The following is an 86,792-nucleotide window of genomic DNA, read 5'->3' as shown; positions in this document are numbered from 1 at the left end:
GAAAGGCGTCGCCAGCGTCCAAAGCATTCTCGTAAACAGAAGAACTATTATAGCGGTAAAAAACATACTCACACGTTCAAAAATACAATCATCTCCGATGGCGACAAAGGGATTTCTGTTGTTGGCCCAACATCTCCTGGCCGTCGTCATGACTATTCACTTCTCAAGAAAGAACTTGATCCTGAGAAAATGGATTTGTCGTCCGTAGAAGTATCGGTAGATTTAGGCTATCAGGGCATCAAAGATGATTATCCTAACTTTCACAGGATCAATATCCCTCATAAAAAGCCAAAAAAGTCGAAATCTTCCAATCCGGTGTTGACTCCTGAACAGAAGAAAGAAAATCGGGCCATCAGTAGTAAACGGATCGTTGTTGAGCATCTGATTGGTGACCTGAAAGCCTTTCACATTCTCTCCAACACGTTCAGAAATCGTGCTACTCGCATGGCTGATCAGGTGATCTTGGTCGTTGCAGGGTTGGCCAACCTCAAAAATAACTATGTTTTTCAATGAGAAAACGATTATTATTTGGTCACAAGTCTAATCATATGCTCTTATCGCACGTTTATAGGCACCGCACAGGATGAAACCTCTCCGCCCACTCACACGCCTGCTCAAACGCCTCAGCCAATGGGCACTGATCGCCACACTCGGATTCATCACCGGCGTCGTCGTCATCTATGTGCTTTGGGTTCGCGGCGGCCCCCCGGTCGAGCTTTGGCATACCGTTGAGCTGGAGCAAGAGTTCAATGCCGACCGGGCTGAGGAGATCACAACCTTTGCCGACTACCAAGCGTTGGAGGCGAGGCTGTTCGAAGAGCTTGAAGAGAAGGTCTACGCCGTCACACCCACAGGTCCCGATCAGATGCTGAATCGCTTCAGCAGCGGCAGCGCGTCCGATCCCAGAGATCGGCAGCCGAACTGGAACCTCAGCTTCGAGCTGATGCCTGCAGCGCAACCGATCGGCGGCGTTTTGCTGTTGCACGGGATGTCCGACAGTCCCTACAGCCTACGTGCGATTGGGCTGGCACTGGCCGAGCAGGGCTATCAGGTGCTTGGCCTGCGCATGCCCGGCCATGGTACGGCGCCGGCCGGCTTGCTCTCGGTGACCTGGGAGGACATGGCGGCCGCCACCCGCCTCGGCATGGCCCATCTGGCCGAGCAGCTCGGTGGCAAACCACTGCACATGATTGGCTATTCGACCGGCGCCGCGCTGGCGTTGGATTACACCCTGGATGCAATGGTAGCGGTCAATGCGGGTCCTGAAAAGCGTGCCGCAACCGGCTCGAGCAAGGCCGCATTGCAGGTACCAACGAGTCTGGTGCTGGTCTCACCGGCAATCGGCATTACCCCAGCTGCCGCGGTCACGCCCTGGCTGGTGCGCTTATCGGCCCTTCCGGGGCTGGAGCAGGTCGCCTGGACGACGCTGCTGCCAGAGTTCGATCCATTCAACTACAACGCCTTCACCGCCAACGCGAGCCTGCAGGTGCACCGGATGACAGGCTCAACCACCGCACGACTGCGGCAGCTCGCGCGTCAGGGTCCGATCACCAACTTCCCCGCCACCCTGGTGCTACTCAGCGTGGTGGACGCGACCGTCTCGCCCACTGCGGCCATCGACAATCTGCTCGGACTTCTCACCGAGAGCCGCCACGCACTGCTACTCTATGACATCAATCGCGTTGCGGTGACGTCGCCGCTGCTCGTCACTGAGCGCGCTGCGCTCTCGCAGCAACTCCTCGCTGACGACAGCCTGCCCTTTGAGCTGACGCTGATAACGAACGCTCACCCCAAGACGCGCGCGCTGGTCGCTTTGCACAAGCCACCCTTCAGGGCCGAACCGACGACGCGAGAAACATTAGACGAGCCATGGCCTCAAGATGCGCTCTCACTGTCTCATGTCGACCTGCCGTTTCCGATCGATGACCCGCTCTACGGGCGCTACCCACCGGAGCAGAGCAGCGAGGTGTTCTTAGGTCAGCTTGCCGTGCGAGGTGAGCGCGGCGTGCTCAAGGTGCCGGCACAATGGCTCTTGCGGCTGCGTCATAACCCGTTCTACGACTACCAGGAGCAGCGCGTTCTCAATTGGATCGATGAGGCTAACGCACAACGCGCACGGGCACCGAACATGGCGATGCCCGAAGACGAAGACTGGCTGTTTGGACGGTTCTCCCGGGCAATGCGACCTAACACTTGAAGCCTTGCATTCGCCTTACCTCGATTGAATCATCCAACCAGGCGCTTTCGTTGTTGCCCTGACATCGCCTTTGGTGTGGACCTAACGCTCATGGCGCGGCGCCACACCGGAAAATGAATCGCGAGAGATTCACGTTAACAGCCATCGAAAGCTGTTCTGACGTGACTCCCTCAGGCCGGAGGTTGGCTGCGTTTACATGGAAGCCTATTTCGGGTTGTTTGCGGCGGCCTTTGTGGCTGCGACGTTGTTGCCATTCTACTCGGAGGCTCTGCTGGTTGGCCTGCAGGCCGCTGACTACGATCCGCTGACGCTTTGGCTCTGGGCGACCGCTGGCAACACGCTGGGCGCTGCGGTGAATTGGGCGCTCGGCCGCTGGCTGCTGCGTTTCCAAGATCAGCGCTGGTTCCCGTTCAAACCCGAGAAGCTGGGCGTTGCTCAGCGTTGGTATCAGCGCTGGGGTGTCTGGTCCCTGCTCATGGCCTGGCTGCCGGTGGGCGGCGATGCACTCACCTTCATCGCTGGGATGATGCGCGTGCCGTTCGCGCTGTTCTTTGTGCTTACCTGGATCGGCAAGGGCGCGCGCTATGCAGCGCTGCTCGGGCTCTTCGGTTGGGCCGCGAACCTGGCATTTTAGCCAGTTGCTTGAACAGCGCTCGCCTTAGCACTTGCTTGAGCACTTGCTTGAGCGCTTGCTTGAGCACTTGCTTGAGCGCTTGCTTGAGCACTTGCTTGAGCGCTTGCTTGAGCGCTCGCCTTAGCGCTCACCTTAGCGCTTGCCTTAGCGCTCGCTCGAGAGCTTGGCTCGATTTGCGCAACCGCTGCACTATTCCAGCGCTGTTCCAGCCGGCCTTTGCAGGGTTTTTTGCATCGTTACTTAGCCCTGCATGCGCCGAATGATGCCGCTGGTGCTGCGCTCTTCGAGCAGCGGTATCAGGACCAGCTCGCCGCCCCAGCTGCGGACTTGCTCGGCGCCGACGACCTGATCCGGCCGGTAGTCAGCACCTTTGGCGAGCACGTCGGGCCGCAATGCCTCGATAAGGTTGAGCGGGGTGTCCTCGTCGAACAGCACGACCGCATCAACGGCAGCCAAGGCGGCCAGGACCCGGGCGCGATCCTGCTCAGTGATGAGCGGACGTTCTGGGCCCTTGAGCGCACGCACCGAGCGATCGCTATTCAGACCAATGATCAGACGCTGGCCATGGCGTCGAGCGCGCTCTAGATAGGTCACATGGCCGGCATGCAGCAGGTCGAAGCAGCCGTTGGTAAAGACCACGCGCTCACCGCGCGCCTGCCAGCTGCGCACCCGCACCTGCAGCTCCGTGAGAGTGCAGAGCTTGGCGGCCTGCTCCAAGGCGGCCTCGTCGCTGATGGCATGCTCAAGCTCGCTCAGACGGATGGCAGCGGTGCCGACCTTAGCCACGACCACACCGGCGGCGAGGTTGGCAAGGTGGGCGCAGTCGATCGGGTCGAGCCCGGCAGCAAGACCAGCGGCGAGCGTGGCGATGACCGTATCGCCGGCGCCCGAGACGTCGAACACCTCGCGCGCAACAGCGGGGATGCGCGTCTGGCGGTCGCGCTCGACGACGAGCAGGCCAAGCTCGCCGAGGGTCAGCACCAGGCGCTCGAGCCTCAAGTCGGCGCGCATTTGGCCGGCGCTGGCGATAAGATGCTCGAGATCGGCCGGATCGACGCGAGCAGCATGCGCCAACTCGGCGCGGTTCGGCGTGATCAGGCTGGCGCCGAGATAACGATCGAAGTCGCGGCCTTTGGGATCGACCAGCACCGGCACCCCCTGCTCACACGCCGCGCTGATCAGACGCTGGCAAAGCCCGCCGTAGAGCACACCCTTGGCATAGTCAGACAGTAACAGGACCGAGGCATCGCTGAGCTGGGACAGGATCAACGCAAACAATCGATCTTCCAGCTCCGCGCTGAGCGGCGCGATGCGCTCGGCGTCGATGCGCAACATCTGCTGATGATTCCCGAGCAGCCGGGTCTTGGTGGTGGTCGGCCGGCTTGGATCAGCCAGCACGGCGCTGGTCTCGGCCCCCTGCTCAGCGAGCAACCGCAACAAGCGCTGGCGGTTTTCGTCCTCACCTGTGACACCGGCGATGCTGACCTGCAGACCGAGCCCGATCAGATTGCGCGCCACGTTCGCGGCACCACCCGCGGTCTCCGTCTCGCGCTCGAGATGCAGCACTGGCACCGGCGCCTCCGGCGAGATGCGCCCAACCTGGCCCCAAAGGTAGCGGTCGAGCATCAGATCACCGACGACCAGGACTCGCGCACCGCCAAAACCGTTGCGCACCGCGGCCAGCGCCTGCCCGGAGACCAAGCCCGGCTCCTGCAGCTGCGCCTCTGCTTCTGCCTCTAATGGGCTCATGGACATGATCCTAAAAAAAGAGCATTGAAACCGCAGATGGGGCAGATTAACGCAGAGATTTCAATACTGTCTTACCCATCACTGACTTAACTTTTCAATGGTCCTGCTAAACCTGATAGGGTTTTGTTTTTTTTAATTTAATCTGCGCGCATCTGCGCTATCTACGGTTTATGGGATGATGCCTTCAGTGCCTGTTGGCGGCGTTGTACGCGCGCTGCTCGACCAGGTCGCACAGAATATGGCCGATGAGCATCTGTGCCTCTTGGATGCGAGCGGTATTCGCCGAGGGCACCTCGAGCCAAAGCTCGCAGCACTGTCGCAGTCGTCCGCCACCCTCGCCGGTCATGCCGACACGGTAGACCTGGAGCCGCTCGGCACGCTCCATGGCGCGCACCACATTGGCACTATTGCCAGAGGTCGACATGCCGACCAGGACATCGCCAGGGCGACATAGCGCCTCCACCTGGCGCGCAAACACCGACTCAAAGCCATAATCGTTGGCAATCGAGGTCAACACGGCCGTATCGGTGGTGAGCGCAATGGCCGGCAGGCCAGGACGCTCACGCTCAAAGCGACCGACCAGCTCCGCGGCCAGGTGCTGGCTGTCGGCTGCGCTGCCACCATTGCCCATCCAGAACACGCGGCCGCAGCGCTCGATCGTGGCGGAGACTTCGTTGGCGAAGGTCTCGATCGGGGCGCGCAGTTGCTCGAGCGCTTGCACCAGCTCGATATGGGCGCTCAGGGCGGCGTTGATGGGATCGGACTGGAGGCTGGTTTTAAGCTCGCTGGTAGACAAGGCGACTCCTGATTTGGCGAGACCTGATTTGGCGAGACCTGACCATAAATCAATCGCCACGTTTCTGTGTGGGCGACGGGTTTTGAATATGACCGTTTCATGGCGTCTGCGTGACCGAACGAAGGTAGCAGCCGCGGCCGCTTCTTCACTATGCTCCAAGATCCAGCTCAGGGTACAACCAACCGCAAAGCGGCGTCGCGCTCCGTCAATCGCGCCGAGGATAATCCATGAAACGACAAACCAACAGCCTGCTCATCAGCCTATCAGCCCTGGTGCTGAGCGGGCTCTTGCTCCTGCCATCGATGCTGCTCGCGGCCGAGAAACCGCTTCGCCTCTATGGCGTCGGGGCCACCTTTCCAGCCCCCTTGCTCTCGAGCTGGATGCACAGTTTCACCGCCGAGCACCCGCTCATCCAACCGGATTATCAAGGCATCAGCAGCGCCGGCGGTCTGCGGGATCTGGCCTCAGGCCACGTCGATTTTGCTGCTGCCGATTTTCGGATTCCGGAAGCGGATGCAGCCCAGTTGGCCGGAGGCATCATCCAATTGCCGATGGCGGCAGCAGGCATCGCCCTGATCTACAATCTACCCGAGGTTGGACAACTACGGCTGTCACGAGACGCCATGATCGGCATCTTTGGTGGCCAAATCGGGCGCTGGAACGACCCTCTGATCGCCAAGACCAATCCCAACGCCTCGCTTCCAGACCTGCCGATCACCGTGGTGGCACGGGCTGGGGCGAGCGGAACCAGCTTCAATCTAACGGCGCACCTGAGCGCGATCAGTCCGGACCTAGCGGAGCGCGTTGGCACTACACTGACCCCGGATTGGGGCAAGGTGATCAACCGCGCGGGTGGACTGATCCGCGCCTCGGGCAATGACGGTGTCACCTCGCTGGTCCGTTCGATCCCAGGCTCAATCGGCTACGTCGCCTATCCTTATGCCGACTTCACCAATACGCCAATGGCCGCGATCGAAAACAAGGACGGCCAGCTGGTGGTACCCACCGCGCTCAGCTTCGCGGCTTCGATGGCGGCGATCAACCAATCACCAACGACCACTGCGCTGATCGACCCCAGCGGCGAGAACGCCTATCCGCTGATCGCGCTGTCTTACCTCATGCTGCGCAAGCACTACGATGATCCGCGAAAACAACAGGCGCTTGTCGAGATCGTCGACTATGCACTCGGACCCGGCCAAAAGCTCGCCGCGCGCATCGGTTACATCCCCTTCTCACCCGCTGCCATCGAATACGTGCAACAGGAACTCGAACCGCTCAGGCAGACAGCGGCCCCGTAAAACCGCTAGCGCACACGGATGTGCTGGTAGATGTTGAGGTAGTCCTGCGCTGGTCTGGCCCACGAGTTGTCCATCCGCATCCCGTTGAGGCGTAGCTGGCGAAAATGATCGGGGTGCTGCTGCCACAGCCCAATGGCACGGCCGAGCGCGGATTCCAGCCCCTCGAAGGTCAACTCATCGAAGACGTAGCCATTGCGCTCTTCATAGGGGCGGTCGCTGTAGTTGGCGTCGAACACCGTATCCGCGAGACCGCCGACCCGTCGCACGATGGGCACGCAGCCGTAACGCATCGCGATCATCTGGGTCAGACCGCAGGGCTCGTAAACGCTGGGGATCACGATCATGTCAGCGCCGGCGTAAATCAGATGCGCCAGTTCCTCGTCGTAGCCAAGCTCGAGATGGGCGTCAGGATGATCAGCCAGGGACTGCTTCGCATCCCAGAAGATGGCGTTGATCGCCGGTTCTTGGGCGCTGCCGAGCAGCACGAACTGAGCACCCTGCTCTACACTGTAGTCGATGCTATGGCGAATCAGGTCGATGCCCTTCTGGCGATCAAGCCGGCTGACCACCGCGACGATGGGCTTGGGCGCATCAACCAGACCAAGCCGCTCGCGCAGCGCCGCCTTATTCTCTGCCTTGCCCGGTAGCCGTTCGAGATCGTAGTTGGTGGCGATAAAGGGGTCGGTCGCCGGGTTCCAGGTCGTGGTATCGATGCCGTTCAGCACACCGCCGAACTTTCGGTCCTGATCGCGCAGCACGCCCTGCAGGCCAACCCCTTGGTCGGTATGCTGGATCTCCCAGGCATAGCGCGGCGAGACCGTGGTGACGAAGTTGGAGAAGACGATGCCGCCCTTCATCAGGTTGACGGCCTGCGGGTTGCCCGGGTCTTGTAGGCGATCCGGCACCATCAGGCGGCCCACATCGAGGCCGTTCATCTCCAGCACCTTAGGCGTGGTCCAGCCTTGATGACCCAGGTTATGCAAGGAGTAGCAGACACGGGTCTTGTCCAGCCCGAGCGCGGTATAACGCTCAAACAAGAGTACCGGCACCAGCCCGGTTTGCCATTCATTGCAGTGGATGATGTCTGGACGCCTGCCAGAGGCGACCAGAAACGCGAGGATGGCGTGCGAGAAGAAGGTAAAGCGGTCCGGGTCGTCGGCATCGCCATAGATGGCGCCGCGGTTGAAGAAACCGTGCTCGGAATGGGCATCGATGAAGTAGCAGCGCAGCCCGTCGACCAGACCAACCTCGACATCACAATGCACAGCACGGTCGAAGAACGGCACCCAAAGATCCGGATGCTCGAGGGTCATGTCCTCGACCCGGTCGTAGCGCAGGCAGTCGTACTTGGGCAGGATGATCTCGACCTGGTGGCCTTGGGCCGCAAGCTCGCGGGATAGTCCCTGCACGAAGTCGCCGAGGCCACCGGCCTTAGCGACCGGCGCGCACTCCGGCGTGGCCATCAGGATATACATACAACCGTTCTCAATCAGATAGCTAGAGGATCAGGTCTCGCGCTCGTCGACCGGCAGCCGCGGCAGCCGCGCGAGCAGCGCTGCCAGCAGATCGTCGTCATCGAGCGCGACGCGAAAAGAGAAGCGTCCGCCCGGCCCAACGCGAAACGGGTGCCCGCCGAGGTCGAGCAGACTACCAGGTGCAGCGTTACCAAAGACATGCAATTCACCACGGATCGCAACGCCCTCGCGGGATGGATACGGGTCAAGCGGCCCACTGCCGCGCGCGACGCGCGTTGCCGATGGCGTCACATCTTGCCGGTTCGGCGGCTCCTGGTCCAATAGAACCTGCACAAGGTTCCTTTCAGCAACCCGATCAGGGGCCAAATCAAACGCCAGAGTATCGGCTATCTCAGGCGTTGCATGAGCGACCCTGACCAGCGGGAAGGGGCTAGCGCGCAGCTCAGGACGATCCGAGAGCGCTGCCAAGGAAAAATCGGGAAATTGGGTCGCAGACTGCAACCCACTCCAACCTTGTGCAGAGTTTGGTCTGCCAGGATCAAGCGCTAGCGCCGCCGCAATGCCGACGGCTGGAACAAACCCCGCTAACGGCTGCTCGGCATTGCCCTTGACCAAGGCTCCTGCAAGTGCCGATGTCTGTGCGGGTGCCGATCCCAGCGCCAAGGCTGGTGCCTGTGCCGGCGCCGAGGCTAGCGCTGGCACTGACGCTGGATCAAGCCCTATCGTTTCTGCCTGGTGCGCAACCTCCGCCGCCGCGCTAACGCTTGGACTCGACATTAGCACCGAATGGCGATTCAACGACTGCAGCTCGGCAGCTGAATCAGACAGCGGCGCGCCTGTCGAGGCCAGCCCTACCGAACGTCTCGGGGCCTCCGAAGCAGGCTCGCGGGGGACTGAACTCGCTGCTGCTTGGGCAATGGCCAGCGCGTCCGATGACGCATCGACTTGCGCAACGCCGGCGCCCGCAGTTTTAGGCTCGAGCCCGCGAGGCTCCGGAACCGCATCGAGCCGATTCGAGCGCGCTAGCAGCAGCCAGCCGCCGTCGCGCTGCCCTTCAAAACCAAGCTCGGCCTGCAGCGGGCCGACTACCGGCGCCCCGAACCGAGCGCAGCCGGTCGCGAGGCGACTGAGGTCGGCGAAGACCGCTTCGCCCAGACGAGCCCCTTCGCCATCGGCACGGCGAAGACAGAGCTTGGCGACGGGCTGGTGAGCGGCAAAGGCGATGCGCGCCTGCTGGATCAACGCCGGATCGAGCGACCACTCGAGCGCGACGCCACCACCAGCGATGGGATAGAGCACCAGCCGCGGTGCCAGATCTGGATTCGGGAACTGCGCTGTGCGCTCAGGCGACATGCTCGCACTCCATGCGCGCGGCCAGGGTCATGGCAACAGTGCGCCAGCTGAGCAAGCTGCGCCCTGTCTGCTCAGCGCGTTGCGGCACGCCGCGAGCGGGCGCGCGCAATCGCGGCATGGACCTGCGCCGGTGCGGTGCCGCCAATGTGGTCGCGAGCAGCCACCGAGCCATCGAGACTCAGCACGTCGAAGACATCGCTGCCGATGGCGGGCGAGAAGCGTCGCAGCTCATCGAGGCTGAGCTGCGCGAGATCGCGGCCCTGCTGGATGCCATAGGCCACAGCCTTGCCGACGATCTCGTGCGCATCGCGGAAGGCGATGCCCTTGAGCACCAGATAGTCCGCAAGATCCGTCGCGGTCGAGAAGCCCTGGCTGGCTGCTTCGCGCATACGCTCCGGTTTGCAGCGGAGCTTGGCCATCATCTCGGCGAAGACCTTGAGCGAGCCGCGTAGGTTATCGGCCGTGTCGAACAGCGGCTCCTTGTCCTCTTGATTGTCTTTGTTGTAGGCCAATGGCTGCCCTTTCATTAGGGTCAGCAGCGCCATCAGGTGGCCGAAGATGCGCCCGGTCTTGCCGCGAATGAGCTCGGGGACATCTGGATTCTTCTTCTGCGGCATGATCGAAGAGCCGGTGCAGAAGCTGTCGGAGAGCTCGATGAAGGCGAACTGCGCCGAGGCCCAGAGGATCAGCTCTTCGGCAAAGCGCGACAGATGCATCATCAGGATCGAAGCGGCAGCAACGAACTCGATCGCGAAGTCCCGATCAGACACGGCGTCGAGCGAGTTCTCGCAAGGGGCGTCGAAGCCGAGCAGCTCGGCGGTATAGGCGCGGTCGATCGGATAGCTGGTGCCAGCCAGCGCTGCGGCGCCCAGCGGCATCTGGTTCATACGTGCCCGGCAATCGGCGAAACGCCCGGCATCGCGCTCGAGCATCGCCTGCCAGGCCATCATGTGGTGGCCGAAGGTGATCGGCTGCGCGACCTGCAGATGGGTGAAGCCGGGCAAGATGGTCGCGGCCTCGCGCTCGGCGAGGTCGAGCAGCGCGTCTTGCAGCCGTTGCAGCGCCTCATTAATGGCATCGATCTCATTGCGCAGCCAAAGCCGGATGTCGGTGGCGACCTGGTCATTGCGTGAGCGCCCGGTGTGCAGGCGTTTGCCGGCCTCGCCAATTTCCGCTGTCAGCGCCGCCTCGATGTTCATGTGGACATCTTCGAGCGGCACCGACCAAGCAAAGCCGCCGGCCTCGATCTGCGCCTGGATGCGCCCAAGACCAGCCACGATGGCCTCGGATTCCTCATCGCTGAGGATGTCTTGGCGCGCTAGCATGCGGGCGTGGGCGACAGAGCCGGCAATATCCTCGCGATACAGGCGCTGGTCGAATCCGACTGAGGCGGTAAAGGCCTCGACGAAGGCATCGGTCGGCTCGGCAAAACGGCCGGCCCAGGGTTTCGAAGCAGCACTCTCGGTCATCGCGGGTTCTTACTCATGCGCCTTGCAAAAGCACCACCATAGTACAGATCAGGGTTCGACAACAGCCTGAGATGGATGCCGAGCGCTGTCTGTGACTCTGTCGACAGGTTAAGCTAACCCGTTTCGCCCCGATTGACCGCTGCCAAGGTCGGCGAGGTTGCATTTCGGTTACCTTTAGGGGTCGACTAGCGGTCGACTAGCCGTCGACTCAACTCATCACGACCAACAAGCCAGCTGGATTCGCTTCCATGCCAGAGACCATTCGCATTGCCACCCGAAAATCCGCGCTCGCCATGTGGCAGGCAGAGCATGTTGCCGACGCGCTGCGCCGCCTGCACCCTGGGCTGACGGTGGAGATCATCGGCATGACCACCCGCGGCGACAAGATCCTCGATGCGCCGCTGGCGAAGGTCGGCGGCAAGGGGTTGTTCGTCAAAGAGCTGGAGCAGGGCATGCTTGCGGGCGATGCCGATATTGCCGTGCATTCGATGAAGGATGTGCCGGTCGACTTCCCCGATGGGCTGCATCTGGCCTGCATCCTGGAGCGCGAGGACCCCCGCGACGCCTTCGTCTCGAACAAGTACGCCGCGCTCGATGAGCTGCCGCAAGGGGCCTGTGTCGGCACCTCCAGCCTGCGCCGCCAGTGCCAGCTCGCGGTGCGGCGTCCAGACCTGCGCATTGAGCCGCTGCGCGGCAACGTCAATACCCGCCTGCGCAAGCTCGACGAGGGCGTCTACGACGCGATTATCTTGGCGGCGGCGGGCCTGATCCGGCTCGAGTTCAGTGAGCGCATCCGCTCATTCATCACGCCCGAGGATAGCCTGCCGGCGATTGGCCAGGGCGCGATCGGGATCGAATGCCGCACCGACGATGAGCGCGTGCATGCGCTGATTGCCCCGCTGCATCATCAGCCAACCGCTGAGCAAGTATTGGCCGAACGGGCGTTGAACGCGCATCTGAATGGTGGCTGTCAGGTGCCGATTGCTGGTCATGCGGTGCATCGCGATGGCAGCCTGTATCTGCGCGGGCTGGTCGGGATGCCGGATGGCTCGACGATCATGCGTGCTGAGATCAGCGGCCCGGTGGCCGATGCCAAGCGCATGGGTCGCGAGGTCGGCGAGGCATTGCTGGCCCAGGGCGCCGATAAGGTGTTGGCTGCGCTCGCGCATGAGCCGGCTGATCCGGCGGCAGGCCAATCGTCGGAGTCTGCCTCACAGCCATGAACCTGACCTGTCCGCTGAATGGGCGCGGGGTCCTGGTGACGCGGCCTGCAGCCCAGGCCGAGCACCTCTGCCAGCTGATCCGCGAGGCCGGCGGCGAGCCGATTGCGTTTCCAACCTTGGAGATTCGCGCCACTGAGTCTCCCGAGCGAGCGCGCCAGCTTCTGGCCGAGCCCTGGGACCTGATGCTGTTTGTCAGCCGTAACGCAGTCGAGTATGGAATGAAGCTGTCCCCGACTGGACTGCATTCAGGGCTGCATTCAGGGCCGGATTCAGAACCGGCTCGCCGACCCCTGCTCGGCGCCGTTGGTCGCGCCACTGCGGCGGCCCTACGCGAGCAAGGCCTGGAACCAGATCTGGTCCCAGCGCGCGGCTTCGATAGCGAGGCCCTACTGGCCTTGCCGGCGCTGACCCAAGTTGCCGGCAAGCGCGTCCTGATCGTGCGTGGCGAGGGCGGACGTCCACTGCTGGGCGAGACCCTGCGCGCGCGCGGGGCCGAGGTGGCCTTTGCCGAGGTCTATCGGCGCAGCCTGCCAGATGTCGATGTCAGCGCCGAGCTGTCGGCTTGGCAAGCGCGGGTCGGCTTCATCACCGCGACCAGCGACGAGGTGCTGCACAATCTCTTGCAGCTGATCGGCAGCGCGCATCAGGCCTGGCTGTTGTCGACGCCCTTAGTGGTGATCAGCGACCGCGGCGGCGCAACCGCGATGCAGCTCGGCTTCCGCCGAGTCGCGGTCGCCGAGGAGACGAGTGACGAAGGCCTCATCGACGCGCTCTGCCGATTGGCGATGAGCCGATGAGGCGATGAGCCGAGCCTAAACCGACGGCCCCGGGCGCTGGGATCAATCGGCCCGGCGGCTGTCGGCCGCATACTCGAAGGCATCCGAGAACAGATGCTCGATCGCCACGCCGGCGGCCTCGAAGGCGCTGCGACCGGCCTCAACCATCGCCGGCGGCCCGCTGAGATAGCAATCGAAGTCGGTCAGCGCAGGATGATCCTCGAGCACGGCTTCATGCACCCAACCGCTGCGCCCGGTCCAGTCGGGATCAGGCTCTGAGAGCACCGGCACCCAGCGAAAATTCGGATGTGCCTCGGCCCAGGCTGCCGGCAGCTCCGGCAGGTACAGATCGCGCTGCGAGCGCACCCCCCAATACAGGTGAATCGGTCGCTCGATACCGCGATGAAAGGCATGCTCGAGCATCGCCTTGAGCGGCGCGAAGCCGGTACCGCCGCCTACCATCAAGATCGGCCGCTCAGTATCCTCGCGCAGCACGAAGGTCCCCAGCGGGCCGCGGATGCGCAAGATGCAGCGCTCTTGCATCTGCTCAAAGACCTCGTCGCTGAAGCGCCCTCTCGGCACCCGACGCACATGCAGCTCGAGCAGCTCATCATCGTGCGGCGGATTGGCGATCGAATAGGCACGCCGGGCGCCGTCGCGCAGCATGAACTCAAGATACTGGCCCGCGACGAAGGCCAGCCGTTGGCCTTCCGGCAGCTTCAGGCGCAAGCGCATCACATCATGATTGAGGCGCGTTTTCTCGGCCAGCCGACAGGGCAGCGTGCGGACCTCGATATCGCTCAGGCGCTCGAGTTCGGCGACGCGCAGCACCAGGTCCGAGGTCGGCACTGCCTGACAGGTCAGGCAGGCATCCGCTGGTTGCCCTTCGAGCGCCTCGGCCTTGCCGTTCGGATACTGGACCTGACCGGCGAGCAGCTGCGCGCTGCAGCTGCCGCAGGTGCCCTGCCGACAGCCATAAGGCAGCCCAATGCGCTGCGCCAACGCGGCTTCGAGAATGGTCTGGTCAGGCGCGACATCAAATTGATGTCCAGCAGGCTCGGTGCGCACGGAGAAGCGCGTCGCAGAGACACTCATGGGTCGTTCGTACTCCAGGGCTTGGCGGTGTTGGGATGACCCTTACCTTGGGGCATGATGACCTGGAATCGAAGCGACCAAGAGGGCAGAGGCAATGATCATACTGGGCTGCGGCTATATCGGGCAGGCGCTCGCCAAGCGCTATCGGCAGCGAGGGGAGCCGGTTGTCGGCGTTGTGCGCAGCGCGCAGACCGCTATGGAAGTCGAGGCGGCCGGCGCGCGGGTCCTGCAGCTCGATCTCTCGAGAGACGACTTGGCCTCGCTCGAGCCCGCGGGAAAGCAGCTCTTTCATCTCGCGCCGCCGCCGAGCGAGGGTGACGATGACCCGCTGACGGCGCACCTCATCGAGGCCTTTGAGCACTACGGGCATCCGCGCCGACTGGTGTATATCGGCACCACCGGCGTCTATGGCGATTGCGAGGGGGCCTGGGTGGACGAGGCCTGGCAGCCACGACCGACCGCGTCACGCTCGTTGCGCCGTTGGGATGCGGAGCAGCGCCTGCGCCAGTGGAGCCGCGAGAGCGGCGCCGAGCTGGTGATCCTGCGCGTGGCCGGCATCTACGCCTGCGATCGGCTGCCGCTGGCGCGCATCCGTAGTGCTCAGCCGGTGGTGAAGGCCGATGAGGCGCCCTGGTCGAATCGCATCCATGCCGAGGATCTGATCGAGATCTGCATCGCCGCGATGGAGCGGGCGCCATCTGGGGCGGTCTACAACGTCTGCGACGGACACCCGAGTACCATGACCGATTACTTCTGCCAGGTGGCCGATGCGGCCGGCCTACCCCAGCCGCCGCAGATCCCGCTGGCCGAAGCGGACGGCCAAGTCTCAGCCGGAATGCTCTCGTACCTGAAAGAATCGCGGCGCCTGAGCAACCAGCGTCTGCTCGAGGAACTCGGGGTCCACCTGCGCTATCCGGACCTGGCCCAAGGCTTAGCCCCCTGCTTCTAGGGCGGGGCTGTCTAACTGCAGCCTCCTTGCCTCTTGCTCGATCGCCGCTGCTGCCGGCGCCGAAATGGCTGCAGTAATTGTCACGATCGCGCTGGTAGAATTGGCCCCAGGGTTGCGATCCGCCTTCGATGGCGCGCAACATGCTCGCGACGTCGGCAGAAGCTCGCTTCGGTCAGATGTCGATACCACTGGTTGAATTCGCTCACTGAGGACTGGATTGATGAAGACGTTCCTAGCCGCCGGCATCGGCGTCGCAGCAGCAGTAGGCTTGAGCCTGTCGGTTCAGGCCGCGCCTGTCGCGGACGAAGATTTCAACTTCGATACCACAGACGATCTCTATCAGGTCTGCGCGACCCCAAGCGATGCGGCCGAATACCTAGTTGCAAGCTTTGCCTGCCGCGCCTTCATCGAAGCGACGGTTCAGTACCACGATGCAGTGTCCGATAGAAAGAATCTGAAACGGCTGATCTGCTATCCAAAGGACGCCACCATCGCTGATGGTCGGCGCGCCTTCTTGGCATGGGCAAAAGCTAACAAAGACGACAAATCCCTGATGGATGAACAACCTGTGGTCGGGCTCGTGCGAGCGCTAGCCGCAGAATATCCATGCCGTTAATTTGTCTTCCGGTCTGCATGCGTCCCAGGGGATTTGCCTGCGATGGCCGCAACACACCCTTTTCCAGGAGTCTAAACGATGAAAATGATGTTCTTGCCGGTGATGGCTTCAAGCTTGTTGCTGATCTCGGCCTGCGGAACAACCACCGGTGAGCGCGCCGGTAGCGGCGCGCTCATGGGCGCAGCCGGCGGCGCCCTTATCGGCTCTTTGAGCGCCAATGCGGGGGCTGGGGCGCTGATTGGCGCCGGCGCTGGCGCCCTAGGTGGCTTCCTGGTCGATCAGCACGCAAAAGGCAACATCGACTAGCACCGCATCGGTTGAGGCGGGCATGCAAACCCGCCTCAGTTAAACCCGCGTCAGCCGGCTGCGCTGCTGCTCGTTCGCTGGAGTCGAGCGCCCACCTTGACCAATCCAGCGCCATCGGCACTGACTGAACCTCAACACGGCCCTGCTCATGGATATCGTCACCGCCTTTCCGACCGCTCTCTGGGGCATTCTGCTCGAGCTTGCGCCGTCGCTCTTGGTCGGTCTGCTCATCGCTGGGCTGATCCATGCCTATGTGCCATCCGCGGTCATCCGGCGCGGCCTGAGCCGGCCTGATCTCGGCAGTGTGGTGCGGGCCTCGTTGGTCGGCGTTCCACTACCGCTCTGCTCCTGTGGGGTGATCCCGACCGCGCTCGGCTTGCGGCGCCAGGGTGCTTCGCCTGGCGCGGCAACCTCCTTTATGATTAGCACGCCACAGACCGGGGTCGATTCCATCCTGGTCACCGCAGCCTTTCTCGGCTGGCCGTTCGCACTGTTCAAACTGGTCGCTGCCTTCGTGACCGGCGTCGTCGGCGGTGCCCTGGTCAATCGGGTGGTACCCGCAGCGCCGGGTGATGAAGCACAGGACGGTCTCGGCCACCCTGATGATGAACGCCCGCGCGGAGCGCTCGCGCGGATCACCGAGGCGGTGCGCTACGCGGTGTTTGATCTGCTCGGCGCCATCAATACCTGGCTCGTCATTGGCGTGGTTGCAGCCGCCTTGGTCACGACACTGACCCCCGTCGACTTCTTCGCCGACCGCCCCTGGGCCGACGGTATGCTCGGCATGCTTGTGATGCTGGCCATCGCCCTGCCCCTCTACGTCTGCACCACCGCATCAGTCCCGATCGCCGCCTCCTTAATCGCGGCCGGTTTACCGGCGGGCTCAGCGCTGGTATTCCTGATGGCTGGACCGGCAACCAACCTAGCGACAATCGGCGCCGTGTACCGCACACTCGGCGCCAGAGTCCTGTCGGTGTATCTAGGAACCGTGGTGGTCATGAGCCTCGGTTTCGGCCTGGTCTTCGACCAACTGCTGACGGCCGTACCGGTGCAAACGCTTGCCCACGAGCATCAGCAGGGCTGGCTGCCCGTGCTGTCGGCGCTCCTACTGCTGGCATTGATGGCGATGCTCGGCTTACGCCAGTATCGGGCGCAAACCCAGGCCAAAGCGCGGCTGGCAACCTTGCAGGGCCTCGATAGCGGCGCGAATGCGGGCTCACAGCAGGATCTCGCTGCCCAGCCGGGCCGAGATGCGCTGATCCTCGAGGTGAAGGGCATGACCTGCGGACACTGCGTCGCGACCGTCAAGAACGCGCTGGAATCACTCGAGCAGGTGCATGAGGCGTCGCCGGATCTCGCCACCGGCCAGGTGGTGATTCGTGGCGGTTTCGTCGAGACCGAGACCCTTGAGCATGCCATCGAGGGCGCGGGCTTTCAGTTAGCCAGGCGCGATTGACGCCGGCCAAGCGCATCGTAGACACTGACGCTAGGCCAACAGCAATGCGCCAGATCAGCACGGGGGATGCGCCAGACCGGCAGCACTCCCAACCCCATACGGCACAGCCTGCCGTATCGCTATCGTTCGAGTTGTGCGTTGATCGACCGATGGTGTGCGCGTGCTCAATGCACGTCCGTTGCGAGAGTGAGCGATGAGGATCTACGTAGGTAACCTAAAGTACTCGGTCAATGATGACGCCTTGAGAGCGATGTTCAGCGAGTTCGGCGAGGTCGCCAGTGCCGATGTGATCAAGGACAAGTTCTCTGGACAATCGAAGGGTTTTGGCTTTGTCGACATGCCGAGCAAAGCCGAGGCCGAAGATGCGATCCAAGCACTAAACGACACCATGCAGGACGGCCGCAAGCTGACTGTTAACGAGGCCAAACCACGCACTGAACGAGCCCAACAGCGTTACTAAGCACAGGGGTCTCAGCACGGGTCCGCCTCCGCCCCGGATCGAGGAGCGTCCGTCACCAGCGCTGATGCCATGGCAGACGCAAGGGGCGGAGGCGGCCTTTAAGTGATACCCAGTCGCGGCCAGAGCTCGTCGACCCGTGCCTTGACCTCCGCATCCATCCGGATCGGCTGTCCCCATTCGCGCGTCGTCTCACCCGGCCATTTGCTGGTGGCGTCAAAACCAATCTTGGAGCCGAGCCCGGAGACCGGTGAAGCGAAGTCGAGATAGTCGATCGGCGTGTTCTCGATCATCACCGTATCGCGCGCTGGGTCCATCCGCGTGGTCATGGCCCAAATCACGTCTTTCCAGTCGCGTGCGTTGACATCGTCATCGATCACGATCACGAACTTTGTGTACATGAACTGGCGCAGGAAAGACCAGACGCCGAGCATCACGCGTTTCGCATGACCGGGGTACTGCTTCTTCATCGCCACCACCGCGAGCCGATAGGAGCAGCCCTCGGGCGGGAGATAGAAGTCAGCGATCTCCGGGAACTGCTTCTGTAGGATCGGCACGAAGACCTCGTTCAGCGCAACGCCGAGGATCGCGGGCTCATCCGGCGGCCGTCCGGTGTAGGTGCTGTGGTAGATCGGCTGCTTGCGCTGGGTGATGCGATCGATGGTGAAGACCGGGAAGTCGTCGACCTCGTTGTAGTAGCCGGTGTGGTCGCCGAATGGCCCTTCGGGCGCCATGTCATTCGGATGGAGATGGCCCTCGAGGACGATCTCGGCGGTCGCCGGCACCTGCAGATCGGAGCCGATACAGGCTGCAAGCTCGGTGCGACTCCCGCGCAGCAGACCGGCAAAGGCATACTCAGAAAGGCTGTCTGGCACCGGCGTGACAGCGCCGAGGATGGTGGCCGGATCGGCGCCCAGTGCAACCGCAATCGGAAACGGCTTGCCCGGGTGCGCGCGCTGCCAGTCGCGGAAATCGAGCGCGCCACCACGATGTGCAAGCCAGCGCATGATGACCCGGTTGCGGCCGAGCACCTGCATCCGATAGATGCCGAGGTTCTGCCGCGATTTCTCCGGGCCGCGGGTGACCACCAGTCCCCAGGTGATCAGTGGTGCGGCATCGCCAGGCCAGCAGTGCTGGATCGGAAAGCGCCCGAGGTCAACCTGGTCGCCCTCGAAGATCTGCTCATGGCAGGGCGCATTGCGGCGCACCTTCGGAGCCATGTCCAGCACCTTCTTGAAGATCGGTAAGGTCCGCCAGGCCTCCTTCATCCCCTTTGGCGGGTCTGGCTCCTTGAGAAAGGCGAGCAATTTACCGACCTCGCGCAAGGCCTGGACCGACTCCTCCCCCATGCCGAGCGCGACCCGCTGTGGCGTACCGAAGAGGTTGCCGAGCAGCGGCACCCGGGAACCTTTTGGGCGCTCGAACAGCAGTGCTGGACCGCCAGCACGCAAGGTGCGGTCGCAGATCTCGGTGGCCTCGAGGTAAGGGTCGACCTCAATGCGGATGCGTTTAAGCTCGCCCCGACCCTCAAGCTGGTCGATGAAATCGCGCAGATCCTGGTACTTCAATGGCTGTCTCGTTATTCCGTCGCGAGTGTGCCCCGATGGACGAGGCAATGGACGCTGAAGAGCTGCTTGGGATCGGTCCAGACCTGCTCGGGCTGGAAGCCAGCTCGGCCGGCCAAGGCGTGGAAACCTTCCACGCTGTACTTGTGTGAGCATTCGGTGTGGATGGTCTCGCCTTCGCGAAAGCTGAAGGTCTCGCCAGCCACATCGACATCTTGGTCACAGGTGCTGAGCAGGTGCATCTCAATGCGTCCCTGTTCGGCATTGAAAAAGGCCTCGTGCCGAAACCGGGCAAGATCGAATTTACCATCAAGTTCGCGGTTGATGCGGCTGAGCAGGTTCATGTTGAACGCCGCGGTCACGCCCGCCGCATCATTGTAGGCACGCTCGAGCCGCGCGCGATCTTTGATCAGGTCGACGCCGATCAGCAGCCGGCCCTCAGGCCCGAGAATCGTACCCACGCGACGCAGCAGCTGCTCAGCCTCCGCGGGCTCGAAATTGCCAATCGAGGAGCCTGGGAAGAAGGCCGCGCGCGGATGCGAGTGATCGTCGACCGGAAGCTCGAACGGTGTCGAGTAATCCGCGCAAACCGCATGCACCTCGAGTTTCGGGAAGGTCGCCGCAAGCGCTTGCGCCGACCGCTGCAGATGCTCGCTGGAGATATCCACCGGCATATAGACCGCCGGCTGCAGTGCCTCGAGCAACACCCGGATCTTGAGGCTGCTGCCGCTGCCAAGCTCGACCAAGAGCGCCTCGCGACCCAGCCGGCGTGCCATCTCGGCGCCATGCTCACGCAGGATCGCGATCTCGGTTCGGGTCGGATAGTACTCTGGCAGCTCGCAGATGGCGTCGAACAGCTTCGACCCCTCGGCGTCGTAGAACAGCTTTGGCGAGAGCTGCTTGCGGGGCTGTGCAAGCCCGGCCAGCACCTCGGCACGTAGGTCCGAAGGGGTCGGATGGTAATCGTGGAAGTAGATCGGATTCGCCGTGGTCGGGTCGGTCGAAGAGATCATGCCAAGTCCTCCGCCAGCCGGATGCCTTTGAACTGCCAGCGCTCGTGTGGATAGAAGAAGTTCCGATAGGTATGACGCGCATGATCGCGCGAGGTGGCGCATGAGCCGCCGCGCAGCACCATCTGGCCATTCATAAACTTGCCGTTGTACTCGCCAAGGGCGCCATCGACGGCTCGGTAGCGTGGATAGGGCAGATAGGCAGACCCGGTCCATTCCCAGCAGTCGCCAAACAGCTGCTGCAGCGAACCGGTGCCGGCTGCTGTGGGATGCAGGTGGCCGTCGTCGACGAAGTGGCCCTCGACGGCTCGGTCAGCGGCTGCGTGCTCCCATTCGAACTCGGTCGGCAGTCGGCGTCCGGCCCAGCGCGCATAGGCCTCGGCCTCGAAGTAGCTGACATGGCAGACGGGCTCGGCCGGGTGCAGCGGGCGGCGACCGCTGAGGGTGGTCTCGTGCCAGACGCCATCGAGCTGCTCCCAGTACAGCGGCGCCTGCCAGCCCTCGGTCTTGATCCGTGCCCAGCCGTCGGAGAGCCAGAGCGCCGGATTGCGATACGCGCCGTCGTCGACAAACGCTTGGTACTCGGCATTAGTGATCAGCCGATCAGCGAGCCGAAACGGCTCTAGCAGCCGTTGATGGCGCGGGAATTCATTGTCGTAGGCGAAGGCCGGGCGCTCGTCTTGGCGTTCGGCTTGGCGCTCGATCTGGCTCTGATCGACGGCACCAAAGCTGTGGATACCGCCTTCGAAGGCGGTGAAGGTGAGGGGCACCGGGTCTTGCGAAGGCAGCCTGGGCAGTTCGCTGCGGTAGGCCGGGCGCAACGGATTGTAGGCCAGGTTGTACTTGATATCGGTCAACAGGAGTTCTTGATGCTGCTGCTCGTGATTGAGTCCGATCTCGATCCGCGCCCTCACCGTCGCTTGGTGTTCGGTCGCACAGTCGCTGAGCAACCGCGCCATGGCGTCGTCGACATGGCGGCGGTAGGCATAGACCTCGGCTACCGTCGGACGCGAGATCAGCCCGCGCTTTGAGCGGGGCCAAAAGCCCGCCTCTGTCTGCTCGTAGTACGAATTGAACAGATGATCGAATTGCGCATGAAAGACCGCATAGTCGGGCAGGAACGGCCGCAGCAGAAAGGTCTCGAAGAACCAGGAGACATGCGCCAGATGCCACTTCGCTGGGCTGGCCTCGGCCGCAGCCTGGAGCATGTAATCCTCGATCTCGAGCGGCTCACACAGCTGCTCGGTGAACGTTCGCACGCGGCGATAGTCATCGTAAAGACTGGGGTCGTCCATTAGGGGCATCAGGTTCTCCTGGTGTCCGATCTCGTCGATTGAGAGAGAGGCTGGGATGGGTTGATCGCTCACCGGCCGACGGCGATGAAGGCTGAAGAGCGGTGCGTGATTGGCTCTGGCGAGAGATTTGGCGATGTTGCAGCCGAATTTCCAGTCGCGGTCGTTTCGTTCGAAGGGATGATTCGAAGGAGTGATTCGAAGGAGTGATTCGAAGGAGTGATAAGGATAACCTGAAGGCACAAACCGGCGCGGGCCTGTTCTCGAAGCTGTTTGACGGAGCGCATCTCAACGCGCGCAGCAACCCAAAGCGATTGTCGGAGGATCTGTTGATGAAAGCGATTTGGCTCGACGACCGGCCTCGACTCAGAAGCGATCTTCCTATGCCCGCCCCGGCCGCCGGCGAGGCCTTGGTGAAGGTGCGTCTAGCCGGCGTTTGCTCGACCGACCTCGCCCTGATGGACGGCTATTATCCCTTCACGGGCGTGCTCGGGCATGAGTTCGTCGGTGAGATCACGGGCGCGCCGACCGCGCCCGAGCGCGTGGGAGAGCGCGTCGTCGGGTCGATCAATATCAGCTGCGGTCACTGCCGCGAATGTCTGGCCTGCCGGCCGAATCATTGCTTGAACCGAGAGGTGCTCGGCATCAAGCACCACGACGGTGCCTTCGCCGAGTATCTCTGTCTGCCCCTAGACAACCTGCATCGCGTGCCGGACGTCGTGCCAGATCGCGCTGCTGTCTTCGTCGAGCCACTGGCGGCGGCGCTCGAGATCCCGGAGCTGGTCCCGATCAAGCCTTCCGATCGGGTGTTGCTGGTCGGAGCCGGACGGCTTGGGCAGCTGATCGCGCGCGTCTTGGCCTTGACTGGGGCCGAGCTGGATGTCGTCGCACGACACGCCCACCAACGCCAACGCCTGCAAGGCATCGGCGCGCGTTGCATCGAGGAGCCGGAGGTGGCCGATGGCCACTATGATCTTGTGGTCGAGGCCAGCGGCGCGCCCGGCGGCTTCGCCTTGGCCAGACGTGCGCTGCGCCCGCGTGGCTGCCTCTGCCTGAAGAGCACCTACCGAGGCGAGGTTCCGGTGGCTTTGTCGACGCTGGTCGTGGATGAGATTCGCATCATCGGCTCGCGCTGTGGCCCCTTCCCTGCCGCATTGAGGCTGCTCGAGCAGCAGCGCGTCGACCCAACCCCATTGATCGATTGCGTTGAGCCGCTCGCCAACGGCGTTGTCGCATTGCAGCGTGCCGCCGAGCCGTCCGTCTTGAAGGCGTTGATCGACTGCAGCTGACAACCAACCGCACTCACACCAAGACCGGATCGCAGCGCGGCCAGCTGAGCAAGCGGGCGGCGCGCACTGAGTCACAGACCTGACCGAAACACGCGCTTCATCATCCGGGTTGGCGACGCACCATGTATGTTAGTCCAGCAGGCGCACTCTTATGACCACAGCCTCATCGAGCAACGACTCAACATCCGTTGCAGCCGACAACGGATCGGCGTCTCACAGCGGAGCGACCGCGTCTTCAAACCTTGCATCGGCAACACCTCAAGACACCTCTCAGCTCAAGCCCTACGCCGATCTGACCCCCGACTTGGTGCTCAATGCCGTCGAATCGCTCGGCTTCCTCGTCGATGGCCATCTGCTGACGCTGAACAGCTATGAGAACCGGGTCTATCAGGTCGGAATCGATGACGCGGCACCACTGATTGCAAAATTCTATCGGCCTGGACGCTGGTCCGATGAAGCCATCGCCGAAGAACATGCCTTTGTCGCGGCATTGGCAGAGCGCGAGATCCCTGCAGTCCCGCCGCTGCGGATCGATGGCCGCAGTCTGCACCGACATCAGGGCTTCCGCTTCTCCCTCAGCATCCGCTGTGGCGGCCGTGATCCAGAACTCGAGGACCTCGAGATCTTGACCCGGATCGGCCGCTTCATCGGCCGCATCCATCGTGTTGGAGAGAGTCAGCCGTTTCGGCATCGCCCGACGCTGGACTTGCAACACTTCGGTGAGGAGCCCAGCCGATTCTTGCTCGATCAGGGCTGGATTCCGAGCGAACTCGAGACCTCGTACCGGAGCGTCCTGGCGCATGCGCTGACCGAGGTCGCGGCCTGCTACAAGCGCGCCGGCGCCGTGCACATGCTGCGCCTCCACGGCGATTGTCACCGCGGCAACCTGCTCTGGACTGATGCGGGGCCACAGTTCGTCGACTTCGACGACGCGCGCAGCGGACCGGCGGTCCAGGATCTCTGGATGCTGCTCTCCGGCGACCGCCAAGCCATGGCGATGCAGCTGGATGCGGTGCTTGAGGGTTATCGGGACTTTGCCGATTTTGACCCCCGCGAGCTGCATCTGATCGAAGCCCTGCGCACGCTGCGTCTGATCCATCATTCGGCCTGGATCGCGCGACGTTGGGAAGATCCGGCCTTCCCCAGCGCCTTCCCCTGGTTCGACTCGCCACGCTATTGGGAAGAGCAGATCCTGATCCTGCGCGAACAGATCGCGGCAATGCAAGAAGGCCCACTGGCGCTGTTTTGAGCCGGACCGCTTCTGCTCATCAAAGGCTGGTGTCGAAGTTGACGCACCCGCAAGGCTCAGTCGATGATAGGCGGTCCGTTCGACAACCCTTGCATTGTATTGACGCGAGCCGAGCAACTCCCCAGATGTCAAAAGATCCCTACGAGCCCCGGCGCGGCCTCAGCGAGCGCGTCACCGTCGCCGGCAGCGAGCTGGTTGACTACGTCAAGCAGCTTGTCGCCGAGGGCAATGTGCGCCGCCTCATCATCCGCAAGCCGGGTGGCGCAACACTGCTCGAGATACCGCTGACCGCCGGTGTTGCCGTCGGCGGCGCACTGACACTGCTGGCGCCGATTATCGCCGCCCTCGCTGCCATGGCAGCGCTGATCACGAAGTTCGAGATCGATATCCAGCGCTCCGATGAGCAGAATGAGGATAAGAACGACCCGAATGTGCTGCCTTAGCAACTCGCTGGCACGCAGACTGCGAGCCTAGCCAGCACGACGACCGAGGAGCGCCTAGCGGCTCCAAGCCCCGATCGAATCTTCCTAAACCCCCTCTTCCTTAACCCCCTGACAAAGGCAACCGATGAAGAAGCTCAAGACCACCCGCGACCATACGATTTATGAGAAGCGCTCAGGCCGCTATGCCGTCAAAGACAAACGCAAACGTTGGGTGCAAGGGGACGACAAGGTCGCCGTACTCAGGACCGAAGGCTTGCTGAAGACGCCAGAGCCAAAGGCAGCGCCTGCCGAGCCCGAAGCCGAGACGGCCGAAGGCACCGAAACCGAAGCGGCAGCCGAATAGGCTGAGGTCAGCCGAACCAACAGGCGCTATACCGGAGCCAGATCCAGATGAAACATCCTGTCCGAGTCCGATCTGCAGTGGCCATCATGGCTCTGGCTGCCGGCTCAACCCTCGCGGTCGCAGACGAGCCAACGCTGCTCGAGAAGCTCAAGGAGGGTGCCGCAAAGACCGCGGAACAGATCAGCACCGCGACCAGCGCGGCCACCGATGCGGCCAGCAAGGCCTTAGACAAGGCCGCGGAAAGTGCAAATCAGACGGTCGAATCAACCAAGTATGATCTTGCTGATGGGGCCACTCCGGAAGAGACGCGCGCCAAGCTCGATGCGCTGACAGAGGAAACCCTGGAGCAGTTGTTTGCCAAGGAGCCTGCGGCCAAGAAGCTGTTCGACGAGAGCGCCGGCTACGCGGTCTTTGTCAGCCGACAGGTTGAGATGCTGGTCGCAGCTGGCTACGGTCGCGGTGTTGCGGTCGATCGCGAGACCGATCAGCGCACCTACATGAAGATGGGCAGCGGTGGTGTCGGCGTCGGTTTCGGCTTCGGCGGATTCGCGACCAAGACTGTGATCCTGTTCGAGACGCCATTTGCCTTTAACAAGTTCGTCACCCAAGGCACGGATGCCAGCGCCGAGGCTGGCACCATGACTGGCGATCAGACCGACCAACTGAAGTTCAACTTCAACGACAGCGGCCAGGCGATCTTCGTCCTCACCGGCGACGGCTGGAAGATCTCGGCGAAGCTGCTCGCGACCAAGTATTGGCCTGATCAGAGCTTGAATACGGCGTCTCCTACTGACTGAAAAGCCGGCCACGACTGTTGTTGGGATTATCTGGAGCACAAATTGGGCAGGACAAGGCGCCACGGAGTGACGCCTATGGATGCTTACGACGGCGTTGATCAATCTCTAATCTCTCTCATGCGCAGCGCGCGGGGGCCGAAGAGACCTGAGCATAGGCCGCAGTACGTACTGCACTAGCGCCATGGTCAACGCGAAGAAAGCAAGTACCTGCAACGGTCGTGCCGCGGCCGGATAGCCACCGTCGTCGAAGAAGAGACCCATCGCGGCAAATCCAGCAAGCACCACGAAGGCGAGATGCACGCCCGGATCGTAAAGGCCCCAGAGGCTGCGCCGGGCGAGCGCCACGCCTGCCAACGCCGCTAGCGCACCACCTGCGAGACCGGCCATCACATCGACCGGCCAATGCACGCCAACCGCAACCCGGCTCAGCCCGGCGGCGGTCGCTAACACGAGAAAGATGAATCGCCAGCGCGCCTGCTGGGCATAGTAAATAAGCACCCCGAAGAAGACCGCGGCGGTCACGCTGTGGCCCGATGGAAAGCTATGCTTGCGATGCTGAACGCCAATCAGCTCGAAGCTTTCGATCGGTAATACCGCAGGCGGGCGAGCGGCGTCGACCAGGGGCTTGAGCCCGCGTGAGTAGGCAATCGCCACCAGCGCGGCACAGAGCAACGCCCAAAAGACACGCGGATGCTGGTACGACAGCAACAGTGCCAAGGTCAATGCGACTCGCTCATCCCCAAGCACGGTCAGCCATTGCCAGAGGCCGGCGGGCAGCTGAGCGAATAGGCGATTAAGTGTCAGGAAGCCGCTGTGATAGCCCTCGTCACCAATTAGCTGCAAGCCAATGCCGAGCAAGGCGCAGACTAGCGCCCACCCGAGCAGCCAGATGGCACCTCCTGCCACAACTGCGGGATCACGCTCAGCCCCAGCCGTCAGCGCCTGTTCCAGGCTCATTCCGCGTTTGCTTTTCAAACCGACCTCGGTCTCGGGGGGCGCTGTGGTCGTGTCTACCGTTGAGCCTCGGGCTGCTCGATCAGCACCAACGCCACCGGCCCTTGACGATACCGAAGATCGAGCCGATTCGGCGCCACGGCCTCGGCCAACCGCTCGAGCTTATCGACGCGCAAGAACACCAGCTCTCCGACCTGTGGCCGATCGCTCTCAGGCGTGATCGCATCGCGATAGACGCTGAAGCTCGGCATGCTGGTGCGGTAAACCACCGTTGGCCGATCGAGCTCACGCGCTAGCAGTCCCGCCTGTTTGACCGGCGCCTGCATGACCGCAAACACCGCCGGTACCAAAAGGCCGAACACTAGCAGGGTTTGAACGATGCCAACCAATATCAGTCGCTGCCAGAGTCCGACCTGCGACCAGAGCAGCAAACCCAGCATCGCGACGAGTCCAATCCAGGTACCCAGCCGATACCAGCCATCGAGCACCCGCGCCGCTTCCGCGAACATGGCCTGTTCGTGGGCGCGATCGGCCTGCCCTGTCAGCAGCCCAAGGACGTCAGGCAGTGCCACCATCAAGGCCACCAACAGCAGCGGCGGCAGAAAGGCCAGCCAGCGGTTGTTCAGCGCATCGCGATGCCGCGCCATCAGGATGAACAAGGGCGTGATGCCATAGACCAGATAGTGCGGCAGCTTGGTACCCGAGAACGAGAACACGGCAAACACGGTAACGAACCAGAGCAGCAGAAACCGATCCAACTCATTAGCCCAAAGTTGGCGCAGCCTCGGCAGCAGACTGAGAAACCAGCCAGTGAAGGGCAACAACACCAACGGCAGCATCACGAAGTAATAGCCGGGGAAGCCAGCATGACCATGCTTCACCCCGCTGTAACGTCCCAGATTGTGACCGAGGAAGAAGCTCTGAAAGAAGCCTAAACCGTCGTCGAGATAGATCGCCAGGTACCAGGGACCGGCCACCGCGATGAAGACCAGCCAGCCACGCCACTCGAAGACCGCCGCGAGCCAGGCGCGCCATTCGCGCAGCGAGCTGAAGTAGAGCAGGCTCACCACCAAAGGGAAGAACACCGCGACCGGGCCTTTGGTCAGGAAGCCGAGACCGAGCCAGAGGTAGACTCGCAGCAGGGTCGCGCGGGTCGGCCGCAGCCGCCAGCGGTAGATCTCGAAGAAGCTGAGCGCGATGAAGAGGTTCAGCAACGCATCGGCGACTGCGGCCTTGCCGATGATCGCGACCTGCAGCCCGAGCGCCATGACCAAGCCAGCAATGGTCGCGGTCGTCGCATCCAACCGCTCGCGCACGAACCACCAGAGCGCCAGCAGCCAGAGGCTGGCGGCCATCGCCGATGGCAACCGCAGCGCAAATTCGCTCCAGCCGAGCACTGAGACCGAGGCCGCTTGTAACCAATAGATCAGCACCGGCTTGTCATAACGCGGCTCGCCGTCGCGGTGCGGGGTGATGAAGTTGCCGCTGGCGAGCATCTCGCGGGTGGCCTCGGTGAAGGCGCCTTCATCGAGATCGTAGAGCGGCACCGCACCGAGCTGCCAGAAGAAGGCGAGCCAGACGATCAGCACCAGGAACCAGGGCGAGACTAGCAACCTTGTCAACCATGCGTCGCGCGCGCCCATTAAACGGAACCCTCCGAGCCCTGAGCCGCGGCACCGGCCTGCTGCGATGCTTGCTCTGGGGTGAGGTCAAATCCGCCCGCTAGCGCTTGGCGCCGAGTCTGCGCGCCTGATCTCGGACGGTCTTGTTGCTGCTCGACCTTCCAGCTGGCGACCTCCGGATCAGTCTGCCGGCAGATGCAGTGATGGGTCCGGTCACCCGAGGCAAACAGGGTGCGGGTCATGATCTCAGCCAGGACACCGGTGGTCAGGAATTGGATCGAGGCGACCAGGAACAGGATTGCCACGAAGAACAGCGGGCGATCACCAATATCCTCACCGAGCCCGAACTTGACCCAGGCCAGCCAGCTCATCATCAATCCGCCAAGCAGGCCGAATGAGAGCCCAATGCCACCAAAGAAATGGCCGGGCCGTGCGCCGAAGCGGAGAAAAAAGAACGCGACCAGCAGGTCGAGCAGTACGCGGAAGGTGCGCGAGATCCCATACTTGGACTGCCCCAGCTCGCGCGCGCGATGCCCGACCTCGGTCTCGCCGATGCGCTCAGGCGCGGTGATCCCGGCCACCCAGACCGGGATGAAGCGATGCATCTCGCCGAATAGGCGGATCTCCTTGATCACTTCGGACCGATAGACCTTGAGGCTGCAGCCGTAATCATGCAGGTGCACGCCGGTGACCCGAGCGATGAGTCCGTTGGCGAGACGCGACGGGATCTTGCGCAGCAGCAAGGCGTCTTGACGATCGCGCCGCCAGCCCTGCAGGAGATCGAGATCACGCGCCAGCAGCTCGTCGATCAGGCGCGGGATCTCGGCCGGATCATTCTGCAGATCACCGTCGAGGGTTGCGATCAGCGCACCGCGCGCGGCATCGAAGCCGGCCTGCATCGCTGCGGTTTGGCCGAAATTACGCCGAAAGCTAATCACGCGCACATGCGTGCCATAGCGGGCGGTCTGCTCAAACAGCACCTGGGCAGTGCCGTCGCGACTGCCATCGTCGACCAGGATCAGCTCCCAGGGATGGGGGTAGATTTGCAGACCCTGATGGATGCGGGCCAACAGCGGCTCGATGTTATCGCGCTCCTGATAGAGCGGGATCACCACCGAGAGGCTCAGCGGATGGGGATCAGGCAGGGGCTGGAGCTGACGCTTTGGCTGGGGTTCGAGCATGTCCATGGTCGACTGAGGCTATACTCGTTGGGACTCGCCAACGCGTTGAGGCAAACAATGACGACGACCGGCTACGAGCAAGATTTTCATCGCTGGACGCAAGAGCAAGCCTGCCTGTTGCGCAGCGGCCAATATGCCGCGCTCGACATCGATCATTTGGTGGAGGAGCTCGAGAGCATGGGGGCCAGAGAGCGTCGCGAACTGACCAACCGTCTCAAGGTGTTGCTGGCACATCTGCTGAAATGGCAGCATCAGCCAGAGCAGCGTTCACCAAGCTGGCGAGCGACGATCAAGGAGCAACGACTGTCGATCGGAGATCTACTAGACGACAATCCGAGCCTCAGGCCCACGCTTGAGCAGCAGATCACAAAGGCCTATCGGCTCGGGCGACTGCTCGCGGTCAAGGAAACCAACCTCGAAGAGTCGCACTTTCCGATCGACTGCCCCTTCAGCACGGTGCAAGTCACCGACCCAGCGTTCTATCCGAACTGACGTGCATAATGCCTCGCCGCGGCCGCGGGCATCGAACCCGCGGCCACCAAGGCGAGGCGCTAACCTACGGCTCAACCCTCGTTGTGATAGCCCTGCAGACGCTCGACTTCATCTCGTGAGCCAAGAATCACCGGCACGCGCTGATGGAGCCCCTCAGGCTGCATCTCCATGATGCGCTCCTTACCGGTGATCGAAGCGCCACCCGCCTGCTCGACGACGAATGACATCGGGTTCGCCTCGTAGAGCAGGCGCAGCTTACCGCCCAGCCCCTTCTCGACCATCTTCGAATCGATCGGATACATGAAGACGCCGCCGCGGGTCAGGATGCGATGCACCTCAGCGACCATGGAGGCTATCCAGCGCATGTTGAAGTCTTTGCCCCGTGGACCTTCTTTACCGGCTAGGCATTCGTCGACATAACGCTTGACCGGCGCCTCCCAGAAGCGACCGTTCGAGGCATTGATCGCGAACTCGGCGGTCTCCGTCGGGATCGTCATGTTCGGATGCGTCAGGATGAACTCGCCGATGTTCTGATCCAAGGTAAAGCCATTGACGCCGTTGCCGGTGGTCAGCACCATCATGGTCGAAGGACCATAGAGCGCGTAACCGGCCGCAACCTGCTCGGTGCCGGCCTTCAGGAAGTCGCGCTCGGTGGCGTCGCCAGCGTTATCAGCCATACGCAGGATACTGAAGATGGTGCCAACCGAGACATTGACGTCGATATTCGAGGAGCCGTCGAGCGGATCGAAGGTCAGCAGATACTTGCCGCGTGGATACTCCTTTGGGATCTCGTAGATCTCGTCCATCTCCTCCGAGGCCATGGCGCCAACATGACCCGACCACTCGGTGCACTGAATGAACATCTGGTTGGAGAGGACATCGAGCTTCTTCTGCGTCTCACCCTGGATATTCTCGCTGCCAGCGCTGCCCAGCGCGCCGACCAGCGCGCCATGGTTGACCTGATTCGAGATCATCTTGCAAGCGGTGACGATGTCGTTGAGCAACGCGGTGAACTCGCCCGTTGCTCCCGGCGCATGGCGTTGTTCTTCGGCAATGAACTGGGTGATGGTCGTACCGTGGTGCATAAAGCAGTCCTCTGGCTGATCTGAGTGGATACTTTGCCGCGTTAGCCGAGGCTCGGCTCGGGCGACACAGCAAAGCACACGAAAAAGTAGCGGGTAATCGCGCAGTATAGCGATCAGCGACCGATGAAGCACTCTCTGTGCGCAAGCAATGCCCGTAGTCAAATAAGTGCAAGACACGTAGTATGACCGGCCAATGACGAGATCAGCTTGGGGCCAGAGGTTTCGCGCCCGCGCACTGCCGACCCAAATCGCGCTCTCTACCGTCTACCACCACCCTCTACCACGACCCTTTTAAGGAGTCTCTGAACGATGCATACGACGCCACCGCATAGGCGCCAGACCCTGCTCGAACTCATCACCGGGCTGGTCCGCAAGGTTCAGCGCTTCGTCACATCGCTGCTCCTGCCCGTTGATGCTGGCAGGCGTGGCGATTGCAACCGCTGCGGTGCCTGTTGCAAGTTGCCCTATCCCTGCCCGTTCCTGCGCGTCGATGCCGAAGGGCTGAGTAGCTGTGCCGTCTACTACGCGCGTCCGCCGAGTTGTCGCAAATACCCGCGCACAGTCAGCGAAAACGTTACGCCAGCCACCTGCGGCTATTACTTTGTTGATGTCACCGAGATCGGCCGCGCCCAACCCGCCACCGAACAGGCCGGCGGCTAAGCCTTGACCAACCAAAACAGTGATGACCAGCTGGAACCGCTGTCAGCCCGCCCAGCGCAACGATGAGCGCGCGCTTCTACGAACTGAGCGCAAACGCTAGCCGCTTGTGCGACACCAAGTTCTGGGCGACATCAGTGTCCATAAAAAGTGGGAGCGCCATCCATGACGCCGGATGAACAAACCCGCTACAGCCGTCAAACGCTGCTGCCGGGTTTCGGCGAGCGGGCACAGGAAGCCCTGAAACAGTCGCGGGTGCTGATCGTTGGGCTTGGCGGACTTGGATCACCCGTGGCGATGTATCTTGCCGCTGCAGGCATCGGTCGTCTCTTGCTCGCCGACTTCGACGCCGTCGACCTCTCCAACCTGCAGCGGCAGATTCTGCACAATAGCGAGCGCATCGGCTGGACCAAGGTCGATTCCGCCGTCGCCACCTTGAGAGCATTGAATCCCAGCTGCGAGCTGGTCCCGATCAAGCGTAGCCTAAGCCCGAGGCGCCTTGGTGAACTCGCCGCCGAGGTCGATCTCATCGTCGACGCCAGCGACAACTTCCAGACCCGCTACGCTGTCAACGAGGCCTGTGTCAAGGCTCGCATCCCGCTCGTCTCCGGCGCTGCCATCCGCGCCGAAGGCCAGGTTGCGGTCTTCGCCGGACGCGCCGGCGAGCCCTGCTATCAATGCCTCTATCCGGACAATGGGCAAGCAGGCGAGCGCTGCGCCCGCGAAGGCGTGCTGGCACCGCTGGTCGGCATCATCGGTAGCATCCAAGCCACCGAGGCCATCAAGGTGCTCAGTGGCTACGGCGAGCCGCTGTTCTCAAAGCTCCTACTGCTCGATGCGCAGACCATGGCAATACGGATGTTGAGAATCCCGCTCGATCCCGCGTGCCCGGTCTGCGCTGATCGCGGCGCTTGCTAAAAACGAGGCCTTGGCGTCGCCGCCGTCTCGACTGGCAGCACTGGATATCCGATATGCGGCTGCTCACCCCGCGGCCCAGCGGCAAGAGATCGCATTGGGATCGCGACCAGTTCCGCTGCTGCCGGCGCGATCCGTCGCGAAGCGGGCTGGCGCTAGGGCGTCGTAATCGGCCTCGAAACCGGCGGCAAGCAGGGCCTCGCGCAGCGGCGATTCGAGCGCTGGCAGGCCGTCGATGTGCTGGATGAGCAGGCGCTTGCGGCCGGCTGAAGGTACCCGCGGCAAAGCCGCCAGCGCTAGCTCGAGCTCATTGCCTTCATCGCTGACGGCATCGGGAAAGGTCAGGATCTGCTTGCCGCTGGCGGGGACATAGACGATGGGCTTGCCGGCGACCAGGATCACCCAGGCGCCAGCGATGCGTTTCGGGCCAGGCTGCACGGCCTCCGGCCAAGGCAGAAGCGCACCATAGGGGTTGGCTGGATCAATCGCGGCGAGGATGCGGACATCCGACTGGTCGAAGCCATTGAGCGGTGGCTCGTCGAGCCGGGCTGCGCGCAAGCGATCGATCGCCGCAGGCAGCGCAAACTGCGCGCCGGACAGCCCTTCGACGAAGTAGCCGCGGCGTACCTGCCCGACCTCCTCCATCTGCTTCAGCACCTTGTAGAGCGGGCCGAATCCACCTGGCAGATCCTCGGCCACGACGGCTTCGCGGCTCAACACGCCATAGCGTTCCAGCAGCATTTGCGCCTGCCTGAGCAGCCGCTCTGTCATCTGCAAGGCTGCAGCGGCTCCCGCGGTCGGGGCCCTGCCCCTGCCTGTGACCGCTGAAAGCCTGTCCGTTGATGGGTCCAAGCCGTCCAGAGCATCCAGAGATCCTGCCTCGGCACCCTCGCCTAGCCAGGTATCAACGCCAGCGAGATCCCTGACCAATGACCAGCGACCTCCGGCGAGACCGCCACCGAAGGCACTGCCCGCAGAGAAGGCACCCCTGTTGAACCGCCCTCGCCGGCGCGGCCGCGGCGATTTGGAGCGACCAGGGCCGAGCGAGCGCAAGGGTGCAAAGGTATCGTTGGTGATACGGCCGTCCCAAACCAGATCCCAAAGCGCCGTCTCGAAGGCATCTTGCTCGGCCCTCACGCCCGCTGCTAGCCCAGGCCGAGCCAAGCTGGCCCGCTCCACCACCTGCTGCAGCTCGAAGAGGAAGCAGGCGCCTCGACGGCTGAGGTGCGCGAGGATCAGCTCGGCAATAGCCGCCGTCGGGTCGGATTGCGGCTTGTGCTCGGCGCCGATTTGCTGAGCCACGGCTGGAGCGGACTCCTCGGCATTGCCGCTTCCCGTCGCCAAGCGCGCAGACGCCGCGGCGGCATTCGATGCCTCTGCCCCAGCGGGGTCGTTGCTCGCATCAGCGGTTTGCCGCTCGTGATCAAGTCGCCGGTCGAACGGCGGCGGCACCTCGCCGATATCGAGCATGAGCGCCGCATGCTCTGAGCGATAGATCGCGATGCGGCCGTCCTTGGGTCCGGCCGCGCCACGCCCGACCCACATGATCTGCCCGCTGGCCGCCAGCAGATCGAGATCCTCGCTGCGATAGCCCGGCACCCGCGCGGGCAGCAGCACGCGGTCGAGCTGGCGCCAGCTCAGACTCAGGCCTTCGAGCTGGATCAGTGCCTCGAACAGCCGATCAGGACCTTTGCGCCCCTCGCCGATCCCATGCCAAGCCGGCAGGAACCGGCCAAGCGTGGCGCCATCGACGGGTGCGACCTGATCACGCGCTCGCGCCAGGGTGCGACGACGCAGCTGCCGCATGACCTCGGCATCACACCACTCGGGGCTGCTGCCGTTGGGTCGAATCTCACCATAGACCAGCGTGCCCTGGGACTCGAGCAACCTGAGCACCGGCTCCAGCTGGGCCGCGCGCAGCCCGAATCGATGCGCTGGCTCGGTGCTGGTAAAGGGGCCATGAGTTCGGGCATAGCGGCGCAATAGCTGCTCTAACGGTGCCTCAGTGGCACCGATGAACGCTTCCGGGAGACCGGCTGGCGGCACGCAGCCGAGCGCATCGCGATACAGCCCGGCATCCTCGGCGGCGATCCAGCGGGGCTCGCCAGCGATGCGAACCTGCGCGGCGCGACGCTGATCGCGAAGCTGATCGAGCCAAGCGGAGAGGGTCCGGGCAGCATCAGCGGAAGCACCGCCTGAGCTGACAGCGGTCGACAAAGGGGCGGCCATGGCGGCTGGCTGCCTGTCCGTCTGTGGAGCGCACGCCTGCTTGGTCGCCTGCTCGGCCGCCTGCTTGGTCGCCTGCTCGGCCGCCTGCTCGGTCGGACCGGCCTCTGAAGCTGCGCCAGCGGGTACGCTTAGCGGCAGCCGACAGCGCTCTAACAGCTCGAGCTCGGTGAGATCACCGAGTCGGCGTAGCAGATCCTGCAGTTGATCGAGATCGCGCGCGCGCCGATCGATCGCAGCCAGATCGGTGACAGGATCGGCGTCGATATCGGCATCAGCGCCAGCCTCGTCCCGATCATGCGCAGGCTCGTTGCGATCATCCACAAGACGCAGGGGCGCCAGATGCTGCAATTCGCGCTCCAATGCCTCCAGCACCTCAGGATCGATCAACGCGCGCAGCTCAGCCTCGCCGAGCAGCTCGGCGAGTAGGCCGCGATCCAGCGTCAGGGCCTGCGCGCGCCGTTCGGCAATCGGTGCATCCTGCTCGTAGATGTAGGCGGTGACATAGGCGAACACCAGTGAACGCGCGAACGGCGAGGCACTGCGGGTCTCGACCTCATGCACGCGGATCGCGCGCGAGCGAAGAGCGCTCAGAATCTGTTTCAGGCCAGGTAGGTCGAAGACATCGCTGAGCGCTTGCCGATAGGTCTCGAGCACGATCGGAAAGGCCGGATAGCGGCGCACCACGGCGAGCAGATTCTGCGCCTTCAAGCGCTGCGCCCAGAGCGGCTGCCGGCCCTTGGCCGAGCGACGCGGCAGCAGCAGGGCGCGGCCGGCATTCTCGCGGAACAGGCTGGCGAAGAGCGCGGTGTCGGCCAGCTGCTCGGTGACCCGATCCTCGATCTCGTCGGGATCAGGCAACAGATCGGTCAGATCGGGCAGCGCATCGCCATCGGCCAAGCGCAGCACGATGCCGTCATCGGTGTACATCACCTGGATCTCGAAGCCCTCGCAGCGCTCGAGGCGCCACTGCAGCGCCATTGCCCAAGGGGCATGGATGCGCGCACCAAAGGGACTCAGGATGCAGATCCGCCAATCGCCCAGCTCATCGCGGAAGCGCTCGACGACAATGGTGCGGTCGCTCGGCACCTGCCCGGTCGCCTCGCGCTGATCTTGGATGTAGGCGGCCAGGTTGTCGGCAGCCATCGCGTCAAGCGGTGTGCGCTGGCGAATCCAGGCCGCGGCTTGTTCCATTGGCCGAGTCTGACCCGGCGGCAGCGCCGATGTCTGAACGGACGGACCCAAGGCTCCAAGGGCGGAGTCCTCAGGCGCTGCGCCAAACCCCAGCGCCGCAACCTCTCGACAAAAGGCCCCAACCGCCCGGCCCAGCTCCACCGGCCGGCCTGGCCCATCGCCGCGCCAGAAAGGTAGCTTGCCCGGCTCCCCTGGCGCCGGCGAGACGATCACCCGATCACGGCTGATCTCCTCGACCCGCCAGCTGCTGGCGCCGAGCAGGATGCACTCGCCGGCGCGGGTCTCGAACACCATCTCCTCGTCCAGCTCGCCGATGCGCGGGCCCTCGGAGCCGAGATGCACCGCGTAGAGCCCGCGATCCGGGATGGTGCCGGCATTGAGCCGCGTCACCATCGGCGCACCCTTGCGCGGGCTGAGCAGGTCGGTGCTACGGTCCCAGACCAGCAGCGGGCGCAGATCGGCGAAGTCGCTCGACGGATAGCGCCCAGAGAGCATGTCGAGCACCGCCTCGAGTGCGGCGCGGCTCAGCTCGCGATAAGGCCCGGCGCGATTGACCAACGCCAGCAGCTCATCAACGCTACGCGGAGCCATCACGCAGTGCGCCACCAGCTGCTGCGCCAGCACATCGAGTGCATTGCGCGGCATCCGGAACGGCTCCAGCTCGCCGGCCAACATGCGCTCGGCGATCACCGCGCATTCGAGCAGATCGCCGCGATACTTAGGGAAGATGCGCCCGGTGCTGACCTCGCCGACACCGTGCCCGGCACGACCAACGCGTTGCAGCCCGCGCGCCACCGAGCCTGGCGATTCGACCAGCAACACCTGATCGACCCCACCCATGTCGATGCCCATCTCCAGCGAGCTGGTGGCGACGATGGCCTTCAGGCTGCCGCGCTTGAGGCCCTCCTCGATCTCGCTGCGCTGCTGATGGCTGACGCTGCCATGGTGTGCGCGCACCAGCTCTGGCAGCGGAGCGCTTGGCTCATCGATGCCGTCGAGCCAGTGCCTGCGGGCTTTTCGCTCAGATGTTGCGCTCAGCCTGCCGACGCGAGTCTCGTCGCTGTCCAGCCCATCCTGCGCTTCGTCATGACCTCGCTCCGCACGCTCAAGAGCTGCCTTCGGATTCGCGATCAGGCCGCCTTCATCAGCGAAAGCTCGCGCTTCAGGAGCAGCATCCGAATCCAAAATCGCGCCAAGGCCTTCTGCTTGATCGACGCCGTCGACATCTCTGTCTCTGTCTCTGTCTTCGTCATCCTCCACCGCTGGCTCGGCCGCCAAGGCGTTCAGCCGCTGCGACAGCCGCTCGCAAAGCCCGCGGCTGTTGACAAAGATAATCGTGGAGCGATGCGCCATGATCTCATCGAGCAAGGCGGGATAGATCGCCGACCAGAGTCCCTTCTCGGCCGAGCGGTTTTCGCTTGGATGCTGCTGCTCACGAGCAAACAGCTCACCCAGGATCGGCCCGCCTTCGGGCTCGACCGAGGCAGGCTTTGACCTCTGCTCGACCAATGGCTGGGGTGGGCGCTCCATATCGGGGACCGGTACGCTGACGCGTAAATCGAGTCTCGGCGGTGCCGCGGCATCAACGATCTCGACCGCTCGATCGCCACCGAGCCAGCGTGCCGCCTCGGTCAGCGGCTGCATCGTCGCCGACAATCCGATACGCTGTGGCTCTGGATTGCCGGACTGGGTGACCAGCAGGCATAGCCGCTCGAGTGACAGCGCCAGATGCGCGCCCCGCTTGGTCGGCGCCAGCGCATGCACCTCATCGACGATGACCGTCTCGATCTGACTTAGGGTGGCAGCGGCCTGCGAGCCAAGGATCAGGTACAGGCTCTCTGGCGTGGTGACCAGGATCTCGGCCGGCGTCTTGAGCTGGCGCTGGCGCTCACGCGCAGGAGTGTCGCCGGTGCGGATCGCAACCTCCGGCGGCCGTAGCGCAGCCGCCTGGCCGCCGGTGCCGAGCATTGCGGCGGCCTGGGTGATGCCGGCCAAGGGCGCACGCAGGTTGCGCTCGATGTCGACCACCAGCGCCTTCAGCGGCGACAGATAGAGCACACGCGTACCGGGCGGAGCCGACCGGCGCGCCTCAACACGGAGACCGGCGCAGGGCACTTGGGTCGACGGCTGGCTTGGCTTGAGCGCCGATTGGCCCACTTCTTGGTCTACCTCTTGGCCCATCTCTCGGCCCACCTCAACGAGCAGGCGATCGATGGCCCAGAGAAACGCCGCTAAGGTCTTGCCGCTACCGGTCGGCGCAGTGATCAGGCAATGCCGGCCACTCGCAATCACCGGCCAGCCGCGCCTTTGGGCATCGGTCGGACCGTCGAAGTGCTGAGTGAACCAGCGGCGAGTTGCGGGACTAAACGCCTTCATGATCCCTGTTATGGGGTCAGATCTTCCCATCCCCGCGCAAAGCCGTGGCATCTGGGCCGCATCGCGCGATAATGGTCGCGCTTGATCCATACCCTAATCACACGATTAAGGACTTAGAGCCATGTCGAACCGAATACTGCCGTGGTCTCGGCCACCCCTGCTCCTGCAGCAGGGCAGTCCGCGCCTCGGACGCTGTCTCCTCGCGATGATCGCAGCCGTCATGCTGGCTGCACCCCTTGCCGGCTTCGCTGAGGATGAGACCTCCGTCCAGGCCAACGAAAACGCAGAGCCTGCCGCAACAGCAAACGAAGGCGAGGACGATACCGCCGCTACCACGCCGACTGCAGATAACGAAAGCGATGCGGATACAGGTGCAGATTCTGATACGGATTCTGATACGGATACGGATACGGATACAGACAACTTAGGCCGACTCAGCATCGAGCTGAACAAACTGGAGCAGGTGGAGGATATCTGCCGCGTCTACTTTGTGTTCGAGAACGCCATGGATCAAAATCTTGAGGCGCTGCAGCTGGAGCTGGTTCTGTTCGACACCAAAGGCTTTGTGAAACGCCGGCTCACCCTGGATGCGGCGCCCATCGCCAAAGACAAGACCAGCGTTAAGCTGTTCGACCTTCCCGAGACCCAGTGCACCAATGTCGGACGCATCCTGATCAACGATCTGGTCAAGATCGCTGGACCCGATGGGGACTTGCCCGATAATGTCTCGCAGCTCGATCTGTCGTCGAAGCTCGACGCCGACCTGTTCAAATGAGTACCAGCTCCTCAGCCGCATCCGGTGCCTTTGCCGAGAGCTTTGGCCAAGGCGGACCCGTGCTCTGGATACTGGCGTTGCTCTCCATCGCAGCGCTGGCCATCATCTTGGTGAAGCTATGGCAGTTCTCGCGCCTCAAGCTCAATGCGAGCGATCCGACTGAGCAGGCACTGCGCTACTGGTACCAACAGGATCCGCAACAGGCCCTCGCGGTGCTTCAGGGCAGTCCCCAGCCGACCGCGCAACTGCTCGCGCGGACCTTGCAGGGGCTGGCGATGCCTGCTGTTGATCTCGGGCTGTTGCGGGAAGAGTTGACTCGGTTCGCCAGCGCCAAATTGGAGCAGCTGCGCGCATGGCTCCGCGCCCTTGAGGTGATTGCCGCGCTCAGCCCGCTGCTGGGCCTGCTTGGCACCGTGCTGGGCATGATCGAGGCCTTCCGACAGCTGGAGCTGGCTGGCAGCCAGGTCGACCCGGCCATCCTCTCGGGCGGCATCTGGCAGGCCCTGCTCACCACCGCCGCTGGCCTCAGTGTCGCCATTCCGGTCGTCCTGGTGCACAGCTGGCTGGAACGACGCGTCGAGCGCTGTGGTCATCAGATGGAGGATGCGGTGACGCGGGTGCTCACACGCGACCTGAGCCCTGAATCGATCGCCCTGTCAGTAAAGGGCAGGCGCGCGATGGACAGCGGCAAGCCCTCGGTCAGCGGTAACGATAACAGCAGCTCGGTGCCGGCGACCGATGCAGTTTGAGCCCCCGCTCCGGCCACGGCGCCGCCTGATCAGCTTGACGCCGCTGATCGATGTGGTCTTCATCCTGCTGCTGTTCTTTATGCTCGCATCGAGTCTGACGCGGCTGAATGCGGTTGCACTCGATGCCCCCAATACCCAGATCGCCAGCGCCGACAGCCAACCGGCCTTGCTGCTGCGGATTCAGGCCAATGGCGGTCTCGACCTCAATGGCGAGCCGGTCGAGACCGAGGCGCTGACCGATCGGCTGCGCGCCCGACTGCAGCAAGCGCCGGATCTGGGGGTCTGGGTGCAACCGGACGATGCCGTGTCCTTGCAAATGACCTTGCAGGTCTTCGATCAGCTCACTGCTGCCGGTATACCGGTGTTGCGACTGCGCTAAGGTGTATGACGGCTCGCCACCGCTGCCATCGACCCACTGTTTCCGACCTGCCCAAACCCAACAGACACCATGCGATTCACCGTCCCCCGGCAGCGAGCCAACACCGACGATGCCCTGATCCCGTTGATCAACGTCGTTTTTCTGATGCTGATCTTTTTCATGATTGCCGGGCAGATCAGCCCCCCAGAGGCACTGCTGGTTGATCCGCCAAGCTCGCAACAGGGTCGATTGTCAGAGCCTGAGCGCATCCTGCTGCTGATGGATGCCCAGGGGCGCGTTGCGCTAGACGGAGAGCTTGTCGCACCAGCGCAGCTCAATGACCGGCTTGCGACGCGGTTGGCATCCATACGTGCGGCTCAGGATGACGGCGACGCCAATCGCCTTGGCATCACCCTGAAGGCCGATGCCGCGGTCACCCAAGGTCAACTGCGCCAGCTGCTCGAGCAGTTGCGCGCGCTCGGCGTTGAGCGCCTGCAGCTCCTCGCGCAACAAGCGTCCGGCTCAGACACATAAGACACCACCGCTGTGGAGATCACCCCTCGCCATTGGCTCATCGCCTTACTGATTGCTAGCCTGACGCATGCCGCGTTGGCGCTCGCGCTGGTACAGCTGTCAACGCCGCCCCCGATCGTGCCAGCGGGCATCACCATCGAGCTTGGTGACGGCGGCCTCTCGGCGGCAGCGGGCGCCGGTGGAGATGGCTCGCCGCCTGGCTCGGCTGTGCTGCAGCCGGTTGCCAGCCCCGCGCCTGCTGCCAGCCCGATGGCAGCGGCATCTGAGGATCAGACGCAGCTGGCCATCGACGCCGAGCGTGCGCACGAGCAAGAGGCTGTCTTGCCGCCGGTGGCAACGGTCGAGACCGTCGCCGCCAAGCCCCTGCCAGAGCCAGAGCCCACACCAGAACCAAAGCCACAGGCCGATCCGCAGCCAACACCAGAATCAGCTAGCCTGTCAGCGCCTCGACGCGTCAAGCCCGATCAGAAACCAAAGGTCACCCAAGACAGGCCCAGCATCGCTGCAACGAAGGCGAATCCAGAGCGCCCTGCCAACGCCGCGGCTCGCGCGCGCTCTGTTTCAGGCGACGGCAATGGTGAGCCGTCAGGGGCTGGGGCGACCGGTCATGGCCAGGGCGGTAGCGACGGCTCGGGCAGTGGCAATGATGGTCAGGCCAGCGCCAGCAATTACTACGGGCGTCTCGCAACCTGGCTCACGCGTCACAAGCGCTACCCCGCACAAGCGCGACGGCTACGCCAAGAAGGCACGGTGAAAGTAACCTTCACCATCACTCGCAGCGGTCGGGTGGTGTCGAAACGGATCGTCCAAAGCTCAGGCCACGAACTGCTCGACCAAGAGGTTCAAGCCATGCTCGAGCGCGCCTCTCCAATGCCACGCATCCCCTCTAGCCTCGGCCGCTCCAGCCTGACCATCACGGTGCCGGTTGCCTTTGCCTTACGTTGAGCCAAGCACCCGTTGTCGAATGGCCTCAGTCTTGAAAATGCAGATGCACCTCGACATTCGCCTCACCCCATGAATCAAATCTCTCGCGCATCGTTGATGAAGGCGCTCGGCCCCGGGCTCTTGGTGGCCTGCGCGGCCATCGGTGGCTCGCACCTGGTCTGGTCAACCCGAGCCGGCGCTGAGTTCGGCTGGCAGTTGGTTGGGCTGGTGTTGCTCGCCAATCTCTTCAAATACCCGTTTTTCCTGTACGGACAGAAATACACGGCGGCCACTGGCGAATCCTTGCTCGCCGGCTATCAGCGCAAGGGTAACTTGTTCGTCTACATCTTCCTGGCGATCAACATCCTCACCGGCATCATCAATATCGCCGGAGTATCGATGCTGAGCGCGGCCTTGCTCGCCGGCTTTGGGCTCGAGGCGTTGCCGCTACCGCAGTTGACGGTGCTGATCATGATCGGCTGCGCGGTGTTCATCTTCCTTGGCCATTACCGACTGCTCGATGGGATGGCGAAGCTGGTCGTGGTGGTGCTGACCGTCTCGACCTTGGCAGCGCTCTTGCTCGCGATCGGAGAAGGACCGGTCATGCAGCCTGGGTTTGAGCCGCCTTCACCCTGGACCTGGGCCTCATTCGGCTTTCTGATCATGTTGATGGGCTGGATGCCAGCGCCCTTGGATCTGTCGGCCTGGTCTTCGCTGTGGATGTTCTCGCGCGAGCGCCAGACCGGGCACCGGGCCACCGTTGGCGAGACCCTGATCGATTTCCATCTCGGCTACTTCATGGCCGTCGCCTTGGCAGTGGTCTTCCTCGCGCTCGGCGCGCTGGTCATGTATGGCAGCGGTGAGCACTTTTCGCCGAGCGGGATCGCGTTCTCGAACCAGTTGATCGAGCTGTATTCGCGCAACATCGGCGCCTGGTCCTATGGGCTGATCCTATTTGCGGCCTTCGTCACCATGCTCAGCACCTCGCTGACCTGTGTCGATGGCTATCCGCGAGCGCTCGCGGCCTGTACCACGCTGCTCGCGCCGAAGCTGCTGCCGGCCTTCACGCGCGTGCATCAGGCCTGGATCTTGATTGCGGTGATCGGCGCCTCGGCCATCGTGCTCGGCTATGTGCAGAACCTGCTGCAACTGCTTGGCTTCGCCGCCATCATTTCCTTCGCCACCTCGCCGATCTTGGCGGTGATCAATTTTCTGGTCATGAGTGGCGACAATGTCCCGCCAGAGCATCGGCCGGGGCCGATCCTGAAGCTGTTGAGCTGGGTCGGCATCCTGTTCTTCCTTGGCATGACCGCTGGCTTCATCTATGCGGAGTTTCTGCTCGATTGACCTAACGCGCATAGCGCCACCCCTGAAAATGAATCGCGCGAGCTTCGCGTTAAAAAGAGCGTTTGAATCGCAGATCCATCGGGCTCCTGTGGCTTGGAACAGGTCTGTCGTGCAATCGCAGCTAACCGCTGAAACGCTCGATGAACCACAACAGCAGCGCCATCACCAAGACCATCGGCAAGACCAGCGTCCAGGGCGAGACGCCCCAAAGCTCGGGAAAGGTCTGAGCCTGAATCCGGCCTTTGTTCAGGATGTGCTTGTCCAGCCAGGGATAGAAGTGAGCGAAAAGGCCAGCCCCCACCAAGATGCCGAAAAAGCCGCCGGTGAGCGCATCATAAGAGCCCTGCCCCATCGCGCCGGTGACCGTTCCCGGGCAATAGCCGAGGGTGGCCAGCCCAGCACCGAAGATGATGCCGCCGATCGCCGACCCGCCAAGTGAGGCCGGTTTCGGCTGCAACCGAACATGGCCGAAGGACCTCAGTAGAAAGATCCCGATGGCGCCAACGATGATGGCCGAGAGCATGATCTTGACCACCGTCCAGTCGCGGAACAGCAGCTGCCCAAGCACGACGTCGTAGTGGGTCAGGCCACCCTTCTGCAACAGGATGCCGAACAGCACCCCCATGAGCAGCCCGAGCAGAAGTTGAAGCCGACGATGTTGATGCAGTCTATCGAGCATGGGATCGGTCTCTGCTGCCACGCGCCGCAGGCAGCTCATGGCCGGTTGGGCCGGTTGATTCAGGTGGATGTGCGATCAGCGGACTCAGCGGCGCCCAAGCCGGGCGCAATCCATACGCGCAAATCATGCGCTCGATTCATGCGCTTAATCCATGCGCTCGATCGATGCGCTCGATCGATGCGCTCAGTACATGAGCTGAGCGACGATCACGCCAGACGCAAACAGAAAGACCACCGCAATCCAGCTGCTGATCGCCAGCTGCAGCGCGCCGCTGATGGCATGACCGCTGGTGCAGCCATCGGCCCAGCGCGAGCCGATGCCCATTAGCACACCGCCGGCGAAGGCGACCAGAAACCGCAGTACCGGCGTGTCGCCGAAGTGCTGGCGCCAGAGTTCAGGCACCATCTCCAGGTGCAGCGAATCGGACAGAAAGGCGGAGAGAAAGGCGCCGATGAAGATGCCGATCACGAACATGAACTGCCAATCGACGATCAGCGGCGTCTTGCGATAGAACGCCTTCTGCTCGACCACCGACCCGCGCAGGCGACGCTCCACCATGCCGCTGAGACGGGCGTAAGTGGTCGAACAGCTCAGGTACTTGTCTGACAGCAAGAAGGTAAACCAGCTCAGCACACCCATGGCAGCGCCGACGACATACGGCGACCAACTCTGCATCTGCAGCCAATGCATGCGTGTTCGGCCTCGTTCAGTAAGAGAAAGCAGACCTTTCTCCAGTACCAGAGACCAGCTGTCAAGTAGTAAGGCTTCGCTGCTGCCCTGTCGCGCAGCAGCTGAATGGATGCTTGCGCAACGCCGATGGCAAGAACAGCCCGCGCTCAGAGTAGCGCCACAGCCTTGATCTGCGCATAGACCAATTGCCTAGGTGCCAAGTCGAGCTGGTCGGCCGAGCGCCGGGTGACGCGCGCCAACACCGGCGAGCCGCTGATCTCGAGCTTGACCAGCAGCAGCGCTGGATGACTGTCGTCGCCCAGCGACAGAATCGTCGCTGGCAGCGTGTTTTGGATACTGCTCGCATGGCCCGGATCACGGGTGATGCTGACATCGCGAGCGAGGATGCGCAGCCGCACATGGGCGCCGATCTCGGCACCGCTATCGCGGGTCCACAGGCTGGCGCCGCAGCAGGCAACGCGCAGCAGATGCCATTGCTCATCGCGCTCGGCAACCTGGCCATCGAGCACCACACCGGCATCCTCACCAAGGCGAATCGGCAGATCGAGCCGGGAGAGGGTCTCGTTGAGGGGCCCGCTCGCCAGCACGCGACCCTCGTCCATCACCAGGATGTGATCGGCCAGCCGCGCAACCTCGTCGGGGGAATGGCTGACATAGAGCACCGGGATCTCAAGCTCGTCGTGCAAGCGCTCTAGATAGGGCAAGATCTCCTGCTTGCGCTTGAGATCCAGTGCCGCCAGCGGCTCATCCATCAACAGCAGCCGCGGATTCACCGCCAGCGCTCGTGCGATGCCGACGCGCTGACGCTCGCCGCCAGAGAGCGCGGCCGGTTTGCGCTGTAGCAGATGACCGATGCCGAGCAGCGCAATCGCCTGTTCCAGACTGAAGCGATCTGTGACTGAGTCAGTGTCAGTATCAGTATCAGTGTCAGCGCTGCTTTCAGTGATGGCCAAGGTGGGCTTGCCAAGACTGTTGCTCGCACTGCCCCCGCGACTGCGCCGTTGTCCGTAGCGCAGGTTTCCGAGCACCGTCAAATGCGGAAACAGGCTCGCCTCCTGGAACACGTAGCCAATGGGCCGCCGATGGGTCGGCACCCAGGTCTTGGCATCCTGCCAGACCGAACCCTTGAAGCTGAGCCGGCCGACTGCGGCATGCTCTAGGCCGGCAATGCAGCGCAGCAAGGTGGTCTTGCCGGAGCCGGAATGGCCGAACAGGGCGGTGACGCCACGCGCTGGTAGCCGTTCGTCCACATCCAGCGTGAAGCCCGGCCAGGCGACCCGGAAACGGGCCTCGATCTGCGACCGCATGCCGGTTTCGGCACCAGCCGCTGCGGCTGCCGCTGCGGCGGTATTGGTGTTCGCTTGCGTCTCGTTCATCGCTTCTTCGCCCCCGGATTCCAGACATACAGCGCCAGCAGCACCAGAAAGGAGAACACCAACATGACCGCCGCTAGCCGGTGGGCGTTGCCGTATTCCAGCGCCTCCACATAGTCGTAGATCTGTACCGAGGCGACACGGGTTACCCCTGGGATGTTGCCGCCGATCATCAGCACCACGCCAAACTCACCGACGGTGTGCGCAAAGGTGAGAATGCCGGCGGTGACGAATCCCGGCAGCGCGAGCGGCAGCGCGACGCTGAAGAAACGATCTAGCGGTGAGGCACGCAGCGTCGCCGCGGCCTCCAGTGGACGATCACCAATCCCCTCGAAGGCGTTTTGCACCGGCTGTACCATGAAGGGGAAGGAGTAGAACACCGAGGCCACCACCAGTCCCCAGAAGGTAAAGGGCAAGAGTCCGATACCAAGCGTTTGGGTCAGCTGCCCCACCGGTCCGTTTGGACCCATGGCGACCAAGAGATAAAAGCCCAGCACCGAGGGCGGTAACACCAGCGGCAACGCGACCACGGCGCCAATCGGTCCTTTCCAGCGCGAACGGGTGCGCGCCAGCCACCAAGCGACGGGCGTACCAACCACGAACAGAATCAGGGTGGTGACCGCCGCCAATCGCAGCGTCAGCCAGATGGCCTCGAGATCGGTTTCAGTGAGCCACATGGGCGGAATCCTTGATGGCATGTTGAAAGACGTTGATCGCGGAGATCAGCAACAGGATGCCGAGCAGGGCCGGCACCGCGACGCTGTCTGTCACTCGGTCTCGTAGCCGAAGTCGTGGATGATCGCCTCTGCCTTCTCGCCCTTGAGATAGGCGAACAGCTCCGTCACCGCCGGGTTGTCCTGGCCGCTGTTCAAAATCAACGCATCCTGGCTGATCGGCGCGTGCATCTCGCTGGGCACAATCCAGCCCGAGCCTTTGACGATCTCGCCGTCCCTCATGACCTGCGACAGAGCGACGAAGCCAATATCGGCGTTACCCGTGTCAACGAACTGATAGGTTTGGGCGATGTTCTCGCCCATCACCAGCTTAGGCTCGACGTCGGCCTTCAGGCCAAGTGCTTCTAGGGTTTCGATGGAGGCCTCGCCATAGGGCGCCAGCTTCGGGTTGGCGATCGACAGCTTGTTGAAGTCGCCGGACTTCAACAGCGCCGCACCATCCTCGACCTTGTTGGCGTCAGCGGACCAGAGCACCAGCGCGCCGATGGAATAGGTATAGCGCGAGCCGGGTACGCCCAGTCCTTGCTCCTCGAGCAGTTGCGGACGCTCCTGATCCGCTGCGAGCAGGGCCTCAAAGGGAGCGCCATTTTTGATCTGGGCATAGAGCTTACCGGTCGAGCCGAAGGAGGCCTTAACGGTATGGCCGCTATCTTGCTCGAAGCTGGCGATGATCGCCTTCATCGGCGCGGTGAAATTGCCCGCCACCGCAATCTGGACCTCTGCGGCAGACACACTGCCACTCGCCAGCAGGCTCACAGCGAAGAGAACGGGGCGAATCGGTTGCATCAGACGGACTCCTGAATCGAGTTAAGGAAGGAAACTGCCACCGGCGCTAGATCCTGCAGAGCTTACAAGGGTGGCGAGATCGTAATATAGTCAAACAAACAACGCCAGGCAGCTCCTGATCTGGTATGCAGTATGCATGCCGAGTTTCTGTCGCACCCATCTGCCAAGGCGAGCGCTCATCGCTCGATGCGCTAGCAAAGCACGACAGGTGCGCCGCAACCGAAGACCGACACTTTGATGAGGAAACAGCATGAAGATCAGCGCCCGTAATCAGTTCCGCGGCAAGGTGGCAGAGGTCACCTTGGGTGCCGTTAACGCGGAGGTCTTGGTGACACTGACCGGTGGCGAGCAGATCGTTGCCATCGTCACCAACGAGAGCGTCAAGTCACTCAATCTAAAGGCTGGATCGGATGTCATCGCGCTGATCAAAGCCTCGTCCGTGCTCGTGATGACCGACGATGCGGGCATTCGCCTCTCGGCACGAAACAGCCTCAAAGGCAAGGTAACGGCCTTGGAAAAAGGGCCGATCCACGCTGAGGTTTGCATCAGCCTGGCATCCGGCGACAGCGTTCATGCAACCATCACGCATGCCGCCTGCGATGTGCTCGGATTGGCGGAAGGCGTCGATGCAACTGCCGTGATTAAGGCACCGCAGGTCATCCTCGGCGTGCCAACTTAAACGTGCCTTACTCGGAGCGCAATATGCACTAGGATATAGCGCGACTCCATGAGCGGGGGCACCCCCTTGCACAATGACGGTGCACCTCGCCATGACAGCCCTCGCTGTCTTCTTCTGTCTTCTTCACGACACTGTTGGACAGTGACAATGTGCCGTTCTCAACCCAACCGAATCGATGTTGACCATGCCTAGCTTCAATCCGCCGGTGCTCAGTGACCACGCGCTACAACAACTGCTGGCCGAGGATGTTCCCTTTGGCGACCTCACCAGCGAATCGCTCGCCATCACCGCCAAGCTCGGCAACATCCGTTTCTTCGCTCGCGACCCAATGCACGTCTGCGGCGTTGAGGAAGCGGTGCGGATGTTCCAGCTCTGCGGCGCCGAAGCCGAGGCGCACGTTGCCTCTGGCGCCGAGGCCGCTCCAGAAACGCTACTGCTCGAGGCGCATGGCAGCGCTGGCGCACTGCATCAAGGCTGGAAGACAGCGCAGACGCTGATGGAATGGTGTGGTGGCATCGCCAGCAGTGCTGCCGCCATCGTCGCCGCCGCGCGACGCGGTGATCCGAACGCGATGGTGGCTGGTACGCGCAAGAATGTCCCTGGTAATCGTCGGCTCGCGGTCAAGGCCTTCAAGGCCGGCGGTGCGGTGATGCACCGCAATGGCCTCTCGGAGACGCTGTTGATCTTCGCCGAGCATCGGCTGTTCCTCGGCGATGAGCCGCCAGAGCAGACGCTAGCCCGGCTTCGCCAGCAGTGTCCGGAGAAGCGGGTCGTGGTCGAGGTAGCGACACCCGAGGAGGCGCTGACCTGGGCCGATGCGGACGTGCTGCAGCTGGAGAAGTTCACCATCGAGCAGGTGACTGAGACCGTCGCTGCACTCGCCGCGCGTGGCTCGCAGGCCGTGGTGGGCGCGGCCGGTGGCATCAACGCCAAGAACGCCGAAGACTACGCCCGCGCCGGTGCGCGATTGCTGGTGACCACGGCACCGCACCTGGCGCCGCCACGCGATGTGCAAGTGCGGTTTTTCAACCCGAGATCGCCGTTCCCTCAGGAATAGCGAACTCGCGATCACCATCAGGTTACACTGCCCTTGTTCGCAATCGCCTCAACGCTGGACTCAGGGCAAGACCGATCGACATGACCCCCGCAGAGCTACTGCAACGCATCCGCCTGGGCGAAGACTCCGCGCTGGAGCTGAAACAGGTCAGGCTCACCGATGCCGGCAAGGTCAAGGCACCGCATGCCGACAGCTTATCGGATGAACTGGCGGCGCTCGGCAATGCCGGCGGCGGCATGCTGGTGCTCGGTGTGGATGATAAGAGCCGGGTTGTTACAGGCATCCCGCTGCAGCACCTCGACCGCGTCGAAGACTGGCTCACCGCGCTCTGCACCGATCGCATCAAGCCACCATTAGATGTCCTGACCCGGCATCTGGAACTACCTGATGCCACCGGCGCGGCGCGCCCGGTGATCCTCGTCGAGGTGCCCCGCAGCCTGTGGGTGCATCAGAGCGCGAACGGCTATTTTCGTCGCCTCGGTCATGCCAAACGGGAACTCGCGCCGGACGCGCTCGCGCGTCTCTTCCAACAACGCAGTCAAGCGCGACTGATCCGCTTCGAGGAACAGGAGGTTCCCGGCTGTGGTTTCGATGACTTCGACGCGCTCCTGCTGCGACGCTTCCTGAAGGTCGAGCAAGGCGACCCCATCGCCCAACTGAGCCGACTGCACCTGTTGCGCGAGGTCGCCGGCGAGCCACGGCCGACCGTGGCCGGCGTGCTGCTGTGCACCACCGAGCCTGCGCGTTGGCTGCGCAATGCCGAGATCATCGCCGTCGCCCATACCGGGACCGAGAACGACCCGAACGCGCAGATCGATGCCCGCGACATCGGCGGGCCGCTCGACCGGCAGATCCTGGATGCCTTCCATTTCGTCCAACGCAATATGCGCACGGCAGCACGCAAACCGCTCGGCCGCATCGATTATCCCCAATACGCGGTCGCGGCCCTGTTTGAGGCCATCGTCAATGCCGTCGCCCATCGCGACTACTCGCTGCACGGCCAACGCATCCGGCTGTTCATGTACAGCGACCGCCTCGAAATCCACTCGCCAGGGGCGCTGCCGAATACCCTGTCCCTGGAGTCCATGACCCGGCTTTCGGTCCCGCGCAATGAGGTGCTCACCAGTCTCTTTGGTCGCTACTATCCGGTCGAAGACCCACGCCTCGGCAAGAGCTTCTTGATGGACCGGCGCGGCTTTGGCGTCGAGACCATCCTGCGCGAGAGCACGCAGCTGTCCGGTATTTGCCCGCTCTACGAGCAGATCGATGACCTTGAGCTGTGCTTGACCCTCTACGCCGCGGCGATGCCGACGGCCCTCGCTGAAGGCCGGGTTTAGGATTCAGCCGTCCGGCAAGCACTGACTGATCGGCGCAATGGTGGAATCCGACGATTCCCGACCTCGAGGCCTGCTCAGGCTTGGCGTCCGCTCACGGGCTTGGCCACGGCAATGCAAAACGCCCGGCTGCCGTGGCGCGCCAAGGTCGTGAGCTCCTCCAGTTCCAGCCCGGCGGCATTGATCTGCGCCCTGAGTTCCGGTTCATAGGTCACGCGACCGAACTCGATACTCGTCACCCGCTTCAGCATCGGCTTGAGGATCTCCATCCAGCGGTCGGGTCGCATCTGAATGGTCTGGGTCAAGTAGAGACGTCCGTCCTCGCTCAACAGCGCCGAGCAATGCCGCAGCGCCTGCTCTGGCTCGGCAAGCAGCATGAAGCTCCCGGAGAAATAGACCGCATCGTAGGGTCCGCCTTGGTGATCGTAGACGCATTCGAGACGGACCTCGGCGCTCTTCGCCAGCGGCGAATCCCGCAGCCTGCGCTGGGCGCGCTTGACATAGTCGGCATCGATATCGATACCGGTCACGCGCAGTCCCTTGTGCTTCACCAGATCGCCGTTCGCCAGCAGAGCGCCGGCAGTGCCGATGCCGACGTCCAGTATCGCAGCGCCCTCGGGCAGGCGCCTGAGCACCTCCGCGTACCACTGGGACGTGAGTCTGAGGATCAATGCGTCGTAGATATAGCTGCGCATCATGGGCTCGAGGTGAATGGCGTCAACAACATCAGATGACCCGGCTGAGCAGGTCATCAAGAGGCGGAAATGGAGCTTATTGTCCTGATTTCAGGGTTCGCGTGGAGGCTGTGTTTGCTGCATGTCGGTCTCAGCAGTAGCGCCAATGGCCAAGGGCCAAGGGCCAAGGGCCACAAGCTGGCATACAAAGTTGCCGCATTTCAACTTAGTCGCTCACTCCGATGATCACGCTTGCGGGGTCAAACAGCGCGCAAGCCGATGTTTGTTCACTGATCCCGAGCGGCTCCAGACGCTCGGCATCGATCAGGCCGCGTATCGTGATACCGGCTTCAAGTGCGATGACCACCTCGGCCGGGCCATCGCTGCGGGTGATGCGCTGGACCTGCCCGCAGAGCCGATTGAGACCAAGATCGGAGATGCCGGTGCGGGTGCCATGACTGGAGCTGAAACTTGGGCTGGAAATCGAGCTGGGGCTGGGGCTCTGGTTGAGGCGAGTGTCAACGCTTGAGCTAGGTCTCGAGTGAGTGCCGATCCTTGAGCGAGCGCAGGCGGTTTCCGGCTCGATCCGCACGGCCACGGCCTTGATCAACGCCCAGACATGGCGCCCGGGCTTGAGCCCAAGACAGTCGACACTCTCATTGGTCACGCCAGCGCGGACCCGCGCACCACCCTGAATCGCGATCTCGACCTCGGCATCCACCGGTCGCGCGGTGACGGAGACGATCTGGCCGATGAACTGATTTCGGGCGCTGGTGCGCAAGGCCAATCGCTGCAGCATCGCGACACCGGCCTCGCGGTCGCCCAGCGCTGCATTCACGCTCTCCAAGAAACGCTGGTACTCGGCGGAGAGGGTGCGATAGGCCGCAATCAGACGCCGACCTTCATCGGTGAGTCGTGCGCCGCCCCCACCCCGCCCGCCGGTCGCCGTCGCCACCACCGGCGTCGGGGCGAGGTTGTTCATCGCGTCGACCGCATCCCAGGCGGCCTTATAGCTGATCCCTGCTGCCTTGGCGGCTTGGGTGATCGAGCCGCGCTCGCCGATCTGCTCGAGCAGCCCGATCCGCGCCTCGCCCAGGAAGGCGACCTCGCCGACGCTGAGCCAGAGTTCGCCGCCGACGTTGACGGAGGTCGCTCGCGCTCCCGAAGAGGCAGCCTGAGGCCGTTTGGGCGGCTTATCCATAGATAATCGTGATGTATTTTATCGAAACCATAGATTTTTACTTTCCAGAGCCGAGCACTAGGTTATGCCTGCACCGACAACCAATGGGCCTTGGCCCGGGAGGAGCAGATGTCATCGACACTCGTCACCACTGCCGCTGTCGCGGCACCACTAGCGCTCTGGCTCACCGCCATGGTGCCGGGCGAGACGGCGAATCGCCATGGCGCACTGATGGCCCGCGCCGCCAACGGCGCCGCCTGGCTGGCCTTTGCCTTCGCCATCATGAGTCTCATCGGCCATGGCTTCGGGCCGGCAGAGACTGTCACCTTCTTGTCCATCGGCCTACCCTTCGGCATTGGCGATTTTGCGATCGGTGTGCTGGTCAACGGCGTGACCGTGATCATGCTTGCCCTGGTGTCGCTGGTCGGCGCCATCGTCTCGACCTACTCGCGTAACTATATGGCAGGCGAGACGCGCGAGGGGCACTTCCACAAGTGGATGCTGATGACCCTGGCGTCGATCCTGACCCTGATCGTCGCCAGCAACCTGCTGATGTTCGCGCTGGCCTGGATGGCGACCAGCCTCTGCCTGCATCGGCTGCTGGTGTTCTACCCGGAGCGCCCGGCGGCGTTGATGGCCGCGCACAAGAAGTTCGTGTTCAGCCGCATCGGCGATGCCAGCCTACTGATCGCGGTACTCTTGATCGGCGGCACCCTGCAGACGCTCGACTTCCAGTCGGTCTATGCCGCGATGGCCGCGCTCGAGGGGCCGCTGCCGGCCGCGCTGCACTGGGCCGCCTGGCTGGTGGTGATCAGCGCCGCGCTCAAGTGCGCGCAGTTCCCGTTCCACGGCTGGATCTTGCAGGTGATGGAGGCACCCACGCCGGTCTCGGCGCTGCTGCACGCCGGCATCGTCAACGCCGGCGCCTTCCTGGTGATCCGGATGAGCCCGATCATGTCGGCGTCCGGCTCCGCGCTGGATGGCTTGGCCATCATCGGCCTCACCACCCTCGCGATCGCGTCGCTGGTGATGTTGACCCAGACCAGCATCAAGGTCTCGTTGGCCTGGTCGACCTCGGCGCAGATGGGCTTCATGCTGCTCGAGGCCGGTCTCGGGCTCTATAGCCTGGCGCTGCTGCACCTGGTCGCGCACTCGCTCTACAAGGCCCACGCCTTCCTCGCCTCCGGCAGCAGCGTCGACGGCTTCCGCGCCCCGGCACTCAAGTTCAACGCCGGCGCCCCGCAGGCCTGGCACTGGCTGGTCGCCTTCCAGGGCGCGCTGTTGATGGCACTGATCGCCGGCTTCGCGTTCGGCATCGACCCGACCCATCAACCGGCCCTGATCGTGACCGGCGCCATCGTCGCCATCGCCGTCGCCCAGCTCCTGCTGCAGGCGCTGGTGCTCGAGGACAACGCCAAGCTGCTGCTGCGCGCAACCGCGATCGGCGCCTTCGTCTGCATCGCTTACTTCGGTCTGCATACCGCCTTCGAGCATGCGATCGCCGGCAGCATCACCCCGGTCGAGGCCAGCTTCAACGCCTTCGACATGGGCCTGAGCCTGGCCGTCATCGTGGTGTTCATCGGTCTGATCACCTTGCAGCACCTGTTCACCCGCATCCAGGGGCCGACCAGGCTGGCCATCCAGATGCACCTCTACAACGGCCTCTACGTCGACATCCTGGTGACGCGACTGATCACCCGCCTCTGGCCCATCCGCCGCGCGCCTGCACCGGCGCTGGCCTGATCCAAACAGCGAGCCCGAACAGCGAGCCCGAACAGCGAGCCCGAACAGAGAGGAGCACGACCGATGAACATGCAAGACAACCGCATCGACGATCAGACCCTCGAGCGCCAGCCGATCGGCATCAACGCCGACGGCACCCCAGCGATGTCGATGGCCCCGGCCAACCCGCCCGAGCCGACGCCGGCACCCTTGCCGGAGCAGATCGACGCCGCCTGCAACCGCATCGCGCCGGTCTGGCCGCTCGATCGCTTCGTCGCCGTGAATCCGTTTCACGGGCTGCGTGATCAGCGCTTCGAGCAGGCCGCCGAGACCATGCGGCGCATCGCCGGCGCCCGGATGTACATGCCGCGGAGCTACTATCGCGAGCAGATCGAGGCCGGACGCATCACCGACGCGGATCTCGATGCCGCCGCGGCACGCTGCGGCAGCGACCTCAGCGCCGCCGAGCTGCGTCAAGCGGCGGCCGTCGATGCGACGCCGCCGTCGGTGCCCCTATCCGCTCAGGTTCCGCTGCTGACCTCGGTACTCGATGAGCTCGACGCCGACGACTGGTCGAGCTTCGTCGTCGAGCGCATCAGCCATCATTGCGCGGCCTATTTCGACATGGGCCAGGCGACCTGGAAGCGGCCCTGGCAGGGCATGTCGCTCTATGAATCCTGGCGCCGTTTCGCCGCGCTGGACTACAGCACCACGATGATGGGCCAGGGCGGCATGCGCGCCCGGGTCAAGGCGCTGCCGGAGTTGCCGCGCGACTGCATTGATTCGGCCATTCGGCGCCTCGGCATCCCGGCCGATGCCGCGCTCGATTACATGCACGCCGCGCTGATGGACATCGGCGGCTGGGCCGCCTGGACCCGTCTGCTACGCTGGGAGCAGGAACTCATCGGCGGCGAGGACGAGACCATCGTCGAGCTGCTGGCGATCCGCCTCGCCTGGGACGTGCTGGTCTACGAGCACAAGGCCAGCCCCGAGCTGAGCAAGCGCTGGCGCGAGGTCTGCAAGCGCCTCAGCCGCGGTAAGCCGGCCGCCAAGCCGACGCCAGAGCCGCAGCACATCGAGCACATCCTGCTGACCGCCTTCGAACTCGGCTATCAACGCCAGCTGATGACGGACCTACGCAATGGGGCCAACACGAACGGCGCGCATGGCGAACGCCTCGCGACCCAGCGCCCGGTGATCCAGGCCGCGTTCTGCATCGACGTGCGCTCCGAGGTCATGCGCCGCTCGTTCGAGACCATCTGCCCGCGGGCGCAGACACTCGGCTTTGCCGGCTTCTTCGGCGTGCCGATCGAGCATGTGCCGTTCGGCGCGGTCGCGCCGCGTTCGCACATGCCGGTGCTGCTGACGCCCAAGTACCGGGTCTGCTCCGAGGTGCATGGCGCCGATACCGAGGAGGCCGAACAGGCGCTGGCGACGCAGCGCCGGCGCACTGGGATCAGCAAGTCCTGGAAGGCGTTCAAGATGGGCGCCTCGTCCTGCTTCTCGTTCGTCGAGGCCGCGGGTCTGCTGCTCTATGCGCCGAAGATCATCGCCGACAGCTTCGGCTGGGGACGGCCGGTCGCGGCGCCCGACGACCTGCACCTGGACGCGCCGCTGGAGAAGCGCGTCGGCCCGAGCCTGGACGTGCCCAACCACGGCGCCTGTTCAAGTCGGGGTTCAGCACCGGACTCGGCACACGACCATGCGCACGATCACAGCCACCACCATCGGTCAGGCATCGGCATCCCCGAGGCCGAGCGCGTCGATCTCGCCGAGGGCATCCTGCGCGCGATGTCGATGACCGACAACTTCGCCCGGCTGGTGCTGTTGGTCGGCCACGGCAGCACCGTGGTCAACAACCCGCACGCGACCGGCCTCGACTGCGGCGCCTGCGGCGGCATGACCGGTGAGGCGAGCGCACGGATCGGCGCGGCCCTGCTGAATGATCCCAAGGTGCGCCAGGGCGTCGCCGAGCGCGGCATCCGCATCCCGGACGACACCTGGTTCATCGGCGCGCAGCACGACACCTGTGTCGATGAGATCCGGCTCTACGACACCGCGGTGCTGCCGGGCGAGTACGCCGAGGAGCTGGCGCAGCTGCGCAGCTGGCTGCAGCAGGCCGGTGAGCTGACGCGGCTGTCGCGCGCGGCGCTGCTCGGGCTCGAGCACCGCTCGCGACAGGCGATCACCGCCAACATCCGCCATCGCAGCCGCGACTGGTCGCAGGTGCGCCCGGAATGGGGGCTGGCCGGCTGCGCGGCCTTCATCGCCGCCCCGCGCGAGCGCACCCACGGGCTCGATCTCGGCGGCCGGACCTTCCTGCACGACTACGACTGGACCGGTGACAGCGGCTTCGGCGTGCTCGAGCTGATCATGACCGCGCCGATGGTGGTTGCGGGCTGGATCAACCTGCAGTATTACGGCTCGACCACCGACAACCGGCGCTTCGGCAGCGGCAACAAGGTGCTGCACAATGTCGTCGGCGGCGCGATCGGCGTGCTCGAGGGCAACGCCGGCGACCTGCGCGTGGGCCTGCCGATGCAGTCATTGCACGACGGCAAGCGCTGGGTGCACGAGCCGATGCGCCTGAGCGTCTATCTGCAGGCGCCGCAGGCGCCGATCGACGACATCATCGCCAAGCACCCGCTGGTGCGCGAGATGCTCGACAACGGCTGGCTGCACCTGTTCCGGATGGACGACGATGGCGGTATCCAGCAGCGCATCCCGCACGCCGGCTGGCAGGCGGTGCCGAGTCAGTGAGCGGGCTCCTACAGCGCTGAGCGCCAGATGGCAGCAAGAGGGTGTCGGTATTGCTGACCTGATGCACGAGAGAGGTTGCACTGGCCAAGGATGGCCAGCGCGGCATTCATCCCAACCCGAGCACGTGTCGCTCCCAACCCGAGCGCGTATCGATCCCAATCCAATCCGAGCGCAGTTTGCGTCGCAATCAGAAGAGAGCAAGATCATGAGCGAGGCCCTACAAACCGCGATTGCCCGCCAGCGCATGCTCCTGCACGCGCGGCTATCGGATGCCCTTTCCCGGCTCGAGACAGCGTGCCGCGACGCATGGGGCGATCGCAGCGCATTGGAGCAGTCTTTGAGCAAGGCGATGGAGAGACTGCCGTACTGTAAGTACCTCTACCTACTCGACCACGAGGCCCGGCAGATCACCGCCAATGTCTCGCCCGGCGGCCTGCTGCCGGAGCACTTCGGCCGCGACCGCACAACCCGGCCGTACATGGCCGACGCCATCGCCGGCGCCGCCTTCTCGCTGTCATCGGCCTATCTCAGCCGCAACAACCGGCGCCCGTCGCTGACCGCGATGCAGCGGCTCACGCGCGAGGACGGCACGCTGCTCGGCTACCTCGGCGCCGACTTCGACCTGCGCGACCTGCCCTTGACCCGAGAACTCTACCGGCAATCCGACCGATGGCTGCAGCTCAAGGGCGACCCGGCGATCCGCGGCGCCCTGTTCTACCAGCAGCGCGTCGACAGCCTGATGGACGGGCGCATCGACGAGATCCTGGACCTGATCGCCGAGCTGATCCGCTCCCACGGCGTCTTCCACGGCAAGCTGCATTTCTCGAGCTCGCGCGCGACGCTCTGGCTGCTGGATGACCCCTACCATTTCCGGGTGCTCGACTACGAGGACCTGAGCGATCCGGCTATCTGCCTGGCCTATCCACAGCGCGCCTACCCCGACGAGGCGGCGATCCCGGCTGAACGCGTCAAGGCCGTGTTCGATCAGTTCCGCGAGTTGCGTTACATGGACGAGAACATCTACCTGCGCTCGGGCTCGCTGAACATCATGAACGGGATCGTCTCGCTCAACTTCTCCTGCGACGGCTCGCACTACATGCGCTGGGACGAGTTCCTCGACAAGCGGATGGACTTCTGGCTCGGCTCCTCGGCGCTGACCTGCACCGAGCAGCCTGCTGCTTGAGTCTAGGCTGTGAGTCCAAGCTAAAAGCCATACCAGCCCGCGTATGCGGGCTGTTCAATCAGAGCACCGCGCGATGGGGCTTGACTCAACTCCGAGGTGCCCACCAACGCGACAGACGCTGGGAGAAGGTGCGATCGGGCACGCCCTCATAATGCGAGACATCGTTGAACAGCCTGAGACGGGCCCGGACCGGACTCACGAAGTCGAGGATATTCAACGCGGCCGGGCTCTGATCGAGCCGATCCCGATAGCCGCGCGCATCGAACCCAAGCAGACTACTGATCAACAATCGGTTGGTACCCTTGTGGCAGACCACCAGCACTGAGCCATGCTGATGCTGCTCAATGATCCGGCGCACGACCGGTAGTGCACGCGCGAGGACGTGGACACCGGATTCGCCATCGCGGGGCGCCACCGTGAGCGGGTCTTCCTGCCAATCCTCATACTCATCGCCGTACTGGGCCTCAACCTCGGCGCGGGTCTTTCCTTCCCAGTGACCATAGTCGATCTCGCGCAGCGCCGAATCCACGCGCACCTCAGCGCCATGCGGCTTGGCCAGAATCCGTGCCGTCTCCACCGTGCGTCCCATCGGACTGGCATAGACGGCATCGATCTGCTCGTCGGCAAGACGATTGGCGAGGTTTGCGACCTGCTTTCGCCCCTCCTCGGAGAGCGGCACATCGGTCGCCCCCGAGAAGCGGTCTTCTGCCGTCAGCTCCGTCGCACCGTGGCGAACCAAGAAAAGTCGCGTTGGCATGGTCGTCACCCAGTTGATCTCTAGACTTGGTGATTATGCGGTCATGGCTTCATATCGCAAAGCCCAATGCGACCCTGTGCTCGCCAAGCGCAGGTATAGCAGACTCAGTGGCTGTCCATTGTCTACTTCCCGGTCATCGCTCAACCATGGCCCTCAAATCGGGCTTCTCACGGGGTGCCAGACTACTGCCCTGTATTTCAGTCGTGCTGTTGCCGTCGTCCTGCTCCCTCCTTCAGGATAGTCGGCCTAAGGCTCGGTGATCACATACCATCTACCCTATGACTATAGTCGGTTTAGGGACAGAGACTGTGTTTTCAGTGGAGACAGGCCATGAAAGACCTTTTGCTTTTGACGCTGTTCGTCTCGATTTCGTTCGCATGCTCGTCCCTGGCGTTAGCCCAGCCGGACGCTTCCTCAGCGAGGACGAGCCCCACAGAGACCGAGGTCCTGCTGCACGCCGACGCGCCTGGTCCCGAAGGGCGTCCGACCTTCGGCGCCGCGCGCGAGGAGGAACGCGAGCGGATGGTCGAGCGCCAGATCGCGCGACGCGGTGTCTCCGACGAGGCCGTGCTGGCGGCGATGCGCTCGGTACCGCGACATGCATTCGTGCCGCCGGATCTCCACGATCGGGCCTATGCAGACAGCCCGTTGCCAATCGGCCATGGCCAGACCATCTCGCAGCCCTTCATCGTTGCCTTCATGAGTGAAACGCTTCAACTGGCCCCAGGCGACCGCGTGCTCGAGATCGGTACCGGCTCCGGCTACCAGGCCGCGATTCTCGGCGCCATGGGCGTCGAGGTTGTGACCATCGAGATCATTCGACCACTGGCCGAGCAAGCCGCCGCCCTGCTCGACAAGCTTGGCTACGACAACATCACCGCGATCCACGGCGATGGCTACCATGGCTACCAGGCGCTTGCGCCCTACGACGCAATCATCGTCACCGCGGCCGCGCAGCACGTACCGCCACCGCTGATCGAGCAGCTCAAGCCTGGCCAGCGCATGGTGATCCCGGTCGGACGCGCCGGCTGGACTCAGAACCTACTGCTGGTGACCAAGACAGAAGAGGGCCAGACCCGGACACGCAATCTGATGTCGGTGACCTTCGTGCCCCTAACTGGCGAACAACGCACCGGCGATCGCACCGGCGATCGCAACAGCGAGCGCTGAGATGCCTGACGCAGCCCCCAGACCGCTGCACTTGGTCGCCGTCGGCGCCCTGGCCGGTTCGGTGCTGGCGTTCGAGATCGTCCTGCTGCGGCTGTTCGAGTTCAGCCATTGGCACCACTTCGCCGGACTGACCATCGCGCTGGCGCTGCTCGGGTTCGGTGCGTCGGGCACGCTGCTCAGCGTCATCGGTGAGCGCGCGGGTCGCTTCGGCGACCGCTGGCTGGTGCTGTCGCTGCTAGTCGCGGCAGCCGGTTTCTTGTTGGTGCTGTTGTTGCACGCCTGGGTCGCGCTGCGCCCGCTGATGGCGGTCTGGGATGCCTCCGAGCTGCTGCGCCTGTTGGCGATCGACTTCGCCGCCTTTATCCCATTCTTTGGCGCTGGGCTCGCGCTGGGGCAGGTCTTCGCGCGCTGGCCCAGGCACGCCGGCTGGCTGTACGCGGCTAATCTTGGCGGCTCCGGCATCGGCACCCTGCTTGGCACCCTGCTCCTGGTCGCGATGATGCCCGAGGCGGCGCTGGCGCTGGTCGCTGCGCTGTTGCTGATCTTCTGCGTGCTGTTCTCGGCGCTGCGCCGCATCCGGATCGGGGTGGTATCGGCCGCGCTGCTGTTGGCCGCAGCGTCCTGGCTGACCTTGAGCCCGCCCGAGCCTGCGATCTCCGACTTCAAAGCGCTCTCGCGCGTGCTCGCGCTACCGGATACCGAGATTCTGGAGCAGCGCCCCGGGCTGGCGGGACGACTGACTGTCGTGCGCTCATCCAGCCTGCGCTCGGCACCGGGCCTGAGCCTGAACTGGACTGGCCGAGTGGCGGCCTCAGACGCGGCCATCGTCGGCAGTGACCGGCTGGTGCCGATCGAGCGCGATTATCGACAGGCGCCAGACCAGTCGGAGGCCTCGCTGACCGCCTTGGCCCTGCAGATGCGCCCCAACGGCCGGGTCGCAGTGCTCGGCAGCAGCAGCTGGGCGACCCCCGCGCACGCGGTCGGCCGGCCATTGAGCTGGGTCGAGCCCGACCGCCGCCTGCCGGCGCTGGCCATCAAGCGCGGCCTGGCGGTCGATGCCATCCAGGACAGTCCTGTCCGCTTTCTGACCACGAACCGCGATTCATTCGCCGTCATCGCGCTCGATCGCACCTTCGACGGCTCCGGCGCGGCAACCGAAGACTATCTGCTCACGCGCCAGGGTCTGCGCACGGCGCTTGCCCGACTCGACGACAACGGCCTGCTGGCGATTCCGCTGCAGCTCGATTACCCACCGCGGCAGGGGCCGCGCATGCTAGCGACCGTTGCCGCGAGCCTGCGCGCGGCCGGCATCGATGAGCCCGCCAACCACGTCGCCGCGCTGCGCGGCATGCAGGCGCTGCTGATCCTGGTCTCGCCGCAACCGCTGACCGACGCGGACCTGAACCTGATCCGCAGCTTCGCCGAGCGCTGGAGCTTCGACCGGGTCTGGCATCGCGGGCTCGACGCGCAGGAGGTCAACCGCTATCACCTGCTCGAGACGCCGATCTTCTTCGAGGCCGCCCAGGCGGTGTTCAGCGAGACCGCCATGCCCGAGCAGGCACGCTGGTTCGAGACCGGCGCAGTCGGGATCAACCGGCCGTATTTCTGGCACGCGATGCAGTGGTCGACCATCCCGCGCTTGTTCGAGAGGCTCGGCGCGCGGGCGGCCAGCTACCTGGACTGGACGCTGGTGATGTCGGCCGTGACACTGGTCGTCGCGACCCTGGCGGCCGCGCTGCTGATCCTGGCACCGCTAGGACGCATGCCGCGTGCCTCAGCGGCCTTCACACGCGCCGAGGTCATCGGCTATTTCGGGCTGCTGGGGTTCGGCTTCATGCTGGTCGAGCTTGCGCTGCTGCAGCGCACGATCGCCTTCGTCGAGCTGCCGGTGCTGGCTGCGGCGGTGATCTTCGCCGTCTTCATGATCGGTGCCGGCATCGGCAGCGCGATGCCCACGCGGCGCTGCGGTGCCGACGCCTTGCCGCCGATCTTCGGCGCCTTGGCGATCGGCGGCGGCATCGCAGTGCTAGCCTTCTGGTGGCCCGGCCAGCCCCTGCTGGCACTGCCGCTGTTCGCGCGCATCCCGCTCCTGGCGGCATTGCTGTTGCCGATGACCTGGGCCATGGGCCGGCCGTTTCCCTGGGCACTGCAGCACCTGGTCGGCACCCGCAGCTGGCAGTCTTGGAGCTGGGCGATCAACGGCTTTGCCTCGGTGCTGGCGGCATCGACGGCGACGCTGCTCTCGGTCCAGGCCGGTCAGCCGGTCACGCTGCTGGCCGGCATCGGCTGCTACCTCGGCGCCTGGCTGATCGCCAGGCGCGGGGCTAGGCGGCTGGAGCCTGTTGTGGCGCCCGGCGCGCCTTAATCAAACCGCGCAGCAGCAGGAAGAGCAGCAGCGCATTGAGGACGTGCCAAAAAAAGTGCAGGCCGAGTGGTAGCATCCCGCAAAGCGCCACGTCGAGGGTCCGGAAGGTCAATGAGCCAATGAACAGGAGGCAGGCGGCCAGGAGCGTCGGTGCGAGCGGATCAGTGCGGCGGCGCAGGACCCACCAAAACCCGCCCAGGAATGCGAGCGCCGGCAGGTAGCCGACCGAGCCATTGAGCAGCTCGGGGCCAGTGAGAGCAACCAGCCCGATGCTGAGTACCTGATAGCTGAGCCAGAGCCCCGCCAGCGCGAGCGGCCGCAGCCTGAGCACCCGCCAGCCGAAGCTGAGCAGGTAGAGGTTGATGAAGAGCGTGATCGGAATGACGTCGGCAAGCACCGCCCAGCCGGTGGCGAAGCTGTGCCAAAGTGCGCTACCGATGCCAATCGCCCCAAGCAACAGGATCAGCAGGCCGAGATCCCAACTGTTGCTCAGCCCGAGATCGGGCTCGGCGGCAAGCCGTCGCGCGGCCAAGACCGCGGCAATAACGAAGGCCGCATTCGTGATCAGGTTGATCGGCTCGGCAAGCAGTCCGGCGGCACCGGCGCGCTCGCAGTAGGTATCCAGCATCGTCATGCGCGAGTCAAATCAACTCGCCGATCGCCCCGAACGGTTGACTCGGAGGGCGCCCATTCGACGACACCGAACCGTCGAGCCAGATCTGCCTTGTGCTCGGCGAGAAGCTTCAAAGTTTGGTCTCGGTTCACGTTTTCGCCCTTTGTGGTACCGAAGTCGTGCATGACGCCAATTGCCATTTAGTATGCACGTTGGATGCAGAAGCCGGCATTTTCGACGCTTTTTCGATATCCCGGGTCGAGTGACAACTGCGGACAAGAGCGTCCAGCGAGGCTGCAAGGTATCGAGCAGCCGGCGCTGCAGCGCTCGACATCAGCGTCATCGACAGGTCGTACTCGCTCGGGCTGGCTGAACGCCCCGGAACGCACTAGGGTTCTAGGCCGCCAGGATGTAGCCAAGATCGATCTCGATTTCGTCGAACGGTGGGATTCGTGCACGCTGCTGATGATCCATCGTAGCGATGACGCGATAGCGGCCAGCCTCAAGTTGATGGGTAACCAGCTTGCGCTCCTCCGGCCAGATCAGCCAGTAGTCAGGCACCTGGTGGCGTTGCAAGAGCAGTGGAATCTGTTGTGTGTCCTTACGCTCATGGCCAGGTGAGACGATCTCGCAGACCCAATCCGGCGGCAGGTCAATCAAACCACGCGGCAAGCTCGACAACCGTGATTTACGCCATCCGGCCAGATCATGGGCCGGGCACTCGTGCGGCTCGTAAGCAACGCTGGCCTCGGTGAGAATCCACCAGCCATCGGGTCCGGAGCGGCGATTGAATGGCCCGAGCTCCTCGCGCGTATTGCCTTGAGCCTGCGCGTGATACGGCCGCGTCATCGGGCGCCGAACGATCTCTCCGTCGATCAGTTCAACCTGCTCGTCGGCGCTGTGCAGTAGATCATCAATGGTTGCGAGCTTGAGCGCTTCCACGGTGACACCTTGGATCGATTGGTGCGCACTAGCATATCAACTCCAACGACAGCTCACCGCATCCTGCCCCGGTCCCAGCCGGTAGCTCGACGCAGGCTACAGGTGCGTGTGAGCGCGCCATTCCGGGCGCCCTAGGCTTGCGCGATGCCCGCGTTGGACGTCACATACCGCCGAGCCCTGGGGCCATTGCGTGACAATGCCGCAGGATAGCTTCGATACCCTGTCACCCAGACGGGCCGCTCATTGCGGCAACGCCTTGAAGAGGCCGGCTTCGATCCTGGTTTCGCGGAGCATCGGGATGATCGCGTTCCAGAGGTCCTGACACCAACGCTGCACGTCGGTCCGCCGTTCATCGGTGATGGCTTGGCGTTCGGCGAGATACTCGGCAAACCAATGGATCGCGTTGATCGAGCCGAGTGCCACTGTCGGGTTGGGGGAGAACAGCTCGCGCGCGTTGTCGGCCAGGGTTCGGTCGAGTAACTGCTTGGTAAAGGTGAAAGGCTGCTTCGGCCTCTTGCCTTCTGGCACGACCCGCAGCAGATATCGCCTGACCTGGTCCCGATAGAAGTGGGCCTTCATCCAGCTCATGCCCTGTTCCCGGTGCAGCCAGCCCATGAAGTTGCGCGTGATCCCATCGTAGTACTGCGCAACATCCTCAGTGGCATCGAAGGCCTCGAAGTGCTCCCTGCCCAGATCGCCGGTGATTTCTTGCATCAGTGTTTGTAGATGCCGCGGATCGTACCATTCGGGTCTCAGCGGAGCCCGAATACCCTTCAAGCGCTCGACCAATCCCTGCAGATCGGTCGCTGTCGGCTCGCCATTCAAAGAGGATGCGAGATAGCCGAGTATCAGCGGCTCCAACAGCTCCCCACCGCCGAGGACGTTCGGGGAGCGGAACAACGGATAGTAGGTCGCCTCGATCAGACGCATCACCACCGCATCACACTCGGCCACCATGAGGAATTCGAGCAGCTGGAAGAGATTGTCGACGCCTTCCTCGGGATACTCCTCCAGCCAGGGCAAGTAGTCCTCGATGCCTGCCGAGCAGCCACGCTCGACGACCTCGTAGACGATGAGGTCTCGATCAAAGTAGCTGTAGCTCTTGAGATAGGCACGAGGAAATCTCTGGCGTATCTCCTTGAGCAGCTCGATATAGTCGCCGGCTCGGCCCTCCTTGACGAGCTGTGCACCCAGCTCGAACAGCACTTCATGGTGCAGCTCGAGGTTTTCGACCAGGCTTGGGTGCGCTTGTAAGAACCCGCGCAGGTGCCGAAGGATGTCATCAGACTCCTTCATCGTCTTGTAGTCGGTCCACCAGGCGTTCACCAACGCCTCTTCCTGCTCGCTGATCTCGGGCACATCATCGCCGATGGTCTTGGCGACATAGGGCTCTTGGTCGATCTCCGCGTACGGCGTCCCGTCGAGCGCCTCCGGCTCATCCGAATCGTCGTAGAGGTCGGTCCGGACTTGGATGTCCTCGAAGAGCGCGCTCAGGTCATCTGGCCGCGTCTCCTCGATGCGTCGTTTCTCGTCCTGCGCGAGGCAGCACTTCTTGTACTTCTTGCCGCTGCCGCAGGGGCAGGGATCATTTCGTCCAAGCTTACTCATAATTTTAGGGGGCTCTAATCGTCAGTCACGCGTCCCCGGCGCCATGAACTCAGGCCCGACAGGATCGGTGACATGCTCGGCAATGATGGCGTCGATGCGCTCGCGCGTGCTGTCGTCGAGCTGCCAACCGTCGATGCTGCTGACAGCGTCGAGCTGCGCCGGGCGACGGGCACCCCAGAGCGCAACGCTATGCCCAGGCTGGTCGAGCAGCCAACGCAGCGCCAGGGCCATGACGTCTTTGCCGGCGTACTCTTGGGCAAAGGCATCAAGCGCTGCGACAGCGGCGAGGTATTGATCGAAACGGGGTTGTTGAAACTTGGGGTCCGACTGTCGCAGGTCATCGCCCTCGAACTCCCGATCCGGCGTCATCCGTCCACTGAGGAGCCCACGGCAGAGCGCGCCATAGGTGACTATGCCGATGCCGTGCTCGGCACAGTATGGCAGCACCTCATCGCCCAAGTCGCGCTCGAATAGGTTGTACGGCGGCTGGTTGGCATGCAAGGGTGCGACGGCACGGAAGGCGTCCATCTGCGCGGCATTGTAATTGGAGACGCCTATTGCCCGAATCTTACCGGCCTGCAGCAGATCATCCATCGCCCGTGCGGTTTCCTCGATCGGCGTCTTCGGGTCCGGCCAATGCACCTGGTAGAGGTCGATGCGGTCCGTTTGCAGCCGGCGCAGCGAGTCGTCGACCTCGCGCATGATCCGCTCCCGGGTCGCCTCGCGCCAGACCTGCTGATGATCATCGGACCAGTTCAGGCCGCACTTGGTCGCCAGTACGACCTTGTCGCGCAGGCCATGACGCCGTAGGGCATCGCCGACGATCTCCTCGGAGCGGCCCATGCCGTAGACCGCTGCCGTGTCGATGAAGGTGATCCCGAGCTCGACGGCATGCCGGATGGTCTCGACCGATTGCTCATGGTCGGTGCCGCCCCACATCCAGCCGCCGATGGCCCAGGTGCCGAGCCCGATGCGTGAAACCTCGATACCGCTATCGCCGAGGGTGGTGTATTCCATGAGAGCTGCCTCTGAGTTGGGTGTCGATGGCAATGACCTGCTGGCGTATCGAACGGCGCCACCTGAAGGTCCGGTTGCCGTTGCATGGACGATACCCTAACAAAGGGAGGATGCCGGCGGTCAAGATCAGACTCTGCGCGACGGGCGCGAACCAAGACCGCCTCCCCGCAACGGCCATCCGCAACGCGTTTGACGGAAATAGCCGCGCACACACGCGCTGCACATGCCAGACTTGGGCTTTCGCGGAGATGCCTGAGGCGCTCCAGTCAGCTCAAACGGGGTGGCAAGGTGCGTCATGCAAACCTTGACGATCATGTCATCGAGCCAGGATCGCTTGCAGGCTCTCCGCAGCATTGAACCTTGGCTTCCCGGATCAATGACCAACCTCGAGAGACAAGCTTTGATGGCGATGCAAGGCCCGACCGGTCGGCGCGCAATGCTGACAAGGGTTGGCTGCCTGCTCTGCTTCGTGCGGCGGGTGCTGCAGCACTTCAACCGCAATCGCGGCCTGCTGCTGGCCGGCGGGGTCGGCTACAATATCCTGTTGTCGATCATTCCACTGTTTGCGGTGCTGGCCGTGACGCTGTCGAAGGTCGTCAGCGAGGAGCACCTACTGGAGGTCATCGCGTTACAGGCGCGTCTGTTGACGCCGGATCGCTCGGAGCTGCTGGTTGAGACCCTGCGCTCGCTGCTCGAGCAACGCCAGCTGATCGGCTGGGTCGGCTTTGGCGTGATGCTGTTCTTCAGCTCGCTGGCGTTTCGGATGCTCGATGACGCCGTCGCCATCATCTTCCAGCGCCATCGCCGCACCGCATCGCGACGCCTTTGGGTCGCGGCGCTCCTGCCCTATGTCTATGTCGCCGTGCTCGGTGTCGCATTGCTTGGCCTGACCGGCTTGGTCGCATTCTTCAATACCATGGGCCGGCTCGATCTGAGCCTGCTCGGCATGCACCTGCCCCTCTCTGGCGCTGCGGTATTCGGACTCTGGGCCTCCAGCTTCTTTGGCGTCGCCTTGCTGTTTGCATCGATCTACAAGGTGCTCCCGGTAGTACCAGTCCACATCGGCAGAGCACTGATCGGCGGCTTGGTCGCCGCCGCACTCTGGGAGCTGATCCGGCTCGCGCTGGTCTGGTGGTTCGCCAAGGTGTCGATGGTGAATCTGGTCTATGGCTCGCTTGGCACGGTGGTGGTCTTGCTGCTGTACTTGGAGGCAGCGGCGGTGATCCTGCTGCTGGGCGCGCAGGTGATTGCCGAGCTGGAGCGGAGCGCCGAGGCTGGACTACCCTGGTATCAAGAGCCAGATCGATCTCAGTCGGCGTCAGCAAACAGCTGCGACAGCTGCAACAGCCACATCGGTGTAGGCTTCGCGACGGCGCCGAGCGACCCGAGTGAGGCTGACACCGATGCTGAACAACGTCCATCCAGGCCTCTTGAGGAGGCTCAAGCGACCCGAATGGGGTCAAGCGACAGGCACAGCCGACACCGCCGAGCCTGAGGCTGTCGATGAGGACGGGAATGCGCACGGATTCCACCCAGGCGCGAGAACCCATCACGGGACTGGCCAGACCAGCGGTCTGCGATTAGCATCCGTGCCTTTCCAACCACCTTGACTGTCATCATGAGGGAGCTGCCGTGACCGATCTGCGTGTGCTCGTCTTGATTCCACTCGTCTTGATTCCATGCCTCGCCACCGTGCTAAACCCCGTCGCCGCGGAGCCGACGACGCGCACGCTCTCCGGGCAGCTGACCTACCTGCAGCGGATTGCGTTAACCCCGGATAGCCTGGTCGTGGTCGAATTTCGCGCTAGCGATGATCAGACGCTCATGGGCGAGACCCGCTTTGCCACTGAAGGCCGGCAGGTCCCGCTGCCGTTTGCGCTACAGGTGCCGCACGACACCAGCGGCCAGATCCGCAGCGCGATCTGGAGCGGCGGACGCCCGGCCTGGATCAGCGATCCGGTGGCCATCACGGCGGGTGACGCGCCGCTCGAGCTCGGTACCTTGCGCCTCCAGCCCTTCACCCCAATGGGCTTCACGACCATCATGCGTTGTGGCGAGACCGAGATCGAGCTCGGCGCGATCGACGATCGGCTGCGCCTGCGTGTCAACGGCAAGACGATCGACCTGCTGCCAACCCCTGCGGCCTCGGGCGCCAAATTCGCGGCCCAGGATGACCCGGAGACCTTCTTCTGGTCGCAGGGCCATAGCGCCTTGCTGAGCCTGGCCGGCGAGCCCCTGCCCGAATGCGTCGCGGCGGTCCCGGTCGAGCAGGCGCCGTTCAGGGCGCGTGGCAATGAGCCCGGCTGGAGCCTGACGTTGAGCGGCGAGCAGATCGCGCTCTCGCTCGACTACGGCAGCCGCGAGATCAAGGCCAAGCGGCCTGAGCCTATCGAAACCAACGGCACGCGGGTCTACAGCCTGCCGGATCAGAACCTCAGCATCCGCATCCGTGAGCACCCCTGCAGCGATACCATGACCGGCATGCCTTATCCGAGCACCGTCGAGCTCGAGATCGAGGATCAGCGTCTGACCGGCTGCGGAGGTGAGCCAAGCACCCTGCTCGAAGGAGAGGAATGGACGGTCCATTCGCTCGCCGGCGAGCCGGTGCCGGATGAAGTCTCGGTCACCATCAACTTCCTGGAGAACGACCGTGTCGCCGGCAGCAGCGGGTGCAACCGTTTCATGGGCGGCTATGCGTTGACCGGCGAGGGACTCTCATTCGACCAGATCGCCGGCACCATGATGGCCTGCCCGGAGCTGCAGATGCAGACCGAACAGCGTTTCCTCGGGCTGCTGCAGGCCGTCAACCGCTTTGAGGTCACCCCGGACGGTGGTTTGCAATTGATCACCACGGACAACGAGCGCATCGGCGCCGAGCGCTGATGCCCATTTTGGAAGCAAGCCCACCATTGATGATGCGTTCGCCTGCCCGCACCCTCGATCAACTCAAGCTGACCGCGCCACTCGGGAATCGACCGCAGCATGAACAGCCCCAGCGACCTCCACAGCCTCGACCGCGTCGCGGTCGAGACCACAGCAGCCCCGCTCTTCACGTTCGACAATAGCTACGCGCGCCTCCCCGAGCACTTCTATGCGCGCGTCCCGCCGACACCAGTCGCCGAGCCGGGGCTGCTGCGACTCAACCGGCCGCTGGCCGAGCAGCTCGGGCTCGATGCCGATGCCATCTCGACCCCCACTGGCGCGGCCATCTTCGCCGGTAATCTGCTCCCGGAAGGCGCCGACCCGATCGCGATGGCCTACGCTGGCCATCAATACGCGCAGTTCGTACCGAGCTTGGGCGATGGCCGCGCCATCCTGCTGGGCGAGCTGATCGACCGCGATGGGGTACGGCGCGATCTCCATCTGAAGGGCGCCGGACGCACCCCCTTCTCGCGCTCTGGTGATGGTCGTGCTGTACTCGGCCCAGTGCTGCGCGAATACCTGCTCGGCGAGGCGATGGCCGCACTGGGCATCCCGACGACGCGCGCACTGGCCATGGTCGCGACTGGTGAAGAAGTCTATCGCGAGCGCATCGAGCGCGGCGCCGTGCTGGTGCGCATCGCCGCGGGCCATGTGCGGATCGGCACCTTCGAATACTTCGCCCGCCGCGGCAACAGCGAGGCGGTGAAGACCCTGGCCGATTATGTGATCGCGCGCCATTATCCCGACTGCGCCGAGACCGGCCAGCCCTATCAGGCCCTGCTCGAGCAGGTGGTCAAGCGCCAGGCCGAGCTGATCGCGCAGTGGATGCTGGTTGGCTTCATCCACGGCGTGATGAACACCGATAACGTGGCGATCTCGGGCGAGACCATCGACTATGGCCCCTGCGCCTTCATGGACGCCTTCCATCCGCAGACCGTCTACAGCTCCATCGATCGCTTTGGCCGCTATGCCTGGGATCAGCAGCCCCGCATCGGCTACTGGAACCTGACGCAGCTCGCCAATTGTCTACTGCCGCTGCTCGGCGGGGATGAAGACGAGGCCAAGCAGACCGCACGCAACGCGCTCGACAGCTACGGCAAGGCCTTCGAGACGCGCTACTACGGTGGCTTGCGGACCAAGATCGGCCTGCTCGATGAGCGTGCTGGCGATGATGAACTCGCGCTCGATCTGCTCGGGCGCATGGCCGCGCAGCAGGCCGACTTCACCAATACGTTTCGCGCCCTCTGCGAGGTCGATGCCGACGACCCAGCGACGGATGCGTCCGTGCGCAGGTTGTTCGCAGACCCGGCCGCGTTTGACCAATGGGCGCTGCAGTGGCGCGAGCGCCTGGCCACCCAGACCCAGTCCGACAGCGAGCGCCAAGCGGCGATGCGTGCGGTGAATCCGGCCTACATCCCGCGCAATCATCGCGTCCAGCAGGCGATCGACGCCGCCAACAATGGCGACCTCGAGCCACTCGACCGACTGCTCGAGGTGGTCTCGCAACCCTATGAGGCGCATCCGGCACGGGCTGAATACCGACAGCCGCCGCGGCCGGATGAGGTCGTTGAGCGCACCTTCTGCGGGACCTGAAAGCAAAGCCCGAGAGGCTGACCGAGCGCAGTCCGCTCAAGGAGATTGGCTTGGTGATTTCCTCCATCAGCCAATCCTAGACGATGCAGGTATCAAGCAGGAGGCGCACTGGGCTCCCCCAAAAAGAGTTGCTCGACACGCTGGTCGGTTTCAGGTGAGCGCCACTCGGTCGCGTAGGGCACAAGCCCGCGCCAGGCTCCAGGCGGCTTGATCTGTACCGGCTGATAGGGAACGAGACGCGCCACGGGCACGCTATTGCGAGCGATCAGCACGTCTTCGCCACGCTCTGCCGCAACGATCAAACCGGATCATTGGCTCTTCGCCTCGTGCATGTTGACTTGCATGGTTTTCGCTGCACCCGCACCCAAAACGATTTAGCTAAAATTGGCTAGAATACCGCGGAGATCAATATCACTGTCCTCATCGCGTCTGAACTTCGCGAAGCGGGCGCGGTTGTAGACCCCTCGGGCGCTCTGTTGGATGCCAGGTCGCGCTGCCGGCTGCCTTGTGGTCAGCGAGGAATCGGCTATATTTGACTGGGCGTCATCAGAACCTTGCCTAGGAGCGACCGCCGACACAGGTCATAGCCATCCATTTCCGGCATCATGACATCAAGCAGAAAGAGATCGAGCGCAGCCGACTAGCGCAGGGTGCCCAGCACCTCAGCGCCTGAGTTGGCCACGCGCACGGGGTACTCTTGCTTCAGCGTGTTGAACAGCATCTTGAGATTATCGATCTGGTCGTCGACCACCAGGATCGATGGAATTGTTGGCATTGCAGACTCCACGACGTCAGACCAGTTCTAAACTGGCCGATCGATCGGGTTCTCGCCAGTCACTGAGCGCAAGCCCTTCGTGTACTTGCACCAGCGTGGCGCTGGCTTGGAGAAAACGATAGCCAGTGATCTGGCGTTAGGCCCTGTCGATGGGAGCCGCTCCAGCGTCGGTGGACGCGCTCGGCAGGTTGCACCCATTACTTATTATAGATCAACCGAAGTTTTACCATAGAGGCTGGCCGCCTGCCAAGCGAAGGCTTCGACTGTTCGGTATCAAGCAATGCGCCGAGATCGGCATCGGGCTGCCGCCGCTCAGCGTCGGTCTGAAGCTGCTGCCGTTGATTGGGGTCAATGTCCGCACCGTGGTGCTGCTGACCTGCGCGCTCAGCTGTCCCGGCAGGGTGCTCGTGCGCGAGGTACTGGGCGGGCAATGCGACATCGGCCTGTTTGCGCTCGTCGATCTCTCGCGCCAGCAAGGCATGTTTGGCTTCCTGGTCTTTGCGTTCGCGAATCACACGCGCCACCAGGTTGCTACTGGCCCGCACGTCCTTCCGCGCCTGCTTGATCTGCCTGGCCAAGGTGAGCTGGGCCTTGATCCGCGCCTGAACCAAGCGGGGATTCACCGGCTTGGTGACATAGTCCACCGCGCCGACTTCAAATCCGCGTATTTCGTCCTCCGGGCGACGCCGGGCGGTGAGAAAGATCACCGGCGTTTCGTGGATGCCCGGGAGGCTCTTCAGCCGCCGACACAGGTCATAGCCATCCATTTCCGGCATCATGACATCAAGCAGAAAGAGATCGGGCGCAGCCGACTGACGCACGATGCTCAGTGCCTCGGCGCCTGAATTCGCCACGCGCACGCGGTACTCTTGCTTCAGCGTGTTGAATAGCATTTTGAGATTATCAACCTGGTCGTCGACGACCAGGATCGACGGAATTGTTGGCATTGCAGACTCCACGACATCAGACTGTTCGGAACTGGTCGATCGTTCGGATTCTCGCCAGTCAATGAGCACAAGCCCTTTGTGTACCCGTGCCAGCGTGGCGCTGGCTTGGAGGAAACCATAGCCAGTGATCTGGCGTTGCAGGTGAGGATACCCCAGGAAGATGACTCTGGGAGTGGCGCTTAGCCCACTGACCTGGTCGGGTTTGGCGCATCGCATCGTTTGCTCGAGCGCGTTTAGCCAGTCTTACGAGTCTTACGAGACTCGCGCAAGCCCTTTGCGCACCTGCGCCAGCGTGGCACTGGCTTGGGGAAAGCGATAGCCCGTGATCTGACCTTCCAGGCGTCGATACGTGTCGGGGTCGAGGCCAGCGTGCAGCAGGGCGTTTTCCTGCTGCCACTGCTCTTCCGCCAGCGGGTCATGGGCCTCGGCCAAGTCTTGCAGTTCGGCGAGTACCTCGCTCAGGCGGGAGTGATTCACCGGCACGGCGGTCGGCACAGCGGTGGTCGGCACCTCGGTGGCCGGATCAATCCTGTTCGACCTGTTCGCGTCACGCCAGGCGGCGATGGCGGCCAGTGCCGGCTGCAGCCGCTCGGCGAGTTGCGTGCGTGCCTGGGCAATCTCGGCATGCGCCTGTGGTTGATCGCGCAGCCTGTCTTCCAACGCACGCGCGGCGGTGCCAATCGCTGTCAGCCCCAGCATGCCGGCGGCACCGACCAGGCTATGCGCTTCCTGCTCGGCCCGGGCGCTGTCAGCGGCCGCCAGGGCCGCATCGATGTGCGCCAGCCGCGCGCCATGATTGTCGGCAAACAGCCGCAGGAACTTGCGCCAGTCGTCGACATCGGGCCCCAAGGTGATCCGCAGCGCCGCGGGATCGAGTCCGTCGATGGCGGGCAGATCGAGCGTCTCGACCGGCCACTCGGGCTCGGATTCAGGCTCGGGCTGATCCCCAACGCCATCGCCTCGCGCCAGCCCAAGCTGGTCAGCCAGCAGCGCATAGAGGCGCGCGGGCTCGAAGGGCTTACCCAGATGGGCGTCCATGCCAGCCGCGCGGGCGCGGGCCACATCCTCATCGCGCACATGCGCGGTCAGGCCGATGATCGGCAGCGCGCGGCCAGCGGGCAGTGCGCGGATGCGCCGAGTCGCTTCCAGCCCGTCCATCTCCGGCATCTGGATGTCCATCAGCACCAGATCGAAGGCCGCGCAGCCCTTGTCGCGCAGTTGCGCCAGCGCCGCAACGCCCTGCTCGGCCTCGCTGACGATGAGCCCGGCACGCTCCAAGAGGACGCGCGCGACCTCGCGATTGAACGCATTGTCCTCGACCAACAGCACGCGCCGTCCGGCCAGCTCGAGCGGCGCTTGCGCCAAGCACAGGGCGCTCCCGCGCGCGGGTCGTTCGCCCGGCAGCGGGCATTGGAGCCACAGGGTGAACCAGAAGGTGCTGCCCACGCCGAGCTGGCTGTTCACGCCAATGGCGCCGTCCATCATCAGCGCCAAGCGCTTGCAGATCGACAGCCCCAGACCGGTGCCGCCATAACGGCGGGTGATGGAGCCATCGGCCTGGTGGAAGGGTTGGAACAGCAGGGCGGTCTGTTCGTCGCTCAGACCAATGCCGGTATCGCGCACGCGAAACTCCAGATGCACCCGTTCGCGGACCGCGTCGACCTCGGCCGGGAGGCGCTCGAGCAGCCGCGCCTCGATCTGGATCGCGCCCTGGTCGGTGAACTTCACCGCGTTGTTCGCCAGATTGAGCAGGATCTGGCTCAGTCGCAGCGCATCGCCGTAGAGGATGTCCGGCACCTCGGGCGGGCAATCGATGACCAGCGCCAGCCCCTTCTCCTCGGCTGGGCGCGCCACCAGCGTGCGCAGTTGGTCGAATATCTCCGATAGCGCGAAGGGGCGCGCATCCAGGCGCAACTGACCGGCTTCGATCTTGGACAGATCGAGCAGATCGTTGAGCAGACCGAGCAAGGTGTTGGCGGCGCCGTGGGCAGCGAGCAGATAGTCGCGTTTGCGCTCATCCAGGGTCCCGTCCAGACACAGCGACTGCATGCCGAGAATGGCATTCATCGGCGTGCGGATCTCGTGGCTCATGTTGGCGAGAAACTCGCTCTTGGCGCGATTGGCCGCCTCCGCCTTCTCTTGCGCCGCGCGCAGCCGCGCCTCGGTCGCGCGCTGCTCGGTGATATCGACGAACATCACCAGATTGCGTTTATTCAAACTGACCGAAAAAACGCGAAAGATTCGCGTCTGCCCATCGGCGCAGGCAATCCTGGCTTCCATTGGCTCGACCACGCCGTTGGTCGCCAACGCCCGCTCCAAGTGCTGTTGCCACTCGGCGCTCATCTGGCGGCGATACGCGGGATCGGGATAGGCCAGCTCGAACCAGTGATCGAGATCACCGATCTGCTCCACCGTATACCCAATCAGGTCGATAAAGCGCCGATTGACCAGAAACGCCTGCGCTGGCGTCCCGCTTGACAGCAACAACGGAATCGGCGAATGCTCGACGAGGGCCTGTAGATCAGACTCCAGCCCGCGCACGGCCTCTTCCAGCCGCAGCCGCTCGGTCAGGTTGACACTCAGCCCCTCGACGCGCACCACGCGGTTGCCGTCATCCTTGACCGGAATCGCAAAGCTGAGCAGATAGCGGGATTCCCCGTGAAGCGCATAGCACAAGGTCATTGGCGCGGGCGTCTGGCCGCGCCAGCACACCACCAGTGCCTGCTCGATCCGCGGCAGGGTGTCGGGACTCCAGTCAGCGATCTCGCGCCAGTGCTTGCCGATCATGTCGCTGTCGTCGATGTCGAAGAATTCGCGCGCGCCAGCACTGACATCGCGCATGATTCCCCGCGCATCGAGGGAATAAAACTGCAGCACCGAACGCGCCGACTCGACCATGCCACGATAGCGTTGCTCACTCGTGGTCAGGCGGCGTTCGGCGCGCCGGCGGCGGTTGATCTCGCGTCTCAGGCTCAGGTTCCACAGCAAGATCAAGGTCAGCACCAGCGCGACGCCCAGCCCGATTTGCGACAACAGTCGAGCATCGATGCGCTCCGGCGGCAGCGCGCGCAGCCAGCGGCTTTGAATCGCCTCGCGCTCGGCCGCCGGGATCGCCGCCAGCGCCTGCTCCAAGATCGCCAGCAGCGGCTGCCAGTCCGGGCGCACGGCCATCGCCAGCCGGTAGCTATAGGGCGTCTCGCCGGCGACGCGCAACTGGAACAGCTGTTCCTGCGCGATCGCCTGACTGATCGCGAACAGATTGCCGATCAGGGCATCGCCCTGCCCTTGCGCCAGCGCGCGCACCGCCGCTCGGGCATTGCTCACCGGCACCAGCCGCATGCCAGGATGATCCTCTTGCAGCCAGCGTTGAATCGCATGGCCCTCGATGACGATCACGCGCTGGCCATGCAAGGTGCTCAGCCGGTCGATCAGCGGGGTCTGCACCTGGGCAAAGATGGCGATCGGGAACTCGAGGTAGGGCGCGGTGAAGAGGAAGTCGCGCTCGCGCTCAGGTGTGGATGTCACCGCGGGCAGCAGATCGATGTCACCTTGTTGCAGGCCGGCCATGGCCTGCGGCCAGTCGTCGATCGCCACCGGCTCGAACTGCACGCCGAGCATCTCGCCGATGCGCGCGAGATAGTCCGGGGCAATGCCGGCGGGTTGATCTTGGCCGTCGTAGAAGCCGACCGGCGCCCAATCACGACTCACCGCGAAGCGAATCCGTGGATGTTCATCGAGCCAAGCGCGCGCCGACGCCGACAGCTTCAGGCGTGGCGCGGTTGTCTGCGGCGGTGCGGCTCCCAGCCAGCGCTGCTCGATGCCCGCGCGCTCGGCCGCGGGGATGGCGCGCAGCGCCTTGTTCAGGATACCCACCAGCTCGGGCCAGTCGTTGCGGATCGACATGACCACCGGATGTTCGCTGCCGACCAGAATCCCGGTTGGGTGAAAGGCCAGCGAGCTGTGCTGCCGCCGCCACCATTCCAGATCGATATTGCCCACCAGCACATCGACCTCGCCATTGATCAGCGCCTTGGCCATGGCCGGATGATCGGCCAGCGGCACCAGGGTGAGGTCAGGCAGGTCCGCGAGCAGCGTCTCGATCTTCCGCATGCCGGCCAAATAGCCGACGCGCAGACCGACCAGTGCCTCGCGGTCTCTGAGCGGCGGATCATCGACGCGACGATAGAGACTAAAAAAGCCCTTATAGAGCGGGTCAGTGTAGAGGAAATGCTGGTCCCAGACCGGATTGGGCGCTGAGCTGGCCAGCCCATCGATCGCGCGCGCCTTGGCCTTGCGCGTGACCTCGCTCCAGTCGCGCTCGACATGCAGCTTGAGGCGGCCGCCGAGCGGCTCGTTGATTCGTTCGATGAGATCGACCACCAAGCCGGACCGGCGCCCATCCGGGCCGACGATGACATCGGGTTGGAACTGATCGCTGATGCCGAGCAGGATCTCGGGGTGCGCCTGCAGCCAGGCGCGCTCGGTCTCGCTGAGCGCGAGCAACTCGAGTGCGGATGCGGGGGTGGCATCGATGGACGAGCCCAGCCAGCGGTTGTAGATGGCGGCGCGCTCGGCGCTGCTGATGCTGGCCAGTCCCAGATTGAGGATCTCGACTAGCTCTGGCCAGTCCTTGCGGATCGCCAGCACACCCTCGTACTCTGCTTCTTCCCAAACGGCGGCGATCTCGATCCCCACCAACGACTGTTTGCGGCGCCACCATTCAAAGGTGCTATCCGCCACCACGCGATCGATTGCTCCGGACAACAAGGCCGCCGCCATGGCCTGATAGTCATCGTAGGAAACGACCTCGAGCGCGTCTGCAGAGGCACTCAGCAGCCCATTGATGTGCCGATGCCCGCGCAGCACGCCGACACGTTGGTCACGCAAACGATCGACGCCATGACCGGCCAGTGTCTCTTCGGCGCCGGCGAAGAGATAGACTTGGCCCTTGATGAAGGTGTTCGTCAGCAGGAAGCGCTCAAGCCAGAGTGGCAACCGCGCAACCGCCATCAAGCCATCGACCTGACCGGCCAGTGCCTGCTCGGTGATGTCGGCCCAGTTCGAGCTGACCTGCAAGCGGATGGCCGTGCCGAGCCGTTGGTTCAGCAGATCGAGCATGTCCTTGAAGATACCGGTCAGCGTTCCATCTGGCTCACGGATCAAGGCCGGGGCAAACTGGTCCGAGGCATCCAGGACGATGTCAGGATGCGTATCGAGCCAGGCTCGCTGCTCGGCGCTCAAGGGGATGGCTGCGGAGGCGGCGGACGTCTCTGCCCAGGTGACGCCGCTGGCAAGGCCGATGACAAGGCTGCTCAAGAGCAGCAGTGCAAACGCCAAGCACTTGGGTGCGCGTGCGGCCGCTGGTGCGACCGCTTCTGTGCGGCCGGTCATTGCGGACTGGTCGGCATCCACGAACGGAGGCAGGTGCAATCCTTGACATCGGAGGTGATCATGCTCAACCGTCATGACGCATAATGCGTTCGACATCTTCTCTAATGCGCTCGAGCTCTTTGCGCATCTCTTTGCACACATCTCGGCTAGGTGGGCTGTAAGTCTTGAGCGAATTGCATTCCCTCGGCGAAGTCACGCATCCGCTGCAGCCCGAGCCAGAGCGTCTTCATGCCGGGCTAGCCGTCGCACCTGCGCCCGAGAAAGCCGCCAAGACCGGCGATCAGCCGGATGACGGTGTTGAGCTTGGGTGGCTGCTTGGATGGTTTATTCTAGCCTGAGATCAGAGCCGGGAACGAATACCCGCCACGGCCACCGTGACCCATTTGCCGTCCGCGCCCTGATGCGCTTGCTTCTCGACCAGCAACTGCGGCGGCTCGCCTGGCGTTCTATTGCGGTTTACCGCCAATAAGGCCGCCGCCTCGGCGACGGACGCAGTCTCGACCGAGCGCACTAAACTCGGCGATGGCCGAGCGACCGGTACCACCGCCAATTCGTCGGCGCTAAAGAACCATAACGGCCAGCCATGGGAACGCGCTAGCTGCCATAATGCCGGCTCATCACGCTTGCGCTCGAGACTTGCCAGCGCGATCACCGTCGCCGGCCCCAAGCCGCGCAGTGCCGCGTCAACCGCGGCTTCCAAGGTCGCCAGCGCAGCGCCACGCATGCAGCCGATGCCAATGGCGACCGTCGGTGGTCGTTCACCAGGCGAGCCCTGGGATGGAAACGGGGATCGCGCCATACGTCTCGACCTTCAACACCGAACCTCAATCATGCCTCACCTCGGCCCAGACACTGGCAACTCCAGCCAGGCCTCCACTCGTAGTCCCGCGCCGCAGCCCAGTGCTCGTCGCTCGGCTCAGTCCCATGCTGGCACTCATGATCGCGCCCTTGATTGCGCCCATGACCGCAGCCCGGATCATCAGTGCCCCGCGCTCTTCCTGAGCGCCACCTCCTCCGGTCAGGGCAAGACCACGCTGACCGCTGCCCTTGCCCGCCATCATCGCAACGCCGGCCGTCGCGTGCGGGTGTTCAAGACCGGTCCCGACTTCCTCGACCCGATGATCCTCGGGCGCGCGGCCGGCGCAGGCACTGAGGCCGAGCCGCTCGATCTGTGGATGGTCGGCGAGGACGACTGCCGGCGCGCCCTCTACCAGGCCGCGGGTGAGGCCGACCTGATCCTGGTCGAGGGTGCGATGGGGCTCTTTGATGGCTCACCGTCCGGCGCGGATCTGGCCGAGACCTTCGGCCTGCCGGTCGCGGCGCTGATCGATGCCCGCGGCATGGGTCAGACCTTCGGCGCCCTCGCCCTCGGGCTGATGCAGTATCGCCCAGGACTCTGCTTCGCTGGCATCGCCGCCAACCGTGTTGCTAGCGCGCGCCATGCCGAGATGATCCGCGCCGGGATACCGGCCGGAGTGCCCTATCTTGGCGCCTTGCCCCGGCTCGATGAGGCCGCCCTGCCGAGCCGTCATCTGGGGCTGGTGCAGGCACAAGAGATCGCCGATCTAGAGCAACGGCTCGATCGGTTAGCCGAGCACATCAGCACGACCGAGCTTGCGGCACTGCCGAAGCCCGTTCGTTTCCAAGCGCCAAGAGATGGGCTAGCGGGGACAGTCCCCGGAACGGGAGCGACAGTGCCTGCTCAAGCAGCCGCAACGGTCATGGCGAACACGAAGGCGCCGAGCGGCTCAAGGCCGTTGTCCGCCATAGTCTCAGGCTCAGCACTCGAACCTTGGAGTACAGCGTCGAAGACGGCCCCATACCCAAAGCCGCTCGCCGGTCGTCGCATTGCCATCGCCCGCGATGCTGCGTTCTCGTTTCTCTATGCGGCCAATCTGCGACTGCTCGCACAGCTGGGTGCAGAGCTGGCGTTTTTCTCACCGCTCAGCGACCAAGCACTCGATCCGGCCGATGCCATCTACCTACCAGGTGGCTATCCGGAGCTTCACCTGGCGCAGCTTGCCGCCAACAGCGCCATCAAAGCGGCGCTGCGCGCCCATGTCGACGCCGGACGGCCGCTCTATGCCGAATGTGGCGGCATGCTCTATCTGCTCGAACAGCTGAGCGACAAGCAGGGCCAAAGCGCAGAGATGGTTGGCCTGCTGCCCGGCACAGGTCGTTTGCAGCCACGCCTGGCCGGGCTCGGCATGCAAGCGCTCGCGCATGCGGCCGGCGAGCTGCGTGGCCATAGCTTTCATCACTCAACCATGAGCACGCCGATCGCCGCCATGCAGTACGGCATCCGTCAGCATGATGGCCAACCGGGCGAGCCCTTCTATCAACAGGGTCCGATCCGGGCCAGCTATCTGCACCTCTACTTTCCCTCGGCCCCGGCTGCCGCTGCCGCCCTGTTCCTGCCTTAACGCCGTTAGCGGTTGGTGTCGGCCAGTGGCTTCTCAACACTCAGCAGCGTGATCGGCCGCGCCGTGCGCCAGCCATCGAACCGCCCGAGCGGCTCGGCCTGGGCAACACTCACACGCGTCAGCTCGCCGCCAATGCGCTCGCGCCAGGCTACCAGTGCCGCCTCGGTCTGAAGGGTGACCGCATTCGCCACCAGCCGCCCGCCGGGTCTGAGTGCTTGCCAACATTGCTCAACGACACCCTCGATGGTGAGGCCACCGCCGATAAAGATGGCATCTGGGGTCGCGAGTCCTACTAGCGCTTCCGGCGCGCGCCCCGTCACCAGTTCAAGTCCCGGCACGCCAAGTCGATCGCGGTTACGCTCGATGAAGCCGCATCGCTCAGGATGTGACTCGATCGCAATCGCCCGACAGCTGGATTCGGCCCGCAGCCACTCGATACCGATCGAGCCGCAGCCGGCGCCGACATCCCAGAGCCGCTCGCCGGGCTGCGGCGCCAAGCGCGCCAAGGTCAGTGCACGCAGATCACGTTTGGTCAGCTGACCATCATGCTCGAAAGCTGAATCGGGCAGCGCACTGCGACGCGACAGCGGACGGGTTCCAGGATCAGCGTGGCAGTGCACCGCCACCAGATTCAGCGCCGGCTCAGGCACCACAGCATCCCCATCGGTCGTACTCACGAGCCAAGAAGCCGCGGTGCCGTCGTGACGCGTTTCCTCTGGTCCACCCAGGCGCCCAAAAACGCTCAATTGGCTAGCGCCATAACCCTGCGCAACCAAGAGTCGAGCCAGCGTCACCGGGGTATCGCCATCGGCGCTCAGCACCAGCAACCGCGCACCTTCGGCCAGATAGAGCGCGACGCGCGCCAGCGGGCGGCCGTGCGCCGGCACCACCCGCACCTGCTGCAGCGGCCAGCCCAACCGCGCCGCGGCCAGACTCATCGACGACGGCGCCGGCAGCACGCGCAGTTCGTCCGGTGGTAGGCGCTCAGCCAGTTGCGAGCCGATGCCGTAGAACATCGGATCACCGCTTGCCAGCACGCAGACCGGCTTGCCACGGTGCGCGAGCACCTGATCGTAAGCCAGCGCGAACGGTCGCGGCCAAGGTCGGCGTTGCTGCCCGGCTTGAGCCGGCAGTAATGCCAGATGCCGCTCGCCACCGAAGACCAGCGGCGCTGCCTCAAGCGCAGCACGCGCCTCGCGCCCGAGGCCGCTGAGCCCGTCTTCGCCAAAACCTACCACCGTCAGCCATGTCCGATCTTTCATCGCGGGAAGATCTGCCGCACTGCAACATTCGTCGTTAACAGAGTGCTCAACGCGGTCATCTCGACGGTGAAAGCAACACCATGCCGTTGAAGACCAGCTGCCCCAGTGCTAGCAAGCCAAAGCCGATGAAAAGGATCGCCGCGGCTCGATGCACCCACTGCGTTGGCAACCGTCGCAGTAGAGTGCAGCCAAACAGGATGCCGATCAGCGAGACGCTCCAGAGCGCCAGCGTGCCGCCGAGCAGCACGGCCCAGAGGTCACCGGTGCTGGCAGCCAAGGCCAGTATCGCCAGCTGCGTCTTATCGCCAAGCTCGGCGACAAAGATCAGCGAAAAGCTCTGAAGAAAACCGCCACTGCTGCGTGCGAGAATCTCGGCGTCGTCTCCAACCTGATTCGCCTCTTGCCAAGAGCGAACGCCGAAGAACAGAAACAAACCCGCGGCGACGAGCAGGAGCCAGCCTTGTGGAAACCAATCGAACAAGGCCTGGCCGACAACCACAGCCAGTAGATTCAACAGGGCAAAAGCGGCAAAGCTGCCGGCAATCACCGGGCCTGGTCTGTAGCGATGGGCCAGCGTCATCACCAACAGCTGTGACTTGTCGCCCATCTCGGCGAGAAACAACAAGGCGAAGGTGGAGAGGGCGACGGAGATATCCATCAGCAGTGACGAAAGCGACTGAGTAAAGGCATGAGGCTTAACTGTACAAGTTAACATGACACCGCATGCACAACGAACCGGTGCCGGGAGACCTCAACTCCATCACCCAAGCGGACATTCGCCAACCAGAGCGCCAACATCGGGTCAAACGACGACGGAGCGTCTACAATCGCCCCGGAGCCAATCGACCGACGTCTAGATCCTGGGCGTTTGAGGATTCGCGCCCAACATACACAACAACTGCTTCATCGTCAGACTGAAGGGGGAAATGATGATCACTGCTCGCAACAACATCCGTCATTTGATCTCCACCATCATCGCAACCGCGACCATCGCGATCGCAAGCATGGCCTTCCAGGCCCACAGCATCGCCTCATCGGAGGCTGAGGGGCTATCCGCCGAAGAGCGCGCCCGCTTAGAGCGGCAGCTCAACCTCGCTCGCGAGGAGCGCGATGCATTGGTCCTCGAGACCCAAGGCCAAATCGACGAACTCACTGAGACGCTCGAGAACGAGCGCGCGGCGCTGGCTGCGCAACGCGATGAGCTGGAAGCTGCCAAATCGCTCCAGACAGACGCCGAGGCCCAAATCACCGAGCTCACCGAGGCCCTTGAAGCCGAGCGCGCGGCGCTAGCGGCGCTGCGCGAGGAGCTCGATTCGGCCAAGACCGACCTTGCTGAAGCTGAAGCTGAAGCTAAAGCCGCAGCCGTGGCAGAAGCCGACGCAGTGGCAGAAGCAGATGCCGAGACAGAGTCAGAAGAGCGCAAGCAACTGGAGCGACAACTCAGTCTCGCTCGGGAAGAGCGCGATGCGTTAGTGCTCCAGACCGAGGCTCAAATCGCCGAGCTCACCGAGGCCCTTGAGGACGAGCGCGAGGTTCTGACGGCGCTACGCGAGGAGCTGGAAACCACCAAGTCTGCCCTTGCTGAAGCCAATGCCAAAGCCGAGGCCGAGGCCGACCAGCCGGTGAGCAACCTGGGTCTTTCACAACAAGACGCCAACGAGCTCGGTGGACAGCTCACCGAAACCGGCATTCTTGTTGAGTTCGAACCTGACGAGCTCTCGTTCGACAGTGCAAGCGCGGTGTTGCCGACAACAAACCTGCCGACCCTCGATCGCATCGCGCAATGGCTCGAGGACCGCCCGGAGCTCAAGGTCCGAATCGAAGGGCATACCGATAGTCTCGGTAGCCCCGAGATCAACCAGCCGCTCTCCCAGCAACGCGCCGAGGCGGTGCGTCAGGCACTGATCGATCGCGACATAGCGGCGGAGCGCGTGGTGGCGGTGGGCGTTGGCTCCATCCAGCCCATCGCCGACAACGCAACGCCGGAGGGGCAACGCCGGAATCGCCGCGTCGAGATTTACGTGATGACAACGCGGGAGCACAAATCCAGCGCCCCAAACGAGGCCACTGACTGATCGGTCGAGACAAGCGGCGCATCAACAGCGGGGATCAGGGGCAACAGTGGTGACGAGGGAATGAACAACGGCCGACCGATACTGGCCCCTACTCAGGTCGGTCTGATGGGTCGCGCGGAGGCTCCTCGATCCAAGTGCGACGCTCTAGAAAGCGAACTCAAGGGATATGGGATCGAGGATGCAGGCCGGATGGCGGTCAGGCGTAGGTATTGATTTGGGTGCCAAGATGGCCTTCAGACGCGAGGTTGGAACCAGAATCGGCCCCAGAGCCTGTCGTTGCCGACTCCATCAGAGCAGAGACCTGCTGCGCTTGATTATCAAGTGCGTCCTTAAAGATCTGCATCTGAGCCTGCTGCGCGGTCTGCGCTTGGTTCATGTACAGCGATGCACTGACGGCATTGTTGACGGAAACATCCATGGCGAACCCCTCTCTAACGTGAACTATACCAATAACGCTAGCAGAAGATCCTGAAATACGCAAAAGCCGGCCATGTCCTTAGCTCAAGGATGTGAATTGGGTCTCAACACCCACTCATGATGCAAACACTGAATCTCCTCATCGGCCTCGCGCTCTACCTCGGCCTTGAATTTGGCGCCAGCCCACTGCTCGGAGAGGTCGCCAGCGGGCTCGCGATCCTGACCGCGATCGCCTGGCTCTGGCTCAGCGAGGCTCTGCATCTGAGCGTCACCGCGCTACTGGTGCCCTTGCTCGCAACCATCAGCGGGATCATGCCACTGGATCAGGCCCTGGCGGCCTTTGCCAATCCGGTGATCTTCCTGTTCCTCGGTGGCTTCGCGCTTGCCACCGGCTTGCGCGAGCAAGGCCTGGACCGCTGGCTCGCGACCTGGGTCGTGCACCGCGCTGGTCCCGGGCTCGGCCGCGCGGCGCGGGCGCTGTTCTGGCTCACGGCGCTGTTATCGATGTGGATCAGCAACACCGCGACCGCGGCGATGATGCTGCCGTTGGCGCTCGGCCTGCTCGCGACCTTGCCCGCTGCACCCAAGACCGAGCCCGAGACCAAAACCGCCCGCAACACGCGCATCTATGTGCTGCTCGGGATCGCCTTCGCGGCCAACATCGGCGGCATCGGCACGCTGGTGGGCAGCCCGCCGAACGCGATCGCAGCCGCCAATACCGGCCTCGGTTTCGCCGCCTGGCTGATAATCGGCGTACCGCTGGTGATCCTGATGCTGCCGCTGATGGAGCTCGCCTTGCGCCTGAGCCTGCGGCCGCAGCTCACCGGCCAGGTCGAGCCGGTCGGCGAGCCACTGCGCTGGGGCCGAGCACAGTGGCTCATGCTGCTGGTGTTCGCGAGCACCGTGCTCGCCTGGGTTTTCGGCAGCCTGATCGCCGATTGGCTGCAGATCAGTACAGGCTATGATGCGGCCGTGGCGCTGCTTGCGCTGATCGCCCTGCATGCCTTCGGCCTCGCGCCCTGGCGCGCGATTGCCGAGCGCACGGACTGGGGCGTGCTCTTGCTGTTCGGTGGCGGACTGACGCTAAGCTTGGTCCTCGAGGCCACCGGGGCCGGGGCCTGGCTGGCAAGCTTGCTCGCGGGGCCTTTCGGGTCGATGCCCGTGGTGCTCAGTCTGATGCTGGTGGTGCTGTTCGCGATGGCGCTGACCGAGGTGGCCAGCAATACCGCCAGCGCGGCCTTGCTGATCCCGCTGTTCATCGGTCTAGCGCCGCAGATTGACAGCATCGCGATGGCCATGCTCATCGCCCTGGGAACCTCTTGCGCCTTCCTGCTGCCCGTCGCAACGCCGCCCAATGCGATCATCTTTGGCAGCGGCCAGGTGCCGCAGCGCGCCATGCTGCGCAGCGGGCTCTGGGTCAGCGCGGCGATTCTGCCATTGCTGTTCGCGCTTGCGGCGTTGCTTGCATTGGGGCTGAGCGATGTTCTGTGATGGCGAAAGAATCATGCGCGCAGATTCGCGGACATCAGCCTGTCATCACGCCTTTGAGATTTCGCCGTATTTCAGCATCAAGCATCACCCTCCAAAAGGCAGGCTCAAACTGACCCGGATATCACGCCCCGGGCTCAGCGCATAACCCTTGTAGGTATCGAGAAAATCCCGGTACTCGGTATCGAACAGATTGCGCACCGTCAGATCGACCCGAGCCAGGCGGTTGCCGAAGGCGGGGAAGGCAAAGCCCAGATCGAGATCGGCCAGGGTGTAGGCATCGGTCGATGCCGTACCAAAAGGCATCAGGTCGAACTGCGAGAACGGCTCGCCGGGCGCCGCGTCTTTTGCCGCAGCATGGCGCATGCCGAGGGTCAGATAGGGCTCGCGAATCGGTCCGCGCTCGGCGAACCAATAGGTCGCCTCAAGCCGCAACGAATCGGCAGGCAGCAAGGGCAGATCCTCGTCAGTGCGATCGTTCGTGCCCCGCACCAGATCCAGGCTGCCGCTGAGCTCGAGCTGATCGGTCAGCTGCCAGCTGGCTTCCAGCTCGAGCCCAGTCAGCAGCGCATCGTCCTGCTGGTAGGCAAAGATCGGCAGACCATTGCGCGACCGGCCGGTATCTTGCAGGTAGATGTAGTCGCTGATGGCGTTGCGATAGACGGTCGCACTGCCCTGCAGTCGAGGCGTGTTCCAACGCAGGCCCAGATCAACGTTGATGGACTGTTCCGGCTCGAGATCGGGATTACCCTCCTGAATCGCGGCCACGCCACCATGGACCCCGTCTGCATAGAGTTCGAACAGGCTCGGCGCGCGGAAGCCACGGCCGAGATTGGAGGCGATCGCGACCTGATCGGTGAGGCGATAGACCGCGCCGAGCGAACCGGTGAAGACCGAATAGTCATGTGAGTCACGGCCAGTGAACGTCACCGCCGCCCGGGTCTTTCCGG

At 63.6% G+C, this 86,792-nt stretch carries 75 protein-coding genes and 2 pseudogenes (1 of these 77 running past the window's edge); 40 read left to right on the top strand and 37 right to left on the bottom strand.

The genetic code is table 11. The features are described from left to right. From CCR96_RS21750 to CCR96_RS21740, 3 genes are all read left to right on the top strand, one after another. The coding region (locus CCR96_RS21750; protein ID WP_201223588.1) for a transposase family protein at positions 1-513 on the top strand (513 nt) is incomplete at its 5' end. Between the two features lie 70 nt (positions 514-583). After that, positions 584-2,197 carry an alpha/beta hydrolase gene (locus tag CCR96_RS21745; RefSeq protein WP_201223579.1) on the top strand — a complete coding sequence of 538 codons (1,614 nt, stop codon included), beginning with the start codon at positions 584-586 and terminating at the stop codon, positions 2,195-2,197. A gap of 196 nt (positions 2,198-2,393) precedes the next feature. Beyond that, positions 2,394-2,831, top strand: coding sequence for a YqaA family protein (locus CCR96_RS21740; RefSeq protein WP_201223577.1), 438 nt, complete (start codon positions 2,394-2,396; stop codon positions 2,829-2,831). A gap of 240 nt (positions 2,832-3,071) precedes the next feature. On the opposite strand, the gene rfaE1 is transcribed toward CCR96_RS21740, so the two are convergent. Both rfaE1 and CCR96_RS21730 read right to left on the bottom strand, forming a co-directional pair. Further along, entirely contained in the window at positions 3,072-4,580 is a 1,509-nt protein-coding gene (gene rfaE1 / locus CCR96_RS21735) for a D-glycero-beta-D-manno-heptose-7-phosphate kinase (protein WP_201223575.1), read from the bottom strand. 184 nt (positions 4,581-4,764) lie between these two features. Next, positions 4,765-5,271, bottom strand: a complete 507-nt coding sequence (locus tag CCR96_RS21730; RefSeq protein WP_420827288.1) for a D-sedoheptulose-7-phosphate isomerase — start codon at positions 5,269-5,271, stop codon at positions 4,765-4,767. 332 nt (positions 5,272-5,603) lie between these two features. Here CCR96_RS21730 and pstS point away from each other — a divergent pair, with 332 nt between their 5' ends. Next, positions 5,604-6,674 carry a phosphate ABC transporter substrate-binding protein PstS gene (gene pstS / locus CCR96_RS21725; RefSeq protein WP_201223573.1) on the top strand — a complete coding sequence of 357 codons (1,071 nt, stop codon included), beginning with the start codon at positions 5,604-5,606 and terminating at the stop codon, positions 6,672-6,674. A gap of 5 nt (positions 6,675-6,679) precedes the next feature. Here pstS and CCR96_RS21720 read toward each other — a convergent pair whose 3' ends face one another. The 3 genes from CCR96_RS21720 to argH all read right to left on the bottom strand — a co-directional run bounded on the left by CCR96_RS21720 (position 6,680) and on the right by argH (position 10,971). Then, positions 6,680-8,149 carry a glycogen synthase gene (locus CCR96_RS21720; protein ID WP_201223571.1) on the bottom strand — a complete coding sequence of 490 codons (1,470 nt, stop codon included), beginning with the start codon at positions 8,147-8,149 and terminating at the stop codon, positions 6,680-6,682. Positions 8,150-8,179: 30 nt separating this feature from the next. Then, positions 8,180-9,502 carry a hypothetical protein gene (locus CCR96_RS21715; protein ID WP_201223569.1) on the bottom strand — a complete coding sequence of 441 codons (1,323 nt, stop codon included), beginning with the start codon at positions 9,500-9,502 and terminating at the stop codon, positions 8,180-8,182. Between the two features lie 71 nt (positions 9,503-9,573). Beyond that, positions 9,574-10,971 (bottom strand): argininosuccinate lyase, encoded by a 1,398-nt coding sequence (gene argH / locus CCR96_RS21710; protein WP_201223567.1) that lies wholly within the window; start codon positions 10,969-10,971, stop codon positions 9,574-9,576. Positions 10,972-11,219: 248 nt separating this feature from the next. Here argH and hemC point away from each other — a divergent pair, with 248 nt between their 5' ends. Both hemC and CCR96_RS21700 read left to right on the top strand, forming a co-directional pair. After that, positions 11,220-12,194 carry a hydroxymethylbilane synthase gene (gene hemC / locus CCR96_RS21705; protein ID WP_201223565.1) on the top strand — a complete coding sequence of 325 codons (975 nt, stop codon included), beginning with the start codon at positions 11,220-11,222 and terminating at the stop codon, positions 12,192-12,194. After that, positions 12,191-12,991 (top strand): uroporphyrinogen-III synthase, encoded by an 801-nt coding sequence (locus tag CCR96_RS21700; protein ID WP_201223563.1) that lies wholly within the window; start codon positions 12,191-12,193, stop codon positions 12,989-12,991. Before hemC ends, CCR96_RS21700 begins: the two co-directional genes overlap by 4 nt. A gap of 42 nt (positions 12,992-13,033) precedes the next feature. Here CCR96_RS21700 and CCR96_RS21695 read toward each other — a convergent pair whose 3' ends face one another. Continuing rightward, entirely contained in the window at positions 13,034-14,065 is a 1,032-nt protein-coding gene (locus CCR96_RS21695) for a CDP-6-deoxy-delta-3,4-glucoseen reductase (protein ID WP_201223561.1), read from the bottom strand. Positions 14,066-14,159: 94 nt separating this feature from the next. Here CCR96_RS21695 and CCR96_RS21690 point away from each other — a divergent pair, with 94 nt between their 5' ends. The 5 genes from CCR96_RS21690 to CCR96_RS21670 all read left to right on the top strand — a co-directional run bounded on the left by CCR96_RS21690 (position 14,160) and on the right by CCR96_RS21670 (position 17,852). Next, positions 14,160-15,014: an SDR family oxidoreductase gene (locus CCR96_RS21690; protein WP_201223560.1), complete on the top strand. Its 855-nt coding sequence runs from the start codon at positions 14,160-14,162 to the stop codon at positions 15,012-15,014. Positions 15,015-15,234: 220 nt separating this feature from the next. Next, positions 15,235-15,630, top strand: a complete 396-nt coding sequence (locus CCR96_RS21685) for a Rap1a/Tai family immunity protein (protein WP_201223619.1) — start codon at positions 15,235-15,237, stop codon at positions 15,628-15,630. Between the two features lie 78 nt (positions 15,631-15,708). Next, complete coding sequence (locus tag CCR96_RS21680) at positions 15,709-15,936, top strand: YMGG-like glycine zipper-containing protein (RefSeq protein WP_201223558.1); 228 nt, start codon at positions 15,709-15,711, stop codon at positions 15,934-15,936. 148 nt (positions 15,937-16,084) lie between these two features. Then, positions 16,085-17,392: a permease gene (locus CCR96_RS21675; RefSeq protein WP_201223556.1), complete on the top strand. Its 1,308-nt coding sequence runs from the start codon at positions 16,085-16,087 to the stop codon at positions 17,390-17,392. Positions 17,393-17,585: 193 nt separating this feature from the next. Beyond that, complete coding sequence (locus CCR96_RS21670) at positions 17,586-17,852, top strand: RNA recognition motif domain-containing protein (protein WP_201223554.1); 267 nt, start codon at positions 17,586-17,588, stop codon at positions 17,850-17,852. Positions 17,853-17,950: 98 nt separating this feature from the next. Here CCR96_RS21670 and ubiD read toward each other — a convergent pair whose 3' ends face one another. From ubiD to egtB, 3 genes are read right to left on the bottom strand one after another with little or no spacing between them, the layout of a single operon-like run. Beyond that, positions 17,951-19,417 (bottom strand): 4-hydroxy-3-polyprenylbenzoate decarboxylase, encoded by a 1,467-nt coding sequence (gene ubiD / locus CCR96_RS21665; protein WP_201223552.1) that lies wholly within the window; start codon positions 19,415-19,417, stop codon positions 17,951-17,953. An 11-nt stretch (positions 19,418-19,428) separates the two neighbouring features. Then, complete coding sequence (gene egtD, locus CCR96_RS21660; RefSeq protein WP_201223550.1) at positions 19,429-20,427, bottom strand: L-histidine N(alpha)-methyltransferase; 999 nt, start codon at positions 20,425-20,427, stop codon at positions 19,429-19,431. Beyond that, positions 20,424-21,728: an ergothioneine biosynthesis protein EgtB gene (gene egtB, locus CCR96_RS21655; RefSeq protein WP_201223548.1), complete on the bottom strand. Its 1,305-nt coding sequence runs from the start codon at positions 21,726-21,728 to the stop codon at positions 20,424-20,426. Before egtB ends, egtD begins: the two co-directional genes overlap by 4 nt. Before the next feature lie 371 nt (positions 21,729-22,099). Here egtB and CCR96_RS21650 point away from each other — a divergent pair, with 371 nt between their 5' ends. The 5 genes from CCR96_RS21650 to CCR96_RS21630 all read left to right on the top strand — a co-directional run bounded on the left by CCR96_RS21650 (position 22,100) and on the right by CCR96_RS21630 (position 25,837). Beyond that, on the top strand, positions 22,100-23,005 hold the full coding sequence (locus CCR96_RS21650) for an MDR/zinc-dependent alcohol dehydrogenase-like family protein (protein ID WP_242519280.1): 906 nt from the start codon (positions 22,100-22,102) through the stop codon (positions 23,003-23,005). A gap of 151 nt (positions 23,006-23,156) precedes the next feature. Further along, entirely contained in the window at positions 23,157-24,254 is a 1,098-nt protein-coding gene (locus tag CCR96_RS21645) for a serine/threonine protein kinase (protein ID WP_201223544.1), read from the top strand. A gap of 125 nt (positions 24,255-24,379) precedes the next feature. Then, positions 24,380-24,697, top strand: a complete 318-nt coding sequence (locus tag CCR96_RS21640) for a DUF4342 domain-containing protein (RefSeq protein WP_201223536.1) — start codon at positions 24,380-24,382, stop codon at positions 24,695-24,697. Positions 24,698-24,821: 124 nt separating this feature from the next. Next, positions 24,822-25,040 (top strand): hypothetical protein, encoded by a 219-nt coding sequence (locus tag CCR96_RS21635; protein ID WP_201223534.1) that lies wholly within the window; start codon positions 24,822-24,824, stop codon positions 25,038-25,040. 86 nt (positions 25,041-25,126) lie between these two features. Next, positions 25,127-25,837: a lipid-binding SYLF domain-containing protein gene (locus CCR96_RS21630; protein WP_201223532.1), complete on the top strand. Its 711-nt coding sequence runs from the start codon at positions 25,127-25,129 to the stop codon at positions 25,835-25,837. Between the two features lie 105 nt (positions 25,838-25,942). On the opposite strand, the gene CCR96_RS21625 is transcribed toward CCR96_RS21630, so the two are convergent. The 3 genes from CCR96_RS21625 to CCR96_RS21615 are packed head-to-tail and all read right to left on the bottom strand — an operon-like array spanning position 25,943 to position 29,594. After that, positions 25,943-26,794 carry a phosphatase PAP2 family protein gene (locus CCR96_RS21625; protein WP_201223530.1) on the bottom strand — a complete coding sequence of 284 codons (852 nt, stop codon included), beginning with the start codon at positions 26,792-26,794 and terminating at the stop codon, positions 25,943-25,945. A 53-nt stretch (positions 26,795-26,847) separates the two neighbouring features. Then, on the bottom strand, positions 26,848-28,434 hold the full coding sequence (locus CCR96_RS21620; protein ID WP_201223522.1) for an ArnT family glycosyltransferase: 1,587 nt from the start codon (positions 28,432-28,434) through the stop codon (positions 26,848-26,850). Next, positions 28,434-29,594: a glycosyltransferase family 2 protein gene (locus tag CCR96_RS21615; protein ID WP_201223617.1), complete on the bottom strand. Its 1,161-nt coding sequence runs from the start codon at positions 29,592-29,594 to the stop codon at positions 28,434-28,436. The genes CCR96_RS21620 and CCR96_RS21615 overlap by 1 nt, the downstream gene beginning before the upstream one ends. Before the next feature lie 57 nt (positions 29,595-29,651). On the opposite strand from CCR96_RS21615, the gene CCR96_RS21610 reads away from it, so the two are divergent. Beyond that, a complete protein-coding gene (locus CCR96_RS21610) occupies positions 29,652-30,086 on the top strand; it encodes a DUF29 domain-containing protein (RefSeq protein ID WP_201223520.1) in 435 nt (144 codons plus the stop codon). A gap of 71 nt (positions 30,087-30,157) precedes the next feature. On the opposite strand, the gene CCR96_RS21605 is transcribed toward CCR96_RS21610, so the two are convergent. After that, positions 30,158-31,171: a class 1 fructose-bisphosphatase gene (locus CCR96_RS21605; protein WP_201223518.1), complete on the bottom strand. Its 1,014-nt coding sequence runs from the start codon at positions 31,169-31,171 to the stop codon at positions 30,158-30,160. Between the two features lie 309 nt (positions 31,172-31,480). Between CCR96_RS21605 and CCR96_RS21600 the strand changes: the two genes are divergently transcribed. Both CCR96_RS21600 and CCR96_RS21595 read left to right on the top strand, forming a co-directional pair. After that, positions 31,481-31,831, top strand: coding sequence for a hypothetical protein (locus tag CCR96_RS21600; RefSeq protein ID WP_242479303.1), 351 nt, complete (start codon positions 31,481-31,483; stop codon positions 31,829-31,831). A 162-nt stretch (positions 31,832-31,993) separates the two neighbouring features. Beyond that, positions 31,994-32,746: a HesA/MoeB/ThiF family protein gene (locus CCR96_RS21595; RefSeq protein WP_201223516.1), complete on the top strand. Its 753-nt coding sequence runs from the start codon at positions 31,994-31,996 to the stop codon at positions 32,744-32,746. Positions 32,747-32,809: 63 nt separating this feature from the next. Here the strand turns inward: CCR96_RS21595 and CCR96_RS25680 are convergent, their stop codons facing one another. The 3 genes and pseudogenes from CCR96_RS25680 to CCR96_RS25670 form a co-directional block, all read right to left on the bottom strand. Next, positions 32,810-34,972, bottom strand: a complete 2,163-nt coding sequence (locus tag CCR96_RS25680) for an Lhr family helicase (RefSeq protein ID WP_476702839.1) — start codon at positions 34,970-34,972, stop codon at positions 32,810-32,812. A 338-nt stretch (positions 34,973-35,310) separates the two neighbouring features. Then, positions 35,311-37,135, bottom strand: a pseudogene (locus CCR96_RS25675) (helicase-related protein); the annotation flags it as partial. A 291-nt stretch (positions 37,136-37,426) separates the two neighbouring features. Further along, positions 37,427-38,539: pseudogene (locus CCR96_RS25670) on the bottom strand (DEAD/DEAH box helicase); the annotation flags it as partial. A 121-nt stretch (positions 38,540-38,660) separates the two neighbouring features. Here CCR96_RS25670 and CCR96_RS21580 point away from each other — a divergent pair. From CCR96_RS21580 to CCR96_RS21555, 6 genes are all read left to right on the top strand, one after another. Then, a complete protein-coding gene (locus tag CCR96_RS21580; RefSeq protein WP_207192044.1) occupies positions 38,661-39,314 on the top strand; it encodes a hypothetical protein in 654 nt (217 codons plus the stop codon). Further along, on the top strand, positions 39,311-40,063 hold the full coding sequence (locus CCR96_RS21575; protein ID WP_201223512.1) for a MotA/TolQ/ExbB proton channel family protein: 753 nt from the start codon (positions 39,311-39,313) through the stop codon (positions 40,061-40,063). The genes CCR96_RS21580 and CCR96_RS21575 overlap by 4 nt, the downstream gene beginning before the upstream one ends. After that, a complete protein-coding gene (locus CCR96_RS21570) occupies positions 40,053-40,442 on the top strand; it encodes an ExbD/TolR family protein (protein WP_201223510.1) in 390 nt (129 codons plus the stop codon). Before CCR96_RS21575 ends, CCR96_RS21570 begins: the two co-directional genes overlap by 11 nt. A 69-nt stretch (positions 40,443-40,511) precedes the next feature. Then, positions 40,512-40,955 carry an ExbD/TolR family protein gene (locus tag CCR96_RS21565; RefSeq protein WP_201223508.1) on the top strand — a complete coding sequence of 148 codons (444 nt, stop codon included), beginning with the start codon at positions 40,512-40,514 and terminating at the stop codon, positions 40,953-40,955. Between the two features lie 12 nt (positions 40,956-40,967). Next, complete coding sequence (locus CCR96_RS21560) at positions 40,968-41,900, top strand: TonB family protein (protein ID WP_201223506.1); 933 nt, start codon at positions 40,968-40,970, stop codon at positions 41,898-41,900. Between the two features lie 69 nt (positions 41,901-41,969). Then, positions 41,970-43,226 carry an NRAMP family divalent metal transporter gene (locus tag CCR96_RS21555; protein WP_201223504.1) on the top strand — a complete coding sequence of 419 codons (1,257 nt, stop codon included), beginning with the start codon at positions 41,970-41,972 and terminating at the stop codon, positions 43,224-43,226. Between the two features lie 121 nt (positions 43,227-43,347). Here CCR96_RS21555 and CCR96_RS21550 read toward each other — a convergent pair whose 3' ends face one another. The 5 genes from CCR96_RS21550 to modA all read right to left on the bottom strand — a co-directional run bounded on the left by CCR96_RS21550 (position 43,348) and on the right by modA (position 47,488). Continuing rightward, complete coding sequence (locus CCR96_RS21550) at positions 43,348-43,905, bottom strand: YeeE/YedE thiosulfate transporter family protein (RefSeq protein WP_201223502.1); 558 nt, start codon at positions 43,903-43,905, stop codon at positions 43,348-43,350. Positions 43,906-44,088: 183 nt separating this feature from the next. Then, the gene (locus tag CCR96_RS21545; protein ID WP_338035928.1) at positions 44,089-44,628 is read right to left on the bottom strand and encodes a YeeE/YedE thiosulfate transporter family protein; all 540 of its coding nucleotides are present in this window, start codon (positions 44,626-44,628) and stop codon (positions 44,089-44,091) included. Between the two features lie 113 nt (positions 44,629-44,741). Next, positions 44,742-45,902, bottom strand: a complete 1,161-nt coding sequence (modC, locus tag CCR96_RS21540) for a molybdenum ABC transporter ATP-binding protein (protein WP_242519285.1) — start codon at positions 45,900-45,902, stop codon at positions 44,742-44,744. 65 nt (positions 45,903-45,967) lie between these two features. After that, positions 45,968-46,645, bottom strand: coding sequence for a molybdate ABC transporter permease subunit (modB, locus tag CCR96_RS21535; protein ID WP_200243613.1), 678 nt, complete (start codon positions 46,643-46,645; stop codon positions 45,968-45,970). A gap of 90 nt (positions 46,646-46,735) precedes the next feature. After that, positions 46,736-47,488 (bottom strand): molybdate ABC transporter substrate-binding protein, encoded by a 753-nt coding sequence (gene modA / locus CCR96_RS21530; RefSeq protein ID WP_201223498.1) that lies wholly within the window; start codon positions 47,486-47,488, stop codon positions 46,736-46,738. Between the two features lie 250 nt (positions 47,489-47,738). Here modA and CCR96_RS21525 point away from each other — a divergent pair, with 250 nt between their 5' ends. From CCR96_RS21525 to CCR96_RS21515, 3 genes are all read left to right on the top strand, one after another. After that, a complete protein-coding gene (locus CCR96_RS21525) occupies positions 47,739-48,167 on the top strand; it encodes a TOBE domain-containing protein (RefSeq protein ID WP_200243626.1) in 429 nt (142 codons plus the stop codon). Positions 48,168-48,351: 184 nt separating this feature from the next. Beyond that, a complete protein-coding gene (modD, locus tag CCR96_RS21520) occupies positions 48,352-49,224 on the top strand; it encodes a ModD protein (protein ID WP_201223496.1) in 873 nt (290 codons plus the stop codon). Between the two features lie 80 nt (positions 49,225-49,304). Continuing rightward, positions 49,305-50,561: an ATP-binding protein gene (locus CCR96_RS21515; RefSeq protein WP_201223494.1), complete on the top strand. Its 1,257-nt coding sequence runs from the start codon at positions 49,305-49,307 to the stop codon at positions 50,559-50,561. 74 nt (positions 50,562-50,635) lie between these two features. Here CCR96_RS21515 and CCR96_RS21510 read toward each other — a convergent pair whose 3' ends face one another. Together CCR96_RS21510 and CCR96_RS21505 are read right to left on the bottom strand one after the other, a co-directional pair. Beyond that, entirely contained in the window at positions 50,636-51,253 is a 618-nt protein-coding gene (locus tag CCR96_RS21510) for a class I SAM-dependent methyltransferase (RefSeq protein WP_201223615.1), read from the bottom strand. A 205-nt stretch (positions 51,254-51,458) separates the two neighbouring features. Next, positions 51,459-52,433: a TOBE domain-containing protein gene (locus tag CCR96_RS21505; RefSeq protein ID WP_201223492.1), complete on the bottom strand. Its 975-nt coding sequence runs from the start codon at positions 52,431-52,433 to the stop codon at positions 51,459-51,461. A gap of 108 nt (positions 52,434-52,541) precedes the next feature. On the opposite strand from CCR96_RS21505, the gene CCR96_RS21500 reads away from it, so the two are divergent. The 3 genes from CCR96_RS21500 to CCR96_RS21490 all read left to right on the top strand — a co-directional run bounded on the left by CCR96_RS21500 (position 52,542) and on the right by CCR96_RS21490 (position 58,077). Then, on the top strand, positions 52,542-54,155 hold the full coding sequence (locus tag CCR96_RS21500) for an NADH-quinone oxidoreductase subunit L (RefSeq protein ID WP_201223490.1): 1,614 nt from the start codon (positions 52,542-52,544) through the stop codon (positions 54,153-54,155). A gap of 63 nt (positions 54,156-54,218) precedes the next feature. Then, positions 54,219-56,894 (top strand): YbcC family protein, encoded by a 2,676-nt coding sequence (locus CCR96_RS21495; RefSeq protein WP_201223488.1) that lies wholly within the window; start codon positions 54,219-54,221, stop codon positions 56,892-56,894. Between the two features lie 205 nt (positions 56,895-57,099). Beyond that, on the top strand, positions 57,100-58,077 hold the full coding sequence (locus CCR96_RS21490; RefSeq protein ID WP_201223486.1) for a PDC sensor domain-containing protein: 978 nt from the start codon (positions 57,100-57,102) through the stop codon (positions 58,075-58,077). Between the two features lie 85 nt (positions 58,078-58,162). Here CCR96_RS21490 and CCR96_RS21485 read toward each other — a convergent pair whose 3' ends face one another. Continuing rightward, positions 58,163-58,834, bottom strand: coding sequence for a histidine phosphatase family protein (locus CCR96_RS21485; RefSeq protein WP_201223484.1), 672 nt, complete (start codon positions 58,832-58,834; stop codon positions 58,163-58,165). Between the two features lie 330 nt (positions 58,835-59,164). Between CCR96_RS21485 and CCR96_RS21480 the strand changes: the two genes are divergently transcribed. Then, the gene (locus tag CCR96_RS21480) at positions 59,165-60,004 is read left to right on the top strand and encodes a protein-L-isoaspartate(D-aspartate) O-methyltransferase (protein WP_201223482.1); all 840 of its coding nucleotides are present in this window, start codon (positions 59,165-59,167) and stop codon (positions 60,002-60,004) included. Between the two features lies 1 nt (position 60,005). After that, positions 60,006-62,369, top strand: coding sequence for a hypothetical protein (locus CCR96_RS21475; protein ID WP_201223480.1), 2,364 nt, complete (start codon positions 60,006-60,008; stop codon positions 62,367-62,369). On the opposite strand, the gene CCR96_RS21470 is transcribed toward CCR96_RS21475, so the two are convergent. The 4 genes from CCR96_RS21470 to CCR96_RS21455 all read right to left on the bottom strand — a co-directional run bounded on the left by CCR96_RS21470 (position 62,329) and on the right by CCR96_RS21455 (position 66,549). Continuing rightward, positions 62,329-63,003, bottom strand: a complete 675-nt coding sequence (locus tag CCR96_RS21470) for a hypothetical protein (protein WP_242519278.1) — start codon at positions 63,001-63,003, stop codon at positions 62,329-62,331. The genes CCR96_RS21475 and CCR96_RS21470 overlap by 41 nt on opposite strands. A gap of 375 nt (positions 63,004-63,378) precedes the next feature. Further along, positions 63,379-63,924 carry a Uma2 family endonuclease gene (locus CCR96_RS21465; protein ID WP_201223479.1) on the bottom strand — a complete coding sequence of 182 codons (546 nt, stop codon included), beginning with the start codon at positions 63,922-63,924 and terminating at the stop codon, positions 63,379-63,381. A gap of 240 nt (positions 63,925-64,164) precedes the next feature. After that, a complete protein-coding gene (locus CCR96_RS24865) occupies positions 64,165-65,532 on the bottom strand; it encodes a YecA family protein (RefSeq protein ID WP_242519277.1) in 1,368 nt (455 codons plus the stop codon). A gap of 21 nt (positions 65,533-65,553) precedes the next feature. Beyond that, positions 65,554-66,549: an aldo/keto reductase gene (locus tag CCR96_RS21455; protein ID WP_201223478.1), complete on the bottom strand. Its 996-nt coding sequence runs from the start codon at positions 66,547-66,549 to the stop codon at positions 65,554-65,556. Between the two features lie 403 nt (positions 66,550-66,952). Between CCR96_RS21455 and CCR96_RS21450 the strand changes: the two genes are divergently transcribed. The 3 genes from CCR96_RS21450 (at position 66,953) to CCR96_RS21440 (ending at position 71,064) form a co-directional block, all read left to right on the top strand. Continuing rightward, complete coding sequence (locus CCR96_RS21450; RefSeq protein ID WP_201223477.1) at positions 66,953-68,044, top strand: YihY/virulence factor BrkB family protein; 1,092 nt, start codon at positions 66,953-66,955, stop codon at positions 68,042-68,044. A gap of 137 nt (positions 68,045-68,181) precedes the next feature. Next, on the top strand, positions 68,182-69,432 hold the full coding sequence (locus CCR96_RS21445) for an META domain-containing protein (RefSeq protein WP_201223476.1): 1,251 nt from the start codon (positions 68,182-68,184) through the stop codon (positions 69,430-69,432). 99 nt (positions 69,433-69,531) lie between these two features. Continuing rightward, positions 69,532-71,064, top strand: a complete 1,533-nt coding sequence (locus tag CCR96_RS21440; RefSeq protein ID WP_201223470.1) for a protein adenylyltransferase SelO — start codon at positions 69,532-69,534, stop codon at positions 71,062-71,064. A 92-nt stretch (positions 71,065-71,156) separates the two neighbouring features. Here CCR96_RS21440 and CCR96_RS21435 read toward each other — a convergent pair whose 3' ends face one another. The 4 genes from CCR96_RS21435 to CCR96_RS21425 all read right to left on the bottom strand — a co-directional run bounded on the left by CCR96_RS21435 (position 71,157) and on the right by CCR96_RS21425 (position 78,177). Then, positions 71,157-71,366: a type II toxin-antitoxin system Phd/YefM family antitoxin gene (locus tag CCR96_RS21435; protein WP_201223468.1), complete on the bottom strand. Its 210-nt coding sequence runs from the start codon at positions 71,364-71,366 to the stop codon at positions 71,157-71,159. A 338-nt stretch (positions 71,367-71,704) separates the two neighbouring features. After that, positions 71,705-71,839 carry a PleD family two-component system response regulator gene (locus CCR96_RS25210; RefSeq protein WP_274601172.1) on the bottom strand — a complete coding sequence of 45 codons (135 nt, stop codon included), beginning with the start codon at positions 71,837-71,839 and terminating at the stop codon, positions 71,705-71,707. Positions 71,840-72,036: 197 nt separating this feature from the next. Next, positions 72,037-72,855: a response regulator gene (locus tag CCR96_RS21430; protein ID WP_338035927.1), complete on the bottom strand. Its 819-nt coding sequence runs from the start codon at positions 72,853-72,855 to the stop codon at positions 72,037-72,039. Between the two features lie 183 nt (positions 72,856-73,038). Continuing rightward, complete coding sequence (locus tag CCR96_RS21425) at positions 73,039-78,177, bottom strand: transporter substrate-binding domain-containing protein (RefSeq protein WP_201223466.1); 5,139 nt, start codon at positions 78,175-78,177, stop codon at positions 73,039-73,041. Positions 78,178-78,341: 164 nt separating this feature from the next. Between CCR96_RS21425 and CCR96_RS25750 the strand changes: the two genes are divergently transcribed. Beyond that, positions 78,342-78,515 (top strand): hypothetical protein, encoded by a 174-nt coding sequence (locus tag CCR96_RS25750; RefSeq protein WP_476702838.1) that lies wholly within the window; start codon positions 78,342-78,344, stop codon positions 78,513-78,515. Positions 78,516-78,517: 2 nt separating this feature from the next. On the opposite strand, the gene CCR96_RS21415 is transcribed toward CCR96_RS25750, so the two are convergent. Then, the gene (locus CCR96_RS21415) at positions 78,518-78,976 is read right to left on the bottom strand and encodes a cobalamin biosynthesis protein (RefSeq protein ID WP_201223464.1); all 459 of its coding nucleotides are present in this window, start codon (positions 78,974-78,976) and stop codon (positions 78,518-78,520) included. A gap of 31 nt (positions 78,977-79,007) precedes the next feature. Here CCR96_RS21415 and CCR96_RS21410 point away from each other — a divergent pair, with 31 nt between their 5' ends. Continuing rightward, on the top strand, positions 79,008-80,600 hold the full coding sequence (locus CCR96_RS21410; RefSeq protein ID WP_201223462.1) for a cobyrinic acid a,c-diamide synthase CobB: 1,593 nt from the start codon (positions 79,008-79,010) through the stop codon (positions 80,598-80,600). Between the two features lie 5 nt (positions 80,601-80,605). Here CCR96_RS21410 and cbiE read toward each other — a convergent pair whose 3' ends face one another. Beyond that, positions 80,606-81,862: a precorrin-6y C5,15-methyltransferase (decarboxylating) subunit CbiE gene (cbiE, locus tag CCR96_RS21405; protein ID WP_201223460.1), complete on the bottom strand. Its 1,257-nt coding sequence runs from the start codon at positions 81,860-81,862 to the stop codon at positions 80,606-80,608. Between the two features lie 55 nt (positions 81,863-81,917). Further along, the gene (locus CCR96_RS21400; RefSeq protein WP_201223458.1) at positions 81,918-82,520 is read right to left on the bottom strand and encodes a TMEM165/GDT1 family protein; all 603 of its coding nucleotides are present in this window, start codon (positions 82,518-82,520) and stop codon (positions 81,918-81,920) included. 268 nt (positions 82,521-82,788) lie between these two features. Between CCR96_RS21400 and CCR96_RS21395 the strand changes: the two genes are divergently transcribed. Continuing rightward, a complete protein-coding gene (locus CCR96_RS21395; protein ID WP_201223456.1) occupies positions 82,789-83,937 on the top strand; it encodes an OmpA family protein in 1,149 nt (382 codons plus the stop codon). Between the two features lie 196 nt (positions 83,938-84,133). Here CCR96_RS21395 and CCR96_RS21390 read toward each other — a convergent pair whose 3' ends face one another. Further along, positions 84,134-84,355 (bottom strand): putative motility protein, encoded by a 222-nt coding sequence (locus CCR96_RS21390; RefSeq protein ID WP_201223448.1) that lies wholly within the window; start codon positions 84,353-84,355, stop codon positions 84,134-84,136. A gap of 116 nt (positions 84,356-84,471) precedes the next feature. On the opposite strand from CCR96_RS21390, the gene CCR96_RS21385 reads away from it, so the two are divergent. Then, complete coding sequence (locus CCR96_RS21385; protein WP_201223440.1) at positions 84,472-85,845, top strand: SLC13 family permease; 1,374 nt, start codon at positions 84,472-84,474, stop codon at positions 85,843-85,845. An 84-nt stretch (positions 85,846-85,929) separates the two neighbouring features. On the opposite strand, the gene CCR96_RS21380 is transcribed toward CCR96_RS21385, so the two are convergent. After that, positions 85,930-86,792: the 3' end of a TonB-dependent receptor gene (locus CCR96_RS21380; RefSeq protein ID WP_201223438.1), read on the bottom strand. 1,243 nt of this gene lie beyond the right edge of the window; only the last 863 of its 2,106 coding nucleotides appear in the window; the start codon falls outside the window, past its right edge; its stop codon occupies positions 85,930-85,932.

Source organism: Halochromatium roseum (assembly GCF_016653315.1).
Classification (GTDB): domain Bacteria; phylum Pseudomonadota; class Gammaproteobacteria; order Chromatiales; family Chromatiaceae; genus Lamprobacter; species Lamprobacter roseus.
This window is presented reverse-complemented; position numbering and strand designations above follow the sequence as displayed.

Coding starts and splice junctions, on each gene's coding strand:
- CCR96_RS21745 (WP_201223579.1), top strand. CDS start 584: ATGAAACCTCTCCGCCCACTCACACGCCTGCTCAAACGCCTCAGCCAA.
- CCR96_RS21740 (WP_201223577.1), top strand. CDS start 2,394: ATGGAAGCCTATTTCGGGTTGTTTGCGGCGGCCTTTGTGGCTGCGACG.
- rfaE1 (WP_201223575.1), bottom strand. CDS start 4,580: ATGAGCCCATTAGAGGCAGAAGCAGAGGCGCAGCTGCAGGAGCCGGGC.
- pstS (WP_201223573.1), top strand. CDS start 5,604: ATGAAACGACAAACCAACAGCCTGCTCATCAGCCTATCAGCCCTGGTG.
- CCR96_RS21720 (WP_201223571.1), bottom strand. CDS start 8,149: ATGTATATCCTGATGGCCACGCCGGAGTGCGCGCCGGTCGCTAAGGCC.
- CCR96_RS21715 (WP_201223569.1), bottom strand. CDS start 9,502: ATGTCGCCTGAGCGCACAGCGCAGTTCCCGAATCCAGATCTGGCACCG.
- argH (WP_201223567.1), bottom strand. CDS start 10,971: ATGACCGAGAGTGCTGCTTCGAAACCCTGGGCCGGCCGTTTTGCCGAG.
- hemC (WP_201223565.1), top strand. CDS start 11,220: ATGCCAGAGACCATTCGCATTGCCACCCGAAAATCCGCGCTCGCCATG.
- CCR96_RS21700 (WP_201223563.1), top strand. CDS start 12,191: ATGAACCTGACCTGTCCGCTGAATGGGCGCGGGGTCCTGGTGACGCGG.
- CCR96_RS21695 (WP_201223561.1), bottom strand. CDS start 14,065: ATGAGTGTCTCTGCGACGCGCTTCTCCGTGCGCACCGAGCCTGCTGGA.
- CCR96_RS21690 (WP_201223560.1), top strand. CDS start 14,160: ATGATCATACTGGGCTGCGGCTATATCGGGCAGGCGCTCGCCAAGCGC.
- CCR96_RS21685 (WP_201223619.1), top strand. CDS start 15,235: ATGAAGACGTTCCTAGCCGCCGGCATCGGCGTCGCAGCAGCAGTAGGC.
- CCR96_RS21680 (WP_201223558.1), top strand. CDS start 15,709: ATGAAAATGATGTTCTTGCCGGTGATGGCTTCAAGCTTGTTGCTGATC.
- CCR96_RS21675 (WP_201223556.1), top strand. CDS start 16,085: ATGGATATCGTCACCGCCTTTCCGACCGCTCTCTGGGGCATTCTGCTC.
- CCR96_RS21670 (WP_201223554.1), top strand. CDS start 17,586: ATGAGGATCTACGTAGGTAACCTAAAGTACTCGGTCAATGATGACGCC.
- egtD (WP_201223550.1), bottom strand. CDS start 20,427: ATGATCTCTTCGACCGACCCGACCACGGCGAATCCGATCTACTTCCAC.
- egtB (WP_201223548.1), bottom strand. CDS start 21,728: ATGCCCCTAATGGACGACCCCAGTCTTTACGATGACTATCGCCGCGTG.
- CCR96_RS21650 (WP_242519280.1), top strand. CDS start 22,100: ATGCCCGCCCCGGCCGCCGGCGAGGCCTTGGTGAAGGTGCGTCTAGCC.
- CCR96_RS21645 (WP_201223544.1), top strand. CDS start 23,157: ATGACCACAGCCTCATCGAGCAACGACTCAACATCCGTTGCAGCCGAC.
- CCR96_RS21640 (WP_201223536.1), top strand. CDS start 24,380: ATGTCAAAAGATCCCTACGAGCCCCGGCGCGGCCTCAGCGAGCGCGTC.
- CCR96_RS21635 (WP_201223534.1), top strand. CDS start 24,822: ATGAAGAAGCTCAAGACCACCCGCGACCATACGATTTATGAGAAGCGC.
- CCR96_RS21630 (WP_201223532.1), top strand. CDS start 25,127: ATGGCTCTGGCTGCCGGCTCAACCCTCGCGGTCGCAGACGAGCCAACG.
- CCR96_RS21625 (WP_201223530.1), bottom strand. CDS start 26,794: ATGAGCCTGGAACAGGCGCTGACGGCTGGGGCTGAGCGTGATCCCGCA.
- CCR96_RS21620 (WP_201223522.1), bottom strand. CDS start 28,434: ATGGGCGCGCGCGACGCATGGTTGACAAGGTTGCTAGTCTCGCCCTGG.
- CCR96_RS21615 (WP_201223617.1), bottom strand. CDS start 29,594: ATGCTCGAACCCCAGCCAAAGCGTCAGCTCCAGCCCCTGCCTGATCCC.
- CCR96_RS21610 (WP_201223520.1), top strand. CDS start 29,652: ATGACGACGACCGGCTACGAGCAAGATTTTCATCGCTGGACGCAAGAG.
- CCR96_RS21605 (WP_201223518.1), bottom strand. CDS start 31,171: ATGCACCACGGTACGACCATCACCCAGTTCATTGCCGAAGAACAACGC.
- CCR96_RS21600 (WP_242479303.1), top strand. CDS start 31,481: ATGCATACGACGCCACCGCATAGGCGCCAGACCCTGCTCGAACTCATC.
- CCR96_RS21595 (WP_201223516.1), top strand. CDS start 31,994: ATGACGCCGGATGAACAAACCCGCTACAGCCGTCAAACGCTGCTGCCG.
- CCR96_RS25680 (WP_476702839.1), bottom strand. CDS start 34,972: ATGGCCGCCCCTTTGTCGACCGCTGTCAGCTCAGGCGGTGCTTCCGCT.
- CCR96_RS21580 (WP_207192044.1), top strand. CDS start 38,661: ATGTCGAACCGAATACTGCCGTGGTCTCGGCCACCCCTGCTCCTGCAG.
- CCR96_RS21575 (WP_201223512.1), top strand. CDS start 39,311: ATGAGTACCAGCTCCTCAGCCGCATCCGGTGCCTTTGCCGAGAGCTTT.
- CCR96_RS21570 (WP_201223510.1), top strand. CDS start 40,053: ATGCAGTTTGAGCCCCCGCTCCGGCCACGGCGCCGCCTGATCAGCTTG.
- CCR96_RS21565 (WP_201223508.1), top strand. CDS start 40,512: ATGCGATTCACCGTCCCCCGGCAGCGAGCCAACACCGACGATGCCCTG.
- CCR96_RS21555 (WP_201223504.1), top strand. CDS start 41,970: ATGAATCAAATCTCTCGCGCATCGTTGATGAAGGCGCTCGGCCCCGGG.
- CCR96_RS21550 (WP_201223502.1), bottom strand. CDS start 43,905: ATGCTCGATAGACTGCATCAACATCGTCGGCTTCAACTTCTGCTCGGG.
- modC (WP_242519285.1), bottom strand. CDS start 45,902: ATGCGGTCGCAGATCGAGGCCCGTTTCCGGGTCGCCTGGCCGGGCTTC.
- modB (WP_200243613.1), bottom strand. CDS start 46,645: ATGTGGCTCACTGAAACCGATCTCGAGGCCATCTGGCTGACGCTGCGA.
- modA (WP_201223498.1), bottom strand. CDS start 47,488: ATGCAACCGATTCGCCCCGTTCTCTTCGCTGTGAGCCTGCTGGCGAGT.
- CCR96_RS21525 (WP_200243626.1), top strand. CDS start 47,739: ATGAAGATCAGCGCCCGTAATCAGTTCCGCGGCAAGGTGGCAGAGGTC.
- modD (WP_201223496.1), top strand. CDS start 48,352: ATGCCTAGCTTCAATCCGCCGGTGCTCAGTGACCACGCGCTACAACAA.
- CCR96_RS21515 (WP_201223494.1), top strand. CDS start 49,305: ATGACCCCCGCAGAGCTACTGCAACGCATCCGCCTGGGCGAAGACTCC.
- CCR96_RS21510 (WP_201223615.1), bottom strand. CDS start 51,253: ATGCGCAGCTATATCTACGACGCATTGATCCTCAGACTCACGTCCCAG.
- CCR96_RS21505 (WP_201223492.1), bottom strand. CDS start 52,433: ATGGATAAGCCGCCCAAACGGCCTCAGGCTGCCTCTTCGGGAGCGCGA.
- CCR96_RS21500 (WP_201223490.1), top strand. CDS start 52,542: ATGTCATCGACACTCGTCACCACTGCCGCTGTCGCGGCACCACTAGCG.
- CCR96_RS21495 (WP_201223488.1), top strand. CDS start 54,219: ATGAACATGCAAGACAACCGCATCGACGATCAGACCCTCGAGCGCCAG.
- CCR96_RS21490 (WP_201223486.1), top strand. CDS start 57,100: ATGAGCGAGGCCCTACAAACCGCGATTGCCCGCCAGCGCATGCTCCTG.
- CCR96_RS21485 (WP_201223484.1), bottom strand. CDS start 58,834: ATGCCAACGCGACTTTTCTTGGTTCGCCACGGTGCGACGGAGCTGACG.
- CCR96_RS21480 (WP_201223482.1), top strand. CDS start 59,165: ATGAAAGACCTTTTGCTTTTGACGCTGTTCGTCTCGATTTCGTTCGCA.
- CCR96_RS21475 (WP_201223480.1), top strand. CDS start 60,006: ATGCCTGACGCAGCCCCCAGACCGCTGCACTTGGTCGCCGTCGGCGCC.
- CCR96_RS21470 (WP_242519278.1), bottom strand. CDS start 63,003: ATGACGATGCTGGATACCTACTGCGAGCGCGCCGGTGCCGCCGGACTG.
- CCR96_RS24865 (WP_242519277.1), bottom strand. CDS start 65,532: ATGAGTAAGCTTGGACGAAATGATCCCTGCCCCTGCGGCAGCGGCAAG.
- CCR96_RS21455 (WP_201223478.1), bottom strand. CDS start 66,549: ATGGAATACACCACCCTCGGCGATAGCGGTATCGAGGTTTCACGCATC.
- CCR96_RS21450 (WP_201223477.1), top strand. CDS start 66,953: ATGGCGATGCAAGGCCCGACCGGTCGGCGCGCAATGCTGACAAGGGTT.
- CCR96_RS21440 (WP_201223470.1), top strand. CDS start 69,532: ATGAACAGCCCCAGCGACCTCCACAGCCTCGACCGCGTCGCGGTCGAG.
- CCR96_RS25210 (WP_274601172.1), bottom strand. CDS start 71,839: ATGCCAACAATTCCATCGATCCTGGTGGTCGACGACCAGATCGATAAT.
- CCR96_RS21425 (WP_201223466.1), bottom strand. CDS start 78,177: ATGACCGGCCGCACAGAAGCGGTCGCACCAGCGGCCGCACGCGCACCC.
- CCR96_RS21415 (WP_201223464.1), bottom strand. CDS start 78,976: ATGGCGCGATCCCCGTTTCCATCCCAGGGCTCGCCTGGTGAACGACCA.
- CCR96_RS21410 (WP_201223462.1), top strand. CDS start 79,008: ATGCCTCACCTCGGCCCAGACACTGGCAACTCCAGCCAGGCCTCCACT.
- cbiE (WP_201223460.1), bottom strand. CDS start 81,862: ATGAAAGATCGGACATGGCTGACGGTGGTAGGTTTTGGCGAAGACGGG.
- CCR96_RS21400 (WP_201223458.1), bottom strand. CDS start 82,520: ATGGATATCTCCGTCGCCCTCTCCACCTTCGCCTTGTTGTTTCTCGCC.
- CCR96_RS21395 (WP_201223456.1), top strand. CDS start 82,789: ATGATGATCACTGCTCGCAACAACATCCGTCATTTGATCTCCACCATC.
- CCR96_RS21390 (WP_201223448.1), bottom strand. CDS start 84,355: ATGGATGTTTCCGTCAACAATGCCGTCAGTGCATCGCTGTACATGAAC.
- CCR96_RS21385 (WP_201223440.1), top strand. CDS start 84,472: ATGATGCAAACACTGAATCTCCTCATCGGCCTCGCGCTCTACCTCGGC.